Origin of the sequence: Micromonospora sp. WMMD961 (genome assembly GCF_029626145.1) — a bacterium.
Lineage (GTDB): Bacteria > Actinomycetota > Actinomycetes > Mycobacteriales > Micromonosporaceae > Micromonospora.
In genome coordinates, this window is the sequence record NZ_JARUBJ010000002.1 from 6247940 (window position 1) to 6361847 (window position 113908).

A 113908-nucleotide genomic window follows, 5' to 3' on the forward strand; every position below is an offset into this window, starting at 1 on the left:
GTCGGTACGGCCGGGCGGCAGCAGCCGGTAGGTGCCGACCACCGCGCCGGTGCTGTCCTCGCGGACGATCAGGTGGTCGCAGTACGCGTCGAAGGGGTCCACGTCCAACCCGGCCTGGCCGGGAAGGAGGGTGGCGCCGAGCTCGGTGGCGAACACCTCGTGGCGCAGGCGTTGCGCGGCCGCGACCTGGGTGGGGTCGTCGGCGATCAGCAGGGTGTATCCGCTGGTCTTCAGGGGTGTGCCAGCGGCATGCAGAACGGCCATGGGACCTGTGTAGGTGCCCGGGTTGCCATTCACGGGGACCACTGGTGTCGGAAGGATGAACGCCTGCCGGCAGATGGCTCCCACCCCGACCGTGCGAGGCTGCGGGACGGACCGGCGACGACGCCGGCGTACCCAACGGAGGTCGACGATGCGCATCGAGTCCCGCCACAACGGGCCCGCCGGTTCCGGCAACGGCGGTTGGAGCGCCGGGATCTTCGCCACCGAGGCAGGCGGCACCGGGCCGGTCGAGGTGACGCTGCGCCGGCCACCGCCACTGGAGACCGAGCTGAGCCTGGTCGACGGCGAGGTGCGGGACCCGGCCGGGGAGCTGGTGGCCGAGGTACGCCCGGCCGGGACAGTCGATGCCGTCGTACCCCCGGTCGACCTGGAGACCGCGGTGGCCGCCGCGGCCCGCTACCCCGGGCTGGTCGAGCATCCGTTCCCCGGCTGTTACGTCTGCGGGCCGCAGCGGCCCGACGGGCTGCGGATCTTTCCGGGTCGGCTGCCGAACGGGCGGACCGCCGCGCCGTTCCGGGCTCCCGAGGAGGTCAGCGAGGCTACGGTCTGGGCCGCGTTGGACTGTCCCGGCGGGTGGACGGTGCTCGCGCCGGGCCGCCCGTACCTGCTGGGCCGGATCGCCGCCGTGGTCGCGGCGCTGCCCAAGCCGGGCGACGAGTGCGTGGTGACCGGGGAGCTGCTCGGCGTCGAGGGGCGTAAGGCGCTCGTGCACACCAGCCTGTACGGCCCGGACGGCGCGCTGCTGGGCGCGGCACGGGCGACCTGGATCGCCCGCTGACCCCGGTCGTCAACCGCTGGGAGGACCCGCCTCCACCCTGAGACGGATCAGGACATACGGACCGCGCCTGATTGACCTTGTTGCATTGGGCCGTCACGCTGTGCCACGGCGTACCTCAGCGCCACGCACGGGAGGAGAACGATGACTGACGGGCAGAGAAGCCCCACCAGCGACGGTCAGATCGTGGTGTCCGGTCTGACGAAGCAGTACAAGAACGTCCGGGCGGTGAACAACCTGTCCTTCACCGTGGCGCCGGGGCGGGTGACCGGCTTCCTCGGCCCGAACGGCGCTGGTAAGACCACCACGCTGCGCATGTTGCTGAACCTGGTCACGCCGACCGCCGGCACGGCCACCATCAGCGGCAGCCGGTACGCGGACCTCGCCGACCCGTTGCGGCACGTCGGCGCGATCCTGGAGGCGTCCAGCGCGCACAAGGGCCGTACCGGCATCAACCACCTGCGGGTGATCTGCGCGGCGGCCGGGCTGCCCAAGCAGCGGGCCGCCGAGGTGCTGGAACTGGTCGGGTTGACCCCGGCGGCGAAGCGCAAGTTCAAGGGTTACTCGCTGGGCATGAAGCAGCGCCTCGGTATCGCCGCGGCGATGCTCGGCGACCCTCGGGTGCTGATCCTGGACGAGCCGGCCAACGGGCTCGACCCGGAGGGCATCCGGTGGATGCGTGGGTTCCTCAAGAACCTCGCCCACGAGGGTCGTACGGTGCTGGTCTCCAGCCACCTGCTGTCCGAGATGCAGCTGCTCGCCGACGACGTGGTGATCATCGCCGCCGGCCAGTTGATCCGGCAGGGCCCGGTCGACCAGGTGCTCGGGTCGATGGCACAGGGCGCGCAGGTCCGGGTGCGTACGCCGCAGGCCGAGGCGCTGACCACAGCACTCAAGGCGCAGTCGGCGACCGTGAACGTCGACGAGCAGGGCGTGCTGCTGGTCAGCGGGGTGGACGCGCCGACCATCGGCCGCGCCGCCCTCGCCGCCGGCGTGGAACTGCACGAACTGACCACCGAACGGCCCGACCTGGAACGGGTCTTCCTGGAGCTGACGGCCGGAAAGGCGGGCATCCGATGAACCTCGTCCGATCCGAGTTGCTCAAGATCCGCACCACCAACACCTGGTGGATCTTCGCGCTCATCTCGCTGCCGCTCTGGGCTCTCACCCTGCTGATCAACTGGTTGCAGGCCGACACCCTGACCAACGGCAACCTCGGCGAGGTGCCGGCCGACCAGGCCGACACCCTGGCGGCGGCGGCCAGCGCGGACGCGCTCGCCTCGAACCTGTTCACCACCGGGCAGTTCTTCGGCCTGCTGATCGTGATGCTGCTCGGCATCATCGTGGTGACCAGCGAGTTCTTCCACCAGACGGTCACCACCACGTTCCTCACCAACCCGCACCGCACCGCCGTGATGAGCGCCAAGCTGGTCGCGGCGGGCGTGCTGGCGCTGCTGTTCTGGCTGGTGACCACCGCGTTCAACCTGGTCGCCGGCTCGGCGGTGCTGAACGCCATCGGGCTGGACTCGCAACTGGGCAACGACGCGGCCTGGCGGGCGATCGGATTGAACCTGCTCGCGTACCTGCTCTGGGCGGTGTTCGGAGTCGGCATCGGAGTGCTGCTGCGCAGCCAGATCGGTGCCACAGTGACCGGCATCCTGCTCTACCTGGGCGGCTCGATCGGCGCCATCTTCGTGATCGCCATCCTGGCCGACCGGTGGGGTGACTGGATCAACAACCTCCAGTTGCTGGTGCCGTCGCTGGCCTCGTCGCTGATGGTCACCGGGACGGACATCCCGGGCAACCCGCCGCGCTGGGCCGGTGCCGCCGTCCTGATCGGGTACGCGGTGGTGACCGGCGTGATCGGCACCCTGCTGATGCGCCGACGCGACATCTCCTGACCGGTTCCGGGGTGACGGCAGCGCCGCCGTCACCCCGGAACGTCGGCCCGACTCACCCGCCGGGGCAACCCCGGCCGCCGCTGCGCGGTATGCACTGGGTGACCGCCGGCACGGGCTCGTCGTCGGCGGGCGTGTGGCCGATCAGGAGACCGCTGGCCATCCGACTGACGAGTACGACCATCAGGTACACCAGCACCATCCCGCCGACCGCCCAGCGGAAGTGCCGGCGCCAGTCCGCCTCGCCGGCCAGCCACAGCCCGACGATCGGCAGCGCGTTGAGCAGGAGAGCGGCGATCAGCACGGCGTCGGTGCCGGCGCCGAACGCCTGCGCCGCCTCGTGGGTCGGCGCGTACGGCTTCGAGGTGCGCCGGATCAGGCCCACCATGAGCAGGAACGGCACCCCGTACAACCAGACGAAGAAGAGCCCTCCGAGGCCGAGCCGCTTCACGAGCGCCCCGCGTACACGGCCGCGCAGATCGTGACGGTGACCAGGGCGGACAGGGTGCCGGCGAGCACCGCCGAGGGCACCAGCCGGACGACCAGCGCGGTCACCAGCGCCGTCACGACGAGTAACCCGGCGAGCACCGGCCCACCCCACACCAGCATGACCAGCGCCAGGGACTCCCCCGGCGACAGGCAACTGAACCAGGCCGAGCAGTCCGTCGGCGGCGGACTCGGCACACTCGCCAGGCCCACCGCCACGGCCGCACCGACCGTCACGTACCAACCGGACGCCACCGCCACACTCCGGCCGTAACGCCCCCGTACCCCGTTGTGATCCATGCGAAGGATCCTCACCGGACTCGCGGCGCGGAGACATCGGCATCCGTACTCAGTTGCCTGCCGTTACGCTCGCCTAGCAGTTGGCGGCCGACCACGCAGCGGTTGGTGAACTTCTGGCATCTTCTGTGAAACCGGCCACGGGACCGAGGCGGAAATGCCTGCGGGATCAGTACGGCGTAGCCTGGGAACCGTCCAGTCCGCGCTTCCTCACCGGGCGCGAGGGACACACCGCGTGCCACACAAACCCGCGTGAAAGAGGCGATTACCGGCCGTGTCGACCCAGCAGACTTCGCAGGAGAACCCACTAGCGGGTTTCGGCCCGAATGAGTGGATCGTCGAGGAGATGTACCAGCGGTACCTCGCCGACCCAACGAGCGTCGATTCGGCCTGGCACGACTTCTTCGCCGACTACCGACCGGCGCCCGGAGCGGCCACCCCGCGTGCAACCGAATCGTCGGAGAAGCCCGCCGCTCCCGAGCCGGACGGCCAGCCGGAGGCGGCCGCGAAGGTCAGCCAGCCGAGCGCCACGGCGAAGCCGGCGAGCGCCCCGGCCGCCGCGAAGCCGGCCGCCGCCCCGTCGGCACCGGCCAAGCCCACCGCTCCGGCCGCGGCCAAGGCCGCACCGGAGAAGGCCGCGCCGGCCAAGCCGGCCGCCAAGGCCGCCGCACCGACCGCTGACGGTCCGCAGACCACGCCGCTGCGTGGCGTCGCCGCGAAGATCGTCCAGAACATGGACGCCTCGCTGAGCGTGCCCACCGCGACCAGCGTCCGCGCGGTCCCGGCCAAGCTGCTGGTCGACAACCGCATCGTGATCAACAACCACCTCGCCCGGGGGCGCGGTGGCAAGGTCAGCTTCACCCACCTGGTCGGCTACGCGATGGTCCGGGCGCTGGTGGCGCACCCGGAGATGAACAACTCCTTCGCCGAGGCCAACGGCAAGCCGGCGGTGGTCCGCCCGGCGCACGTCAACCTCGGCATCGCGATCGACCTGGCCAAGCCGGACGGCAGCCGCAACCTGGTGGTCCCCTCCATCAAGGGCTGCGAGCAGATGGACTTCCGGCAGTTCTGGCAGGCGTACGAGGACGTGGTCCGGCGGGCGCGGCGCAACGAGCTGACCATGGAGGACTACTCCGGCACCACGATCTCGCTGACCAACCCGGGCGGCATCGGCACCGTGCACTCGATGCCGCGGCTGATGCAGGGGCAGAGCGCGATCATCGGCGTCGGCGCGATGGAATACCCGGCCCCCTACCAGGGCATGTCCGAGGCCACCCTGGCCGAGCTGGCCGTCAGCAAGATCATCACACTGACCAGCACGTACGACCACCGGATCATCCAGGGCGCGCAGTCCGGCGAGTTCCTCAAGGTGATGCACGAGCTGATCCTGGGCGAGCACGGCTTCTACGACCAGATCTTCACCGCGCTGCGCATCCCGTACGAGCCGGTGCGCTGGATGCGCGACGTGGCGGTCAGCTCCGAGGGTCAGATCAACAAGACCGCCCGGGTGCACGAGCTGATCCACGCGTACCGGGTGCGCGGTCACCTGATGGCCGACACCGACCCACTCGAGTTCAAGATCCGCAAGCACCCCGACCTGGACGTCCTCCAGCACGGGCTGACCCTGTGGGACCTGGACCGGGAGTTCCCGGTCAACGGCTTCGCCGGCCGGCAGCGGATGAAGCTGCGCGAGATCCTCGGGGTGCTGCGCGACTCGTACTGCCGCCGGGTCGGCATCGAGTACATGCACATCCAGGACCCGGAGGAGCGGCGCTGGGTCCAGGAGCGCATCGAGCGCAAGTACGAGAAGCCGTCGGCCGACGAGCAGAAGCACGTGCTCAACCGGCTCAACGCCGCCGAGGCGTTCGAGACCTTCCTGCAGACCAAGTACGTCGGCCAGAAGCGCTTCTCGCTGGAGGGTGGCGAGTCGCTGATCCCGCTGCTCGGTGAGGTCCTGGAGTCCTCCGCCGAAAACGGCCTGGACGAGGTCGTCATCGGCATGGCCCACCGGGGCCGGCTCAACGTGCTGGCCAACATCGTCGGCAAGCCGTACGAGAAGATCTTCTCGGAGTTCGAGGGCCACCTGGACCCGCGCTCGACGCAGGGCTCCGGTGACGTGAAGTACCACCTGGGTCAGAACGGCAAGTTCACCACCCCCGACGGCGAGCACGCGGTCAAGGTGTCGGTGGTGGCCAACCCGTCGCACCTGGAGGCCGTCGACCCGGTGCTGGAGGGCATCGTCCGGGCCAAGCAGGACCGGATCGACCTCAAGCTGGAGGGCTACACCGTGCTGCCGCTGGCGGTGCACGGCGACGCCGCGTTCGCCGGGCAGGGTGTGGTCGCCGAGACGCTCAACCTGTCGCAGCTGCGCGGTTACCGCACCGGCGGCACCGTGCACGTGGTGGTCAACAACCAGGTCGGCTTCACCACCGCCCCGGAATACAGCCGGTCCAGCCTCTACAGCACCGACGTGGCCCGGATGATCCAGGCGCCGATCTTCCACGTCAACGGCGACGACCCCGAGGCAGTGGTCCGGGTGGCCCGACTGGCGTTCGAATACCGGCAGACGTTCAACAAGGACGTCGTGATCGACATGGTCTGCTACCGGCGGCGCGGTCACAACGAGGGCGACGACCCGTCGATGTCCAACCCGCAGATGTACAAGATCATTGACTCGAAGCGCTCGGTCCGCAAGCTCTACACCGAGGAGCTGATCGGTCGCGGCGACATCACCGTGGAAGACGCGGAAGAGCTGCTGCGTGACTACCAGGCGCAGCTGGAGAAGGTCTTCAAGGCCACCCGGGACGCCGCCTCGGCGCCGCGCCAGCTCAACCGGCCGCGCCGCGAGGAGGAGCCGGAGCCGCAGGTCGACACCGCCACCGACGCCTCCGTGGTGAAGGCCATCGGCGAGGCGCACATCAACCTGCCCGAGGGCTTCACCCCGCACAAGCGGATCCAGCAGTTGCTCGACCGGCGGGCCAAGATGTCCACCGAGGGCAACATCGACTGGGGCTACGGCGAGATCATCGCGTTCGGGGCGCTGCTGCACGACGGGGTCACCGTCCGGCTCGCCGGTCAGGACTCGCGCCGAGGCACGTTCGTCCAACGGCACGCCTCGGTGGTCGACTCCCGCACCGGCGACGACTACCTGCCGCTCAAGTCGCTCACCGGCGACGGCGAGCGCTCCCGGTTCTTCGTGCACGACTCGCTGCTCAGCGAGTACGCGGCGATGGGCTTCGAGTACGGCTACTCGGTGGAGAACATCAACGCCCTCGTCGCCTGGGAGGCCCAGTTCGGCGACTTCGTCAACGGCGCCCAGTCGGTGATCGACGAGTTCATCTCCTCCGGTGAGGTGAAGTGGGGCCAGCGTTCCGCTGTCACCCTGCTGCTGCCGCACGGCCACGAGGGCCAGGGCCCGGACCACACCTCCGGCCGCCCGGAGCGGTTCCTGCAGATGTGCGCCGAGGACAACATGCGGGTGGCCATCCCGACGACCCCGGCGAACTACTTCCACCTGCTGCGCCGCCAGGCCCTGTCGCCCAAGCGCAAGCCGCTGGTGGTGTTCACGCCGAAGTCACTGCTGCGGCACAAGCTCTGCGTCTCCTCGGTGGAGGACTTCACCACCGGCACCTTCCAGCCGGTGCTGCGCGACACGGCAGCTCCGGCGCCGGAAGCGGTGAAGCGGGTGCTGCTCTGCTCGGGCAAGGTCTACTACGACCTGTTCCAGGCCCGGCAGGAGCGCGGCGTCACCGACACGGCGATCCTCCGGATCGAGCAGCTGTACCCGCTGCCGGTGGAGGAGATCCGGGCTGCCCTGGCGCAGTACCCGAACGCGGAGGACTTCGCCTGGGTGCAGGAGGAGCCGGCCAACCAGGGTGCCTGGTCGTTCGTCGCGCTCAACCTGCTGGAGCACCTGACCGACGTGCGGCTGCGGCGGATCTCCCGCCCGGCGGCGGCCGCCCCGGCGGTCGGCTCGGCCAAGACCCACGAGGTCGAGCAGAATGCGCTGATCGAGGCGGCTCTCCCCCGCCCGTGACCTGACCCGCACCGCGCGCCGGGGCAGGGCCGTTTCCCACGGTCCTGCCCCGGCTCGCGTCGGTCCATCCGCCCGGCCACCCGCCGGGCCGAGCACGAGGACGTACGCCGTGTACTTCACCGACCGTGGCATCGAGGAACTGGTCGAGCGCCGGGGCGACGAGCAGGTGACCCTGGAGTGGCTGGGCGAGCGCCTACGCGACTTCGTCGACCTCAACCCCGACTTCGAAACCCCCATCGAACGTCTGGCCACCTACCTGGCGCGCCTGGACGACCCCGACGACGACGACGCCTAACACCCCCACCCCCACCCCCCTTGCTCGCGGTGATCATGAAGTTGGCCGCGCGTGTCGTCGGCGTGTCGGGCCATAACTCCATGATCACCGGGGCAGGGGTGGGCGAGGGGCCGGCCGGCAGGGTCGGAGGGCCCGGGTGGGCGGCCCCGCGATCTTCTAGGGTGGGGCTGTGGCCCGAAGTGTGTACCTGACGAGCGTGGGGTCCGGCGGGGGCAAGTCGACTATCGCCCTCGGGTTGGCGGAGTTGCTGTCCCGCCAGGTGGGGCGGATCGGCGTCTTTCGGCCGCTGGTGGCCTCCAGCGGTGCGGACCCGATCCTTGCCCTGCTCAGCGAGCGGTACCGGGTCGAGGTGCCGCTCGCCGAACTGGCCGGGGCCACGTACGCCGAGGCGGCCGCGCTGGTCGCCGACGGCCGGCGGGAGGAGCTGATCTCCGCCGTCGTCGAGCGGTACCGGGCGGTGGAGCGGCAGTGCCCGGCGGTCGTCGTGGTGGGCAGCGACTTCGACGACCCGGGCGACCCCGCCCACCCCCGGGAGCTGGCCTTCAACGCCCGGCTGGCCACCGAGTTCGGCAGTGTCGTGGTGCCGGTGGTGGACGGCTACGAGCAGGAGCCGGCGGCCGTCGCGGCGGCCATGCGAGGGGCGTACCACGATCTGGCCGACCTGGGCGCGACGGTGCTCGCGGTCATCGCCAACCGGGTGACCGAGCCGATGACGCTGCCCGACCTGCCGGTGCCCGCGTACGCCATCCCAGAGGTACCGAGCGTGTCGGCGCCGACGGTGGCCGAGGTGGCGGCGGCGCTGGGCGCCACCCTGCTGGCCGGAGACGACGCCGCCCTCGGCCGGGACGTGCTGGACTTCGTGGTCGGTGCCGCGCACGTACCGACCCTGCTGGGCCACCTCACCGAAGGCGCCCTGGTGATCACCCCCGGCGATCGGGCCGACCTGCTCGTCGCCGCGAGCGCCGCCCACGTGGCCGGGCAGGTGTCGGTGGCCGGGCTGGTGCTCACCCTCGGCGAGCAGCCCGACCCCCGAGTCATGCGGCTGGTCGAGGGCCTGAACACCGGGTTGGCGGTGCTCTCCGTGGGCAGCGACAGCTACGACACGGTGGCCGCGTCCAGCCGGATCGAGGGTCGACCCAGCGCGGCCAACCCGCGCAAGGTGGAGGCGGCGCTGGGCGCGTTCGAGCGATGTGTGGACACCGACGACCTGGCCCGCCGGTTGCGGGTCAGCCGCTCGGCGCGGGTCACCCCGCTGATGTTCGAGAACGAGCTGATCGACCGGGCCCGCTCGAAGCCCCGGCACCTGGTGCTGCCGGAGGGCACCGAGGACCGGATCCTGCGCGCGGCGGAGATCCTGCTGCGGCGTGGAGTGGCCGAGCTGACCCTGCTCGGACGGCCGGACGACATCGCCCGGCGGACCCGCGAGCTGGGCATCGACCTCGGCGACGCGCACGTGGTCGACCCCGTCACCAGCGGCTGGCGGGACGACTTCGCGATCGAGTACGCGCGGCTGCGCGCCCACCGGGGCGTGACCGCCGAGTTGGCGCACGACATCGTGGCGCAACCCAACTACTTCGGCACCCTGATGGTGGCGACCGGGCGAGCCGACGGAATGGTCTCCGGTGCCACGCACACCACCGCCGCGACCATCCGACCGGCGTTCGAGATCATCCGTACCGTGCCGGAGGTCTCGGTGGCCTCCAGCGTCTTCTTCATGCTGCTCCGCGACCGGGTGCTGGTCTACGGCGACTGCGCCGTCAACCGCGACCCGGACGCCGCGCAGCTCGCCGACATCGCGATCTCGTCGGCCGACACCGCAGCCCGGTTCGGCATCGAACCCCGGGTCGCCATGCTGTCGTACTCCACCGGCAGCTCCGGCGCCGGCGAGGACGTGGAGAAGGTCGCCAAGGCCACCGCGCTGGTCCGGGAACGCCGACCCGACCTGCTGGTCGAGGGGCCGATCCAGTACGACGCGGCGATCGACCCGGCGGTGGCGGCGACGAAGCTGCCGGGCAGCCCGGTCGCCGGACACGCCACGGTCTTCATCTTCCCGGACCTGAACACCGGCAACAACACCTACAAGGCCGTGCAACGCTCCGCCGGGGCGGTCGCCGTCGGCCCGGTGATGCAGGGCCTACGGCGGCCGGTGAACGACCTGTCCCGCGGCGCGGGAGTGCCGGACATCGTCAACACGGTGGCCATCACGGCCATCCAGGCGGCCAGCGAGGAGGCGTCGTGAGTCGAGTGCTCGTGCTCAACTGCGGGTCGTCGTCGGTCAAGTGGCGTCGCTACGACGGGGACCGGGCGCTGGACCACGGCACCGTCGAGCGGATCGGTGAACCCGGTGGCGGCCCGCCGGACCACGCCACCGCCGTCCGGCAGATCCTCGACGGGCTGGACCTGAGCGGGCTGGTCGCGGTCGGGCACCGGGTGGTGCACGGCGGCCGGACGTTCAGCGCACCGGTGCTGGTCGACGACGCGGTGCTGGCCGCGATCAAGGACCTGGTGCCGCTCGCCCCGCTGCACAACCCGGCGAACCTGGCCGGCATCGAGGTGGCCCGGGCGGCGCTGCCGCACGTCCCGCAGGTCGCCGTCTTCGACACCGCGTTCCACCACACCCTGCCGGAGGCCGCCGCGACGTACGCGATCGACCGGGACACCGCCGAGCGGTACGCCATCCGCCGGTACGGCTTCCACGGCACCTCGCACGCGTACGTGTCCCGCCGCACCGCCGAGCTGCTGGGCCGCCCGTACGACCAGCTCAACATCATCACCCTGCACCTGGGTAACGGGGCCAGCGCCTGCGCGGTGCGCAACGGACGCAGCGTCGCCACCTCGATGGGCATGTCGCCGTTGCAGGGGCTGGTGATGGGCACCCGCAGCGGCGACCTCGACCCCACTGTCATCTTCCACCTGCGCCGGGAGGGCGGGATGTCGGTCGACGACATCGACGACCTGCTCAACCACCGCAGCGGCCTACTCGGGTTGACCGGCGCCAACGACATGCGCGAGGTGCTGCACCGCCGGACGGCCGGTGACCAGGCGGCATCGTTGGCCTTCGACGTGTACTGCCGGCGCATCACCGGCTACGTCGGGGCGTACTACGCGCTGCTCGGCCACGTCGACGCGATCACCTTCACCGCCGGGGTCGGCGAACACGCCGCACCCGTGCGGGCCGCCGCGCTGGCCGGCCTGGCACGCCTCGGCATCAGCGTCGACGACGCCCGCAACGACGGCCAAGGCGACCGGGTGATCTCCCCCGACGACGCCGAGGTGAGCGTGTGCGTCATCCGCACCGACGAGGAGCGGGAGATCGCCCGGCAGACCCGGGACGTGGTGGAGGGCAGCTGACCAGGTCAGTTGCGCTTCGGTCAGCTCAGCGCGAACCAGGCGACGACTGCCACCACCAGCACCACGACCACCGCACCGACGATCAGAGGGAGCCGGGATGGGGCCTCCGTCGACGACGCGGCCTCCGGCGTCTGGGAGAAGGCACGGAACGCCTCGGTGTTGCCGCTGGGGTCGGTGTAGTTCTCAGCCATGCCGGTGACCCTAGCGAAGCTGGTCACGCCGTACCGCCCCCGGCTCGCGTCGTCCCAAGCTGGACCCGGCCGGCTGACGTGAGCCGACCGGGTGGCGGGTGCGGCCGGGCCGGACGGTGGGGTGGCTACGCCCGCCCAGGCACCTACCGTGGAACGATGGGGGCGGGGCGGCTGATCGCCGTGCTGATGACGGCGTTGTTGGCTGGTTGCGCGTCGGCGGGCCCCGAGGCCGACCAGGCCAACGGGCCAGCGTCAACGCGTCGAGCGCCCGAGGGGTCGTACGCCGTCGGCGTGCGTACGCTCACCCTCGATCCGCGCTCGGCGCGCCCACTTCCGGTGGCCATCTGGTATCCGGCGTCGACCGACGGGGCGGCGGCCGGGCGGTTCCCGGTGGTGGTCTACAGCCACGGGCTGCACAGCCGACCCGACCTGCACGCAGCGTTGACCACCCGCTGGGCGGCGGCCGGTTTCGTGGTGGCCGCGCCCGCGTACCCGCACACCCGCCAGGGTGCCGCCCAGTTCAGCCGGGCCGACGTCCGCAACCAACCCGCCGACGCCTGGCGGCTGATCCGGCATCTGGGCCGTCTCGACCGAAGACGCGACGACCCGCTCGCCGGGCACCTGGACCTGACGGCGGTCGCCGCCGCCGGGCACTCGGCGGGTGGCTTCACCACCTCCGGCATGTTCAGCGAGGGGCACCCGGCCCGGTTACGCGCCGGGATCGTCATCGCGGGGGGTGGGCTGCCCGGCAGCTTCGCGGGGCGGGCCGCGCCAGTGCTCTTCGTGCACGGCACGGCCGACGCGGTGGTGCCGCTGACCGTCGGCCGGGCGGCGTACCGGCGCACCCGAGGGCCAGCCGCGTTCCTCAGCCTCGTGGGGCAGGACCACGGGGCGTACCTGACGCCGGGCCACCCGGGGTTCGGCCCGGTCGTCGCCACCACCACCGACTTCCTCCGCTGGACCCTGTACGGCGACCAGGCCGCCGGTGCCCGGCTGCCCGTGGGCGCCCGCTCCCCCATGACCCGCTACGAGTCCCGCCTGAACGCCGGGTGAGCGCACGGGCACACCGCGCCGAACCCTGCCGACTCCGCCTGCCGGACAGGGCACAATCGGGTTCATGCCCCGTCGCGTCACACCCGCACTGATGGCCAGCGCCGTGCTCCTCGCCGGCCTGGTCGGCTGTTCAGCGGACACCCGCCCGAGTACGAGCGGGCAGACGCCGCCAGCCGAGCCGACGCCCGCCGCCACGCCGACCCCGCAGGTCCCCGCCAGGGCCGCCCCGAAGAACACCTTCGCGGTCGGCGTACGCCAACTGAAGCTGAACCGGGACGGCCGGGCCCTGCCGACGACGCTCTGGTACCCGGCGGCCGGGCCGGCCGGCGGCACGGCCAAGCGGTCCGCGACGGCCGCGCAGGGCCGGTTCCCGGTGGTGATGTTCAGTCACGGCCTGGGTGGGCGGCCGGACGACTACGCCAAGCTGCTGACCCGCTGGGCGGCGGCCGGTTTCGTGGTGGCCGCGCCGACGTTCCCGCACACCTCCAAGGGCGCCGACAACAACGTCCTGGACGTGCTCAACCAGCCGGCCGACGTGTCGTACGCGCTGGACCAGGTGTTGGCGCTGGACGGCACGGCCGGCGACGCGCTGCGCGGCCGGCTGGACGGCGAGCGGGTGGCCGCGGCCGGGCACTCGGCGGGCGGGGTGACCACCATCGGTCTCTTCACCACCGGTCGGGACGAGCGACTGGACGCTGGGGTGGTGTTCGCCGGCACGGCGCTCGGGGTGGGCACCGCGTTCGCCGGTGCGGCCGCGCCGCAACTGTTCGTGCACGGCGAACTGGACGAGGTGGTCGAGTACGCGGCGGGCAAGGCCGCGTACGACAAGGTGCCGTGGCCCAAGGCGATGCTGAGCCTGCCCAAGGGCGACCACGGGCGGGCGCTGCTCGGCGACACCGCGACGCTGCGGCTGGTCTCGGACACGTCCGTCGAGTTCCTCCGCTGGTCGCTGTACGGCGACCCGGAGGCCAAGAAGCGCATCTCCACGGACGCGAAGCGCGGCGACATCGCCACCTTCGACGACCACCTCTGACGCCCCAAGGCCCCCGCGCCCCGCGCCGCGCCACGCCACGCCGCGCCACGCCACGCCGCGTCCAAGATCCGCGCAACTTCGGGGATAGTGCTGCCTCGACGCGGCCGGGAGGCAGCAGTTTCTCCGATATTGCGCGGATCTTGGGGCGGCGGATCTTGAGGCTGGCGTCAGGCCGTGTGGTCGATGACGACCTTGCCGAAGGCCTCGCCGGAGTGCAGTCGGGCGAAGGCGTCCTCGACCCGGCTGAACGGGATGACGCTGTCCACCACCGGGCGCACCTCGTTGTCGGAGCAGAACGCCAGCAACTCGTACAGCTCGCCGGGCGTGCCCATCGAGGTGCCCAGGATCTCCAGCTGCATCGCGAAGACCCGGCGCAGGTTGACCGACGGCTCGTGCCCGGCAGTCGCACCGGAGACCACGATCCGGGCCATCGGCGCGGCCGACTTCAGCGAATGGTCGAAGGTGGCCCCGCCGACCGTCTCGATCACCACGTCCACCCGTTCCGGCAGCCGGGTGCCGGGCTCCACGGCGGTGGCGCCGAGGGCCGAGATCCGGTCGCGCTTGGCGGCGTCGCGGCTGGTCGCGTACACCCGCTTGCCCATCGCGACGGCGAGCGCCACGGCCGCGGTGGCCACGCCACCGCCCGCGCCCTGGACCAGCACGCTGTCCGCGTCCGCGACCCGGCCCTTGGTGGTCAGCATCCGCCACGCGGTCAGCCAGGCCGTGGGCAGGCACGCCGCGTCGGTCGCCGCCATGCCGTCGGGCAGCGGGATCAGGTTCGACCGGGGTACGGACACCCGCTCGGCCAGCGTCCCGGAAAAGTGCTCGGAGAGGATGGAAACCCCGCGCGGGTCACCCGGAGTGACGACGACCGGGTACACGACCACCGGGCGCCCCTGCGGGTCCAGCCCGACGGCGTCGCAGCCGAGGATCATCGGCAGTTGAGCCTCGGTGAGACCCACCCCACGCAGCGACCAGAGGTCGTGGTGGTTGAGCGAGGTGGCCCGCAACTGCACGGTCACCCAGTCGTCGGCCGGAGGGGTCGGCTCGGGCCGCTCACCGACGGTGAGCGCGGCGAGCGGATCGGCGTCGTCGAAACGGGAGGCAAAGGCAGCACGCATGATCGGCACGGTAACAAGCTGAGCGCTCGTTAAGAAGCCGTGCGCGTGGGCCGGCGGCGCATGCGGCGCTGGAGCGCCCCGGCCCACGCGGCACACCAACCGGCGGCGCATGCCGCGCCGGAGCGCCCCGGCCCACGCGGCACACCAACCGGCGGCGCATGCCGCGCCGGAGCGCCCCCGGCCGATGCGCCGCTAGCGGCGGGCGACGCCGTCGCGGCGGGCGGCTTCGGCGACCGCCTCGGCCACGGCCGGCGCGACGCGCGGGTCGAGCGGGGACGGGACGATCGCGTCGGCGGTCAGCGACTCGGCCACCACGCCGGCGATGGCGTCCGCGGCGGCAACCTTCATCGCCTCGGTGATCCGGGTGGCACCGGCATCCAACGCACCACGGAACACCCCGGGGAAGGCCAGCACGTTGTTGATCTGGTTGGGGTAGTCACTGCGCCCGGTGGCGACCACCGCAACGTGCCGGGCCGCCACCTCGGGGTGCACCTCGGGGGTCGGGTTCGCCAGCGCGAACACGATCCCGCCGGGCGCCATCCCGGCCACCGCCGCCTCGGGGATCTGCCCGCCGGAGACCCCGACCAGCACGTCCGCGTCGCGCAGCGCCTCGGTGATGTCGCCGTGGCGGCCGTCGGCGTTGGTGTTCGCCGCCAACTCGGCCTTGGTGCCGGTCAGCTCGGTGCGGTGCCGGCCGATGATCCCCTTCGAGTCGCAGACCACCACCTGGTCGGGGTTGACGCCCCCGGCGATCAGCATCTTCGTCACGGCCACACCGGCCGCGCCCGCACCACTCACCGCCACCCGCAGGTCACCGAGCTTGCGGTTGAGCAGGCTGGCGGCGTTGCGCAGCGCGGCCAGCACCACGATCGCGGTGCCGTGCTGGTCGTCGTGGAAGACCGGGATGTCCAGCGCCTCGTCGAGGCGGCGCTCCACCTCGAAGCAGCGCGGCGCGCTGATGTCCTCCAGGTTGATGCCGCCGAAGGAGGGCGCGAGCGCCCGCACCACCGCGACGATCTCGTCGACGTCCTGCGTGTCCAGACAGATCGGCACCGCGTCCACCCCGGCGAACTGCTTGAACAGCACCGCCTTGCCCTCCATCACCGGCAGCGCGGCGCGCGGGCCGATGTTGCCGAGCCCGAGCACCGCCGAACCGTCGGTGACCACCGCGACGGCGTGCGCCGCCCAGGTGTAGTCGTCGGCCAGATCGGGGTCGGCGGCGATCGCCTCACACACCCGAGCCACCCCCGGGGTGTACGCCAGGGAGAGGTCCTCCCGGCTGGTGAGCGGCACGGTCGAGGCGACGGCCATCTTGCCGCCCCGGTGCAGCAGGAAGACGGGATCAGCGTGGTCCACGATGGACGAAGACATGGCGGTGACTCCAGGATCTGTCGAGCAGATGTGAGGCGGCGGGCCCGGCCGCGAGGTGGGCGGCGAGCGGTGGCACGCGGCGCGGGGGGTCACCCGGGCACTTTCCGAGCATAGTGTCGGCACTGCCCCTCGGATGTGAGCAGGGTCATATCCGCCGACGAGGCACCCGCCCCGGGCGCGGCCAGTACCGGGCCACCACCCTTCCCCGCACGTCGGCCACGCCGTACGCCCGGGAGTCGTCGGTGATCAGGTCGTTGTCGCCGCGCAGCCACCAGCCGCCGTCCTGCGGCCGGACCGCCCGCTTCACCACCAGCAGTTCGGGACGTGTCCGGAAGACCGCGACCACCACGTCCCCGGGTCGGATCGGGCGACCTCCTGGACGCACCAGCACCGCGTCGCCGTGCCGCAGCGTCGGCGCCATGGACGGACCGGTCACCAGGACGGCGGTCAGCGGCCCGCGCAACCGGGCCTCCCCAGCCGGGTGATCGGCGTCCACTGGTTTCACCTCCACCCGGTTCGGGGAGCATTCCCAGGAGTAATGTCGCCTTTGATCATCGCAAACTTCCCATGGAGGATCCCGATGCGACTTCCGCGCATCCTTGCGCCCCGCGTCACCGCGAGCGCTCACTGCGACCTGCCGTGCGGCGTCTACGACCCGGCTCAGGCCCGGATCGAGGCCGAGTCGGTCAAAATGATCTGCGAGAAGTACCAGTCGAACACCGACCCGGAGTTCCGCACCCGGGCCGTCATCATCAAGGAGCAGCGCGCCGAGCTGGTCAAGCACCACCTGTGGGTGCTGTGGACCGACTACTTCAAGCCGCCGCACTTCGAGAAGTACCCGAACCTGCACAGCCTGTTCAACGAGGCCACCAAGCTCGCCGGTGCCAGCGGAGTCAAGGGCAGCCTCGACCCGGCCACCGCCGACAAGCTGCTCTCGAAGATCGACGAGATCTCGAAGATCTTCTGGGAGACCAAGAAGGCATGACCTCGTCGGTCATCCCGACGATCCGGCCGGCACGTCCCGAGGACGTGCCGGCCGTCGTCGCCATGGTGCACGAGCTGGCGGAGTACGAACGCGCACCGGAGCAGTGCCACCTCACCACCGAGCAGTTGACCTCGGCGCTGTTCGGTCTCGGCGCGGTGTCGGCCGAGCCGAGCGCACCGGCGCTCTTCGGTCACGTCGCGGTGGACGAGCACGACGAGCCGGTCGGCTTCGCGCTGTGGTTCCTCAACTTCTCCACCTGGGCCGGCGTGCACGGCATCTACCTGGAAGACCTGTACGTCCGGCCGTCCGCGCGGGGCACCGGAGCAGGCCGGATGCTGCTCGCCACCCTGGCCGACATCTGCGTACGACGCGGCTACCGGCGGCTGGAGTGGTGGATGATCGACTGGAACCCCGCCGCCGGCTTCTACGCCTCGATCGGCGCGGAACAGATGAGCGAGTGGGTGCCCTACCGGCTCAGCGGTGACGCCCTGCGCGAGTTGGCCCGGAACGGCAACACCGTCGGCACGCGTACCGGCGACTGACCGGGTAGAGTCCCCGACCGGGGGGATGAGGCGTGACTCAACTGACTGGCCAACCAGCGACCGACGACGACGTGGTGCACCTCACGGTGCCCGCCGACGGCGGTTACCTCGGCGTGCTCCGCACCGCCACCGCCGGTCTGGCGGCCCGTTTGCAGTTCGCGCTCGACGAGATCGAGGATCTGCGGATCGCCGTCGACGAGGCGTGCGCCATGCTGCTCGCCATCGCCACCCGCGACGCCGAGCTGGAGTGCCGCTTCGCCGTCACCGAGGACGCGCTGACCGTCGAGGTGACCGTGCCGACCGTGCGCGGTGCCACGCTGCCCGCCGAGTCGTCGTTCGCCTGGAAGGTGCTCACCGCGCTGACCACCTCGGCGTCCGCCACGGCCGCCAACGGTCGGGCCACGATCGCGTTGCTCACCCGCCGCTCCGGCGGTTACTGACCGGCTGCCCCCAGCACCGACCGGCTCGGCACTCGCCCGCACGGCAGCCGAACCCGCACGGCCATGTCGAACCGGCACGGCCATGTCGAACCAGCACGGCCATGTCGAACCGGCACGGTCAGTCGAAGCCGAGGGCCCGGGTCGTCGGAGGGCTGACCAGCAACCAGCCCACGCCCAGGCCGAGCGCCATCAACGGCACACCGAGCCAGCCCAGCCCGCCTTGGATCATGAACCACCCGATCGGCAGCAGCATCAGCTGGAGCACGATCGCGGGGGCCCGCGCGCCCGCCCGACGGCGCAGCAGCGCCCGGCCCAGTGCCCAGAGCACCACCGCCGCCCCGATGGCGAACACGGTCACCAGCAACGCCGACAGGAGATCGGTGGTGGTGGCCGTGAGGTCGGCCCAGATGAGCCAGAGGGCGATCAGCCCGACGACAGCCGCCTCCGCCCACAGCAGCCGGACCGCCCAGCGGAGCGTGACGGGAATCGGGGCCGAGTCGATGGTCACGCGCGCCACGATACCCGGGCTGTCGGGAGGTACAGTGCCGCCCATGCGGGCCGTCCTGGTGGTCAATCCGAAGGCCACCACCACCAGCGAACGCAGCCGGGACGTGCTTGTCCGGGCGCTGCGCAGCGAAGTCGACCTCAACGTGCGCTACACCCGTCGGCGCGGGCACGCCGTGGCGCTGGCCCGCGAGGCCGCCGCGGAGGGGGTCGACCTGGTCGTCACCCTGGGTGGCGACGGCACCGTGAACGAGGTGGTGAACGGTCTGATGACGGCCGACCCGCCGGATCTCGGCGACGACGCCTCACTGGCCCAGCGACTGCCGGCGCTGGCGACCGTCCCGGGCGGCAGCACCAACGTGTTCGCCCGGGCGGTGGGTCTGCCCCGGGAGTGGCCGGAGGCGACCAGCATGATCCTCGAAGGGCTGCGGCTGGGCCGGAGCCGGACGGTGGGGCTGGGCCGTGCGGACGACCGCTACTTCACGTTCTGCGCCGGGTTCGGCCTGGACGCCGCGGTGATCCACCGGGTGGAGCAGGCTCGGCGCAAGGGACGGGTCTCCACGCCGACGCTGTACCTGCGCTCGATCATGAACCAGTACTTCCTCGCCTCGGACCGGCGGCATCCCGCGATCAGCCTGGAGCGTCCGGGCGAGCAGGCGGAGTCCGAGTTGGCCACCGTCATCATCCAGAACACGGCGCCGTGGACGTACCTGGGCGACCGGGAGGTCAACCCGAACCCGGCGGCGTCGTTCGACCTCGGGCTGGATGTGCTGGCACTGCGTCAGCTCCGGGTGGCTAGCACAACACGGACAGTGACGCAGTTCCTGTCCCGGAAGCCGGATCCGCGAGGTCGGCAGGTGTTACGACTCCATGACACGCCGGAGTTCACCCTGGTCTCCAGCCGTCCGCAGGCGTTCCAGCTGGACGGCGACTATCTCGGCGAGCGGGAGAAAGTCAGATTCACCTCCGTTCCCGCCGCACTGAGAGTAATCTGCTAGGTCTCGGGTACTGCCCTTGGTCGACACGGTGGCCACAACCGCATCGGCTGGTCGCCGCCACACCGAGGGGCAGGTGCCGGAAATGTCAGCAATGTCACGCGGACTGTACTATATTGATCCTCGGCTGTGGCACGGCGGGTAACCAGGAAAGCACTGGAATCCGGACAAACAGGTTGTGGGCTTGCTCACCGCCCGGAGTTTTTCCGAGCGTCACCCTTGACATCACGAGCGTTCGTGAAAGTATTCACAAGCGAACTTGAGTTACCGGGACATTGCCTGGATATGCTCGTCAGGTTGAGCTGTTCCAGCAGGTCCCCGGCGCTGACCGCCTGCTCACGCACTGCCGAATGGTCGGATGCTAACTGTCACCACCGGCACTGCGGATGCATATAGGAAAAGCACGACAAGCAATTGTTGCCACCCATCCAGAATGAGGAGTGTTGCCGCCATGGACTGGCGTCACCATGCTGTCTGCCGCGACGAGGACCCGGAGCTGTTCTTCCCGATCGGGACGTCCGGACCGGCTCTCCTGCAGGTCGAGCAGGCCAAGGCCGTCTGCAGGCGCTGCTCCGTGACCGACCAGTGCCTGCAGTGGGCGCTTGAGTCCGGTCAGGACGCCGGCGTCTGGGGCGGAATGAGCGAGGAGGAGCGGCGCGCTGTGAAGCGGCGCGGCGGCCTCCGGGTGCTGCGCGCTCACTCCGCCTGATCCCCCAACGACACAGCTGTACGCCCCGGCAGGTTCGCCCGCCGGGGCGTTCCGCTTTCCGGCACCCGATCACCGCGCCGGCACGGGTCAGCCCGTCGACGCCGGCACAGCCCGATCGTCGACCCGCCGCAACACCAACTCCACCAACTCCGGCGCGTCGGTCAACGGCGCGGCGACCGACACCGCGCCTGCCGACCGGGCCGCCTCGGTCACCGCATCGTGAAACAGGCCGGGCGCCAGGAAGTACGCGCACACCGCGACCCGCCGCGCGCCAGCCGCCCGCAACCGGGACACCGCCACTCCGGCCGACGGCGGAGCCGCCGAGGCGTACGCCACCCGGCAGGGCACCTCGAACTCCTCGGCGAGCGCGTCCGCGACCCGGCCCACCGAACTGCGCGCCCGCGCGTCGCGGGTGCCCGCCGCGGCAAGCACCAGCGCGTCGAAGCTGCCCGGGCACGCCTCGCCGAGCCGGCGGCGCAACCCGCCCAGCAGCCCCGCGTCGACCGTCCCGTCCGCCGGGCCGAGCACGTCGGTCACCCGCACCGCCAGCGGTGGCCCGGTCTGCGCCGCCGCAGCGACCGCCGCCGGGATGTCCACCCGATTGTGGTACGCGGCAGTCAGCAGCAGCGGCACCAGCACCGCCCGGCGGTGACCGGCCACGGCCAGGTCGCGCAACACCGCTGTCGGCCCCGGCTCGGTGTGGTCCAGCCAGCTCGCCCAGACCGGTGTGCCCGGACGGGCCACCGACACGGCTCGGGCCAGAGCCCGGGTGGCTTCGGCCGCTCGCGGATCACGGCTGCCGTGCGCGACCAGCACCACCGGGTCGACCCCGCCGGCCGCACCGGGGCCGGTCGGGGTCGTCGCCGGTGTGGTCAGACGTGCAGGCCGCACTCTGTCTTCTCGAACATGGCCCACCGGCCCGCCCGTGCGTCCTCGCCGGCCTTCGTGCGGCGGGTGCACGGCCAGCAGCCGATCGACCCGTAGCCCTGCTTGAACAGTTCGTTGACGGGCACGTTGAAGCGGGCGATGTAGGCGTCCACGTCCCGCTGCGACCACGCCGCGATCGGGTTGACCTTGACCTTGCCGCGCCGCGCGTCGAAGGTCACCACCGGCGTGTTGGCCCGGGTCGGTGACTCGTCCCTGCGCAGGCCCGCAGCCCAGGCGTCGTAGCCGGTCAGCGCCCGCTCCAGCGGCTCCACCTTGCGCAGCTGGCAGCAGTCGTCCGGCGACTTGTTGAACAGGCGGGGGCCGTACTGGCCGTCCTGCTGGCCGACGGTGAGTCGGGGCCGGATCGACCGCACGTTCACCGGGAGCGTGCGGGCCACCTCGTCGCGCACCCGCAGCGTCTCCGGGAAGTGCAGGCCGGTGTCGAGGAAGACCACGTCCACGCCCGGAGCCACCCGGGACACCAGGTGGGCCAGCACGGCGTCGGCCATCGAGCTGGTGACGCAGAACCGGTCGCCGAAGGTCTGCGCCGCCCAGCGGGCGATCTCCAGAGCCGGGGCGCCCTCCAGATCCCGGGCCGCCTGCTCGGCCAGGACCCGCAGCTCGTCCGGGTCGCGCCGGGCCGGGTCGGTCGGCGTCGGACCACCCGGACCGACCAGGCGCAGACTCGCGGCGGAGACGAGGCTCATCGGGTCACCGCCCGCGAGAGCAGGCCGGTGAACTTCACCGAGAAGACCCGGGTGCAGGCGTGACACTCCCACGCGCCGTGTCCCGCCTCGTGCGGACGCAGGTCCTCCTCGCCGCAGTACGGGCAGTACAGGGGTGCCGCTCGGTTCTCGCTGCTCACCGCAGGTCCTCCTCGTCGACTCTGATCACCCAGTTGGCGAACGTCTCGCCCTCGCTCCGGCCGGCCAGGTAGCGGCGGGCCAGCCGTTCCACGTACTCCGGAAGCTCCTCCGCGGTGGTCTTCAGACCGCGCAGCTTGCGCCCGAAGCCGGCGGTCTGCCCCTGGGCCATGCCCAGGCCACCGCCCAGGTGCACCTGGAAACCCTCGACCTGCCGGCCGTCCGGGCCGACCACCAGCTGACCCTTGAGCCCGATGTCGGCCACCTGGGTACGCGCGCACGCGTTCGGGCAGCCGTTGATGTGGATCGAGATGTCCGCGTCGAAGTCACGCAGCCGCTGCTCCAGCCGGGCCACCAGCTCCTCGCCGCGGGCCTTCGTCTCGACGATCGCCAACTTGCAGTACTCGATGCCGGTGCACGCCATCGTGCCGCGCCGCCAGGCCGACGGCCGGGCCTCCAGGCCGATCCCGCGCAGCGCGTCGACCAGCGACTCCGTCCGCTCCGCCGGCACGTCGAGCACCAGCAGCTTCTGGTACGGGGTGAGCCGTACCCGGTCGCTGCCGTGCGCCTCGACCACGTCGGCCAACTGGCTCAGCTGCGCGCCGGAGACCCGCCCGACCACCGGGGCGGCGCCCACGTAGTGCCGCCCGTCGGCCTGCTCGTGCACGCCCACGTGGTCGACCGGCTTCGACGGCAGGGTCGGTGCCGGGCCGTCGAGCAACGTGCGGCCGAGGTAGTCCTTCTCCAGGACCTCCCGGAAGCGCTCCACACCCCAGTCGGCCACCAGGAACTTCAGTCGGGCGCGGTTGCGCAGCCGACGGTAGCCGTAGTCGCGGAAGATGCCGACCACACCGGCCCACACGTCCGGCACCTCGGCCAGCGGAACCCAGACGCCGAGCCGCTGGGCCAGCATCGGGTTGGTGGAGAGGCCCCCGCCGACCCAGACGTCGAAGCCGGGCCCGTGCTCGGGATGGTCGACACCGAGGAAGGCGATGTCGTTCGACTCGTACGGGGTGTCCACCAACCAGGAGATCGACGTCTTGAACTTGCGGGGCAGGTTGGAGAACTGCTTGTCGCCGACGTACCGGGAGACGATCTCGTCGATCGCCGGAGTCGGGTCGAGCAGCTCGTCGCGGGCCACGCCGGCGACCGGGCTGCCCAGCACGATGCGCGGGCAGTCGCCGCAGGCCTCGGTGGTCTGCAGACCGACCGACTCCAGCCGACGCCAGATCTCCGGCATGTCCTCGACCCGGATCCAGTGGTACTGGATGTTCTGCCGGTCGGTGATGTCGGCGGTGTCCCGGGCGAACTCCCGGGAGATGTCCGCGATCACCCGCAACTGGGCCAGGCTGAGCTGGCCGCCGTCGATGCGGACCCGGAGCATGAAGAACTCGTCCTCCAGCTCGTGCGGCTCCAGCACGGCGGTGCGCCCGCCGTCGATGCCCGCCTTGCGCTGGGTGTAGAGGCCCCACCAGCGGAACCGGCCCCGCAGGTCCTGCGGGTCGATGGAGGCGAAGCCACGGTGCGCGTAGATCGTCTCGATGCGGGCCCGGACGTTGAGCGGGTCGTCGTCCTTCTTGATCCGCTCGTTGGGGTTGAGCGGCTCGCGGTGACCGAGCGCCCACTGACCCTCACCCCGTGGCCGGCGCGGCGCTCGGGTCGGGCGAGCCGTCGGGTCCTCGGATCGGGCCGGGATGCTGCTGACCGCCATCGCGGCGTCCTCCGTTGTCTGCTGTGCCTCTGGGTACGCGGGGCGCGGCGGCCGGCCCGGCGAAGCGGGCGGGACAACGGTGTCTTCAGACAGCCGGCGCGGAGCGCGCCCGAGACGGATTGGTCGGGCGTCGTCAGTAGGCCGGACAGATCGCGCTGCGCACGCGGCCGTAATCAACGTGGCGGCGTGCCACGAAGCGGCGGACGACTGCGGCGGTCATGCGCCCATGCTGCCACACCTCAAGGGGGCCGGCCAATGTCCGCGTGCGGGATCCCACATCACGGGCCGAAGGTGGCGTGGGTGCTGCACCGACCGACCGTGGCCGGGGCGATCGTTGGCGCGTCCCGCCCGAACGACGTGATGGTCCCCTGGCGTCCACCGCCTGCCGCCGGTGACACCCACGGGCCACATGGCCGTGGCAGGCTCGGACCGTGGGCGGATTGTCCGAGAAGTCGAGCGGGGCGGCGTGGGACCACCTGCGCCGCCTACCGGTCTGGCTCCCCCCGGCGCTGTTGACCCTGGCGGTGACAGTGACGGGGCTGGGCTCCGCCCAACTGTGGCGCGACGAGCTGGCCACCTGGAGCGCGGCCACCCGCTCGCCCACCGACCTGGCCCGCCTGGCCGACACCATCGACGCCGCCACCGGCCCGTACTACCTGTTCATGCACATCTGGACCAGGATCGTCGGCGACTCCACGGTCGCCCTGCGCGCGCCGGCCGCGCTGGCGATGACCGTGGCCGCCGGGCTGCTCGCCGTGCTCGGCGCACGGCTCGTCGACCGACGCGCCGGGCTCTTCGCCGGCCTGCTGTTCGCGGTGCTCCCCGGCACCTCCCGCTACGGGCAGGAGGCCCGCCCGTACGCGCTGGCCACCATGCTCGCGGTGCTCGCCACAGTGCTCCTGGTGACCGCGCTGCGCCGGCCGAGCTGGGCCCGTTGGGCCGGGTACGCCGCCGCGGTCACCGCTCTCGGACTCGTCCACCTGATCGCGCTCACAGTGCTCGCCGCGCACGCGCTGGTCGTCGTGCTCGCCTGGTGGCGAGGCACGACCGCGGCGGGTATCCCCGCGCCGGGCATCTCCGCGTCAAGCGCCACCGCGCCGGGCATCTCCGCGTCAAACGCCACCGCGCCGGCCGATCGCAGCGGTGCGCGGGATCGGCGGGTGTGGCGGTGGGTGGTAGCCGTGGTGCCGGTCGCACTGTTGGCCGGTCCGTTGCTGCTCAAGGCCCGGACCCAGCAGTCCCGGCAGCTGAACTGGGTCGGTCTGGCTCGGCTGGACGACCTGGCCGCACTGCCCGGCGGGGTGGCCCAGAGCAGCGTGGTCGGTGGGCTGCTGCTCGGGGTCGCCGCGTTGGGCGCGGCCCGGCTCGGGCGGCGCGCCCTGCTGCCGGTGAGCGCGGTACTGCTGCCCGTGCTGCTGCTCTTCGCCGCCGGCGCGGTCGTACCCCTGTGGGTGCCTCGGTACCTGGTCTTCGTGGTGCCGTTCGCGTGCCTGCTGGCGGGCGCGGCGCTGGCCGCGGTGACCGCGCCGGCCGCGCTCGTCGTGGTGGTCCTGGCCGGGCTGCTCGGCCTGCCCGACCAGGCCGCGCTGCGGCGGACCCACGAGTGGCCGCGCAACGCGCCGGTGGACTACGCGGGGGCGGCGAGGGTGATCGGCGACGGTCAGCGGCCGGGCGACACGGTGGTCTACTCGCCCCGACACAGTTGGCTCTTCCTCGACCTCGGCATGGAGTACCACCTCGACGACCCGCCGCGCGACGTGCTGGTCACCGAGGACGAGGTCCGCCGGGGTGACCTGTGGGCCGCCGAGTGTCCCCAACCGGCGCAGTGCCTGGCCGGCACACCACGGGTGTGGCTGGTCGTCGCCGGCCGGCACGCTGATCCGCTGGCTGTCGTGCCCGGTGCCAAGGGCGACGCGCTCCGCGCGCAATTCACCGTCACCCAGGTCTGGCCGCGCCCCGGCCTGACCGTCGCCCTGCTGACCACCCGGCCCGGCAACTGAGCGGGCTACCGCGCCGGTGCGCCTCGGCCAGCGGTGGCAGGCGCGGCGGGCGGACCCGAGCGGACCAGGCGGACCCGGGCGGACCGCGACCCGGCGGAGGGCGGACAGCGCGGCTCAGGATTGTGAGCGACCGTCCGGGGCATTGCGGGCCAGCGGGACGACGAGCACCGCCTCGGTGCCACCGTTGGCCCCGGCGCGCAGCTCGATGGTGCCACGCAGCTCCCCGGTGACCAGGGCCCGGACGATCTGGAGGCCGAGTCGGCTGGCACGTTCGGCGTCGAAGTCCGGTGGCAGGCCGCGCCCGTTGTCGGTCACCGACACGTGCAGCATCTTGCGGAACCGGTGGGCCGAAACCACCACCTCGGGTCGTACCGACGGATCGACCTCGGGTACGGCGACCGGCACCATCCCGGAGGCGGCGACCGCAGGAGGCTCGTCGCCCTCGTCGCTCGGCGGGAAGCCGTGCTCGACGGCGTTGAGCAGCAACTCGTTGAGGACCATCACCAGCGAGGTGGCGATCTCCGCCGGCAGCACGCCGAAGCTGCCCCGCCGTCGCATGCCGACGCTCACCTCGGTCGCCGCGACCTCGGTCGCGGCGCTGGCCACCCGGTCGACGATGCCGTCGAACTCGACCGCCTCGTCGCTGGACATGGAGAGCGTCTCGTGCACCAGGGCGATCGACGCGACCCGGCGTACCGACTCCTCCAGCGCGACCCGGGCCTCCGGCATGGCCACCCGGCGAGCCTGCAACCGCAGCAGCGCGGCCACGGTCTGCAGGTTGTTCTTCACCCGGTGGTGGATCTCCCGGATGGTGGCGTCCTTGGTGATCAGGGCTCGGTCCCGGCGACGGACCTCGGTGATGTCCCGGACCAGCACCAGCGCGCCGATCGGCACCCCGGCGGGCATCAGCGGCAGCGCACGGGTGAGCATCGTGGCACCCCGGGCGTCGATCTCCCGTCGGGGCGGCGCCTCACCGCGCAGTGCGGCCAGGATGCCGTTCGAGGCCTCGGTGCCGTCCAGCGGGTCACCGGCCAGCCGGCGGTGCAGCGCCGCCAGGTCTTCGCCCACCAGATGGGAGGCGTAGCCCAGTCGGCGGTACGCGGACTGGGCGTTCGGGCTGGCGTAGGTGACCTTTCCTCCGGCGTCGAGCCGGACCAGCCCGTCGCCGACCCGGGGCGCGGAGGTGGTCTCGCCCGGATGCCGGGGTGGCGGGAAGGTGCCGTCCGCGATCATCTGCGCCAGGTCGTCCGCCGTGGTCAGGTAGTTGAGCTCCAATTGGCTGGGGGTGCGCGCGGTAGAGAGGTTGGTGTCCCGCCCCACCACGGCGATCACCTCACCGGCCTCCCCTTCGGCGGTCCGCAGCCGGACCGGGATCGCCTCGTGCCGGGCCGGCACGTCGCCGTACCAGACCGGGTCGCCCTCCCGCCAGATCCGGCCCTGGGAGTACGCCACGCCGAGGTGTGCCACCTCCGGCCCGCCGACGATGCGCCCCACCTGGTCGTCCTGGTACGCGGTGGGTGCGGTCGTCGGGCGGACCTGGGCGACGCAGAGGAACGTGCCGTCGGCGTCGACCGGCACCCAGAGCAGCAGGTCGGCGAAGGACAGATCGGAGAGCAGTTGCCAGTCGCCGGCGATGCGGTGCAGGTGGTCGATGTCGGCCGGACGGAGATGGGTGTGCTCCTCGGCGAGGTCGCGCAGCGTGGACACGGTGACCAGGGTGCCACGCCGCGCCTCACATCGTCGCGGTGACCTTCTTCAACCCGCGTGGCGCATCCGGGTCCTCACCCCGCGTGAGAGCCAGGGCCAGCGCCAACCGCTGCAGCGGCAGGATGTCCAGCAGTGGCGCGTACCGCTCGTCGACCTCGGGGACGGCCAGCCGGGTGGCTCCCGGTACCTCGGCGGAGCCGACCACCACCACGTCGGCGCGGCGTTCACCGAGGCGGGGCAGCACCTCGCCCATCGACCGTCCGCCAGGGCCGGAACCGACCACCGCGAGCACCGGGACCTCCGGGTCGGTCATCGCGAGCGGGCCGTGCAGCAGGTCGGCGCCGGAGAAGGCGAGCGCGGGCAGGTACGACGTCTCCATCAGCTTCAGTGCGGCCTCCCGGGCGGTCGGGTACGCGTACCCCCGACCGGTGGTGACCAGTTGCCGGGCGAACCGGTAGCGGGGTGCGAGCCGGGCCGGTGTGTCGTCGGCGAGGGTGCGGGCGGCCAGCTCGGGCAGCGCGTCGAGCGCCTCCCGTTCGGCCGCCGGGAGCACGCCGTCGCCGGCCCGGATCCCCTCCACCAGCATCAGCAGGGCGAGCAGTTCAGCGGTGTACGTCTTGGTGGCGGCCACCGCCCGCTCGTGTCCGGCGGCGATGTCGACGCTCAACTCCGCCACGTCGACCAGCGGCGAGTCGGGGGCGTTGGTCACCGCGAGGGTCAGCGCCCCGGAGTCCCGGGCGGCGCGTAGCACCTCCGCCAGGTCGGGTGACCCGCCGCTCTGGCTGACCCCGACGACCAACGCGTCGGACAGGTCGGGGCGCGCCCCGAACAGGGTGACCGCGCTGGGCGAGGCGAGCCCGGCGGGCAGGCCCAGCCGGATCTCGGTCAGGTACGCCCCGTACAGGGCCGCGTGGTCGGAGGTGCCCCGGGCGGTGAAGACCACGTGCCGCGGGCGGCGTTCGGCGATCACCGCCGCCACCCGGACGATCTCGGCGGCGTTGGCGGCGGAGAGCAGCCGCGCGTAGCCAGCGGGCTGCTCGTCGATGTCGGCGGCCATGCCCGCCCCTGCGCGTGTCACGAACACTCCTCCCCTGCGCGGTTCCCGCGCGTTTCCTGCTCAGTCTTGCACCTTTTCACGTATCCGAGCAATCGAACGAGCAGGAGTGCGCAGATGATCACCGAATGATCCCAATATCAACTACGCTTGGCCCGCTGCACACGGTCGAGTCTGCGACGAGAGGACGACGTGCCCGAGGGAACGGACGATGCCGCGCTCTCCGCGACGGAGGAGCTGGCGCTGGCCCGGCTGGCACTGGACGAGGGCGACCTGCACCGCGCCGCCGGTCACCTCGCCGGGGCGTTGGCGCGGGCACCCACCCTGCCCGAGGTGCACGAGACGCTGGCCCGGCTCGCCGCTATGAGCGACGGCGGCCTGGACCTCTTCCCGATCAACCACCACACGTTCGTGGGAGCCGTCGTCGCCCGCGCCCACCTGCTCGCCACGGCCGGTCGCCCCGCCGAGGGGCTGGAACTGCTGGCCGCGGCGACCGCGTACGCGCCCAGCGCCCCGTGGGCCGGGGTTCCCTGGGTCACCGCGCCCGAGTTGACCGAACGGTTGGACCCGGAACACATCGCCCGCGTCCTCATGCAGGTGTGCGCGGCGCTGCCCGACCCGGTGCCACGGCTCGGCCGGGACGCCCTGACGCCGTACCTGACGCTGGCCCGCAACGCGGTCACCGTGCACCCCGAGCACAGCCTGCTGCTGGGTGCGGCGTCCGCGCTGGCCCGGCGCATCGGCGAAGTCGCCCTGGCGGTCCGCTGGGCCACCCGGGGGGTACGCGCACAGCCCTCGAAGATGGGCGAGGTCTGGCTCGGGTACGCGTACCGCAGCGCGGGCCGGACCCGCGACGGCCTCGCGGCTCTCGGTCGCGCCGTCGAGCTGGACCCCGACGACCTGGCGATCTACGCGGACATCGCCGGCACCCTGGCCGACATCGGCCGGCTCGACGAGGCGCTGGAGTGGACCGAGCGGGCGCTGGCACGCGACCCGTCGTTCGACTGCGCGGTACACACCGCGTACCGCCTGCGGCACCTGCGCGACGGCGACCTGGCCCACCTGGTCGCGCTCGCCGACTTCGTCCGGGACCACCCCGACGACAGTCACGAGCACGGCGACCTGGCCCAGTGCTGCCGGGCCCGGCCCTGGCTGGGCCAACTGACGCCGGCCGACGGCCCGCTGCTCGACGCGATGCGCCAGGCGGTGGCCGACGACGACAACGGTCTCGGCAGCGCCGTACGCCTGGCTGCCCCCGCCCCGCCGAGTGCCGTTCGGACGGCGACGTCGACCGCACCCGGGCTGCGGATCGAAGTCGTCGGCGGCGCGCCGGAGCCGGACCCACGCGAGCCGCGACGGGCGTCCGCACAACTGTTGTGGCGGTACGCGGACGACGTGCCCACGCCCGCCCTGCCGGCACCCTCGGCGACGGCGGTCGAACGGATCGGGCAGATCGCGCACCCGGCGTGGCCACACCCGCCCGCGGCGTACGACGCGGCGGTGAGCCTGGCCGGTCTCGACGTGGCCGACCTGCTCGGTCTGCTGGTGCACCCGCCCGCGGCACCGGCCAACGCGGTGGGTCGACTGCTGGCCGCCCACGACCCGTCGGTCTGGGTCCGGGGTGTGCAGGTGTGGGCCTGCCTGGGTCTGCTGCACCACCGCACCGACGAGCCGTGGGAGGGTTCGACCCGCCGCCGCGTGCTGCTCGACCTGATCTGGGGCGTCGAGGACTGGGTCACCGAGGCGGCGCTGTTCGCCCTGGTCACCGCAGCCTGGGTGGATCCCTCGGTGCGCTCGGACGTGGCGCGGGTGGTGGCGGAGCGGCTCGCCGACGCGGCCGCCGTGGCGCGGACCCGGCCGGTCCCGATCGCCGGTTCACTGGCCCATGTGGCGCTCGCCGCCCCGGAACTGGACCCGGCCACCGCGGCCCTCGCCACCGAACTGCTCGGCCGGCGATCCGCCCGGGTCCCCCGCCCCCGCAACCCCCTACGCCGACTCTGGCACCGCCTGCGCCGCCGGTAACCGGGCGCTCGCGGGGACACCACACGCCGCGCCGGCCCGGACGGGACGACGCGGCGTGTGGTGCGGGTGTCGGATCAGGCGACGGGGGCCTTGCCGAGAGCGACCTCGGCCTCCTCCTCCGGGGTGGCCTGCGGGGGCGCCTCGTTGGCGGTCCGCAGCGGGATCTCCTTGATGAACCAGGCGAGCACCGGGATCACGATGGTGAACAGCACCGCCCACAGGAACACGTGCGAGATCGCGTCGGAGAGACCACCGAGCACCAACTCGCGCGCCTGGGCGGGCAGTTCCTTGAGCTTCGCCAGGTCCATACCGGCACCGGCCTCGCCGCCGCCGAACGCCCGGCCGCCCTCGGAGTCGGCCAGCCGGTTGGCGAAGATCGCGCCGAACAGCGAGATGCCGAACGAGCCGCCGATCGACCGGAAGAAGGTCGCCGCGCCGCTGGCCGCGCCGAGGTCCTTCTGCTCCACGCTGTTCTGCGCGATCAGCATCGACGTCTGCATGAGGAAGCCCATACCGACGCCGAGCACGACCATGTAGAGCGAGGACATCAGCTTGCTGGTGTCGGTGTCGAGCATGGACAGCAGCGCCATGCCCCCGGTCATCACCACACCACCGATGATCGGGTACGCCCGGTACCTGCCGTTCTTGGTGATCGCCCGGCCGATGACCAGCGAGACGACCAGCATGCCGAACATCAGGGGCAGCAGCAGCAGACCACTGTTGGTCGCCGACGCCCCCTGCACGGTCTGCTGGTAGAGCGGCAGGAAGTTCATCGCGCCGAACATCGCGAAGCCGAGCAGAAAGCCGACCACCGAGATCAGCGCGAAGTTGCGGTTGGCGAAGAGCGCCAACGGCAGGATCGGCTCCTGGACACGACGCTCCACCAGACCGAACGCCAGCAACGCGAGCACGGCCAGGACGGCCAGACCGAGGATCTGCGGGGACGTCCAGTCGTACTCGTTGCCACCCCAGGTGGTGATGAGCACGATCGCGGTGATGCCGACCGAGAGCAGACCCGCGCCGAGCCAGTCGATCCGGTGCTCGGTGCGGTACTTCGGCAGGTGCATGGTGGTGATCAGCACGAGCAGCGCGACCCCACCCAGCGGCAGGTTCACGTAGAACGCCCAGCGCCAGGAGAGGTGGTCGGTGATGAAGCCACCGACCAGTGGGCCGGCGACCATGGCGATCGCCATGATGCCGGCGATCATGCCCTGGTAGCGCCCACGCTCGCGCGGCGGCACCAGGTCACCGATGATCGCCATCACGCCGACCATGAGGCCGCCGGCGCCGAGGCCCTGCACGGCCCGGAAGGCGATCAACTGGACCATGCCGTCCTGCGGGCCGCCGAGCATCCCGGAACCGGCCATGCCGCAGAGGGCAGAGCCGACGAGGAAGATGACGACCGACGTCAGGAAGACCGACTTGCGGCCGTAGAGGTCACCGAGCTTGCCCCAGATCGGGGTGGAGACGGTGGTGCCCAGGACGTACGCGGTGACCACCCAGGTGAAGTGGTTGAGGCCACCGAACTCGCCGACGATCCGCGGTAACGCGGTGCTGACGATCATGTTGTCGAGCATCGCGAGCATCATCGCGATCATCAGCCCGAACAGCACGACCCGGATGTTGTTGGGTCGTGTGCCGGCCTGGGTTGCCTGAGTCATGGGTAAGCTCCCCCCGAGGATTGCCATACTTACTTGCCGCCCGGCTAGTCACCTTACTAGCCGCACGGTAAGTTGGGTACAAGGAACGGTCAAGCCAATTAGGGGGCGTGGGTGAGGGAGAGCACAGGCGGGACGCGGGAGCGGATCAAGGCCGTCGCGCTCGAGCTCTTCACCGAGCAGGGGTACGAGAAGACCTCGCTTCGGGAGATCGCGGAGCGCCTCAACGTGACCAAGGCCGCGCTCTACTACCACTTCAAGAGCAAGGACGACATCGTCGCCAGCTTCGTCGAGGACCGGCTGGTGCAGATCGACGCGCTGACCGCGTGGGCCGAGTCGCAGCCCGCGACCCTGGACACGAGGCGCGAACTCGTCTCCCGCTACGCCGACACGATGTTCGGCGGCGAGACGCCGTCGGTGATGCGCTTCTTCGAGCAGAACCAGACCGTGCTGAAGAGTCTCGCCGCCGGCCAGCAGATGCGCGGCCGGATGATGACGCTCGCCGACGCGCTGTGCCGTGGCGACGACTCCCCCGCCGCCCAACTGCGCGCCACCCTGTCCCTGTTCGCTGTGCACGGCAGCTGGTTCGCGCTCCGCGCGCCGCACATCAGCGACGACGAACGCCGCAAGATCGCCCTGGAGGTCGCTGACGAGTTGTTGGCTGCCATCGGCAGCGATCCTGCGGCGACCACGCCGCTCGACCCGAGCGCGACAGCCGACCCGGGCGCGACAGCCGACGAGGGCGCGTCCGGCACCGGCTGAGCGGTCGGGCGATCAGCCGCGCGTCAGGTCCAGCCGCAGACCGAGCAGGTCCACCCCCGGTGCCGGCGACCAGTCCTTCTCCGGTGCACGGACGAACCCGAGCCGCGAGTAGAGCCGGTGGGCCGAGAGGGCCATCCCGGCCCGGACGCAGATCACCACCGCCACGCAGCCCAACTCGGTCGCACGCGTGACGCACGCCTGGGCCAGCGCGGCGCCGACACCCCGCCCCTGGGCGCCCGGGTCGACGGCGAGCATCCGGAACTCCGCCTCGCCGGGCCCGGACAGCTCCGCGAAGCGGGTGCCCGGCAGCACGAAGGTCACCGAGCCGAGCACCGCGTCGGTCGCCTCGTCCACCGCGACCAGCACCTCGCCGTTGGCGGCCCGGGTCGACACGTCGGCCAGCACCGCGCCGTAGCCGTGCTCGCCCTTGAGCTGACCGTCCGCCTCGTACGCGGCCACGGTCAGCCGGGCCACCGCCGCGAAGTCGGCCGGCTCGGCAGGACGGACCCGCAGCCCGGTCAAGCAATCACCGCGATCAGGTCGCCGTCCTGCACGACGTCGCCCTCGTGCACCGCGAGCTGCTGGACCACGCCCTCGGACTCGGCGATGACCGGGATCTCCATCTTCATCGACTCGAGGATCACCAGGGTGTCGCCCTCGGCCACCGTGTCACCAGCCGTGGCGACGACCTTCCAGACGTTCGCCACCATCTCGGCGCGGATCTCCTCGGCCATGTCCGGGCCTCCCTCTTCGCGGTGTGTCTGCCGTCGTATCCAATCATGCGCCGACCGACGGTGAGTACACAGCAGCACAGCAGGGATGGCACATCCGCCCTGGGGAAGGCGGCGGGTGTCGACCGCACTACCATCAGCGGGTCGGAGCCGACGCCGGACGGCCGGTGGGTGCACCCGCGCCGAGGTCGTGCGCAGGACGGATCCGACCCATCACGAGGAGGTCAGCATGGCGAAGAAGTCCCGGAAGAAGAAGGCCCGTAAGAAGAGCGCCGCGAACCACGGCAAGCGCCCCAACTCCTGAACGAGTCGACGGGCCGGCGGTCCGTCACCGATCAGCCCGACCCGGCCGACGCCGGGCACACCGGTGGCCCGGGTCGACGTCGACCCGGGCCACCGGTGTTGGTCCCTCAGATGTGCTGACGCTCAGTCGGCCAGCTCGCGGGAGTCACTGGTCTCGAAGACCACCAACTCGGTGAGCTTGACCCGCAGCCGTTCGCGCAGCTCGTCCGGCGCGGTCTCGTTGCCGCAGCAACGCGCCACCAGCGCCCGCACCTCCTGCTCCAGCCCGTACTCGCGCAGGCACGGCCCGCACTCGTCCAGGTGGTGCCGGATCAGCGAGCGCCGCTCGTCGGCGCACTCCAGATCCAGGTAGAGGTAGACCTCCGCGAGCACCTCGCGGCAATCCGTCTCGTGCGGCTCCCCACAGCTCACGTCACACCTCCCGGCCGGCAGCGGCGGCACTCGAACCCTTCGACGAGCGGGCGGCACTGAAGCCCCGCTCCCCGGCGTAGCGCTCGAGCAGCTTGCGCAGATTACGACGACCCCGGTGCAGGCGTGACATCACGGTGCCGATCGGCGTGCCCATGATGTCCGCGACCTCCTTGTACGAGAAGCCCTCGACATCGGTCAGGTAGACGGCCAGGCGGAACTCCTCCGGCAACTGCTGGAGGGCCTCCTTGACGTCGCTGTCCGGCAGCCGGTCCAGTGCCTCGGTCTCCGCCGAGCGCAACCCGCTGGAGGTGTGCGACTCGGCCTCGGCGAGCTGCCAGTCGGTGATCTCCTCGGTCGGCGCCTGGATCGGTTGGCGCTGCCGCTTGCGGTAGGAGTTGATGTAGGTGTTGGTCAGGATCCGGTAGAGCCAGGCCTTCAGGTTCGTGCCCTGCTCGAACTGGTGGAAGGCGGCGTACGCCTTCAGGTATGTCTCCTGGACCAGGTCCTCGGCATCCGCCGGGTTGCGTGTCATCCGCAGCCCAGCAGCGTAGAGCTGATCGACGAATGGCATCGCGTCCCGCTCGAATCGGGCCCTGCGCTCGTCCGTCTTTTCGGTGGTCAACCGCACATCCCCTCGCGTCGGATGCTTTCCCGCCGAGGATACGCGCACGGACCTGCCCGTAGATTCACTTCCGGCCGGTGTGCCCGTGCTCACCACACCCACCCCGCCCGGTCCCGCCGTCGCGGGCCACTCCGGACCATCCAGCAGCCGCTTCAGCTGCCGGGCGTCCCGTTCGTCCCGTTCCAGGCTCCGTGTCTCGGTCGGCACCGGTCACCCCCCTCGCAGAAAAGTCGTCCGGGGTTTGTAACGCGAGATGACCACTGGGGCATTCCGGCCGCCCCTCCCCGTTCCTGGCCCCGGCCCCGACGGCGGCCGGCGCTGGGACCAGGAAGGGCCTGGGAGGACTGACGCCGCCGGCCCGAATCGGCCCGGTGGCACCATCGGATGCAACGACCCGCGCCCGGCACCGGAAACGGTCGCTCGGGCGAAGCCGTTCAGTCGGCCGCCCAGCCCTGGGCGCGCAGCCAGTCCCGTACGACAGCGGCCGTTGCGGCCGGATCGCGCCGCAGGTCGTGCGTCTCCCCCGGACGGCTCACCACCTGCACGGCCGGCGTCGGCTCCGGCGTACCGAACGGGTCCCGGTCGCCGTTGACGACGAGCGTCGGCAGACCGGTGCCCAGTTCGGCGGCGCGCGAGCGCTCCGGCCGCCCGGGCGGGTGCAACGGGAAGGCCAACGCGACCACGCCGGCCGCGCCCACCGCGCGTGCCGTCCGACAGGCCACCCGTGCGCCGCTGGAGCGACCGCCGACCAGCACCGTCGGTACGTCGCCGTGCCGGTCACGCAGCACGGCGAGCACCGTCGTCCAGGCCTCGTCGAGGTGACCCGCCGGTGCGGGCGCACGTCGACCGGCGACCCGGTAGGGCTGGGTCACCCGGACCACCACCAGGCCGGCCGCGACCGACGCGTCCCGAACCGCGAGCAGGTCGGGTGCGTCGACGCTGCCGCCCGCCCCGTGCCCGAGCACGAGCAGTGCGGTGGCCGGGCGGGTCGGCAGGTCGGTGGTGATCCCCGCCGGACCGCGCGGGGTGTCGATCTCGTCGCTGGTTGGCACCGGCCCATTCTGCGCCGCCTGACGGACGACCGGTGGCGGACCGGGCCGTTGGTCAGCTCAGCGGCACCAGGGTGAGCAGCCGGTCGCGCACCGGCGGACCGGCGTCGTCGACGGCGTCCGGGTCGGGTTCGACCTCGCCCCGCCAGGCGACCAGCATCGCCCGCCGCTCGCGGGGTGTGGTGGCCCCCCACACGCCATGGCAGTCGCCGACGTCGAGGGCCCAGGCCAGGCAGGACCCCTGTACGTCACAACTGCGGCACAGTGCGACGGCAGCATCCGCCGGTTCGTTCGGCGCCGGAAAGAACGTCTCCGGATCGACGCTCTGACAGGTGCCTCTGGTGCGCCACGCGTCGTCTTGTCGCCGTTCCCGCACTGCCCGCAGCAGTCGCGGATCTCGCCGCGCCGCTGCCACCTCGTGCGGGCGGGGCATACGCGCTCGTGTCAATCCACCCACCTCCCCCGTGGGACCGGCAAGATCGGTGGATGTCGTCCGCCCCGTGCGAATCGACAGCCACTACCGGCGCTGTGTTCTATCGCACTTCGCAACACCGGGACAAGGGTCTGCCGGGAACATGACTGAACAGTCGGGAGACGAATCGCGCGCAATCCTGTCAAATCGGTGCCCGACGATGTGCCCTCGCCTCAGAACAGGGTCAGCTCCTGTGGTGCCACCGTCGGCGCGACCGACACCCGGGCGGTCAACTGCGGGCCGTCGTTGCGGACGTCGCCCACCGCCGCCCCCACCGGTCGGATCTCCAACCCCGCCAACCGCTCGGCCGACGCCGGGGCGAGCAACCGCTCCGGCGCGTCGGTCGGCGCCAGCCACGACGACCATGCCTCGGGCGGCAGCAGCACCGGCATCCGGTCGTGCACCTCGGCCAGGTCGCCGAGAGCCGCGGTGGTCAGCACGCTGAAGGTGAGCCGGGAGTCGACGCCCGATTCCCAGACCGACCAGATGCCGGCCAGGGCGAGCACCGAGCCGTCGGTGGGCGTCATGTAGTAGGCCTGCCGCCCGCCGTCGGGCCGACGGACCCACTCGTACCAGCCGTCGGCCGGGACCAGGCATCGGCGACGGGAGAACGACCCGGCGTACGCCCGGCTGGTGGCCACCGTCTCCGCCCGCGCATTGATCATGCGGGCGGCCCCGGCGGCGGACCGGGACCAGTGCGGCAGCAGACCCCAGCGCCCGACGCAGAGACTCCGATGCCCCTCCGGGCTCACCCGGACCAGCGGAACCGGATCGGTCGGCGCAACGTTGTGGTCCGGTCGGAGCAGGCCGTCGGAGTCGTCGGACGCCTCGAACAGCGCGCTGAGCTCGCCGGAGCTCCGGGTCGTCGCGTACCTGCCGCACATGGGCACACGCTAACGCGTCGGAGGCCCTCCCGGCTGTCCCGCCAACCGGGAGTACGACAGCCGGTACCCGCCGTCGAACAGCCGACCCGGCAGAATGTAACCGTGGGGAACCTGACCGCGACCCGGCCGCCGCAGCCGTGGACCGCTCCGACCGCTTCCGACCCGGTGGCGGCGACGCTGCGCCTGCCCGGCTCCAAGTCGATGACCGCCCGCGCCCTGGTGCTCAGCGCGCTGGCCGCCGGCCCCTCGACGCTGGCCCGGCCACTGCGCGCCCGGGACACCGAGTTGATGGCCGGCGGCCTGCGGGCGATGGGCGCGCACGTCTCGATCAGCGACGACGAGCGCTGGCTGGTCCGACCGCACCCGCTGGTCGGGCCCGCGCACGTCGACGTGGGGCTGGCCGGCACCGTGATGCGGTTCGTGCCACCGGTGGCGGGCCTGGCCGACGGGCAGGTCACCTTCGACGGTGACCCGTACGTCCGCACCCGGCCACTCGGCCCGCTGGTCGGCGCGCTGCGCTCGCTGGGCGTCCGGATCGACGTCACCGGCACGGGCAGCCTCCCGCTGACCGTGCTCGGCACCGGCCGGGTCACCGGAGGCGAGGTGGTCATCGACGCGTCCGCCTCCAGCCAACTCGTCTCCGGGCTGCTGCTGGCGGCCCCGCGCTTCGACCGGGGCGTCGTGGTGCGCCACGTCGGCCCGCCGGTGCCCTCCGCGCCGCATCTTCGGATGACCGTGCAGATGCTGCGGGCCGCCGGCGCGGCGGTCGACGACAGCACCTCCGACGTCTGGGTCGTCGAGCCCGGCCCGCTCACCGGGCGCGCCTGGGAGATCGAGCCGGACCTCTCCGGCGCGGTGCCGTTCTTCGCCGCCGCCCTGGTCACCGGCGGTGAGGTGACCCTCCAGGGCTGGCCGTACAGCAGCGCACAACCGGTCGAGCAGCTCCGCTCGCTGCTGCAACGGATGGGCGGCGAGGTTGCCCTCACCACCGAAGGGCTGACCGTGCGGGGCACCGGCGTGGTGCACGGTCTGACCGCCGACCTGTCCGACGTCGGCGAGCTGACCCTCGTGCTGACCGCGCTGGCCATGCTGGCCGACTCACCGTCGGTCTTCACCGGCGTCGGGCACATCCGCGGCCACGAGACCGACCGGCTCGCCGCGCTGGCGCGGGAGTTCAGCGGGCTCGGGGCGGACATCACCGAGACACCGGACGGGCTGGAGATCCGGCCCCGCCCCCTGCGCGGTGGGACCTTCCGCACCTACCACGACCACCGGATGGCACACGCCGCCGCGGTGACCGGGCTCGCCGTCCCCGGCATCGAGCTGGACGACGTGGGCTGCACCTCCAAGACGATGCCCGAGTTCCCGGCACTATGGTCAGCGATGGTGACCGGAAAATGAGCGTCGGGCTTCCGGACGCTCACTGAGAGCTGACGCGAGAAGAGGACAGGTCCTGGCGACCAGACGGCGGGAGTACGACGAGGACGACGTACGGGTTCGGCCCGGTAAGTCGTCGCGTCCGCGTACGCGCACACGACCCCAGCACGCCGACGCGGTGGACGGCTTCGTCATCGCTGTCGACCGGGGGCGCTACACGTGCGTGCTGTCCGGGGCCGAACGCGGCGTGGTCGGGGCCGAGCTGCCCACTGTCACCGCGATGCGCGCCCGCGAGCTGGGCCGCAAGTCGGTGGTGGTGGGCGACCGGGTCAGCCTGGTCGGGGACACGTCCGGCGCGGAGGGTGCCCTGGCCCGCATCGTCCGGATCGCCGAGCGCCGCTCGGTACTGCGCCGCACCGCCGACGACGACGAGACCACCGCCGAGGGCCGGCTGGAACGGGTGGTGGTGGCCAACGCCGACCAGCTGGTGATCGTCAGCGCGTTGGCCGACCCGCCACCGCGTACCGGATTCATCGACCGCTGCCTGGTGGCCGCGTACGACGCGGACGTCGAGCCGCTGCTCTGCCTCACCAAGGCCGACCTGGCCGGGCCGGAAGAAGTGCTGGGTTACTACACCGAACTGGAGCTGCCGTACGTGCTCAACCGCCCCGACTCCGACCTGGCCGCGCTGCGCGCGCTGCTGAGCGGCAAGGTGTCGGTGCTGGTCGGGCACTCCGGGGTGGGCAAGTCGACGTTGGTCAACCGCCTCGTTCCCGACGCGCTGCGCGCGGTCGGCGTGGTGAGTGCGATCGGCCGCGGCCGGCACACCTCCACCAGCGCGGTGGCGCTGCGACTGCCACCGGTGCCGGGCGTCGACACCGACCCGGGTTGGATCATCGACACTCCGGGGATCCGCAGCTTCGGGTTGGCCCACGTGTCCGCCGACAGCCTGCTGCACGGCTTCCCGGACCTGGTGGAGGGCACCGTCGACTGCCCGCCCAACTGCCAGCACACGGCGGACGAGACCGACTGCGCCCTCGACGCCTGGGTGGCCGCCGGCAAGGCCGATCCGCGTCGGCTGGCGTCGTACCGCCGGCTGCTCGCCTCGCGGGCCGGCGAGGGTGACGCGCGCGGTGAGAGCGACCAGCGCGGGCCGGGCGAGGGTGACCGGCGCGGGCCCGACGAGTGAGCCGGCGGGCGTCGGCTAGGTTGCCGGGATGACCGGGTACGCCGACGACCTCGCCCTCGCCCACCTGCTCGCCGACCGGGCCGACGCCATCTCCACGGCCCGGTTCCGCGCGCTCGACCTGCACGTGGAGGCGAAGCCCGACCTGACTCCCGTCTCCGACGCGGACACCGCCGTGGAACGCGAGATCCGCGCCCTGCTGGCCGGGCACCGACCGGCGGACGGGGTGCTGGGTGAGGAGTACGGCGCCGAACTGTCCACCGACCCGGACGGCCGCCGATGGATCATCGACCCGATCGACGGCACCAAGAACTTCGTCCGCGGCGTGCCGGTCTGGGCCACCCTGATCGCGCTCTACGACGGCGACCGGCCGGCCGTCGGCGTGGTGTCCGCGCCGGCGCTGGGGCGGCGCTGGTGGGCGAGCGCGGGCGCGGGCGCGTACGCCGGTCCCGGTCCGGCCGCCGGCGAGCGGATCGGGGTGTCGTCGGTGCGCGGGATCGGCGACGCCAGCTTCTGCTACTCGTCCCTCGACGGGTGGGAGCGCGCCGATCGGCTCGACGCGATGCTCGATCTGATGCGGGCCACCTGGCGCAGCCGGGCGTACGGCGACTTCTACGGCTACATGCTGCTGGCCGAGGGGGCACTGGACGTGATGGTCGAGCCGGAGCTGTCGCTGTGGGACGTGGCGGCGTTGGTACCGATCGTCACCGAGGCGGGCGGCACGGTCACGGATCTGGCCGGTCGACCGGCCCCGGCCGGGGCGCCGGGCACCGACAGCAGTGTGGTGGCCACCAACGGTGTGCTGCACGCCGACATCCTCACCCGGCTCGATCGGCCAGCCGAGCGCTGACCCTCGGCAACCTCTATCCTCGCCACGTGGTCTCCTCCGGCTGGTGCTTCCTCGCGACGATGATCGTCGCGTACGGCTTCGCCAACCTCCTCCAGTCGGTGGCCGCGGCCCGCACCACGGTCCACCACACCTTCGATCCGGGCCTGCTGCTGCGCCTCGCCGGGCACCGGACCTACCTGGTCGGCCTGGGCTGCCAGATCGCCGGCTTCGTGTTCGCCTTCCTGGCCCGGCGGGATCTCCCGCTGTTCCTCGTGCAGGCCAGTGTGGCGGCCGGGCTCGGGGTGACCGCGATCCTCGGCGTGCTGGTGCTGAAGTGGCGACTACCGGCGGCGGAGGTGGTGTTGCTGGCGTTGCTCTTCGCCGGGATCACCGCGTTGGTGCTCTCCGCCCGCCCGGCGCCGTCACGCCAGCTCGGCACGGCCGGCTCGATCGCCCTGCTGGTGGCACTCGGCGTCATCGCGGTGCTCGGTGTCTTCGCCGTCCGACTGCACGGGGCACCGGGTTCGGTGGCGCTCGGCTCGCTGGCCGGGTTGGCGTTCAGCTCGGCGGCGGTCGCCGCTCGGCCGCTGGCATCCGCGTCGTCGGCCGAGGCCTTCCTCACCGACCCGCTGTTCTACCTGCTGATCGTCCACTCGATCGTCGGTCAACTGCTGCTCGGCCTGGCCATGCAGCGCGGCTCGACGACCGCGGCGGTCGCCGCGATGGACGCCGCCGGCGCGGTGCCGGCCGCGATCGTCGGCCTGCTGCTGCTCAACGACAAGATCTGGCCGGGCCGGGAGTGGCTGGCGGCCGTCGGCTTCCTGGTGACCCTGACCGCGGTGATCGGGTTGACCCGGTACGCGGAGCCGCAGCAGCAGCGTTCGGTGCCGCGCGGCCGGGATCGCGCGATGGTCGCCGCGACCCGTTCCGGCTGACTAGGCTTCGACCGGCTTGCGGCGGCTCACCACCCGCTCGTAGAGACGCTCCAACGCGCCTGCGGTCCGCTCCCACGTGTAGCTGCTGCGAACCCGGTCCACCGCGGCGTGCCCGTACGCGAAACGGCCGGCGTTGTCCGCGAGCAGCCGACGCAGCGAGACTCCGAGTGCCCGCACGTCTCCGGGAGGAACCAGTCGGCCGGTGACCTCGTCGACGACGGCGTCCGCCAGGCCGCCCATGGCGTAGCCGATGACCGGTACGCCGCAGGCCATCGCCTCCAGTGAGACCCGACCGGCCGAGGAGTAGTGCGGGGTGCAGGCGACCACGTCCGCCGACCGGTACCAGGTGGCCATCTGGTCGTGCGGAACCGCCCCGACGAGCCGTACCTGGTCGGCGACGCCGATCTGCTCGGCGAGCTCGCGCAGCCGTCGCGCCTCGGCGTGGTTGGCCAGTTGGTCGGCCGGCGGCCCACCGGCGATCACCAGTTCGGCGTCGCCGACCAGCCGCATCGCCCGGATCAGGTCCTCCTGGCCGTGCCCCGCCGACAGCGAGCCCACCGACAGGACGCGGGCCCGCTGTTCGCGGGGTGCCGCCTCGCCGTCGGGGTGGAACTGCTCGATGTCGACCCCGGCCGGGACCAGAGCGACGGAGCTGCGCTGCAGACCCATCCGGGTCAGCTCGTCGACCTCGTCGTTCGACTGGGCGACGGCGATGTCGACCGCCCGGGTGAGCGCCCGTTCCAGCGTGATCCGCTCCCCCGGCCCGTCGTAGTGGCCGCCCAGGTGCCGTAGTTGCTCGACGCCGAGCGAGTGGAACGTCTGCACCACCGGGATGTCGGTCTCCCGAACGGCGTGCGCGGCGGCCAGACCACCGACCCAGTAGTGCCCGTGCACCACCTCGGGTCGCCAGGCGCCGGACCACTCCTCGGTCAACCAGCGGCCGAACTCCGTCACGTAGGGGATCAGCTCGGCGGTGGAGAGCGGGGTGGGCGGGCCGGCGGGCACGCGGTGCACCTGGTAGCCGTCGACGTCGACCGTCGCCGGCAGTCCTGGATCGTCCCTGCGGTCGTAGAGCCGGACGTCGTGGCCCCGTTCGGCCAACTCGGCGGCGACCCGCGCGATGTGCTGGCGGGTGCCGACCGGTGGGCCGTCGGCGTGGCGGTACGAACTGGCGTGCGCGCAGACGAGGCCGACGCGCATGGGTCACCTCCCTGCGATCTTTCCTCGGCAGTGGTCCTCCCGGTCAGAGCGTCCCATTAACCCCCGGGCCCGGAGCCGAAACCTGGCAGATCAGGAAGAGTCCCCGCGAGTGCCGCCGACACTTGCGCCACGGCAAGCACAAACGGCACACCAGCCAACAGTTCGATGATGATCGACAACTGCCTGGTGGTATGAGCAGGCCCGGGCGGGGGTACCGCCCAGGAATGCCGCTGACCCGCACCCTCGACGATTCGACCGTTGTGATCACCGGCGCGTCCAGCGGGATCGGCACGGCGACCGCGTACGCGTTGGCCCGCCGGGGTGCCGCCGTCGTGCTGGCCGCCCGCAGCGAGCCGGCCCTGCGACAGGTCGCCCACCAATGCTGGGAGTTGGGCGGCCGGGCGCTGGTCGTACCCACCGATGTGACCGATCTGGAGTCGGTGCGACGGTTGGCCGATCGGGCGGCGGCTGAGTTCGGCCGGATCGACGCCTGGGTGAACAACGCCGCGGTGGGCGCGGTGGGCCTGTTCGACGAGATCCCGGTCGCCGAGTTCCGCCGCGTGCTGGAGGTCAACCTGCTCGGGACGGTGCACGGCATCAAGGCCGCGCTGCCCTACCTGGAGGCGGCCGGCGGCGGCGTGCTGGTCAACAACGCCTCGGTGCTGGCCGAGGTGGCGATGCCGTACCAGTCGGCGTACAACGCCACCAAGCACGGCATCCGGGGGTTGGCCGACACCGTCCGGCAGGAGTTGCGGGTCACCGGTCGCGGTCAGATCTCGGTCTGCACGGTGCTGCCGGCCACCATCGACACCCCGTTCTTCCGGCACGCGGCCAACCACACCGGCCGCGAACTGGTGCCACCGCCCCCGATCTACCCGCCGGAGGTGGTCGCCGAGACCATCGTCCGGCTGCTGCGCCGACCGCGCCGCGAGGCGTACGCCGGTGGCGCGGCCCGGCTGCTCGGCCTCCAGTGGCGGCTGGCGCCCGCGCTGGTGGAGCGCACCCTCGGCTGGTACGCCCACCGCACCCAGTTCGGTCCGGGGGCCCGGTTGGACAGCACCGGCAACATGTTCCACGCCGACGCCGACGCCCGCCGGGACGGCGGCTGGCACGGCCGACGCCGCCAGTTGGTGCGGATGACCGCGGCGTTCGGCCTGGCGGCGGCCGGCACGGCGGTGGGCACGATGGCGGCGATCAACCGCCGGTCCCGGTCGGTCCGCTGATGACCGCCACCGAGCGCCCGAACGCGCGAGCCGTCACCGGCGGGCCGGATGAGGCGACCACGGCGAACTGTCCCGTGGAGGTCGACGAGTCGTCGGCGGTGGTCCGGTTGACCGGTGTGCTCGACGCCGCCGCAGCCGAGGGGGTACGCCTCGCACTGCTCGCCCGACTCGCCGACCGGCCCGGTCCGGTGGTCGCGGACGTCACCGGGCTGCGGGTGGCCGACCCGACCGGGCGGAGCGTCTTCGCCGAGGTTCGCCGGGAGGTCGCCGACTGGCCGGCGGCGGATCTGCTGCTGTGCGACCCGGCGGCCGACCGGCCCGACCACACGGGCACCGTGCAGCCGACCGCCCCGACCACCGCGGCCGGGGACCAGGCCGCGCCGACGACGGTGGACGGGGTGCCGGCCTGGCCGACGGTGGACGGCGCGCTGGCCGCGGTCGCGGCGACGCCACTGGCGGCGGTGCTCACCGTCGAGCTGGCCCCGACGGTGGCAGCCGCCCGGCAGGCCCGTGAACTGGTCAGCACCGGTTGCCGGCGCTGGGGCGTGCCGGAATTGATCGACCCGGCGTGCATCGTGGTCACCGAGATGGTCAACAACGTGGTGGCGCACGCCCGGACCCCGATGACGGTCCGGCTCGCCCCGCAGGACGACACCCTGCACCTGGCGGTTCGCGACCACTCGCCGCACCGGCCGACGTTCGCCGGCCTGTCCCCGCCGGACCGGGCCGGCGGCCGTGGTCTGCTGCTGATCGACACGATGGCCCGTCGCTGGGGTAGCAGCGCCATAGGGGACGGCAAGGTGGTCTGGTGTGTTCTGCACCCGGACGACGAGGTGGCCCACCTGGGCTGACGGGGTGTTCCGCCCCGGATGCCGGTTTCGCCACCGCACGGCCTGCCGTGCTCCGGTTATGGCGGGAGGGCAGCGGGTAGTGGTCAGACATGCGCGACAACGAGTACCCGACCCCCGTGTCCGACACCGAGGCGCAAGGCCTGCCCGACACCGTCGATGACGACTCGACCGCCAACGACGACGTGCTCACCGGGCGCGAGGCGGACGGCCCGGACCCGGCCCAGCTGCCCGGCGACCGGACGCCGGTCGCGGTGGACCGGTTCGGGACGACCGCCGAGGAGCAGCTGGACGGGGAGTCGTTGGACTACAAGCTCGAACGAGAGGTCTACGAGCGGCCGGCGGACGACCCGCTGGCGGGGACGATCGACCCGAAGATCGCCTTCGAGGCGGACAACCTGGAGGCCGCCGCGGAGGCCCAGTTGGACGCCGACGTGATGGACCCCGGGCCGACTTCGGACCCGAACTCACCGGTGTCCCTCTACGACCACGGTCAGCTCGGCACTGTCGCCGACGCCACGGTCGGCCGGCTGGTCGAGCCGGACGAGGGTTCGCACACCGACCAGGAGACCGACTCGGTGGCGTACGACGCGGGTTCGGCCGGCGGCGGGGCGACCGCCGAGGAGTTGGCCATCCACGAGACGGAGCCGCCCCGCTCGGTCTGACCCGGGTCAGTCGTCCAGGCCCCGTTCGATGGCGTAGCGGGTCAACTCGACCCGGTTGTGCAGTTGCAGCTTCCCCAGGGTGTTCTGCACGTGGTTCTGGACCGTGCGGTGCGACAACCCGAGCCGCTGCGCTATCTGCTTGTACGACAGCCCCTTCGCCACCAGCCGCAGCACCTCCGTCTCCCGGTCGGTGAGCCGGGGCGTGGCGGGCTCCGCGCCGCCGCCCGGGTCGGCCTGACCCGGGTTGGCGGCCAGCCGGCGGTACTCGCCGAGGACGAGCCCGGCCAGGCCGGGGGTGAAGACCGTGCCGCCGGCGGCGGTGCGGCGGACCGCGTCGAGGAACTCGGCGGGCGCTGTCGACTTCACGAGGTAGCCGGTGGCCCCCGCCTTGACGGCGTCCAGCACGCTCTGCTGTTCGCCGCTGGCGCTGAGCATCAGCACCCGCACGTCGGGCAGGGCCGCGCGCAGGCCCAGGATCACCTCGACACCGGAGATGTCCGGTAGTTGCAGGTCGAGCACGACCACGTCGGGCCGGGCGGCGGCAGCCACCCGGACGGCCTGTCGCCCCTCGCCGCTGGTCGCCACCACCAGGAAGCCCGCCTCGGTGAGGTCGCGGGCGACGCCTTCCCGCCACATCGGATGGTCGTCGACCACCATCACCCGGGTCGGGGTCACCGCTGCGCCCTCGGCACTGTCAACTCGATCTCGGTGCCGGCGTCGGGGGCGGACACGATCCGTACCGTCCCGCCCACGTCGGCCACCCGACCCCGGATGGACTGGGTCACGCCGAGCCGGCCCTGCGCGGCGGCCTCGGCCAGCCGGCCGGCCGGGATGCCCGGCCCCTCGTCGCGGATCGACACGGTCACCGTCGCCCCCTCGTCCTCGATCAACACCCAGGCCCGCCCACCGGCGTGCCGGCCCACGTTGTCCAGGGCCGCGCCGGTCGCGGCGGCCAGCTCACCGGCCACCCACCTCGGCAGCGGCACCGGGGTGGCCGGTGCGGAGAGCGCCACCGCCGTCGAGGCGTACCGGCTGAGCAGGGTCCGCAGGTCCACCGCCGCCGCCTCGGTGCCGTCCGGGAGCGCGGCGGCGGCCGGGTCGGTGCCGGCGATCAGGGCCCGCAACGCGGCCTCCTGCTCGCCCGCCAGCCGGGCCAGCTCGCCGGCCTCGCCGGGCAGGTCGGCGCCCCGCCGCTGCACCAGCGCCAGCACCTGGAGCACCGAGTCGTGGATGCCCCGGGCCAGCCTCTCCCGCTCCCGGGTGGCAGCCTCCAACTCCACTGCGCGTTGCAGCCGTTCCTCGGCGCCCACCGCGAGCCGGGCCACGTGCCCCACCACCACTCCGGCGAGCAGCATCAGGATCACCCCGGTGAACGAGGACTGACCGATCCGCTCCCGGGTGGCCAGGTCCGCGCCGGCCACCAGCAGCGCGGCGATCGTGCCCCGCCGCCGCCCGCCGGAGACGGCCCAGGCCAGCACCGGGCCGGCCATCCAGGCAACCCCCATGGTGGGTACGCCGCTGGCGAGCGCCGCGCGACCGATCACCCACGGGGTGGCCAGTACGACGGCCAGCACCACGCCAAGGTCGGTCAGCAGCAGTGGCCAGCGCCGCCAGGCCGGCCGGGCGTACCCGATCGCGGTCAACCCGGTCCACGCCGCCATCACCAGGATCAGGGCGCCGACGGCGTACGGGTGGGCGTACCGGTCGGCGTCGCGCACCGCGAGCACGCAGACGTACGCCAGGGACGCCACCCGGAACACCGTGAGCGCACGCCACAGCGGCACCTCGAATCCACCCGGCGGCGACGGCATGGCGGTCAGGATGCCACAACCGGGTCAGCCGCACGGCGGGCAGCGAGTGCGGTTCGGGAAACCCTGACGTACGGTGGAAAAGCCGCGAAGTACTCCTAGATCCGCCGCCGGGACGGGCCCATGACCAACGCAGATCCGCACGCACCGCGTACGGTTGTGCCCATCGAACCTGCCCTCCTGATCACCGACGCCTTCGACCAGGCCCAGGTGACCGAAATCCGACACTCGGTCACCTCCTGCGCGCATGCCTGCGGGCTCACCGGCCAACGGCTGGACGATTTCGTGCTCGCCATCAACGAGCTGATCACCAACGCGGTCCGGCACGGTGGCGGGCGCGGATGGTTGCGGCTCTGGCACGAGGCGGACGCGCTGATCTGCGAGGTGGCCGACCATGGGCACGGGATCAACCCGCAGCGGCTGGGCGACCGCAGCCGGCCGGCCCCGGACACCGCCGGCGGTTGGGGGCTCTGGCTGGCCCGCGAGCTGACCGACGCCATGGACGTCGTCACCAGCACCGCCGGCACCACCGTGCGCGTCACCACCGGCCTCGTCAGCCAGAACCGCAGCACGTACTGACCCCCGCCCGGCCCGCACCGCCTCGTCGATCATGGACTTGTGGTGGGCGACAAAGTCAACAAAAGGTGCCAAACCAGGCACCATAACTCCATGATCGACCGGGTTGGGGTGCGGGCACAGTCAGCCGAAGAGGGCGGAGACGGACTCGCCGTTGTGGATCCGACGCATGGCCTCGGCCAGGGCCGGCGCCACCGACAGGACCTGCAGCTCGGGCACCCGCTTGGCGGCCGGAATGGGCACCGTGTTGGTGCAGACGATCTCCAGGACGCCGTCCTGATCGCTGAGCCGCCGCAGGGCGTCGTCGGAGAAGAGGCCGTGCGTGCAGGCGAGCCGGATCGACCTGACCTTGAGGCCGCGCAGATGCTCCATCAACTCGACCACCGTGCTGCCCTTGGCGATCTCGTCGTCCAGCACGATGACGTCCCGGTCGGCCACCTCGCCGATCACCGCACTGATCTTGACCAGGTCGTCGCTGAACCGCTGCTTCGCCCCGGCCGCGACCGGCGTACCGAGCAGCCGGGCGAAGGCCGCCGCCTCCTTGGCGTTGCCCAGGTCGGGTGAGACCACCACGGTGTTGCTCAGGTCGTAGCGCTGGAAGTGGGTGGCCAGCTCCCGCAACGCGTGCAGGTGATCCACGGGGACGCTGAAGAAGCCGTGCACCTGCGGCGAGTGCAGGGTCATCGCGAGCACCCGGTCCGCACCGGCCGACGTGAGTAGATCGGCGACCAGCCGGGCGCCGATCGAGATCCGTGGCGCATCCTTCTTGTCCGATCGGGCGTACGCGTAGTGCGGCAGCACGACCGTGATCCGGCCGGCGGAGGCACCCCGCGCCGCGTCGATCATCAGCAGCAGCTCGACCAGGTTCTCCTGCACCGGCGGCACCAGCGGCTGGATCAGGAAGACGTCCCGCTCGCGGCAGTTGGCCTGCAACTGCACTTCCAGGCAGTCGTTCGCGAACCGGGAGACCCGCACCGGGTGCAGCGGCACCCCCAGGTGGGCGCAGATCTCGGCGGCCAGGTCGGGGTGGGCAGTTCCACTGAAAACGGCGATGTCGCGCACGTTCGCACATCGTAGGCGACGCGCACGGCGGTGGCCGGCACCGGGCCGCGACCGACCGTGACGCAGCTCGCACCACGCCGTCGGTCCGGGTACGGTGCTGCGGTGACCCCCCAGTACGTCGCCGCCATCGACCAGGGCACCACCTCCTCGCGGTGCATCGTGTTCGACCAGGCCGGGGACATCGTCGCCGCGGCCCAGCGCGAACACCGGCAGATCTTCCCCCAGCCCGGCTGGGTGGAGCACGACGCCGAGGAGATCTGGGACAACGTCCAGCAGGTGGTCGCCGAGGCGCTGCGGGCCGCCGGCACCGACGCGGCCGGGCTGGCCGCCGTCGGCATCACCAACCAGCGGGAGACCACAGTCGTCTGGGACCGGTCCACCGGCCGGCCGGTGGCCAACGCCGTCGTCTGGCAGGACACCCGCACCGGGCCGCTGCTGCGCGAGCTGGCCTCGGCGTACGGCGAGGAGCGGTTCCGGTCCCGCACCGGCCTGCCGCTGGCCACCTACTTCGCCGGGCCGAAGCTGTGCTGGCTGCTGGACGAGGTCGACGGCCTGCGCGAGCGCGCCGAGCGCGGCGAGGTCCTCTTCGGCACCATGGACAGCTGGCTGATCTGGAAGCTGACCGGCGAGCACGTCACCGACGTGACAAACGCCAGCCGGACCATGCTGATGGACCTCACCACCCTGGACTGGGCCCCGGACCTGCTGGACGCGATGGGCGTCCCGGCGGCGATGCTGCCGGAGATCCGCTGCTCGGCCGAGGTGTACGGCACGGCCACCGGCGTGCTCGCCGGGGTGCCGGTGGCCAGCGCTCTCGGTGACCAGCAGGCCGCCCTGTTCGGGCAGACCTGCTTCCAGCCGGGCGAGGCGAAGTGCACCTACGGCACCGGGAGCTTCCTGCTGCTCAACACCGGCGCCACCCCGGTCCCGTCGACGCACGGCCTGCTCACCACGGTCGCCTACCGGATCAAGGACCAACCCCCGGCGTACGCCCTGGAGGGCGCGATCGCCGTCACCGGCTCGCTGGTGCAGTGGCTGCGGGACAACCTCGGGTTGATCTCCAATGCGGCCGAGGTGGAGGAGTTGGCGCGCACGGTGGACGACAACGGGGGCTGCTACGTGGTGCCGGCGTTCTCCGGGCTGTTCGCCCCGCACTGGCGCAGCGACGCCCGTGGGGTGATCGCCGGTCTGACCGGCTACATCACCAAGGGGCACCTGGCCCGGGCGGTGCTGGAGGCGTCGGCGTGGCAGACCCGCGAGGTGGTCGACGCGATGGACGCGGACTCCGACGTGGCGCTGCGCCGACTCCGCGTAGACGGTGGGATGACCGCCAACGGGCTGCTCATGCAGTTCCTCGCCGACGTCCTCGACGTGCCGGTCGTCCGGTCCCGGATCACCGAGACCACCTGCCTGGGCGCCGCGTACGCGGCAGGGCTGGCGGTCGGCTTCTGGCCCGACCTGGCCACGCTGCGGGCGCAGTGGCGCTCCGACGCGCAGTGGGAGTCGACCATGGCGGCAGACCTGCGCGAAGAGGAGCTGCGCCAGTGGCGCAAGGCCGTGCAACGCACCCTGGACTGGGTGGACTGACCTCAGCTGCCGGTGCGGACCCGCGCCACGAACGCGCGCCAGGCCGCCGGCGCGAAGGTGAGGACGGCACCGGCGCGGTCGGTGGAGTCACGGACCAGCACCTGTTCTGGCAGGTTGTCGGCCACCTCGACGCAGGTGTCACCGCCGTTGCCGGACCGGGTCGACACGCGCCACCGAGGGGTGGGGGCGGAGTTCACAGCTCGTTCACCAGCTTTCCGACCAGCTCGACTGACACGCCCGCCGGCAGGGCCTCGCCCAGCAGCGTGTCCCACATCGTCCTGATGGTATCAACGGTGTCGGTCCGGTCGACGATCTGACCGAAGACCCCGTCGATGTAGGCCACCTCGTCGCCGTCGGGCAAATTGGCCAGCACGAAGCCGCCGGCCAGCCCGGGGTGCGCGCCCACGCCGGCGGCAATCACGTAAAGCCGGATGTGGGGCAGGGTGGCCAGCTCGACCAGCCGTTCCAACTGGGCGAGCTGGACGTCCCGATCGCCGACCACGCGGCGCAGCGCGGTCTCGTCGACGACCGCGGTGAACCGCTTCGGGGTCGGGCCGGTCAGCAGCTCCTGGCGGGCCAGCCGGCCGGCGACCAGTTGGGCGACCTGCTCCGGGGTGTGGGTGCCCTGGGCGCTGAGCACCGCGTGCGCGTACGCCTCGGTCTGGAGCAGGCCCGGCACCAGCGACGGTTGAACGGTGCGGAGGGCGACCGCCTCTGCCTCGATCCCCCGCCACTGCGCGAACCAGGCCGGCGACTCCTGCCGGGCCGCCACCGCCAGCAACTCGGCCAACACCCCGCCGGTCTCCAGCGCCGCGTCCGCCGCCTCGGCGAACTGCGGGGTGGGTCGGCGTCGCCCGGTCTCGATCGCCGCGATGGTGGACGGACTCCACCTGATCAGCTCCGCCAGGGCCTCCTGCGAGACGCCCGCACCGGCCCGGGCCGCCTTGAGCGCCCTGATCCACATGTCGCCGTTCATCCGACCGCCCCAGACTCCACTAAGAGTGATGAGTTCATCCTCGACGGTGACGACGGTCAGGTCCAGCGGGTACGGCGACAGCGCGGCGTCCCGGTCACTCCCAGCGGTTGCCGGTGAGCTTCTCGTAGACGTCGATGTAGCGCGCCCGGGTCGCCTCGACCACCTCGGCCGGCAGGTCCGGGGCCGGGCCCTGCTTGTCCCAGCCGCTACCGGTGGCCCAGTCCCGCACGTACTGCTTGTCGTAGGAGAACTGCACCCGTCCCGGCTGGTACGACTCGGCTGGCCAGAACCGCGACGAGTCGGAGGTGAGCAGCTCGTCGGCGAGGACCAGCGTGCCGTCCGGCGCCCAGCCCAGCTCGAGCTTGGTGTCGGCGACCAGGATGCCCCGGTCGGCGGCCAGCTCCGCGCCGCGCCGGTAGACGTCGAGGGTGATCTGCCGCAGTCGCTCGGCGGTCGCCTCGCCCACCTTGTCCACCACGTCGTCGTACGTGATGGGTTCGTCGTGCTCGCCCATCGGCGCCTTGCTCGACGGTGTGAAGATCGGCTCGGGCAGGATCGACGCCTCGCCCAGCCCTCGCGGCAGTGGTACGCCGGAGACCGCGCCGGTCCGCTCGTACTCCCGCAGGCCGCCGCCGGTGAGGTAGCCGCGGGCGACGCACTCGACCGGGAGCATGTCCAGCCGCTGGCACCGGATGGCCCGCCCGGCGAACTCGGCGGGCACGTCGGTGGCGGAGATGACGTGGTTCGGCACCAGGTCGGCGAGCTGCTCGAACCACCACAGCGAGAGTGCGGTGAGCAGGCGACCCTTGTCTGGGATAGGCGTGGGCAGCGCCACGTCGTAGATCGAGATGCGGTCCGAGGCGACCAGGATCAGGTCCTCGCCGTCGGCGTAGACATCCCGAGCCTTGCCAGAGTGCAGAAGTTCCACGCGCCCTAGTACACCATGCGGTGTCGGTCAGCCCGATTCGACCACCTGCGCGAGGGGGTGACCGGACGGACGTTGACACCCTCGTGCGCTGCCTGCGTGAATGGTCCGACCGCTGCCCCCGCAGGTCCAGGAGACCCCCGTGCCCGTTGTGCGACCCCCGTTCGACCGCCTCGGCGCCGACCCGGGCCGACGCCGACTGCTCGGCGCGCTGCTCGGCGCTCCTCTGCTCGCGTCGGGTGGGCTGGCCGGATGCAGCGACGGCGCCACCACGTCGACCCAGGACGGGCCGGTCGAGCTGTCGGTCTTCTGGTGGGGCAGCGCCAAGCGGGCCGAGATCACCGAGAAGGTGCTGCGCCTCTACTCGGATCGCAACCCCCGGGTCACCTTCCGGGTCACCTGGCAGGGCGCCGAGGGCTACTACGACCGCCTGGCCACCCAGGCGGCGGGTGGCAACGTCCCGGACCTGATCCAGATCGACGACGCGATGCTGACCGAGTACGCCCAACGCCAGATCATCCTCGACCTCAGCGACCGGGTCGCCGACCACCACCTGGACCTGCGGGGCCTGCCGGAAGGGCTGGTCCGCTACGGCACGGTCGAGGGGCGGACGATGGCGGTGGCCAGCGGGCAGACCCACATGAGCGTGGTCTTCAACCGCGACCTGCTGCAGGAGCTGCGGGTGCCCGAGCCCCGTGGCGGGATGACCTGGGCCGAATACCTCTCCTGGGCGGGGCAGGTCACCGACGCCAGTGACGGCCAGGTGGCCGGCACCATGGACGCGTCCGGCGACTACCGGGCGCTCTGGCTCTGGCTGCGGTCGAGGGGCGGTGAGTTCTACCGGGGCAACCAGATCGGTTTCGGCGCGGACGAGCTGATCGCGTGGTTCGAGCTGTGGCAGCAGGCCCGCGCCGAACGGGCCACGCCGGGCGGGGCGCTCATCGAGCAGGCGGACAGCGGGGAGCCGGGCCGGCAACCGGTGGTCACCGGGTTGACCGCCGCGTCCTTCGCCTGGTCCCATCAGCTGCCGGAGCTTCAGCGACTCACCGATGCCGAGCTGGGCCTGACCGGCCTGCCGGGGGCACCCGGCGCCCAGTGGGCGCGGGCATCGATGTACTGGGCCGCATTCCGCGGCACCCGCCACCCGAACACCGTCGTCGACGTGATCAATTTCCTGACCACGAACGGCGAGGCCGGCACGGTCCTGGGCCACGAGCGCGGGCTGAACGCCAGCCTCGCTGTCCGTAGCTACGCCGAGGGCAGCATCACCGACCCGGCCCAGCGGCGGGCCGCCGCGTTCGGCGCCAGCATCGCCGACCTGCTCGGGCCGGCACCGGCGCCACCACCCCAGGGGCATGCCAAGGTGCGCACCCTGCTGGTCACCGCCGCCGAGCGCATCCGCGTCAGGCGGGACGGCACCCGGGAGGCCACCGCGCGTTTCCTGTCCCAGGCCATCGCGGCCCTGGCGGTGTGAGCGCCGGCGGCCGGCTTCAGGGCCGGCCGCCCGGGACCTGGCGTCGGTTAGCGGGGCGGACCGCCCCGGCGGTTGCGCATCAGACGCAGCACCAGGAACACGACGATCGCGACCACCACCAGGCAGCAGAGCAGCGGGAGGATCCCGAAACCGCTGCGGCCCCGCCGCCGGGCGGCCTCCACCACCAGCTCGCCGGTGCCCGTGGACGCCCAGGCCGCGACGGGCACGAAGACCGCCAGCACGGCCCCACCGAGGACCGCGCTGAGCCGGCCCCACCACTTACCGAAGGAAGACATGTGCCCATCCTCGCCGAAGGGCGCAACCTCGGCACGTCTGTCCGCGCCGAATGACGGAGCCGAGATCGTGGGCAACGTTCCCGCAACGCCCCGGCAACGATGATGATCTTTACATGGGTCTCCGCAGGTGATCGGATTCGATCCATGGTCAACTCTGTAGTCAGTGCGTGGATCTCTCGCACCCGGAGATCTGCGGCGGCAGCGGTAGGCGTCACCCTCGTCGCCGCTCTCCTCACCCCGACGGCGGCGCACGGCGCCCCACCGCCTCCGGCGACACCCGCCGCCACCGGCAACGCACACCGCGCACCAGTCACGGTCACGCTGATCACCGGCGACCGGGTGACGGTGACCCCCGGCGTCAACGGCGCGACCCCCTCGGTGGACGTCACACGCGCGCCCGGCGCCACCGGGGCCGTACGGGTCTCCACCGAGGGCGGGGACACCTATGTGTACCCCGACGAGGCGATGCCCTACCTCGCGACCGGCCGACTCGACAAGCAGCTCTTCGACGTCACCCAACTGATCGCGCAGGGCTTCGACGACGCACGCACCAGCGAACTCCCCCTGATCGTCACCCGCTCCACCGACTCAGCGACGCGCCGGACCGGCACCACACTGCCGGGCGCGCAGACCACACTGGAGCTTCCCTCGGTCCGCGGCGAGGCAGTGCGCGCCCGACGGTCACAGGCGGCGGACTTCTGGTCCGCTCTCACCGGCGGTGGACAGTCACCGGCCGGCCTCCGCGCCGCCACCTCGACCCCGTCCTTCACGGCGGGCGTCGACAAGGTGTGGCTCGACGGTAAGGCCAAGGCCGCCCTCGCCGACACCACCTCGCAGGTCGGCGCACCGGCGGCCTGGGCGGCCGGAGGCACCGGCAGCGGTGTGCGGGTCGCCGTCCTGGACAGCGGCGTGGACACCACCCACCCCGACCTCGTGGGCCAGGTGGTGGCGTCCCGGAGTTTCATCCCCGGCCAGGACGTGATCGACCACAACGGGCACGGCACCCACACCGCGTCCACCGTCGCCGGGACGGGCGCCGCCTCGGACGGTAAGGAGCGGGGGGTCGCTCCCGATGCCGACCTGGTGGTCGGCAAGGTCCTCGACGAGTTCGGGAGCGGCTCGATCTCAGGGATCATCGCGGGCATGGAGTGGGCGGCGCGCACCGAGCACGCCAAGGTGATCAACATGAGCCTGGGCGTCAGCGCGTGGCACACGCAGGACGACCCGCTGAGCCAGGCCGTGAACCAGCTGACCGCCGAGACAGGCGCGCTCTTCGTCGTCTCCGCCGGCAACGGCGGTCCCGATCCGTACACCCTCGGCGCGCCGGGCACCGCGGACGCCGCGCTCACCATCGGCGCGGTGGACGCCTCCGACCACCTGGCCGACTTCTCCAGCGTCGGGCCGCGCGCCAACGACGAGGCCCTCAAGCCCGACATGACCGCCCCCGGCGTGGACGTGCTGGCAGCGCGCTCGCAGCACCTCCCCTGGGGCGAGGGCTACTACCGCGTGGACAGTGGCACCTCGATGGCCGCACCCCACGTCGCCGGGGCGGCTGCCCTGCTGCTGCAGAAGCACCCCACCTGGAGCGCACGGCAGATCAAGGACGCGCTGATGAGCACCAGCGTCCGCACACCGGACTACAACGCGTACCAGGCCGGCAGCGGTCGACTGAACGTGGCCGCCGCCTACCACCAGGACCAGGTCGTCGCGACCGGCTCGGTGGACGCCGGCCTCGTCCGGTGGGCTCCCGGCACCGCACCTCAGCCGATCACCCGGAAGATCAGCTACACCAACACGACGGCCAACCCGGTCACCCTGGCTCTCGCCGTCGAACACGGCGCCACCTCCGCACGAACGTTCACGGTGGCCGCCGACAGCGTCACGGTGCCCGCTCACGGCACCGCGACCGTCGACGTCGTGGTGGACCCGGAAGGCCTCCCCTCGGGCCGGTACTCCGCCCAGGTCGCGGCGCGCTTCCCAGCCGGCGAGGTACACACGGCCGTCGGGATCGCTGTCGAGTCCAAGAAGCACGACCTCACCATCCACCTGAAGGACCGCGCCGGTCGACCCATGAGCGGCGAGGTCGAGATCGTCAACGCCGAGACGGGCTCCACGTTCATGTGGGTCAACGACGGAAAGCTCACCAGTCGCCTGGCTCCCGGCTCGTACACCGTCGTCGCCGCAGCGGACGTGGAGGGTCTGAACGGTCCCCGCTCCCTCGGCCTCGCGATGCTGACCGCCCCCGAGGTCGACCTGACGACGGACCGGGTCGTGGAACTCGACGCCAGACGGGCCCGCCAGGTGAAGGTGGCGACACCGCAGCCGACCGCCGTCGTCAACAGCAGGATCGACGTCTACCGGTCCTTCACCTCCGCCGAACCGACGCCCACCGACTGGGGCGCCCTGAAGGAGACCTTCTGGCCCGGCGCCACCTACGACAGCCTGTGGGCGCTCCCGACCAAGGGCAAGGTGAAGAAGGGCAGCTTCGTCCTCACCACCCGGATCCGCGCCGCGCAGACGCCACTGGCGATCAGCTACGACGGCCGTCACCTCGGCGACCCCCTCGTGCAGCCTGGCTCGTTCGCACTGCCCGACGGCACGACTCGCCTGGACGCCGTCTTCGCGGGGGTGGGCGCGACGTCCGACTACGCCGGTCTGTCCGCGCGGGGCAAGGCCGTGGTCGTCCGCGGCAGCGACTCGGTGACCCCCATGGACCAGGCGACCGCGGCGCACACCGCCGGTGCGGCGATGCTCCTCGTGGTCAACGACCGCGACGGTCGCAAGAGTGACTGGTACGGCAACCCCGACGGCGTGACGACCGGGCAGGTCCCGGTCGCCTCGCTGACCATGGACCAGGGCGAGGCGTTGATCCAGAAGATCACCGCCGGCGGTCGCAAACCGGTACGGCTGACCGTCGTGGCCCACCCTGCGGCGAAGTACCTGTACGACCTGGTCGACTACCACCGTGGAGGGGTGCCCGCCGACCCCTCCGCCAAGACCGGTCCCCGCGACCTCGCACGGATCGATCTCACCTTCTCCCCTCCCCCGGGGAAGCAGTCCAGCGAGAGCCGGGTGGACTTCCCGCCGTACGAGTACGGGGCGGCACGCTCGTTCCCGTTCCAGCCGGTGGTGCCGGGTCCGCGTACCGACTGGGTCTCCGCAGGCGACGGCGTCACGTGGATGCAGTACGCCGACGTCGCCGACTGGGCGCGGTCCAACACGGAGGCGATCGCCTACCGGCCGGGCAGTGTGCAGAAGGACCGCTGGTTCGGGCCGATCACCCGGCCACGCATGCTCAGCACCGAGATCCCCTTCCGCGGTGAGACCGCCATGAGCGCCTACATCCAGGGGTTCGGCGATGCGGGAGCCGCGCACAGCGGCGGCGCCAGCATGTCGCAGATCGCCACGTTCTACCAGGGCGACAAGCAACTGACCCGGTTCGACGGTTGGCCGGAGATCGGCGCGGGTGACCTGTCGCCGGAGAAGCTGCCGTACCGGTTGGTCGTCGAGACCACTGGCAAACCGGAGTTCAGCCCGTACTCGACCGCCACGCACACCGAATGGCGCTTCATCTCCGGCGGCAGCGCGGAGGTGCAGGCCATCCCGCTGGTCCAACTGGACTACGGAACGGACGTGGACGCCGCCGGTCGCGCGAAGCGTGGGAGCGACTTCTCGATCACGCCCGTGGTGGTGGGAAGCACCGCCGCCCGGGACGCGGTGTCCTCGCTCCGGCTGGAGGTCTCCTACGACGACGGGAAGACCTGGCAGCGGCAGGACCTGAAGGAGAAGAAGGGCACCTGGCGGGTCTTCCTGGACGCGCCGCACCGGGCCGACTTCGTGTCGATCCGGGTCACCGCCGAGCAGCGCAACGGTGGCGGCGTCACCCAGACCGTCACCCGCGCCTTCGGCCTGAGGTAGAACCCGCGAAGGGCCGGCACCTGCCAGGCGCCGGCCCTTTCCGGATCTCGTACCGAAGAGAGGCACCAAACAAGCCCGGCCCCCACATCGTGGGGGCCGGGCTCATGTCATTTCCATTTGTAGCGGGGACAGGATTTGAACCTGCGACCTCTGGGTTATGAGCCCAGCGAGCTACCGAGCTGCTCCACCCCGCGTCGACTGGTCAAGACTAACCCATGCCGTGCCGGCGATGATCAGCGGGGTCACCGGCCGCCGCCAGGGCGATGCCCGGAACGGTGAAAGCCCGCCTCCGGCGAACCGGAGACGGGCTTTCGTTCGTAGCGGGGACAGGATTTGAACCTGCGACCTCTGGGTTATGAGCCCAGCGAGCTACCGAGCTGCTCCACCCCGCGTCGGCTCGATAACCGTAGCGCACCACCCCCGGGCCCCGCAAAACGACAACCGAATCCCCCGGATCGCGGTCCGGGACACCGTGGTCAACCGAGCCAGGCCCGGATGGCGGCGACAGCGCGGCGACTGTCCGCGTCGACCTGCGTCCGCTGGCTGGAGGTGTTCTCCCAACCCTGCTCCCAGAGAACGGTCACCACGTCGCCGACCCGGATCGCCCGGACCAGCCGCACGTCCTGTACACCGGTCGGGTCGCCGTTGACGTCCTGCCCCGGGCTGCGCATCTCGAACAGCACCGACTCGTCGCCGTACCCGCTGTCGGCGAGCAGCCGCTGCGTGCTCCGCGACGGCGTGTCACCGCCGGGCCGGTTCTGCTCGGGGCAGTCCCGCACCGCCTGCCGCAGCTCGTCCAGCGCGTCGTCGGCGCGTCCGGCCCGGTAGATGGTGATGGAATGCGTGTAGGTGCCGTCCGGGACGTACCCCTCACCGGGGTTCTGCGGCAGCTTGTAGACCAGCAGCCGGGTTCGGCGGTGCACCACCGCCTCACTCGGGATGCGCGCCCCACACAGCTCCGGCAGCACGGCCAGGTCCCGGAATTCCGGCGCGATGCCGATCTGGTTGGCTGCCGCGAGCGTGAAGAACGCCCGATCCGGGATGCTGGTCGGCGTCCTGGGCGGCGGCGCACCGGTGACGCCGGGAGGCGTCGCCGTCGTGCCCGAGGAGCGTCCAGGCGTTGTCGGCGAGGCGGGCGGTGATGGCGAACCGCCGGTCACGCTCGGCGACGGCGACACGGATGGCGACGCCGGCGGCGTGAGCGTGCCGGCCGGCGAGGGTACGGTCGCCGACTGCGGAGCGACCACCTGGGTCCCGACAGCCACGCCCACCACCACCAGGGCCACGGCAAGGGTGCTCCCGGCGGCACGCAGCCGGGCCCGACGGTCCGCCTGGTGTCGCAGCACGTCGGGGACGCCCAGATCGCGAGCGTCGGCGTCGGCGGCGAGGGACCGGTACATCTCAGACAGTTCACGCGGGGACATCGGTGGCCTCCAGTTCCACGACGGCCAGATCGGGCAGCAACGCGGCGAGTCGGGCCCGGCCGCGGGAGAGCCACGACTTCACCGTGCCAACCGGCACGTCGACCTCTCGGGCGATCTCCTCGACCGGCATGTCGAACAGGTAGTGCAGCGCCAACACCCGCCGGTGGGTTGCCGGCACCTGACGCAGAGCCTGGACCAGCAGCACGCTGTCCTCGTTGGGCGGCGGGACCGGCGGCGGAGGCCCGGCAAGCCGCAGCGCGCCACGCAGGCCACCCAGCCGCCGCCAGCGGTCGGTCGCCAGGCGGGACACCACCAGCCGCAGCCACGCCTCCGGCGCCGGATGCGCCGACAAGCTCCCCCACTGCCGCCAGGCCCGGGCGTACGCCTCCTGCACCAGGTCCTGCGCCTCGTTGTGGTCGCCGGTGACCGCATAGCCGTACCGCACCATCCGCCTCGCGGTGCTGCGGTAGAAGTCATCGAAGCTCTGCGCGTCCCTCACGACTGCTCCCCCTCATCCCACCCCGTTGCAATGAGGACGGCGGAGTCGTGCCGCAGGTTGCGGTCCGACCGAACCTGTCGGTGAGGTGACAGACGGGCACACCACCGGACGCGGCGGAGCCCCCGCCGCCGGACCGGTGCGGTCCGACGACGAGGGCTCCGAGACGTGCTCCCCGCTGTGGGGATCAGCCGCCGGGGCTCGGCGACGCGCCACCACTGGCAGTGCCTGCGGCCTGCTGCGCCTGCTGGAACGCGGTGAGCGCCTCGTCCAGGGCCTTCAGCGCGCGCCCGTACCGCTCGAAGTCGCCGGACGCCTGCGCGGCCCGGACCTCGGTGATCGCGGTCTGCACCCGGTCCGCGGCAGCGGCCAGGTCACCGGTCGGCGGCGGGGTGCCGGCGCTCGGCGTGGGCGTCGGCGCGCCGGTCCCGGTGGGCGTCGGTGTCGGTGTGGGTGTCGGCGTCGTGGGGTTGCCCCCGGTGTTCGGCGGCGGCGACGTGCCCTGCCCGGCCTTCTTACCCTGTTCGACCAACTGCTTGATGCCGTCGTCGATGTTGTCGGCGAGCACCACGAAGGAGCCACCGTCACCGTAGGAGACCAGCACCTTCTGCAACAGCGGGTACGCGTCCTGCTGGTTGCTCTTCACGTAGACCGGCTCGACGTAGAGCATGCCGTCGCCGAAGGGCAGCGAGAGCAGGTTGCCGTACTGCACCTGCGCCTGGTTGCTGGACAGCAGGTTGAGCTGCTGACGGATGTTCGCGTTGTTGGTCATCTGCTGGTGCACCTGCACCGGGCCGGAGATCCGGGTCTGGTCCGGCAACTCCAGCACCTCCAACCGGGGCTTGCCGTCGACGTACGACCCGGAGATCAGCGCGGCGAGGTTCTGCCGGCCGTTCGGGGTGACCGCCGAGGTGAGCTGGAACCGGGGGCCCTCCTGCCCGGGGAACTGGGTGAACAGGTAGTAGGGCGGCTGCTTCTGGCCGCTGTCCGGAGCGTCCGGCACATTCGGCACCTGCCAGAAGTCCTGTGCCGAGTAGAAGTCGCCCGGGTTGGTCACGTGGAACTTGGTGAGCAGGTTGCGCTGCACCTTGAACATGTCCGCCGGGTAGCGGAAGTGCTCGTTCAGCTCCACCGGGATGTCCGCCTTCGGCTGGATCAGGTCACCGCCGAACGCCTTGTTCCACGCCTTGAGCACCGGGTCGGTGTCGTCGTACTCGTAGAGCTTGACGGTGCCGTCGTACGCGTCGACGGTCGCCTTCACCGAGTTACGCATGTAGTTCACGTTCTCCCGGGCCAGCTGGAACGTGCCCCGGTTGGTCAGCTCGTCCGTCGTCTCGGTCTGCAGGTTGACCCGCTCGGCGTACGGGTAGCTGGCCGCCGTGGTGTAACCGTCGACGATCCACTGGACCCGACCGTCCACCACCGCCGGGTACGGGTCGCCGTCCAGGGTGAGGAACGGCGCGACCTTCTCCACCCGGTCCCGAGGGTTGCGCACGTAGAGCAGCTTGGAGTCCTTGTTGACCGCCTCGGAGAGCAGGAAGTTCGACTCCTGCTCCTTGATGGCGTACAGCAGGCGACGGGCGAAGGAGCCGATCTCGACGCCGCCCTCGCCGGTGTAGGTGTAGGACTCGCCGCCACCCTCACCGACCGGCCGGTCGAACTCGGCCTTCTTGTTCGGGTCGGACTGCCCGACGATCGCGTAGTCGTCCGCCGCCATCCGCTCGCCGTAGTAGATCCGCGGCTGCTTGGCCGTGATCTGCTCGGTCTGCGAGGAGCACGCCTCCTGGGTCTTCTCGCCGAGGAAGCCGGAGACGAAGAACGGCTGCCCGCCGCAGACCACCTGGTTCGCCGGGGCGGCCACCAGCCCGTACCCGTGGGTGTAGACGGTGTGCCGGTTGATCCAGGTGTTCTGCTGATCGGTCAGCTCGCCGTAGTTGATCTCCCGGACGCCGACCACGTAGTCGGAGACCTTGCCGTTCACCCCGTACCGGTCGATGTCCAGCTTGGGGCCGAAGTCGTAGAAGCCACGCACCTGCTGGAGCTGGGTGTACGTCTCGCTGACCAACTGCGGGTCGAGCAGCCGCACGTTCGGCACCACCGACGTGTCGGTGGCCAGGCTCGCCGGTGGGGTGAGGTTGTTCGCCGCGTACGCCGTCGTCTCGGTGACCCCCAGCCCGAACGCCGCCCGCGTCGCGTCGATGCTGCGTTGGATGTACGGCGCTTCCTTGTCCTTCGCGCTCGGCTTCACCTCGAAGGTCTGCACCGCCCAGGGGTAGATGCCACCGATGGCCACCGCGGAGACGCCGAGCAGCGCCAGCGAGATGCCCGGCCAGACCAGGTTCCGCATCCAGGCGTTGGAGAAGACGATGATCGCGATCGCCACCACGATCGAGATGTAGGCCAGGATCTCCTTCGCCGGCAGCAGCGCGTTGACATCGGCGTAGCCGGCGCCGTAGAGCTTGACGCCCTCGTTGTACTCCAGCAGCATCGCCCGGCGGTCCAGCACGTACGCGATGGCCTTCAACAACACGAAGACGGCGACCAGGCTGCTCAGGTGCGCGCGGGCCGCGTTGCTCATCCGGTCCCCGACACCCTGCAGGCGAACCCCGCCGAACAGGTAGTGCACCGCCAGCGCGCCGATCACCGCCAGCACCACAGCGGTGAAGGCGACCCCGAGCAGGTAGCGCCAGAACGGCAGCTGGAAGACGTAGAAACCGATGTCCACCCCGAACTCCGGGTCCTTGACCCCGAAGTCACCGCCGTTGCGGAACAGCATCCACTGGTCCCACCGGTTCTGCGCGGAGAGGCCGGCGAAGAGCCCGACCACCGCGGCGGTCAGCGCGATCCAGGTGCCGAGTCGCGGGCTGAGCACCATCCGGTAGCGCTCCAGGGTCGCCTGCTCCACCGAGTGCGGACGCAGCCGCGGACGCAACCGGTGAGCCAGCCACAGGTTGCCACCGACGATCACCGCCATGCCGAGCCCGACGGCGAGGAACAGCGCCAGCCGGGTGAGCAGGACTCCGGTGAAGACCTCGGTATAGCGGACCTCGTCGAACCAGAGCCAGTCGGTCCACGCCTGGACACCCCACCCGAGCAGGGTGAAGAGCACGAACACCCCGACCAGGACAGCGATGGTGACGCGCCCGCGCCGGCTCATCCTCGGAAGGGGGCTGCTGCTACGCATGACCACTGTTGGCTCCGCACGCTCGATGTGATCGGCTCCGACCAGGCACCCAGAGTACGGGGTGATCCTGAGCGTGTCGGGGCGCGGTCACATCGGTCAGCAACGGGTCGGCTGGCCGCCCCCGCGCAACGTCTCCAGAGCGGTCAATGCCTCGTCCAACGAACCCACCCGCAACAGCGGCAGATCCGGCTGTGGATTGCGGACCGCTTCGGCGCAGTTGTCCGCCGGCACCAGGAAAACCTTCGCCCCGGCACGCTTCGCGCCGACCAGCTTCTGCGCGATCCCGCCGATCGGGCCGACCGCGCCCTCGTCGTCGATGGTGCCGGTGCCGGCGATGACCTGACCGCCGGTGAGATCCGCCGGGGTCAGCTTGTCCACGATCCCCAGGGCGAACATCAGACCGGCGCTCGGCCCGCCGATGTCCCCCAGGTCGATGCCGAGCGTGAACGGGTGCGGCTGCTGCTGGTCGATCTCGACACCGATCCGCGGTCGGCCGTCCTGCTCCCGACTCGTCACCGCGACGGTGGCCGGCACGCCGTCCCTGGTGTAACCGATGGTCAACGCCGTGCCGACGGGCTTGGCCCGGACCAGCTCGGTGACCTTCGCGGCCACCGGCACCGGCTGACCGTCGACCGAGGTGATCACGTCGCCGGCCTTGAGGGCCCCGGCTGCCGGACCGTCCCCGGACACCGTCTTGACGACCACCTGCACCGGGAAGCCCAACTCCCGCAGCGCGGCGGTCTCCGCGCTGGTCTGCGACGCCTTGAAGTCCTCGGCGTTACGCTGCTCGACCTGCTCCGTCGACTCCCCGGGTGGGTAGACCAGCTCCCGTGGCACCACCGCCTCGTCGTCGGAGAACCAACCCGCGATCGCCCCCCGCAGCCGAACCGTGGGCTGCACACCCACCGTGGTCAGCCGCAGCTGGCCGGCAGACGTCGAGGTCTCCCGCCCGGAGACCTGGATGACCTCCTTGCCGTCGGCGGTACCCAGGGTGTTGACCGTCGGGCCGGGCCCGAGCACCACGTACGGGATCGGAACCCGGAGCACCCCGATGCTCAGCAGGGCGGTGAACAGGGCACCGAGCAGGACCGTCAGGCCACGACGTCTCATGCCGCAGAGCGTACCGACCGGTCGGTTGTCGCCCGCCGGATGCGCCACACGACTTCGCCCTCAGCGCAACGCCAGCGGCGGCGACCTGGGGCGCGGCCCGCGTACCGTAGACGTCGTGCCTGATATTCCGTTCGGTTTCGCGCTCCCGGGTGGGCAACCACCAGACCCCAACGATCCCGCGCAGATGCAGCAGTTCATGTCGCAGTTGCAGCACCTGCTCTCCGCGCCGGGCAGCGGGCCGGTCAACTGGGACCTGGCCCGGCAGGTAGCAGCCAGCCAGCTCGCGGCCGCCGGCGACCCGGCGGTGTCACCGTATGAGCGCAACGCGGTCGAGGAGGCGCTGCGCCTGGCCGACCTGTGGTTGGAGCCGGCCTCGGCGTGGCCGTCGGGCATCCAGTCACCGGTCGCCTGGAACCGCAATGAGTGGATCTTCAAGACGCTGGACGTGTGGCGCAAGCTCTGCGACCCGGTCGCCAGCCGCATGGTCGGCGCGATGGGCGACCTGGTGCCGCCGGAGGCCCGCGCCCAGCTCGGCCCGATGCAGTCGATGGTCGCCACCCTCGGTGGCGCGCTCTTCGGCGGCCAGCTGGGCCAGGCCCTCGGTTCGCTCGCCGCGGAGGTGCTCTCCGCCGGCGACATCGGGCTGCCGCTCGGCCCGGCCGGCACGGCCGCGCTGATCCCGGCCAACATCCGGGCGTACGGCGAGGGCCTGGAGCTTCCCGAGGACGAGGTCCGCCTCTACGTGGCGTTGCGTGAGGCCGCCCACCAGCGGCTCTTCCAGCACGTCCCGTGGCTGCGCGGGCACGTGCTCAGCGCAGTCGAGATGTACGCCTCGGGCATCCGGGTCAACCGGGAGGCGATCGAGGAGGCGATGGGACGGGTCGACCCGACCGACCCGGAGTCGATGCAGGCGATCGCCCTGGAGGGGATCTTCACCCCGGAGGACAGCCCCGCCCAGAAGGCCTCGCTGGCCCGGCTGGAGACCGCGCTAGCCCTGGTCGAGGGTTGGGTGTGCCACGTCGTGGACAGCGCCGCCAGCGACCGGCTGCCCAATGTCGTCCGGCTGGGCGAGGCCTTCCGCCGTCGCCGGGCCGCCGGCGGCCCCGCCGAGCAGACCTTCGCGGCCCTCGTCGGGCTGGAGCTCCGCCCGCGCCGACTCCGCGAGGCGGCGGCACTCTGGGCGGCGCTCACCCAGCACCGCGGCATCGAAGGCCGCGACGCCGTCTGGGGGCACCCGGACCTGCTCCCGTCCGACGACGACTTCGCCGACCCGGTCGCGTTCGCGATGAACGACATGGACCTGAGCGAGCTGGACAGCTTCGACTTCACCGCACCCGGTGGGGCCGAGGAGAAGGCCCCCGGCAATCCCGACGAGACCGACGGCGAGGACGACACCAAGGCGTGAGCCTGCGGCCCTGACGTCAGAGTTCGAACCGGGCGCCCCCGCACGCCTGGGCGGGCGCCCGGCCCAACTGGCCTTAGCGGGCCGGGCGGCCTTGACCTGCGGCGGGGCGGACGGCCGGCCAGTCAGAGCGGGTGGCTGGTTGCGTGAGTATCAGACGGGGCGACCCGAGCCGGAGAGCAGGGCGCGCGTCGCCTCCCACCCTTCGAAGGACGGGTCCAGCGTGGCCAGGTCCGCTGGGCCGCGCAGTCGCCGCCAGCCGGCGGTGACCGCGACGTCGCCGGGTCGGGGGGCACCGGAGCGCACGTCCGCCGGCGTCGCCGTGTCCAGGTCCAGCGGGGGGACCCAACCTGGCACGGGCAGCCGTACCGCCACCCCGAGCAGGCCCGGGCCGCCGCCGTCGACCGGCGCCACCGCGACGGGTCGGGTGGTGAGCGGGCGCAGCAGCTTGCCGACAGTCAGTGCGGGCAGGTCCGGCACGTCACCCACCAGCACCGCCGCCTGGTCGTAGCCCTCCAGCGCGGCGAACACCGCGTTCGGCGTCGGATCGGCCACCTCGTGCACAGCGGTCCCGGGCCAGACCAGCGCGTCGGCCAGCGCCCGGTCGGCCGGGGTGACCGCGACTGCGATCTCCACCTCGTTGAGTGTGGCGAGCAGGTCGATGACGTCTTCGGCGAGAGCCGCTCGCCACTCCGCCCGGTCGACGCCGGGCGGCGACCAGTGCACCGGCCCGAGCAACGCCACTACCACCCGTCGTGCCACCCCCCGACCCTAGCGCCCCACTCCGAGCGGATCAGGTGGCGAGGGGCGCGCAGGAGGCGGCGGCTACGCCTTCGAGGTAGCCGCGGGCGCGTTCCGCCTTGGGATAGCGGCCGACCAGCGCCCAGAAGCGGGCGTTGTGGCTGGGCACGATGAGGTGCGTCAACTCGTGCAGCAACACGTAGTCGATCACCCAGTCGGGCATTTCCTGGACCCGGTGCGAGATCCGGATGCTGCGGTCGGCGGGCGTGCAGGAGCCCCACCGGCCGTTCTGGTTGGTGACCCAGCGGACGCTGGCCGGCACCGCCTTGGAGGCGTATTCGGCGAGGTGGAGGTCGAGGAGCCGGGTGGCCCGGGCCAGCAACTCGGCGTCGGAGCGGGCCAGGCGCCCCTCCCGGGCGGCGAGCCGGGCGAGCATCCGGTCGACCCACTCGCTCTCCTCGGCGCGGGAGAACTGGTCCGGGATGAGGACGACGACCCGCTCACCGTCACGGTACGCAGACACCGTGCGTCGTCGGCGCTGGCTGCGCCGCACTTCGACGACCGGCTTACGCGTCCCCGCCATCACTGGCCCGCGCAGCCTCGGCTACGTGTCACGAGGGAAAGCTAATGCGTACTGACCAGGGGTCCGCAAGAGTCAACCGCGCGACACGCGCCCGGAAAGTGGTGATTGGTCGCCAGGCGTCCGGAAAATTTCTTGACAGCGACGCCGTCCGGCCGTCTCGTCACCCTTCGTGAATGCCGAGGGCGGTGTTACGCGACACCCTCTCACCGTAGGTGATCGCCGTCCTGGACGCAGCCGCAGGGGCACCCGCACGGGTGGCTGTGAGGGTTTGGTCGGCGTGTCCCCGCCAAACTGACTTATCCGACCTATTTCGCCGTGCACACTCTCGACGTCGACTTGCTCACAGTGTCGATGCACAGCTGACATGGAACTGCCCAGACCTGGGTAGGGTCCGCGGACCAGCGGTCACGAAGGTGGCCGCGGAGTGATACCCAGCGCCGGCGCCCCGCGTGGCCCGCCGCCGGGCACCCCCGCCGGGACGGCATCGACCGGCGGACGAGACGAGGAGGGCACCGTGGCCGACCAGGCCCAGACGACCTACAACGGTTACTGCGTGAAGTGCAAGGAGAAGCGGGACTTCGAGGGGCACGTCGAGGTCTCGAAGACCGGAATGAACATGGCCAAGGGCAAGTGTCCGGTATGCGGGACAACAGTGAACCGCATCCTGGGCAAGGCCAAGGTCTGACCCGTACGGCTGACGGGGCGGGGCGGCCGGTGGCTGCCCCGCCCCGTTGCCGTCCGGCACCGCCCGCAGATGTCGGGTGACCGACAGCCGCCCCGGCGGGCTGTGGAAAACCCAGCCAAACCTGTGGACAAGGCTGGACAGAGGCCTGAGTGCCTGTGGACAACGATCGACCGAACGCTAAGTTGCGATCACGATCAGCGACCATGAGCCGCACCGCACTGCCCCGCCCCACACTGCTGCCCGGCCTCAACCGGCTCTGGCGGGACCGGCACACCCTCCAGCTCGGCGTCGGGCCGGGCCCCGCCGTGCTCCTGGAACTGGCCAACCCCCGGGCCGCCTATCTGCTCGACCTGATCGACGGCACGCGCAGCGAGCGCACCGTGCTGGCGCAGGCAGCCACCGTGCGGGTCACCGCCGACGAGGCGCGCACGCTGCTCGACGCCCTGCGTACGGCCGGTCTGCTGGTGCCCGCGCACACCCTGCTCCCTCGTGACCTCGCCGGCCCGGTCCGCGCCCGACTCGCGGCGGAGGCGGGCGCTCTGGCCCTGATCGCGGCCCGACTGCCCGGCACCCCCGCGCAGGTCCTGCGTCGGCGGCGAACCGCCCGGGTGGCGCTCACCGGCACCGGGGCGCTCGGCGGGTCGTTGACGGTGGCGTTGGCCCAGGCCGGCGTCGGGCAGGTGGTCCCCCAGCTCACCGGCCCGGTACGTCCCGTCGACCTGGTCGGCACCGGCATCCCCGCCACCGAGCTGGGCCACCCGCTGGCACCGGCGGTGCGCGCTGCCGTCAACCGCGTCGCCCCGGGCACCGGCACCCGCGCGGCCAGGGGCGGCCGGACGGACCTGGTGATCCAGCTCGGCACGGACCGGCCACCCGCGTTGCTCGCCGCAGGCCTCGCCCAGCGGCGGCAGCCACACCTGCTGGTCACCCTCCGCGAGGGCGTACCGGTCATCGGGCCGCTGGTTCGCCCACCGGCCGGGCCCTGCCTGCACTGTGTCGAGCTGCACCGGGCCGACCGCGACCCGGACTGGCCCCGGCTCGCCGCTCAGCTCGCGGCCACCGAACCGGTCGCCACCGGCGCTACCAGCACGCTGCTCGCCGCCATCGGGTACGCGCTGGCCGAGGCGCTGACGCAGCTCGACGGAGGTCAGCCCGAGACGCTGGGCGGTGCCATGGAGATCACCGGTGCCGGCCGTTTCCGTCGTCGGGGATGGCCGCCGCACCCGGCCTGTGGATGTTCCCGGGGCCGAGTGTCCGCACCAGCCCGGGCGCAGACCAGCAGCGGAGCCCTTCGGTCGGTAACAATGACCGGGTGACCGACATCCCGCGCCGCGCCGTGTCCCGCACCGCCAAGCTCGCCGCCCTACCGCTCGGCTTCGCCGGCCGGACGGTCCTCGGCATGGGAAAGCGCGTCACCGGGCTCGCCTCCGACGTGATCTCCGCGGAGATCCAGCAGCGCACCGCCGAGCAGCTGTTCAGCGTGTTGGGCCAGCTCAAGGGCGGGGCGATGAAGTTCGGTCAGGCGCTGTCGGTCTTCGAGGCGGCGCTGCCGGAGGAGATCGCCGCGCCCTACCGTCAGGCGCTCACGAAGCTCCAGGAGGCGGCACCACCGCTGCCGGCGGCCAGCGTGCACAAGGTGCTGGCCGAGCAGCTCGGCCCCGACTGGCGGGACCTGTTCGTGGAGTTCGACGACACCCCGGCCGCCGCCGCCAGCATCGGCCAGGTGCACCGGGCCCGGTGGCGGGAGCCGGGGTTCGACGAGTCGGGTGCGCCGAACAGCCGCGACGTCGCGGTCAAGATCCAGTATCCGGGTGCCGGCGAGGCGCTGCTCAGCGACCTCAAGCAGCTCTCCCGCCTGGGCGGGATGTTCCGGGCCATCCAGCCCGGCCTGGACGTCAAGCCGCTCCTGGTCGAGCTGCGCGAACGGATCACCGAGGAGCTGGACTACGAGCTGGAGGCCGAGTCGCAGCGCGCCTTCGCGGCCGCGTACGCCGACGACCCGGAGATCTACATCCCGCAGGTGATCAACGCGGCGCCCCGGGTGCTGGTCACCGAGTGGGTGACGGGCACCCCGCTGGCCGACATCATTCGCGAGGGCACCGAGGAGGAGCGGGACGAGGCGGGCCGGTTGATGGCCACCCTGCACCTCTCCGCTCCGCAGCGGGCCGGGCTGCTGCACGCCGACCCGCACCCGGGCAACTTCCGGCTGCTGCCCGACGGCCGACTCGGGGTGATCGACTTCGGCGCGGTGGCCCGGATGCCGGAGGGCACGCCGGAGCCGATCGGTCGCATCGCCGCGACAGCCCTGCGCGGCGACGCCGACGAGGTGGTGGCGGGGCTGCGCGCGGAGGGCTTCATCGGCTCCGCCGAGGAGATCGACGCCGAGGGCGTGCTCGACTTCATCCGTCCGATGCTGGAGCCCATCGCGGCGGACGGGTTCCGGTTCACCCGGGCCTGGCTGCGGGCCGAGGCGGGCCGACTGGCCAGCCCCCGCTCCCCCACGTACCAGCTGAGCAGGCAACTCAACCTGCCGCCGTCGTACCTGCTGATCCACCGGGTGACGCTCGGGTCGATCGGGGTGCTGTGCCAGTTGGAGGCGAAGGCTCCGTACCGCAGCATCCTGGAGCGCTGGCTGCCCGGCTTCGCGCCGGTCGCCTGACGACGTGACGAAGGGCGGGTGCCGGTCGGCACCCGCCCTTCTGCGTGTAGTGGTACTAGAGAGCGCCCAGGTCGCGCGCCGACTGGTGGCGGCTGTTCATGGCGACGGTACGGGCGGATCGGGTTGCCTCAGTGCTCGTGGTGGTACGACCGGCCTGAGGCCGGAGCATTCGAGCCCGGGACAACGCTTCGTGGAGTAGTTGCATCTCGAAGGCTCCACTCGGGGCGTTGAACATCGTCTTCTCGCTCACTGCCGGCGTGACACCGGCGTAGTTGGTACGGATCGGGAACATGTCAGGCTGCCAGCCGGACCGCGCCACGCACCTCGGACAGCCCACTGGCCGCCAGGCGCGCCTCGGCCTCGACCCGAAGCTCGGCGTCACGGGCGACGTCCTCCTTACGCGGACGGCCACGGGGCCGCTTACGCGGGACGACCGCGCCACGCTCGAAGATCTCGCCGCCCCAGACGCCCCAGGGCTCCGCTCGCTCAACGGCTCCAGCCAGGCATTCGACGCGCAGCGGGCAGTCCCCGCAGAGCGACTTGGCCAGCTCGAGCTCGGTGGGCGAGTCGGAGAACCACAGGTCGGGGTCGAACTTCCGGCAGGGCAGGTTCGCCTCCATCTCGACGCTCATGTCGAGGGGGGCCAACGCCAGACTCATCTCCCGGTCACCTCTCTCTCACTTCGATCTCGTGGATCGCATTCCGACGTACTTACGGCGGGCAAAAAATTGAGGCCGCGGATCCCGGTTACGGGTTCCGCGGCCTCGAGGTGAGCCGGTGTCTGATGGTCAGACCGGTCTACCTCGAGGTGGAACGCCGCGGACATCCATGCGCTTCTTGGCGACCTGGATGCCATTGCCCGTGAAGCCACTGGTCCCCTCGACTCCGACGGGCGCGACGGTCAGGGTCAGCTCGGCCTGAACCTGGTGCACCTGCGGAACCGACGGTCGTGCAGCCGTGAGGGCCACCCGGACAGCCGACAGCGGAGCGTGGACAGACGGCATCGCCGCCAGACGCTCATAGGTGAAGATCTTCACGGTGCCACCTCCCTCACGTTCCTCGACTCGACTGAACCAACCCCCGTGAGCAGCCGGAATGGCGCCGCTCGCGTGGTGTGTCCTGAGGCTATTCCTCGCGCCGGGGCGAGGGCAAACGAATTTACGACGAGATTTCGAAAGTTTTCTCCGGGCAGACGTCGTCCACCCCCGCGCCCCCCACCAGCGCCAGCACCGACTCCCCGTAAAGACCCAGCTTGCGGGGGCCGATACCGGCGATGGCGATCAGCTCCTCGGACCGTCCGGGCCGCCGCTCCGCCAACGCGATCAGCGTCGCGTCGGTGAAGACCACGTAGGCGGGGACCTTCTGCGCCGCGGCCACCCGTTGCCGCCACTCGCGCAGCCGTTCGTGCAGCTCGTCGTCGATGTCCGACGGGCAGGTGGGGCAGCGTCCGAGCTTGCGGTCCGGGCCGGCGAGCAGGGTGGCGCCACAGATCCGGCAGGAGACGATCTGGGTCCGACGCCGCTCGGCACGGCGGGCCGGACCGGTGCCGCCGGCCGCCCGCTCCGCGCCGCCGGAGCGGTCCAACTGGGGCAGGAAACGCGACGGCCGCCGGGCCCGCCCGCCCGGCGAGCGTGCGGCGGCGTACGACAGCCAGAGCCACTGCCGCGCGCGGGTGATCCCGACGTAGAGCAGCCGACGCTCCTCCTCGACCTGCTCGACCGTCTTCGCGTACGTGGTGGGCATGGTGCCCTCGGCGAGGCCGACCAGGAAGACGGCGTCCCATTCCAGCCCCTTGGCCGAGTGCAGCGAGGCGAGGGTCACCCCGTCCACCGTCGGTACGTGCTGCTGGGCGGCGCGGCGGGCCAGCTCCTCGGTGAAGTCGGAGAGGGTGACGGGGCGTTCCACCGACGCGGCCTCGCCGATCGGCACCACCTCGGGGCTGGCCGCGTACTCCTCGGAGAGTTGGACCAGCGCGGACAGCGCCTCCCAGCGTTCGCGGGCGGCGCCACCGGCCGGGGGTGCGTCCGGGGCCCAGCCGACGGCGGTGAGCGCCTCGACGACGGCGGCCGGCAGCGGCGTCTCCCCGGGGATGGACCGGGTGGCGGCGCGCAACGCGACCATCGCCTGACGCACCTCGGCCCGCTCGAAGAACCGCTCCGCGCCCTGCACGACGTACGGCACCGAGGCCTCGGTGAGCGCCTTCTCGTACGCCTCAGACTGCGCGTTGACCCGGAACAGCACGGCGATCTCCTTCGCCGGTGTGCCCGCGTCGATCAGCGCCCGGCAGCGGGCAGCCACCGCGTTCGCCTCGGCCGGCTCGTCGGTGAAGATTCGCAGGTCCGGCTCGGGGCCGGGTGGGCGCTGGCCGCTCAACTCCAGGCGCAGGCGCGCCTCGGTGCCTCGGGCCTGGGAGATCACCGCGTTGGCCAGCCCGACCACCTGTGGGGTGGAGCGGTAGTCGCGGACCAGCCGGACCACTGTGGCGTTGCGGTGCCGGCGGGGGAAGTCGACGAGATACGCCGATGTCGCCCCCGTGAACGAGTAGATCGTCTGGCTGGCGTCGCCGACCACGGTCAGGTCGTTGCGGCCGCCCAGCCAGGCGTCGAGCAACCGCTGCTGGAGCGGGTTGACGTCCTGGTACTCGTCGACCACGAAGTGCCGGTACTGGCCGCGGACCTGCTCGCCGACGTCCGAGTGCTCCTCGATCCCCCACACCGCGGCACGCAGCATGTCCTCGAAGTCGATCACGCCGTTCGAACGCTTGAGCTGCTCGTACGCGGTGAACACGTCGGCCACCTTCGCCGGCTCGTGCGGGGTGTCGCGCAACGCCCGGGCAGCGGACACCACGTAGTCAGACGGCTCGACCAGCGACGACTTCGCCCACTCGATCTCGCCGGCCAGGTCGCGGGCGGCGGCGCGGTCGGCGCGCAGGCCGACCCGGGCCGCGGCGAGGGTGACGAGTCGCACCTTGCTGTCCAGCAACTCGGGCATGGCGCGGCCGGCCAGGAGACGGGGCGCGAAGTACCGCACCTGCCGCAACGCGGCGGCGTGGAACGTACGCGCCTGGACGCCGCCCACCCCGAGGACGCTGAGTCGGCTCCGCATCTCGGCGGCGGCGCGGGCGGTGAAGGTGACCGCGAGGACGTGCCGGGGGGATATCTCACCGGAGAGTGCCCGGTGGGCGATCCGGGAGGTGATCGCCCGGGTCTTGCCGGTGCCCGCGCCGGCCAGGATGCAGACCGGGCCGGCGGGGGCGGTCACGGCGGCGCGCTGCTCCGGGTCCAGCCCGGCGAGCACCTGTTCCGACGCTGAGTGAACCACCACAACCAGGAATCATCTCAGCTACCCGCAGCGTTGCAGCGAACGGCCTCGGCTTGATCGGCAAGCCGCGGCCGGAGGAGTTGGAGGATCCGACCGTGTTGACGATGTATTCCACCCCCTGGTGCGGCTACTGCCACCGGCTGAAGTCGCAGCTCGACCGGGAGGGCATCGGTTACGAGGTGGTCGACATCGAGCAGGACCCGAAGGCCGCGGAGTTCGTGATGAGCGTCAACGGCGGCAACCAGACGGTGCCGACCCTGCGCTTCGACGACGGCAGCGCCCTGACGAATCCCTCGATCAACCAGGTCAAGCAGCACCTGGAGACCCTCACTGCCTGACCGGCCAGTTCACCGTCGGCGAGCGGCCGCCCCACCCGGGCGGCCGCTCGCCGTGTGTCGGGGGCCGGTCAACCTGGTGGCGGCCGGTGGGGGCCGGTCGCCACGGGTCGGCCGGCGCTGTCCTCGGCCGGTCGCCGGGGGGCCGGGATCCCCGGGCGGGCCGGCGTCGGTCGACGGGTGCCGGCCGGGGTGCTCAGGTGCCGGCCCCGCCAGAGATAACTGCCGGCGATCAGGGTGGCCAGCCCGACCAGCGCGAACAGCATCCGGTAGTCCAGGAACCCGACCAGAAGGGCACCCGCCCCGATGGAGAACGCCTGCGGCCCACTGACCACCGCCTGGGTGGCCGCGGCGACCCGGCCGACCAGCGTGGGCGGCGTCCGACGCTGGATCAGCGTGTGCAGCCCGACCATCGTCAGCGGGATCGAGACGCCGGCCAGCAGCACGGCCGCGAAGCCGAGCCGGATATCGGGGTACGCGAGCGCCAGCGCGGCCGGGGAGAAGAAGGCGACCCCGGCGGCCAGGGTGCCGACCTCCCCGAGCCTGCGGACCAGCGCCGGTGAGCAGAGCCCGCCGAGCAGCCCGCCGACGCCCTGCACGGTGACCAGCACGCCCACGAATGCGGCATCACGGTTCAACCCCTGATCGACGTAGGCGAAGATGAGCGACTCGCTGAAACCCATCACCAGCGATCCCAACCCGTAGCCGAGCAGGGCGCGACGCAGGGCCGGCTCACCGGCCAGGTGCCGCAGACCTGCGCCCAGCTCTGCCGGCCAGCGCAGCCGCACTGTCGATGGCACCTGCGGTGGGGTGGGCAGGGCGGTGACCACCGCCGCGGCGGTCAGAAATCCGACGATCCCGATCCCGGCCAACGCCCCTCCGCCGAGCGCCGCGTAGAGCGCCGCGCCGGCCAGCGGACCTATCAACCGCATCCCCTGGCGTACGGTCTGCAACAGGCCGTTCGCCTCGGCCAGCAGCTCGACCGGCACCAACTCCCGGATGAGCCCGCTGAGCGCCGCGCCGAGCGTGATGGACGACAGCCCGTACAGGGCGGCCACCAGGTAGACGACCCAGACGTCTCCCGCGTCCCGGACGGTGAACAGCGGGATGAGCAGGGCGGCGGTGACCACGTTCGCGGCCACGAAGAACGGACGGCGCGGATACCTGTCGACGAACCAGCCGACGAGCGGTGCCAGCATCATCGGCGCGATGACGGCGAAGATGGTCGCGCCGGCCAACCCGTCCGAACCAGTCAGATCCTTCACCCAGATGGCGAGCGCGAGCAGCAGGATCGACTCGGCGGTCATGCTGGCCAGCAGGCCGCCGAAGAGCAGGCGGAAGTCGGGTCGGCGCAGGACGGTGCGCATGGGGTTCCTCCGGCGGGATGGCGTGCCCAGGTGGGCGAGGTCGACGGGTCGCGACCGCGGGTCCGTCGTCGGCTGGCATTCCCGTGGTCCGATTTTCGTAAGACACGCCCCCGCCGGGAACCTCCGACGTCGGCCGCGCCGTCCATACTGACCGTGGGGGGCGAATTTCATACAGTTACCGTCGCGTCTGCGGCGGTCGACGGGAAAGAGGACACTGTGCCTCCTGCCGCACCCAGCCCGATCCTGCGTCGTCGCCGGTTGGGCGTCGAGTTGCGCCGCCTGCGGGAGGCCGCAGGTCTCACCGGCGACCAGGTAATCGAGCGTATCGGTTGGGCCTCCGCGTCCAAACTGTCGCGACTGGAGAATGGCCGCAGCCGACCGGACCCGCAGGACGTGGGCGACCTGCTGAATCTCTACGGCGCCGACCAGGCGGTGCGCGACGAGTTGCTCGGCATCACCAGCGAGGCCGGTGACATGCGCGGCTGGTTGAAGAACTTCCCGGTGATGACGCAGCAGCAGCGCAGCTGGGCCGAGTTGGAGGCGGGCTGCGCGGAGATCTCCGAGTACAACCCGACACTGGTGCCCGGCCTGTTGCAGACCCCGGGCTACGCCCAGGTCCGGATCGTCTCGGCCCGGCAGGTGGGCGCGGGCGCGGGCGAGCCGGAGCCCGACGACGAGCCGGAGACCGAGGTGCAGGCCCGGCTGGCCCGTCAGTCGCTGCTGACCCGTGAGCCTTACGCGCCGCGATACACAGCAGTGCTGGAGGAGGCCGCTCTCGGCCGCCGCGCCGGGCCACCCGAGGTGCTGCACGAGCAGTTGCTCCAGCTCTGCGAGCTGGCCCTGCTGCCCAACGTCACGCTGCACGTGCTGCTGCGGGACACCCAGATCGGCAATTGGTACCTCCCGCCGACGGCGTTCTCCGTCTACCGGTTCGCCGATCCCCTCGATCCGGAGACGCTCGCGATCGAAGGTGGCTTCACCGATGTCATGTCGACCGAGGCAATCACGCTAAATCGCTATAAAGTGGTGTTCGAGTGGCTATGCACGGCGGCACTAAACGCCTCGGACACCCTCTCCTGGCTGATCGAGGCGACGGGACGGCTGACCGAGGCGGTGCCCCCATCCACAGTGGCATTCGGGCCGGCAACGGCGCCGACCCAACGCCGCCGGGACTCGGGGCGGCTGACGGATCGGTGATCCACGGGGGACCCTCCGTCGGGGCGTGCGGCACCACTCGTCCCATCGGATCGCTTCACATCAGGAGCAGAACCATGAACGACATCCACAACACGCCGTCCGTCTCCGCCCACTCGCTGGCGGATGCCCCGTGGCGTACCAGCACACGCAGCCAGACCTCCAACTGCGTGGAGGTCGCCCCGCTCGGCACCGGCCCGTCGGCCGTCGCCCTGCGGGACAGCAAGGACCGAGGCGGTCCGGTGCTGCTGTTCAACCGTGCGGGATGGCTCGGTTTCATCGGCGGCGCGAAGAAGGGACAGTTCGACTTGAACTGATCCGGTGACCGGTACGGGGCCGTCGGCGCGTTGCCGGCGGCCCCGTCGTCGTACGGGCCTACCGACCCCGTTGGGCAGCATCCGCTGATCGGACGACGCTCGGGACCGATAGGCGCGTTTCAGTTGCTGGGACGAACACGGGGCGTAACATAGCCCTCGGGTACGTGGAACTTCCACACCAGCTCATTCGTCGCGGTTCATCCGGAGACCCTCATGCGGTTCCTGATCGTTCGCACCGACATCCGCGCCGTCGCCGACGGGGACATCGCCGCCGCCTGGGCCGACGGCCACCGACTTCGCGACGAGACGACCACGCCCGAGCCGCGACGGCAGATCGTGCACGCCGAGGACCGGGACGCCGCGCTCCTGCTGGCCCGCGCCCTCGCCACGGTCGGCGCGGTCCGCGCCGGCAAGCAACGGGTCAAGGTTCTGCCGTTGGCCGAACCCCGGGCCGCCTTCCGACACAGACCGGGGCCCACCGCAACCTGATTCGACGAGACGTCCGTCGTGGTCGGACCGGCTCCCCCGCCGCGTTCATCGCACCCCCGACCACGACGGCCCGTGTTCCCGGCCCGTGACCGCCGCGGCAACGGCGGCCACGGGTCGGGACCGTGCCTCAACGGTCCGCGCCCACCCAACCGTCCAGCCACCGGTGGATGAGGAACAGCGCGATCGACGACGGTGGGGGCAAGATCAACTGCGCGCCGTCACCCACGTCCACCGTCTGCCCGGCCAGCGCAGCCCCGATCTCCCGGCGCGAGAACCACCTGGCGTACGCGATCTCGGACGGGTCGACCTGCACCGGATCAGCCGGGTCGGCGGTGGCCAGGAAGCCCAGCATCAGCGAGCCGGGGAACGGCCACGCCTGGCTGCCCACGTACCCGATGCGGTCGACCGCGATGCCCACCTCCTCGCGGACCTCGCGCAGCACGGCGGCCTCCGCGGACTCGCCCGGCTCGACATAGCCGGCCAGGCAGGAGTAGCGCCGACCGCCGGGGGTGCCCGGCCAACCGGCGTTGTTGCCGAGCAGGCAACGCCCGTCGGGGCCGTCCACGCCGTCGTGCACCAGGACGATCATGGCCGGGTCGGTACGCGGCCAGATCCGCCCACCATTGCGGTCCACCCGGGACCAACCGGCCTCGTCCATCGCGGTCGGCGCCCCGGTGCTCGTCGAGTAGCCGTGCCGGGTGTGCCAGTTGAGCAACGCCAACGCGGTGGTGAAGATGCCCGCCTCGCGGTCGGTCAGCAGGTGACCGACCTCGCGCAGGTTGACCGCCCGGGTCCCCGGTATCGCCGGCAGCGGCGCGTCGACCGCGAAGACCGGCACCCCGTCCGGCTCCACGCCGAGGAACATCGCCACCGACTCGGACCCGGCCGGCACGTCGGCCGCACCGAACAACACCAGCGCCGGAGGCGAGGCGTCGGTACGGGCCAACGCCCGACCGTCGTCGGTCGAGTCGAGCAGCAACACCCGGGCCCGCAGCCACGCCTCGGTCAACCAGGCCGAGTCACCCCGCCGGTGCGCCGCCCGATCCAACGTGGAGCGCGCCAACGGCGGCGCCGCCTCCCCACTCACGCTGGTGGCTCGGTGTGGACCGTGGTCAGCGCGGCCAGAGCCGGAGTCACCCGCTCCGCGTCACCGAGCACCACGACCGCCGCCCGAGCCGGTGCCAGATACCGTGCACCCACCCGCGCGACGTCGTCGATGCTCGCCTTCGCCAACCTCGCCGCGTACTCGGCGAGGAAGTCCAGGCGCAGCCCGTTGCCCGCGTACGCGCTGGTCAACGCCGCCAGCCCGGCCTGGGTGGACATGCCGAGCTGGAGAGTGCCCAGGGCGTACTGACGGGCCTGCTCCAACTCCTCGGGCTTCGGTGGCAGCGACGCCAGCCGACCCAGCTCGTACGTCGTCTCCAGCAGGGCCGGACCGGTGACCTCGGTGGCCACCTCGGCGGAGGCGACCAGCACCGACCCGGCGACGGAGTGCTCGATCCCCGAGTGCGGGCCGTACGTGTAGCCCTTGTCCTCGCGGATGTTCTCCACCCACCGGGAGGAGAAGTAGCCCCCGAAGATCAGGTTGGCCAGTTGCAGCGGGGCGTGGTCGGGGTCGGTGCGGGACACCGCCGGAAGCGCGATCCGCAGCGAGGACTGCACCGAGCCGGGCCGGTCGACCAGCAGCAGCGGCCCCGGCTCCAACGGCGGGGTGACCGGCAGTTCGGCGATCCGCCCGGCGCCGGCCCAGCCGCCGAGCGCCCGCTCGGCCGCGTCCAGTGCCTTCTCCGGCTGCACGTCGCCGACCAGCACCAACTGTGCGCCGGCCGGATGGACCCGCTCCTCGTGCAGGGTGCGCAGTGCCGCCGGTCGGACGGCGCGGATCTGGCCCGGCTCCGGGGTCTGCGTCGCGTACGGGTGACGGCCGTAGATCCGCTTCAGCAGCGCCTCCCGGGCCAGGTGCGCCGGCTGGCTCTGCGCCACCTGGATCCGGTCGACCAGTCGGTCCCGTTCGGTGGCGACCTCGTCGCTCGGGTAGTTGGCGCTGGTCAGCACCTCGGCCAGCAACTCCAGCATCCGGTCCAGGCCGGTGACCAGCCCGGCGCCGGAGAGCATCAGCCGGTCCGGGTCGACGCCCGCGGAGAGTCCGCCGCCCACCTTCTGCAACTCGGCGGCGAGTTGCACACTGGTCTTCGACTCGGTGCCGGAGAGCATCGTCTGCGAGAGCATCGCCCCCCGGGCCAGGTGGACCCGGCCGAACGGCACCCAGAGCCGCAGCTCGACCAGGGGCACGGCGGGCCGGCGAACGGCGATCACGGTGAGGCCGTTGCGCAGCGTGCGCTCGGCCTGCTTCGGCACCTTGAGCTTGCGGGTCGGCCCCAGCGGGGGCAACGTGCGCGGTCCAGCGGGAGCAGTGCTCACACTCACCGTGTCTCCTTCTTTCGCGACTGCGGGGCTCGCAGGACCGGCTCACTCCTCGCGCTCACCGAACACCCCCGGGGATGACCTCGATCGCGGCCCGGCGTTCCGGCCGCAGGGTGGCCGCGGCGGCCCGGACCTGCTCCTCGGTGACCTCGCCGACCAGTCGGGGCAACTCGTTGAGCAGGCCCGGTTCGCCGCGCTGCTGCTCCAGCACGGCCATCCGCAGCGCGCGGCCGAGCACCGCGTCGGTGTCGCGCAACAGGTGGGTCGCCATGCGGGCCTGGGTGCGGTCCAGCTCACCGTCGGTCAGCCCGTCGGTGGCCAGCCGGTCCAGCTCCTCGTCGATGGTGCGCAGCACCTTGTCCACGTCGCCCCCGGGCGGCAGGTGCGCCTGCAACAGCAGCGCGGTGGGGTCACGGACGTCGAACGGGTCACCCATGAAACCGAGATATCCGCCGAGGCTGGTCACCATGCGGTCGCGCTGCACCAGCCGTTCGACGAGCCGCGAGGCGTCGCCGTCGGTGAGCACCTCGGCCAGCACCACGTACGGCAGGTAGCCGGTGAAGTCGCTGATCGGGTCGGGCACGCGCCAGGCGCCGGCCACCGCCGGCAGCGGGGCCAAAGCGTCGGTGTACGAGGTGCGCCGCTCGGCGGTCAGGTCGGGCTCGGTGAAGTCGGGCCGTTGCGGCGCCAGCCGGGCCGGCACGTCCCCGAAGTGCCGGGTGACCAGCTCGGTCGCCTCGGCCACGTCGATGTCACCGCTGACGGCCAGGACCGCGTTGCCGCTGGCGTAGTAGCGGCGGAAGAAGTCCGCGGCGTCGGCGACGGTCGCCGACTCCAGGTCGTCGAAGGAGCCGTAGCCGTCGTGCGCGTTCGGGAACGTGTCGAACATGACCGGCGGCAGGGTCAGCCAGGGGAAGCCGCCGTACGGCCGGTTGAGGACGTTGACCCGGATCTCCTCCTTGACCACGTCGACCTGGTTGCGCAGGTTCTCCTCGGTCAGCCGGGGGCCACGCATCCGGTCCGCCTCCAGGAACAGCGCGCGTTCCAGCGCGTTGCTCGGCAGCGTCTCGAAATAGTCGGTGTAGTCCAGATGGGTGGAGCCGTTGAAGGTGCCGCCCGCGCCCTGCACGTGCCGGAAGTGGGCCAGCTTCTCCAGGTTCTCCGAGCCCTGGAACATCAGGTGCTCGAAGAGGTGGGCGAAGCCGGTGCGCCCCTCCGGCTCGGAGCGGATGCCGACGTCGTAGACCACCGCCACCCCGATCACCGGGGCACTGCGATCGGGGGTGAGCACCACCCGCAGGCCGTTGTCGAGGGTGAACCGCTCGACCGGATACTTCGTCGCTGGAATTCTTGATCTCCGCGCCACGGGATCGACCCTAGCGCGTCGACACCCCCACCACCTGCGACCTTCCCGGAGCGGCCGCGACCGGGGTGGTGACCAGAGGCAGCACCTCGGCATCGACCCGCTCGGCCTCCTCGCGGTGCGCCCACCGCGGAGAGGACGAACTCGTCGACGCCGAGCGACGCGTACTCGTCGATCCGGGCCGCCACCTCGGCGTAGCTGCCGACCAGCGCGGTGCGGAGTTGCTTCTCTGGTCGGCCCCCGAGCACCATAAGACCTATAAGGCTGGTCGGAATTACCGACATGACTGAGAGGCGAAGTCCCGCCATGTGGGTGACTCTTGACGCTGACCAGAGGCTCGCCCAGTCTTCCTACCAACTAAGTAGGAATACTGCGGATTGGATGGACGATGAGACGGTCCCCCCTGCGCCGGATGGTCACCCTGGCCACCCTCGCCGCCCTCGGCGCGGCGACCCTGGGCAGCACCGCCGCGTGCGGCGACGACAGCGAGGGCGCGAGCGGGAGCTCCGGCCGGGTGACGTTGCGCCTCGGCTACTTCCCCAACATCACCCACGCGCCGGCGGTCGTCGGAGTGGAGAAGGGCATCTTCGCCGAGAAGCTCGGCGCGAACGTGAAGCTGGACCCGAAGACCTTCAACGCCGGGCCGGCCGCCATCGAGGCCGTCTTCTCCGGCGCGCTGGACGCCACCTACATCGGTCCGAACCCGACCGTGAACGCCTTCTCCAAGTCCAGGGGTGAGGCCGTCCGGGTCGTCTCCGGCGCGGCCTCCGGCGGCGTGGCCCTGGTGGTCAAGCCCGCCATCACCGGCGTGCAGGACCTGAAGGGCAAGAAGATCGCCACCCCGCAGCTGGGCAACACCCAGGACGTGGCGATCCGGTACTGGCTCAAGCAGCAGGGGCTGACCACCACGAAGGAGGGCGGCGGCGACGTCAAGATCGTGCCGCAGGAGAACGCGCAGACGGTCGAGACGTTCAACAGCGGCGCGATCGACGGTGCCTGGGTGCCCGAGCCGTTCGTCTCCCGCCTGGTCAACGCCGGCGGCAAGGTGCTCGTCGACGAGCGCGACCTGTGGCCGGACAAGAAGTTCGTCATCACCAACCTGCTGGTCAGCACGAAGTTCCTCAAGGCGCACCCGGACGTCGTACAGAAGCTGGTCGACGGCCAGGTGGCCGCGAACGAGTTCGTCAACAGCAAGCCCGAGGAGGCCCAGCAGGCCATCTCCGACGCGATCGGGAAGATCACCGGCAAGCCGCTGGACCTGAAGCTCATCAAGCAGGCGTGGCCGACGTTGGAGTTCACCAACGACCCGATCGCGACCTCGCTCAAGGCCGGCCTCGACCACGCCGTCGACGTCAAGCTGACCGAGCCGGTCGACCTCGACGGCCTCTACGACCTGACGTACCTCAACAACGCGCTCAAGGCCGCCGGCCGGCCCGAGGTCGTCCAGCCATGACGTCGACGACGACGCCGCAGAGCGCGACCACAGCGGTCGCGCTCTCCGGCGTGACCAAGGTGTACGGGCGCGGGGCGAACGCCGTCCTGGCCCTCGACGGTGTGTCGCTGGACGTCGCACCCGGCGAGTTCGTCTGCCTGGTCGGTGCCTCCGGCTGCGGCAAGAGCACGCTGCTGAACCTGGTCGCCGGTCTGGACCGGCCCAGCGGCGGGCAGATCACGCTGGCCGGTGACGCCAACCCGGGGCTGATGTTCCAGGAGCCGGCGCTGTTTCCCTGGCTGACCGTCGACGGCAACGTGGAGGTGCCACTGAAGCTGCGCCGGTTGCCCCGGGCCAGGCGGCGCGAGCGCGTGGCCGAACTGCTGCGTACGGTGCACCTGGCGGACTTCGGCCGAAAGCGCCCCCACGAGCTCTCCGGCGGCATGCGGCAACGCGTCGCGCTGGCCCGCACGCTGGCCCTGGACACCCCGGTGCTGCTGATGGACGAGCCGTTCGGCGCGCTGGACGCGATGACCCGGGACATCCTGCACGACGAGCTGGAACGGATTTGGTCCGAACGCAGACTCTCGGTGCTCTTCGTGACGCACAACGTCCGCGAGGCCGCCCGGCTGGCCGACCGGATCATCCTGCTCTCCAGCTGCCCGGGCCGGATCATCTACTCCACCGAGGTGGACGTCCCGCGCCCCCGACGGATCGACTCCCCCGAGGTCGCCGCCATCGCCGCCGAGGTCACCGAGCGGCTCCGTACGGAGGTGGGCCGCCATGGCCAATGACACCCTTGCCAGCGCCGCGCGTACCGACGCGCAGATCTCCGGCCTGGACGCACTGGAGATCGCCGGACGGGACACCGAGGTCTCCCGAGGTGCCCGGATCTGGGCGGCCACCTGGCCCAAGCTGGCGGCGCTGGTCATCGCCATCGCGGCCTGGCAGGTGGTGGTCTGGTCGGGCTGGAAGCCGCCGTACTCCCTGCCCGGGCCGCTGGAGGTCGGCCGTGAGCTGGCCGCCCAGGCCCAGGGCCCGCAGCTCTGGGAGGGCCTGCTCACCACCCTGCGGCGCGCCGCGGTCGGCTACGTCTTCTCGGTCGCGGTCGGCCTGCTGCTGGGCTTGGCGGTGGCCCGGTCGAAGGTGCTCCGGGCCGCCATCGGCTCGATGATCACCGCGTTGCAGACCATGCCGTCGATCGCCTGGTTCCCGCTGGCGATCCTGCTCTTCGAGCTGAGCGAGAAGGCGATCTTCTTCGTGGTGGTGCTCGGTGCCGCCCCGTCCATCGCCAACGGGGTGATCTCCGGTGTGGACTACGTGCCGCCGCTGCTGCTGCGGGCCGGTCGCAACCTCGGCGCCCGAGGTCTCGACCTCTACCGGTACGTCATCGCGCCGGCCGCCCTACCGGCGATCGTCGCCGGGCTCAAGCAGGGGTGGGCGTTCTCCTGGCGCAGCCTGATGGCCGGTGAACTGATCGTGGTCGGCATCTCGCAGACCTCGCTCGGCGCACAGCTGACCTACTCCCGCGAATTGTCCGACGCGCCCTGGCTGCTCTCCACCATGATCGTCATCCTGGTGCTCGGGCTCGGCGTGGACGCCGCCTTCGGCGCGGCCGACAAGGCGATCCGACGGCGCTGGGGCGTGCTCGACCAGGCGGGCAACTGACCCGTGCACGGCTCCGCGCGCTGCGACTACGCGCTCCGGGCGATGCTCGCCGGTGGTGGCGGCGACGGCGAGAGCGATGCGGGGCGCTCCCACCCGGATGATCGCGCTCGATCATGGAGCTAGGGCCTGTTTCATAAGAACTGGCCGGCCTGCGGCGGGCCCGGACGACGCCCGGCGGCGTTGCGGTTTCGTCCGGATACAACACCGGTATCCGGACGAAACCGCGCCTTGCCGGATCGCCGTCCGGACTCCGCCTCGGCTCGACCGCCCTTATGAAACAGGCCCTAGTGGCCTCGTCCCGGTTGGGAGGGCCCTACTTCCTGGTTCGAGCGCGATCATGCAGGGCTGTGAAACGCCTGCGTCGTCCTTTGGCACAACAATGGCCGACGAGGTGATGTGGTCGGGTCGGTGCCCCGCCGACCCGACCACATCTCGTACCGATCCTGACCGGGCCTGCCCCTCCGCCGGCGCCGGTCGGCCGGTCGCTGGTCAACCCACGTGTGCGACCGCCGGGCCGGTGCCCTGGTCGCCGGGGCCGCGCAGCTCCACCAGACCCGCCGGAGCGTTACCCGCCGGGGTGGCGTGCCAGGGCGCGAAGGCCGCAACCATGGCGAGCAGCAGCCCGGCGAGCGCGACCGCGACCACCAGGATCAGTTCCCGCAGTGCACCCGAGCCGGCTTCGCCCGCCATGGTCACCCCTCCCGTGCCGGGCCCCCCGCCCGACATCCCCCGGTGGTCAGCCTCGACCACCCCCCGCCGGGACGCAGTCGGCCAGCCGACCAAGCCGAGGCTGATTACCGACTCAGACGAGCGGTCGGGCGGCGCGGCCGACCGGCCACCGCATCGACCCGCATGCCCGGGCGATCACGGGTCGACAGCAGGGCGGTCCGCGGCACCAGCCGCCGACCGCCAGGCCACTCGCCACCGACGAAACCGACCCGCCCAGCCGAAGCGGAGCGGGTCGGTCGAGGCGCGGGAGATCAGACGGTACGCGGGCGGCGCGGGCGGCGGGACCGGCCCGACGCCCGGTGCGCCGGGCGGGGCGCGCCATCGGCGGCCAGGCCACCGGCACCGCGTCCCCGGGCGGCGGGCGCCGGCGGGGCGGCGATGGTCACCGGCACGCCGGACGGCTCGCGGGCACCGGTCACCCGGGCCAACGCCTCACCGTCGGCGCGCACCTGGACCGACTCGGGCCGGATGCCGGCGGTGGCCATCAACCGGGACACGTCCCGGCGCTGCTCGGGCAGGACCAGGGTGACCACCGTGCCGGACTCGCCGGCCCGGGCGGTCCGACCGCCCCGGTGCAGGTAGTCCTTCGCCTCGGTCGGGGGGTCCACGTTGACCACCATGTCCAGGCCGTCCACGTGGATGCCCCGGGCCGCCACGTCGGTGGCGACGAGTGCGGTCACCTGGCCGTTACGGAACTGCTCCAGGATCCGGGTGCGCTGCGGCTGGGACTTGCCGCCGTGCAGCGCGGCCGCGCGTACCCCCTTGGACAGCAACTGCCGGGCCAGGCGGTCGGCGCGGTGCTTGGTGCCCATGAACAGGATGGTCCGGCCCTCGCGGGCGGCGATCCGGGTCAGCGCGTCGGGCTTGTCCAGCGCGTCGACGTGCAGCACGTGGTGGGTCATCGCGGTCACGGTGGCGGTGCCCGGGTCGACCGAGTGGGTGACCGGGTTGCTCAGGAAGCGGCGGACCAGCCGGTCCACGCCACCGTCCAGGGTGGCCGAGAAGAGCATCCGCTGACCCTGCGGCGCGACCTGCTCCAACAGCTTGGTGACCTGCGGCAGGAAGCCCATGTCGGCCATCTGGTCGGCCTCGTCCAGCACGGTGATCGCGACCTGGTCGAGCCGGGCGTCGCCGCGGTTGATCAGGTCGTGCAGCCGGCCGGGGGTGGCGACGACCACCTCGGCACCGGCGCGCAGAGTGTCCGCCTGCCGCTGCAACGACAGCCCGCCGACGACGGTGGCGCAGCGCAGCCCGACGGCGCGGGCGTACGGGGCGAGCGCGGTGGTGACCTGCTGGGCCAGTTCGCGGGTCGGCACCAGCACCAGGGCGAGCGGGCGACCCGGACGGGCCTTGCGGCCGGCGGTGCGGGACAGCAGCGGAAGCCCGAATGCGAGGGTCTTACCGGACCCGGTGCGACCCCGGCCCAGCACGTCCCGGCCGGCGAGCGAGTCGGGCAGCGTCGCCGACTGGATCGGGAACGGCTCGGTGATGCCCTGCGCGGTCAACGCGGTGAGCAGCGCCGGAGCCAGGCCGGTATGTGCGAAAGAAGGAATAACTGTGGTCATGCGGAAGCCTTCCTCGACGCGGCACGTGTCGAGGGAGGGCACCGAAGTCGGCGCTGTCACCGGCGGCAGAAAGGCAGCCGGGACTCACAAGCACGAACCGATTGGAGTACGGGCCGGCCCGCCACCGGGCCGCCGCCTGCGTTGGCAGGCGGCGGCGAGGCGGGCCGGTCCCGTCACCGTCACGCCCGGAGGGCGCGACAGGTAATGCTGACCGATCCGAAGATCAGAGCGGGCGGATGTTCTCCGCCTGCGGGCCCTTCTGGCCCTGGGTCACCTCGAACTCGACCCGCTGGTTCTCGTCCAGGCTCCGGTAGCCGGAGGACTGGATCGCCGAGAAGTGGGCGAAGACGTCAGCGCCGCCGCCGTCCGGGGTGATGAAGCCGAAGCCCTTGTCAGCGTTGAACCACTTCACGGTGCCAATAGCCATGTGTTTCGTCTCCTTGACGGAACGTCGGACTCGCACTTGTTGCGTGCCCGAAGAGGAGCGCTCCGCGCGGGGATGCGCGAATCGCCTGTCGCTTCTGGTCGCCCCGCCCGGAGAACTCCGGACACAACAAAGAGCGCCTGGGGCCACAATCCCGCCAGGCGCACACAGAGTCTCTGGTAACCAAAACTGCAACCCGGTCAACCTACCACGGATTTCCCCGCCATGGTCAATGTTGGGCGGAATCTTCGGGCAACTGGGTGATCATGGCGGTGAGCCCCGCCACATCCAGCAGATCGGCGGGCCGGACCGTCACCCCGTGCCGGACGTAGTGGAAGGCGGCGCCCACCCGGTCGACCGGCACCCCGGCCAACTCCGCCCAGGCCAACCGGTACACGGCCAACTGCACGGCGGCCACCTCCGCCGCCGGCCCCGTCGGTTGTGCACCGGTCTTCCAGTCGACCACGTCGAACCGCCCACCCGGCCGGGCGAAGACCGCGTCCATCCGCCCCCGCACCACGACCCCGGCGATCACCGTGGCGAACGGCACCTCCACCTCCACCGGCGACCGCTCGGCCCACTCGCTGGCCAGGAACCGCTCCTGCAGCTCGACCAGTGCCTCGTCGGGCGCGGCATCCGCGTCGGCCGCACCGGGCAACTCGTCCAGATCCAGCAGCCGGTCAGCGCCGAAACGCTGCTCCAACCAGGCGTGGAAGGCGGTGCCTCGACGGGCGTACGGGTTGGGCTCGCTCGGCACCGGACGGCGCAGCGTACGGGCCAGCCCTGCCGGGTCACGCCGCAACGCCACCAGCTGGGTGACGCTCAACTGCCCGGGCAGGGCCACCTCGACGGCACCGGAGAGTCTGGTCAGCTCAGCCCGTTCGGCCAGCAGCAGATCCGCCTCGCGCTGCCAGCGCGCCACCTCCGGGTCCACCTCCGGCGCTGCTTCCTGCTCGACCGACGCCGGCAGCCCGGCCTGCACCGCCCCGACCGGCCCGGCAGGCACCGCCCCGACCGGCCCGGCGGGCACCGCCCCGGCCGGCCCGGCAGGCACCGCGCCCGGGCCGTCGGTCATCAGGCGGCGCACCAACCCAGCCGCCTCCGCCAGTGCCGGCCGGCGGCCACCCAGCGGGTCGGCCGGCCACTCCGCGCGGAGCACCACCTCGGCCGTGGGGTTCGTCGCATCCGGGGTCGGCTCCGGCGCCCACGCGTCGATCAGGTGCCCCGGCCCGCCGTCGAGGCACGCGTCGTACACCTCGCGGAGGAACACCGACGGACCCCGCGGCCGCTTGGTGCCCTCCCCCCACCAGTAGCCGGAGCAGAGCAGCAACCGGCGCGGCCGGGTGACCGCCACGTACGTCAGCCGGCGCTCCTCCCGCTCGTCGTGGGCCCGCCACGCGTCGGTGAAGTCGTTCACCGCTCGGGCGACAGCCCGCTGGTCGGCCGCCTCGTCGAGCGCCAGTTCGGGCAACCCGTCCGCGTCACCGCGCAACGGGAACGGCAGCACGCCCAGCCCACCCAGCCAGTGGTCGGAGTTGCGGACCGGGCCCGGCCACAGCCCACGGCTCAGCCCGGCCACCGCCACAACGTCCCACTCCAGGCCCTTGGCGGCGTGTGCGGTGACCACCTGCACCGCGCCCTCCACCACCTCGACCTCGCCCGGTGCCAGACCGCGCTCCTCGTCCTCGGCAGCGGCCAGGTAGGACAGGAAGCCGGAGAGCGTGGCACCCGGGGTCTCCCCGCTGAAGCGGGCCGCCACATCCCCCAGCGCGTCCAGATGGCCCCGGGCCAGGCCCGCGTCGCCGGCACCGTCCCGGCCGGCCCGCACCGCGACCTCCACGTCCAGGCCGATGGTCCGCTCGATGTCCGCGATCAGGTCCGGCAGGGCCTGGTCCAGCCGGTAGCGCAGCAGGGCCAACTCCAGCCCGTACGCGCGCAGCCGCGCGAAACCCTCCGCCGAGTACGCCTGCGCCGGGCCGAGATCGGCCAGTGCCTCCACCAGGGTCGCCTCGTCCAGCAGGTCGGGGCTGATGTCCGACGCCTCGTCGGCGGCCACCTGCCGTCGGGCGTTCGCGATGGCCCGAGCCCGCCGGTGCAGCGCCACCAGGTCCCGTGGCCCGATCCGCCAACGGGCGCCGGTGAGCAACCGCAACAGCGCGGCACCGTCGGTCGGGTCGGCCAGCACCCGCAGCGTGCAGACCACGTCGCGGACCTCGGGAGTGTCCAGCAGGCCGCCCAGCCCGACCACCTCCACCGGAAGACCGCGCTCGCGCAGCGCCGACTCGATCGCCGGTATCTGGCTGCGTACCCGGACCAGCACGGCCGTCGTCGGGCGCTGCGCCACCGGGATGTGCTCGGGAGCCGCGCCCGGCATCCGGGCGGCCCCACGCCACGCGGCGACCACGCTGTCCGCGATCCAGTCCGCCTCGTCGGCGTACGTCGACAGCATCGCGCAGTGCACGGTGCCGCCGGCCGCACCGCCGGGGCTGCGGTGCGGGATCGGCTCCCGGACGCTCAACGCGGAGCGCAGCTCCGGCACCCGGGCGCCCGCCGCGCGCAGCGGAGTGGACAGCGCGTTCGCCACCCGGAGGATCTCGGGGCGGTTGCGCCAACTCGTGGTGAGGCCGAGCGCCTGGGCGGGTCGACCGTCGGCGCGGGCGAACTCGGCGGGGAACCGGTCCAGGGTGCCGGCGCTGGCCCCCCGCCAGCCGTAGATGGACTGGCACGGATCGCCGACCGCGGTCACCGGGTGCCCGCCGCCGAACAGCGCGTTGAGCAGCACCACCTGGGCGTGGCTGGTGTCCTGGTACTCGTCGAGCAGCACCACCCGGAACCGGTCCCGCTCGATCTGACCGACCGCCGGGTGGTCCCGGGCCACCCGGGCCGCCCGCGCGAGCTGGTCGGCGAAGTCCATCGCCTCGAAGTCCTCCTTGCGCCGGGCGTACGCCCGCACCAGCGGCAGCAGGCGCAGCCGGGTCTGTTGCAGGGCGAGCGCCTTGCGCACGTCGGCGTACACCCGGCCCGGCCGGGACTGCACCTCGGCGAAGAACCGACCTGTCCAGGCCGCCAGCTGGTCCGGTGCCACCAGGTGCTCGTCCAGCTCGCCGGCGAGCGCCAGCACCGCGTCGGTGATGGTGCTCGGCATCCGGTCCACCTCGGACATGTCGCCGTCGTAGTTGCGCACCAGCAGGTCGACCAACTGCCAACGGGAGGCCTCGGTGAGCAGTCGGGTGGACGGCTCGTAACCGGCCCGTAGCCCGTGCTCGGTGACGATCCGTCCCGCGTACGAGTGGTACGTGGAGACGGTGGGCTCGCCGGCGAGCGGATCGTCCAACGGATCCCGGCCCTGCCGACCGACTCTGCGGATCAGTTGGTCGAGGCGGGTACGGACCCGGTGGGCCAGTTCGCCAGCCGCCTTCCGGGTGAAGGTCAGCCCGAGGATCTGCTCCGGACGCACGTACGAGTTGGCCACCAACCAGACCACCCGCGCGGCCATCGTCTCGGTCTTACCCGACCCGGCGCCCGCGACCACCAGCAACGGCTCCACCGGGGCGGCGATGATCGCGGCCTGCTCCCGGGTGGGCGCCGGCAACCGCAGCAGCTTGGCCAGTTCCGTCGGCGTGTACCGGGGGCCGGAGTCCGCCAACCGCGGCGTCGGCGCGGGGCCCGCGCCGAACAGGGTGGGCTGGGTCACTGTGTCATCTCAGTTCGGGACTGCGGGGCTCGCGACACCGGCTCACTCCTTGCCCTCACGGGTTCTCCGAAGGACGGACGGTCGGCGGCTCGACCACCTGGCGTCCCTGCCCGGAGACCGGGCAACTGGTCCGCACCGGGCAGACCCGGCACTTCGAGTTGGCCACCGCGGCGAACGTGGCGGCTGCCATCGTATCGGCGGTGCGCCGGACCAGTGCCGTCGCCCAGCCGGCCGCCGGTCCTTCGCCGGCTGCCGGCTGGTTCTGCTCCCGGGCGTCCTTGGCGGAGGTGCCGAGCTGCACCAGCGCGGCGCCCCCGGACTCGTCGCCGAACTCGGCGAACGCCCCCGCCTCCACCGCCGCCTGGTAGGCGCCGAGCTGCGGGTGTTCGGCCAACTCGGCGCCGGTGACGGCGGTGGACTTGCCGGTCTTCAGGTCGATCACCACGAGCCGCCCGGCCTCGTCGACCTCCAACCGGTCGACCCGACCGGCCAGGTCGACGGGCCGGTTCGGATCGTCCAGGCGGACGGCGAACTCGTGCTCGATGGCGAGCAGCCGCCGCGGGTTGGTGGCCAACCAGCGCAGCAGCTTGTCGACCATCGCCTCGGCGCGCTCGCGCTCCGGCCCGGCCATCCACCGGGCGGCCAGCTCGATCGCGTCGAACCGGGCAGCCACGTAGTCGAGCAGGGCGCCCCGGTCGGCGCTGGCATCCTCGGCGAGCATCGCGGCGGCGTGAACCAGGTTGCCCACCCCCTGCGCCGTGCTGGTCGGGCCGCTGCCACCGTGCCGTTCCAGCAACCACCGCAGGCTGCACCGCAGTGCGCTCTCCATCGCCGACGGGGTGACCCGTACCGGCTTACCCTCGTCGACCAGCGGCCGGTCGTCGGAGAGCGCGCGCAACCCCCACCAGTCGTCAGGATGCGCACCAGGCACGCCGGCGGCGGCGAGCCGGGCCAGCTCGGCCGCCGCGGCGCGTCGCCGGCCCGCCGGCGCGGCCGGGTCGGTGATGGCGGTACGCAGTTCCGCGACCAGTGCCGGCAGGGTGAGCGCCCGGGGTGGACGGGTCACCGGCAGCGCACCGGGACGGTCCGACTCGCCGTCCCCGGTCCCGCCGTCGCGGTCTGTCCCGCCGTCACCGGCCCCGCCGTCGCCGACGTTGAATAGGTCATCGGCGGGCGCGTCGTCGCCAGCCCTGCCGTTGCCGCCAGCTCCGCCGTTGTCGCCAGCCCCGCCGTGGCCGCTCATACCGCCGTTGCTGCCAGCCCCGTCGCCGTCGGTCCTGCGCGGACCGGGCGCTGCCGCCGGGCCGGGCGCTGCCGCCGGGCCGGGAGGTGCCGTCGGGCCGGGCGGGCGGGTGCCGTCGGGCGGGCCGGTGCCGTCGGGCGGGCGGGTGCCGTCGGGCGGTCGGGGCGGCGTGCTGGGGACCAGCTCGTGCAGGAACCGGCTCGGCTGTTCCTCGTGGTCGTCCCCGCCGACGGCGGCCGAAGCGACGGCGCTGACCAGCAACCGGTGCCGGGCCCGGCTGATGGCGACGTGGAAGAGTCGGCGCTCCTCGTCCAGCAACGCGGAGGTCTGACCCACGACGTTCGCCACGGTCGCCCCGTCGACGGACCGCCCGGCCAACACGTCGACCAGCCGCTCGGAGCCGAGCAGGCTGCCGCGCAGTCGCAGGTCCGGCCAGATGCCCTCCTGCACGCCGGCCACCGCGACCAGGTCCCACTCCAGGCCCTTCGCGGCGTGCGCGGTGAGCAGGCGTACCGCCGCGCCCCGGTCGGCGGTCGGCGCGATGGTGTCGGCCGGCAGGTCCTGGGCGAGCACGTGGTCGAGGAAGACCTCGGTGCGGGCACCGGGTAGTCGGTCGGTGAACCGGGCCGCCGCGTCGAAGAGCACCAGCACGGCGTCCAGGTCGCGGTCTGCCGCCTCGGCCCGCCGCCGCCGGGCCAGGTCGCCCTCACCGGCCGCGGGCCGACCCTGGATGATCGCGCCCGCCCAGCGCTCGGCGAGGTTGCTGGCGTGCCAGACCGCCCAGAGCACGTCCTCGGCGGTCGACCCGGGTCGGGCGGCGGCGTCCCGTGCGCAGGCCAGCAGCCCGGACACCGCCTGCGCCGGCTCGGCCCAACGCCGGTCGATGTCGGCCAGCTCCGCCGGATCGCGCAGCGCCTCGACGATCAGCTCCCCGGACGGGCGGCGGTCGCCGCCGGCCAGCGCGAGCGCGCGGAGGCCCTGCCGCAGCCGCCGCTCGGCCAGCGGGTCGGCGCCGCCCAGCGGCGAGTGCAGCAACGCGACAGCCGCCTCCTCGTCCAGGCGGTCCGGTTCGAGCGCGCAGCGCAGCAGGAGGAGCAGCGGCGCGACCGCCGGTTGCAGGTGCAGGGGCAGGTCCTCGCCGTGCACCACGGTGGGTACGCCGGCCGCGTGCAGCGCCCGGCGCAGGGTGGGCAACTGCAACGCGGTGGACCGCACCAGGACCGCCATCCGCGACCACGGCACGCCGTCGAGCAGGTGGGCGGAGCGCAGCGAGTGGGCCAGCCAGGCGGCCTCGCTGGTCGCGGAGCGGAACGTGTGCACCTCGACCGTCCCGGGCGGCGCGTCCGGCAGCGGGTGCAGCCGGCGGTGCGCCGCCGGGCCACGCAGCCGGCGGCCCAGCCGGGCGACAGCCGCGAGCAGATCCGGCCCGGCCCGGTACGACGTGGTCAGCAACACCTGTGCGGCCGGCGCCCCGGAGGCGGTGCGGAAGCGGTGCGGGAACGTGGTCACCCCGGCCGGGTCGGCACCCCGGAAGGCGTACGTGGAGGAGTCGGGGTCGGCGAACGCGACGAGTGACGTGCCACCACCGGCGATGACCGAGAGCAGCTCCATCTGGGCGGGGTCGGTGTCGGCCAGCTCGTCGAGGTACACGTGGGCGAGCCGGCGACGCTCGGCGGCCAGCAGCTCCTCGTCGTCGCGCAGCAGCCCGGTGGCCGCCCGGACCAGCTCGGCCGGGTCGTACGCGATGGAGCCCCGGTTGCTGACGTCGCGCAGGGCGAGCACGGCGACGTACTCCCGCAGGAAGCGGGCGGCGGCCGGCCAGTCGTCGCGGCCGAGCCTCTCGCCCAGCCGGGCCAGGTCGGCCGGGCCCACGCCCCGCTCGGCGGCGCGCATCAGCAGGTCGCGTAGCTGACCGGCGAACGCCCGGGTCCGCAGGGCGGGGCGCAGGTCGGTCGGCCAGCCGACCGGGTCGTCCTCGGGCTCCTCGCCCACCACGTCCAGCAGCTCGCGGATGATCAGATCCTGCTCGGGGCCGGTGAGCAGCCGGGGCGAAGGCTCACCTCGTTCGGCGGCGGCCCGGCGGAGCAGCCCGAAGGCGTACGCCGGGAAGGTGCGCACCAGCGGCTCGCGCAACACCCGGTGGCCGTCCTGCGCGATCCGGGCCTCGATGCGCTGCCGCAGCGCGGTGGCGCCTCGACGGCCGAAGGTCAGCACCAGGATCCGTTCGGGGTCGACCCCCTCGGCCACCCGGGCGGCGACGGCCTCGACCAGGGTGCTGGTCTTGCCGGTGCCCGGACCGCCGAGCACGAGCATCGGCCCGTCGGTGTGCCCGACCACCTCGGCCTGCACGGGGTCGACCCGTCGGCCAGACGCCCCGCTGTCCCGGTCGGCCAGCCCGTTGCCGACGACGCCGCCGGCGGCCGGGGTGCTCGGGTCGGGGAGCACGGTGCCGTCGGCGCTGCCGCCAGGCACGCCGTCGTCCTCCCGCGCCGGCCCGCCAGACCGCCGCACCAACCGGTACGCCTGCATCAGCTCATCCCATCAAACCCGTACGACACCCACCCGCCCCCACCCCACCAGCCCCACCCACCAGCCCCCACCCCACCAGCCCCCACCCACCATCCAGCTCCGTCGATCATGAAGTTAGCGACGCGACACGCCGACAGCGGCACCGCTAACTTCATGATCAACCGGGGAGAGCGGAGGGGGTCGGGGGCGGGAGCGGCGCGGAGGGGGCGGCGCGGGTGGGGTTGGGGTTCAGGTTAGGCGGGACTCCAGGACGTCAAGGGCTTCGGGGACGGTGGTGGTCACCATCAGCAGGTCGCGGCCGGCGGTCTTCAGGAAGTTCTGGTCGGCCAGGCTGTCGAGCCAGTCCAGCAGGGGGCGGAAGAACCCGTCGGTGTCGATCAGCACCATCGGCTTGACGTGCAGGGCGAGGGTCGCGGTGGTCCAGACCTCGAACAGCTCGTCCAGGGTGCCCAGCCCGCCGGGCAGAGTGAGGAACGCGTCCGACTTCTCGATCATCAGGGTCTTGCGGCTGGCCATCGAATCGGTGACCAGCAGCTCGTCCGAGGCCAGGTCGGCGACCTCCAGATCGACCAGCGACTGTGGGATCACCCCGACGGTGCGCCCGCCGCCCGATCGCGCGCCGTCCACCAGGGCTCCCATCATGCCGACGCAGCCACCACCGCTGACCACCGTGTGCCCGCGCCGGGCCAGCTCGGCACCGGTCTCGGCGGCCAGGTCCAACCAGCGCTGGTCCAGGGTGCGGGACGAGGCGCAGAAGACGCAGATCGCTGCCATCAGTTGTCCCGCGGCTGCTCGGCGGCCTGCTCGGCGGCGGCCTGCTGGTCCGCGCCGGTACGGGCGACGACCTCGTCGCGGACCGCCTCCTGCTCGGCGGACAGTGCGGCCTCCGCCTCGACGATGTGCCGGACCGCCGCGTTGACGTCGTCGGTGAGACAGATCAACTCCAGGTCGACCGGGCCGATCTTGCCGTCGGCGGCCATCGTGTCGCGTAGCCAGTCCAGCAGCCCCTGCCAGTACGCGACCCCCATCAGCACCACCGGAAACCGGGTGACCTTGCCGGTCTGCACCAGGGTGAGCGCCTCGAACAGTTCGTCCATGGTGCCGAAGCCGCCGGGCAGCACCACGAACGCCTGGGCGTACTTGACGAACATCGTCTTGCGGGCGAAGAAGTAGCGGAAGTCGATGGCCATATCGACCCACTCGTTGATGCCCTGCTCGAACGGAAGCTCGATGCCGAGCCCGACGGAGAGCCCGCCCGCCTCGCTGGCACCACGGTTGGCGGCCTCCATCACACCGGGCCCACCTCCGGTGATCACCGCGTAGCCGGCCCGGGCCAGCGCGCCGCCCAACTGCTCGGCCAGCTGACACTCGGCGCTGTCCGGTCCGCTACGCGCGGAGCCGAAGACGCTCACGGCTGGCGGCAGGTCGGCGAGGGTGTCGAAACCCTCGACGAACTCGGAGAGGATGCGCAGCGCGCGCCAGGCGTCCTTGGTCTTCCAGTCGCCCCGCCCCCGCGAATCCAGCAACCGCTGGTCGGCGGTGCTGCTCGGGATCGCCCCTCTGCGCAGGGTGACCGCGCCCCGATGCCGCTCCCGTCCCGGACCGCGACCGGCCTCCCGCCCGTTGCTCTGGCTCATGGAGCAACCGTAGTGGAGCAGCACCCGCCGGGTACGCGGGGCGGGGACGCCGAGAAATAGTTCGCGATCAAGGGCAACTATTCGGCGCTCCCGTACGTCTTACTATTCACATACCGGGTATGCCCCGGCGCGCGCCTTCGGGGGAGGAGACAGCGTGATCAGCAACAGCGAGATGATCCGCATCCGTCGCCAGATGCAGCGACGGATCCGGGACGTGGTGGCCGAACGCCGCCGCACCCGCGACCTGAGCCTCTCCTCCGCAGCCCCCGCACCAACCGGAACCGATCAAGAGGTTTGCGTCGCCGACAACGGGCCAGGCTGACGCAAACCTCTTGATCACCGGCGGGAGCCGGGGCCCCGGCAGGGCGCAGCTGGTCAGGCTGGGGCCAGCCAGCGGTGCAGGGTTGCCGCGCCGTCACGGATCTTGCTGATCTCGACGTGCTCGTCGGGGTGGTGGGCGAGGTTCGGGTCGCCCGGGCCGAAGTTCAGCGCGGGGATGCCCATGGCCGCGAAGCGCGCCACGTCCGTCCAGCCCAGCTTGCCGATCGGGGCCGCACCCACGGCCGCCAGGAACTCCTTCGCCGGAGCCGCCTCCAGCCCGGGGGCGGCGCCCGGCGCGATGTCGGTCACCCTGACCTCGAACCCGGCGAACACCTCCCGCAGGTGCGCCTCCGCCTCGGCGGGAGTGCGATCCGGGGCGAATCGGTAGTTGACCTCGATCTCACAGTGGTCCGGGACCACGTTGCCGGCGACCCCACCGTTGATCCGCACCGCGTTCATGCCCTCGCGGTAGTCGCAGCCGTCGATGGTGACCCGGCGCGCCTCGTACGTCTGGAGCCGTCGCAGCACCTCACCGGCGCCGTGGATGGCGTTCACCCCGTGCCAGGAGCGCGCCGAGTGGGCGCGTACGCCGGTCGTCGTGACCACCGAGCGCATGGTGCCCTGGCAGCCCGCCTCGACGATGCCGTACGTCGGCTCCAGCAGCACCGCGAAGTCCGCCTCCAGCCACTCCGGGTACGCCTGGGCGACGAGGTTCAGCCCGTTGTACCGGGACTCGATCTCCTCGGCCTCGTAGAAGAAGTACGTCACGTCGTAGCGCGGGTCGGGCAGGGTCACCGCGAGGTGCAGCGCGTACGCGGTGCCGGACTTCATGTCGGAGGTGCCACAGCCGTACATCAGGTCGCCGCGCATTGTCGACGGGAAGTTGTTGTTGAGCGGCACGGTGTCCAGGTGCCCGGCCAGCACGACGCGCTGCGACCGACCGAGGTCGGTGCGCGCCATCACGGTGTTGCCGTGCCGGTGGGTGCTCAGGTGCGGTACGCCTCGCAGGACCTCTTCGACGCAGTCGGCGATCGCCTTCTCGTTGAGGGACACGGACTCTATGTCGACCAGAGCGCGGGTCAGCTGCACCGGATCGGCGAGGACCTCGGGGGTCAGCGGGTTCTCCATGAATCGCACGGTACCTTCAGGGCTGTCAGCGTGAGCAGTGAGCTGAGGCCAGCCGGCCGCTACCGAGAGGTGTAACAGTGACGTCCGCAGATTCGGCCTGGGGCATCGGCCTGGCCACGGTCACCGCAGACGAGCAGGTGCTCGACACCTGGTACCCGACCGGCAAGCTGGGCCTGGGTGAGCTGCCGCTGGTCGCCGGCGAGGACAAGGCGGACGTGCTCGACCTGCCGCCGGCCGCCCTCGGCGACCGGTCGCTGCCCGGTCTGCGTACCGTGCAGGTGGTCACCGTGATCGGCTCGCTGGACGACCCGATCAAGGACGCGTCCGACGCGTACCTCCGGTTGCACCTGCTCTCGCACCGCCTGGTGCGACCCAACCAGGTCAACCTGGACGGCATCTTCGGCAAGCTGGCCAACGTGGCCTGGACGTCCGCCGGGCCGTGCCCACCGGAGCGGGTGGACGAGCTGCGGGTGATCGAGCGCGCGGCGGGCCGGCACCTGTCGGTGTACGGGGTGGACAAGTTCCCCCGGATGACCGACTACGTGGTCCCCTCCGGTGTGCGGATCGCCGACGCCGACCGGGTCCGCCTGGGCGCGCACCTGGCCGCCGGCACGACGGTGATGCACGAGGGCTTCTGCAACTTCAACGCCGGCACGCTCGGCACCTCGATGGTCGAGGGGCGGATCGTGCAGGGCGTGGTGGTCGGGGACGGCTCCGACGTGGGCGCGGGCGCGTCGATCATGGGCACCCTGTCCGGCGGCGGCACCGACAAGGTCCGCATCGGCGAGCGCAGCCTGGTCGGCGCGAACGCCGGCATCGGCATCTCGCTGGGCGACGACTGCGTGGTCGAGGCCGGCTGCTACGTCACGGCCGGCTCGAAGGTCACCCTGCCGGACGGCCGGGTGGTCAAGGCCCGCGAGTTGTCCGGTGTCGACGGGCTGCTGTTCTGGCGCAACTCGGTGACCGGCGCGCTGGAGGCGAAGCCCCGCACCGGCCGGGGCATCGAGCTGAACGCCGCGCTGCACGCCAACGACTGACGTCCCCGCCGGGTCCGCGGCGCTCGGCCGCGGACCCGGAGGGGGTACGCCTCAGCGCAACCGGTACGCCTGGATGATCCGTTCGGTCACCGTGTTGCCGGCGGCGTCCTTGGCGGTGGCCCGCAGGGACGCGTAACCGGGCCCGGCGGGATGCCGGACGGTGGCCGTCCACCCGCGCCCACCGTTACGCACCTTGGCGGCCTGCCAGGTCTTGCCGCCGTCGTAGGAGACGTCCACTGTCAGCTTGGTCACCCACGACCCGGCAGCACCGGGCTGGCGCTGCACCTGCACCGGGATGACCAGACTCCGGCCGGCAGGAGCCGCGTTGTCCACGCTCAGCGGCGGCGTGAACCGGATGGCCGACACCGGCAGTTGACGGTATTCGTCCCCGCCGACGTGCCGGGAACGGAACGTCCACGCGGTGCTGACCTCGGTGCTCAGGTCGGTGAAACTCCGCTTCGCCGACACCTCCAACCGATAGCGGGCGTTGCCGGGCGGCACCGTGAACTGTGCGAATCCCGACTCCGTCGACTCACCCACCAGCTTGCCGTCGCGGTAGAGGGCGGTCCGGCCTTCGTCGGCGAACGAGAATCCCGCGTGCCCCTCGGCGTCGCTGTGCAGAGGGACTCCCACCTGGATCTCGTCACCGAGTCGACTGACGCTCTGACCGGGCCAGCGCGGCGTCGGGAAGGACGGCCCGTACGGCGCGCTGTTCCAGCTCTCCCGGGTGTGCCGCCCGGGCCGGTACGCCCGCGTGTCGGAGGTCAGATCCACCTTCAGGTCGAGCCATCCCTCCTCGGTGACGACCCCGAACATCAGTTCCGAGGACCACCGCACTCCGTTGGTGTTGTAGTGCTCGACCCGCTGCCCCGGCACTGTGGTGGGCAGGCCGACCGCCCAGCCACCCAGGTCGGGTTCGAGATGTGGGAACACCACCCGCTCGGCGACCAGGCCCGGATAGCCGCCCCGGAACCGCTGCGTGACCCTCGCCAGGTCCCTGCTCCGGTAGGTCTTGTCGAAGCCGGTCGGCATCCGGCCGGGAATCGTCTCGGCGAGCGCGTACAGGTAGGGGCTGTTGTCCAGCTCCGCTGTCGCCCACTGACTGCTGATCGTCGAGACGAACCGCTTACCGGACACCGCCCGGCCGAGGTGCCCGGTGGCCAACCCGGTGAAGTCGAACGAGAGCAGGCCGAACCCGAAGGCGTCGTCGCCCTCCAGGAACAGCGCCCCGATGTCCACGAGCGCCGGCACAGCCGAGGGCTCCGGGACTGCCGTACGCACCGGCCGGGCCTTCCGGTTGTCGACTGTCAGCGCGGTGTCGGCGTCCACGACCAGCTCCGGTTGGGCGAACTGGGTGGCTCCGTCCTCGAAGAAGAGAATGCTGACGAGCCCGTAGCGGCCCTTGGGCAACCGGACGTCGACGGTGCCGTCCGGGTCGTACAGGTCGTAGGACCTGAAGGTGTCCAGGTCGATCAACGTGGTGATGTGGTCGGTCGCGGGTGCTCCCGTGGAATCCAGGTGGCGCACCGTGACCTGGTAACTCTCCGCCTCCCGGTGGACCGCCACCGGCGTGACCGCGACGGTCTCCCCGGAGCGGGCCACGATCCGTCCGGTCCAGTAGCCGTCGGTGCCGAGCCGGGTGTCCGCGGTGACAGTGGTGCCGGCGGTGCCGCCGGCCGGCACCGTGACCTGGGCTGCCGCCAGGGTGAACAGGCCGGCCGGTGCCGGCTGGCCGTCCGGCCCGGTCACCTCGAGGCTGAGGTCCAGGGTGATCGGGTCCGGCCCGTCGTTACGCCAGTCGACCTCCCGGGTGATCGGGGTGTCGTCGTCGTGTGGCCACGCCGGCTGCCCGAAGGCGACGCTGACCGGGTCGCTGACCACCCGCTGGGTGATCGCCCGGGCCACGTCGACCCGGCCGGCACCCTGCTGGAAGGAGGTCTGCTCCGGGTGCGGCTTCGCCGACGCCATCAGGGTCGCCTTGAGCTGGGCCGCCGCCCAGCCGCTGTGTTGCTGGGCGAGCAGCGCCACCGCGCCGCTCACGTGCGGCGCGGCCATCGAGGTGCCGGAGATGCTGACGTACTTGTCTCCCACCGGGTCGCCGAGCAGGGTGCCGTCCCCGCGGGCGGCCACGATCTCCACCCCCGGCGCGGTGATGTCCGGCTTGAGCCCACCGTCGCCCACCCGAGGACCACGGCTGGAGAAGTCGGCCAGCGCGTCGTCGCGGTCCACCGCGCCCACCGACAGCGCGGCCTCTGCCGTGCTCGGCGAGCTGACCGAGCCGTCGGTTCCGTCGTTGCCGGAGGAGATCACGAAGAGCGCGCCGGTCTGCGCGGTCAACGACTCGACGGCCGCCTCCAGCGGGTCGACGTCGGGCGTGTCGGTGCCGCCCAGACTCATGTTGATCACGTCGGCGTTCTGGTCGACGGCGGCCCACTGCATGCCGGCAAGGATCGCCGAGTCCGTGCAGCCGAGGTCCTCGCAGACCTTGCCGTTGAGCAGCGTGGCGTCCGGCGCGACGCCCCGGTACTTGCCGCCCGAGGCGGCGCCGCTGCCGGCGATGATCGAGGCGACGTGGGTGCCGTGGCCGACGGTGTCACCGGCATCGGTGGCCTCGGTGAAGTTGTGCGACTCGGCGACCCGGCCCGCCAGGTCGGGGTGGTCGGCGTCGATGCCGGTGTCCAGCACCGCGACGCGTACCCCCTGACCGGTGAAGCCTGCCTGGTGGGCGGCCGGCGCGCCGATCTGCGGCACGCTGTGGTCCAGCGTGACGTGTCGGCGTCCGTCGAGCCAGATCCGGTCGGCACCCCCCGCCGTGCCGACCCGGGCGCTCGCGCCGGTGAGCGCTGCCCAGACCGTGGCGACCTGCTTCTTGTCCGCCGTGGCAGCGACCCCGCCGATCGCGGGCAGGTGCGCGGTCACGCTCAGCCCGGTGGGAGCGACGGCCCGCTGCCGAGCGCCCGCGCCGCCGGCGACGAGCACCGGAAGGTTGTCCCGCCGGGCGTCGTCGTAACCGGCGGCGATCAGCCCGGTCACGTCGAACAGTCGGCGGTCGACCCGACCGGACCGGACCAGCGGCACGGCGTCCTGCGGCAGTACGGTGACCTGACCGCGGTCACGGGTGGTGACGAAGCGCAGGTGAGCCCGGCCCGGGCCGGGCCGGACGGCGGCCGACCCGGACGCGGTGACGGTGACCTGGTCACCGGTGAGCAGGGTGACGGTCTTCGTGGTGGAGACGCCGGCCGCGGCACGCGGGGTGACGTCGGGTGCGGTGCTGGTGGGTGGGCTGGCCACGGCGAGCGCTGGAGTGCCCAGGACGAGGGCTGCTACCGCGGTGAGGGCTGTGGTCATTTTTCTGCGTCGATGCAACGGATCCTCCTCGGTGGAGCGTCGATACCGATGACGGGTTCCATAGACCGAAGCCAGTATTACATACCCGGTATGCATAAAAGGGGTCGAAAATATGACGGACCTGCCAACCCACGAGAGGGTTGGCAGGCATCATCGACCGGATGAGCTCCATGAAGGACCGAATGCTCGCCGGCGAGCCGTACCTCGCTGACGATCCCGAGATCATCGCCGACCTGGACCACGCCGCCCTGCTGATGGAACGCTTCAACACCAGTGCCGCAACCGACCCACAGGCACGCCTCGAAGCGCTCCGCGACCTCCTCGGCGACCTGGGCGAGGGCACGTGGGTCCGCCCACCGTTCTACTGCGACTACGGCTGGCAGATCCGGATCGGACCGCGCAGCTTCGTCAACTACCACGCCGTCTTCCTCGACGTCGCGCCGATCATCATCGGTGCGGACGTCCAGATCGGACCGAACGTCCAGCTCCTGACCCCCACACATCCGGTGGAGCCCGGCCCGCGTCGCGACAAGTGGGAGGCCGCCAAGCCGATCACCATCGGGGACAACGTGTGGCTCGGCGGCGGTGCCATCGTGCTCGCCGGCGTGACGATCGGTGCGAACACCGTGGTCGGTGCCGGCGCGGTGGTCACCCGGGACCTGCCGGCCAACGTGGTCGCCGTCGGCAACCCCGCCCGGGCGGTCCGAGAGTTGGACTGATGCTCGTCGCCCCCGACGGGCCGGTCAGGCCGCCGGCGGCTCGGGGAGGCGGACCACCAGGTCGGCCCGCTCGGCGGTGGGGGTGATCAGAGCCGCATTGGCCTCGTCACTGCCCAGCGCCCACTCACGGGCCTGCTCCGGCGACCGCCCGAACGCCTCGTGCCGTGCGGTCAGCCGCCGGTGGCGGATCTCCGCGTCCAGGTCCAGGAACCACGACTCGTGCAGCAGCGGCAGGATCTCCCGCCACGGGTCGTCCGGCAACAGCAGATAGTTGCCCTCGGTCACCACCAGTCGTACCGACGGCTGCACCTCGATCGCCCCCGCCACCGGCTCCTCCAGCTCCCGCCGGAACTCCGGCGCGTAGACCGAGGTCGGTTCCAGGCGGTGCAACCGGCGCAGCATCGAGACGTAACCGTTGGCGTCGAAGGTGTCCGCCGCGCCCTTGCGTTCGGCGCGGCCCAGGCGGACCAGCTGCGACTGCGCCAGGTGGAAACCGTCCATCGGCACCAGCCGGGCGGTCGGCCCGACCTTCGCGACGATCAACTCGGCCAGCGTGGACTTCCCGGCGCCCGGCGCACCGGCGATGCCGAGCAGTTGCCGCGGCCCGGCCTCGGCCAGCACCAGTGCCCGTTCCACCAGCTCGTCGACGGACAGCACCTGGGCCGGCGGCATCAGTCGAGGACCGGGGCGCTGATCGTGAACCGCGCCTGCACCGCCGCCTGCACGGTCTGCGGCTGCGGATCCAGCTCAAGCTCCGGCGCACCACCACCCGCGCCACCCCCGGCGAACGCCGCACGAGCGAACATCGGTCGGTCCGCCGGGCCGGCATCGGCCAACTCGATCAGTGCGGTGACCCGGGCGCCGAGCGCCTCCGCGTACTCCCGGGCCCGCAGCAGCGCGTCGCCGATCGCGGCGTGTCGGGCCTCGCGGTGCGCGGGGCTGTCCGGGCGGAGCTCCCACCAGGGCCCGGCCACCTCGACCTGGTCCTGGTCGGCCAACCGGAGCATCAGCTCGCCGAGGGCGGTGAAGTCGGTGACGGTGACGGTGGTGGTCACGCTGCCGTGCCAGGCGACCACCCGCTCACCCGAACGTCGGGTCTCCGGCCGCACCCGCAGGTCGCCGGTCTCCCGCCGAGCCACCGTGGGCCCGGAACCGTCGAGCAGCACCCGGACGGCGGCGGCCCGCTCGGCCAGCCGGGTCAGCGTCGCCTCCCGGTCCCGGTCGCGCGCTGTCGCGGTGACCGCGAACCGGGCCAGCTCGGGCGGCACTTCCCGGTACGCCTCGCCACGCACCTGCACCACCGGACTGTCCGTCGCCATACCCTCAGACTAGTCAGCCACCGGCAGCCACGCGGTGTAGGAGACCGCCCCGGAGTCGACCTGACACCCGGTCAGATGCCCGCCGACGTCCCCCAGCCCGCGCAGCCAGGCCACCTCGGCGTCCCGGTCGCCGCCGACCGCGAACTCCCGGGTCTGACCGGTGAACCGCCGGCCTGACAACGCGGACCGGGCAGCCCTGGCCTCCGCGTACCGGGCGACGAGCGCAGCGGCGTCGTCGGACCGCAGGGCGGCAGCCAGCCCGTCCAGGAAGGCGCGGACCTCGGCCAGCTCGTGCAGCACCCGGTCGCGGTTGCCGAGCAGCATGTTCGCGGTCCGCTCGGCCGGTGTGCCGGCGACGCGGGTGCCGTCGGAGAAACTGCCCGCGGCCAACGTCAGCACCGCGTCGCGCAGCGGTGCCCGCTGCGTCGCCCCGGCCAACGCGCCGGCCAGCAGGTGCGGCACGTGCGAGGCGAGCGCTGCCGCCGAGTCGTGTGTCGGCGCCGACATCGGCACGACACGAGCGGCGAACAGCTCCACCAGCAGCCCGGTCAGCCAGCGGAAGGCGTCCGTCGCGGTGCCCGGCGTCGGGCAGAGCACCCAGGCGGCGCCGGTCAGCAGGGTCGGCGAGGCGGCGGTCAGGCCGGCGGACTCCGCGCCGGCCATCGGGTGCCCGGGAACGAACCGGTCGGTGAGCCCCAGTCGATCGGCCGCCTCGGCCACCTCGACCTTGGTGCTGCCCACGTCGGTGAGCACGCAGCCGGGCGCGGTCAGCTCGGCCACCCGGGCCAGGGTGTGCGCAAGAGTGGGCAGCGGACCGCAGAGGAAGACCACGTCCCGACCGGCCACGGCCTGCTCGATCGTGGCCGGGGCAACCACTCCCCGCTGCTGGGCCCGCTCACGGGTCACCGGGTCCGGATCCCATCCGGCGACGTCCAGGCCGGCCTCGGCCAGGCGCAGCAGCACGGAGCCGCCGATCAGGCCGGTGCCGATCACGGCCGCGCGCACCCCCGCGTACCGCCCGGTCGTGCCGTCGGTCATCGCCGGACGCCCGGGGGTCAGGCCCGCAGCCGGCCGGCGACCGCCGCGACGTGCTCGTCGGACTCGGTCAGCGCGACCCGGACGTACTGCCCGGCGGTGGGGCCGTAGAAGACTCCGGCGGCGACCAGGATGCCCCGACGGGCCAGCCAGTCGACGGTCTCCCAGCAGTCCTCACCTCTGGTGAGCCACAGGTAGAGACCCGCCTCGGAGTGCTCGACGGTGAACCCGGCACCGGTGAACGCGGCCCGGAGCACCTCACGCCGGGCCCGGTAGCGCTCCCGCTGCTCCTCGGCGTGTCGCTCGTCGTCCAGCGCGGCCACCATCGCCGCCTGCACGGGCGCGGGCACGATCATGCCCGCGTGCTTGCGCACCTTGAGCAGCTCGGCGACGAGCACCGGGTCACCGGCGACGAACCCGGCCCGGTAGCCGGCCAGGTTGGACCGCTTGGACAGCGAGTGCAGGGCGAGCACCCCGGCGTAACTGCCGCCGCTGACCTGCGGAGACAGCACGGAGACCGGGTCGGCCGACCAGCCCAGCGGCAGGTAGCACTCGTCGCTGGCGACCACCGCGCCGCGTTCCCGGGCCCAGTCGACGACCTTCTTCAGGTGCGCTGCGGGCAGCACCCGGCCGGTCGGGTTGCCGGGCGAGTTGACCCAGACCAACCGGACCCGCGAGGTCGGCCCGACCGAGGTGAGCGAGTCGGTACGGACGACGGTGGCGCCGGCCAACCGGGCACCGTCCTCGTACGTGGGGTACGCGATCGACGGCACCACCACCACGTCACCCGGACCGATGCCGAGCAGGGTGGGCAGCCAAGCGACCAACTCCTTCGAGCCGATCGTCGGCAGCACTCCGAGACCGTCGACCCCTGCGCCGCAGGCCCGGGACACCCACGCCGCGATGGCGGCCCGCAATGCCGGGGTGCCAGCGGTCAGCGGGTAGCCGGGAGCGTCGGACGCGTCAGCCAAGGCTCGGCGGATCACCTCGGGCACCGGGTCGACCGGCGTACCCATGGAGAGGTTGATCAGACCCTCCGGATGCGCCGCGGCCAGGGTGGCCGCGGCATCCAGGGTGTCCCAGGTGAACTCGGGCAGCCGCGACGAGACCGGCGCGGGCCGGTTCAGTGGCCCTCGCCGCGCGGCGGCTGCGCGGCGACGAAGGTGGCGTCCTTCTCCACCTTGCCGATCTTCGAGGCGCCACCGGGCGAGCCCAACTCCTCGAAGAACTCGTAGTTGGCGCCGGTGTAGTCCTTCCACTGCTCCGGGACGTCGTCCTCGTAGAAGATCGCCTCCACGGGGCAGACGGGCTCACAGGCACCACAGTCGACGCACTCGTCGGGGTGGATGTAGAGCATCCGGTTGCCCTCGTAAATGCAGTCGACCGGGCACTCCTCGATGCATGCCTTGTCGAGCACATCCACGCACGGCTCGGCGATGATGTAGGTCACCGGTCTTCTCCTCCGCAAGACACGTCGCGATCTCCCGCGACGGTAAGAGCCTAGTATCTCGCCGGGGAGGGGGTCGATCGTGCTCCGACAGCAGGATGTGGGACACCGGATCGTGGTCCGCCGGATTGTGGGGATTCGCGAGGGCCGCCCACTCTTTTCCGATGCCCTCGGCGAGCTGGTGGAGCTGAGCGAGACTCATCTCACCCTGGCCACGGCGAAGGGGCCACTACGGGTTCCGGTGGCGCAGGTCCACCGCGCCAAGCGGGTGCCACCGACGCGTCGGCCGACCGCGGCGGCGGTGGTGGCGCTGGAGCGGGCCGCCGACGAGGCCTGGCCGGCGCCGACGCGGGACCGGCTCGGTGACTGGCTGCTCCGGTCGGCGGACGGTTGGACCGGGCGGGCCAACTCGGCGCTGCCGATCGGCGACCCGGACCGCCCGCTGCCGGCCGCGGTGGACGCGGTCGAGCGCTGGTACGCCGAGCGGGGCCAACCCGCCATGATCAACACGCCGCTGCCGCTCGCCGCGCCGGTCGGCACCGAACTGGACGCCCGCGGCTGGACCGCACGCCCGCCGACACTGGTGCAGACCGCACCACTCCCGCTGCCGTCCGACGGTCGACCTGCCCGACGACCCGGGGAGGGGGAAGATCTCGAGGTCACCGACACACCGGATGCGGCGGAAGCGCCGCCCGGCGCGGTCGTCGAGCTGCGCACCGCGCCAGGTGAGCAATGGTTGGCCATCGCCGCGGGACGCAAGGGCGGCCTGCCGGACGCCGCCCGGCACGTGCTCACCGCAGTGGACCAGGTCCGCTTCGCCCACGTGTACGTCGACGGCACGCTGGTGGCCGTCGGCCGGGGCACGGTGACCGGCCAGGGGCGCTGGTTGGGCCTCAGCCTGATCGAGGTGGTCCCGGTGGCCCGCCGGCAGGGGCTGGCCCGCCAGGTGATCCACGAGCTGACCGCCTGGGGCGTCTCCGCCGGCGCGACACACGCGTTCCTTCAGGTCGAGCAGCACAACACGGCGGCGGTCACGCTCTACCAGCGGCTCGGCTTCACCACCCACCACACGTACCTGACCCGCCTCGCCCCGCCCTGACCCCCGCCCCGCCCCCGTCGCCCCGCCCCGTCGAGATCTTGGAGGGAAAACGCCCCTCCGGGGGCAGGTTCCTTCCAAGATCTCCACGATCGCCGCTGGCGGCAGGACGGGTGGGTGGGTCAGCGGCGGACTACTCGGCGGGGCTTGGCGGCCTTGACCTCGGCGTACCGCTTGAGCTGCTGCGATCGGTAGTCACGCCCGAGCGCGGTGAGCACCAGATAACCGACCAGCAACCCGGCGACGGTGGCGAGCAGGTAGAGCCAGATCTGGGCGAAGAACGTCGGCGCGCCGCCCGCGAACGGGTTGTGGCCGATGAGCAGAGGCCCGACCAACACGGTCAACACCATCGCCACCGGCACCACGAGGGCCATGTCGGCCGCCCAGTCCGCCAGCGGCCGACGACGGCCCCAGCGGAAGGCGACCACTGCCAGGATCAACCCGATCACCGCGAACATCGCCAACGACACCCGGTCGGCGGCGGTGTCGTCACCCTCGAAACCGAGCCGGATGATCAGCCGGGCGACCACGTTCACCGCGAACAGCGCCGCAACGAGCACCCCGATGTCACGCCACCGTTTGTCCATCGCCGGACCTCCCGCCGTACGCCCCGTCGCGGGGCCCCCATCTCTGGCAGGAATATCTACCACTCCTACCTGGGTGACGTCATCAGCCGCCGAGGTTGGGGGTCGGGGCGAGGATCTGCCGGAAGCCCATCACCGCGAAGGTCATCGCGCCGGCCACGATCATGGCCAGGCCCACCCAGTTGTCACCGGCGAGCAGCAGGTCGCCCTCGCTGGTCCGGACGGCGGCCACCGCCATCAGCGCGAACCACGGCACCGCCGGCAACGCCACCGCCCACCTGCGGCCGACCGCCTCGTACGCGAACCAGCTCAGCACGATGTTGGCGCCGACGGCGAGGAGCGCCGAGACGCCGACCAGGTATCCGCCGACGCGGACCGTGGCGAGCAGCAGCTCCAGCACCCCGGTCACCACCCCGGCGACCACCACGACGATCGCGCCGGCCACCCGCAGACCGAGGTCGAGCACCCTCGGCGGCGGCCCCGCCGGGGGCGGGGCGGCCTGGTCGTCCACGACCGTCATCGGCGCGGCGGGCGAGGTCACCGGAGACCGGCCGCCGCGACCGGAGACCGGCCCGGGGCGGTCTCCTCGGGCAGCCCGGCGAAGAGGTCGTCCTCCCAGCCGTACGGCCCGGCGCCCGGGCCCTTCTCGCCGACGGCGAGGGTGAAGTACTCGACACCCATGAACTCGCCGCCGAAGTTGCCGGCGATCGAGTAGAGCCAGGAGTTGGCCGGGATCTGGGTGGCGTGCGCCCGCATCGCGGCTTCCTTGGCGGTGTGCTGGTCGGTGCCGTCGACCCGGGCGGCGATCTCGGCGTCCGGGGTGCCGAAGGGCAGGTCAGCGATGTCCTCGATGCCGCCGAACGGGTTGTCCGCGGATTCCGCGAACTGCGCCATCCCGGCCTCCAACACGCTCAGCGGCATCGCCGTCCAGTAGACCTTGAGTGGGGCGCAGCCCTCGGCGGCGGCCAACTCGACGGCGCGCATCGCCACCCGGTGCGCCTGGATGTGGTCGGGGTGGCCGTAGAAGCCGTTCGGGTCGTACGTGACCAGCACCTGCGGGCGTACCTCCCGCATGATCTCGACCAGGTGCCCGGCGGCCTCGTCGAGGTCGGCCTGCCAGAACGCGCGGGGGTGCTCGTTGGTCGCGAGCCCCATCATCCCCGAGTCGCGGTAGCGGCCGGCACCGCCGAGGAAGCGGTGGTCGTCGACGCCGAGGGCGGCGCACGCGGCGGCCAGCTCGGCGATCCGGTACCCGCCGAGCTGGTCGGCCTCGGCGGCGGCGAGCTGGGCCAGCGCGGGCACGTGCACCTCGCCCTCCTCGCCGAGGGTGCAGGTCACCAGCGTGACGTGCGCGCCGTTCGCGGCGTAGTGAGCCATCGTCGAGCCGGTGCCGATCGACTCGTCGTCGGGGTGCGCGTGGACCAGCAGCAGGCGGCGGTCGGGCAGCATCGTCACGACGGTCACTCTAACCGGCGGTTCCTCCCAGCCGACGCAGACGCGTCCGCCCAGGTCGGCCACATCACCTCCGGTCCGGCTCTACGATTTGGCCTGTGGACTTTCCGGAGCTGGCCGCCCGCACCCGCCGGTTCAGCCACGGCGCGCCGCGCGCTGTCTCCGTGGCCGAGGACGGCTCCCGGGTGATCTTCCTGCGCTCCGCCGGCCCGGAGGACCCGGCGGACGCGCTCTGGCTGCTGGACGTGGCCACCGCCGAGGAGCGCCTGGTCGCCGATCCGGCAACCCTGCTCGGTGAGGACGGGGACGTCAGGTCCCTCTCCCCCGGTGAACGCGCGCTGCGGGAACGGCTGCGGCTCAACGCCGCCGGCATCGGCTCGTACGCGCTGGACGCCGCCGGTCGGGTTGCGGTGTTCGCGCTGGCCGGACGGTTGTTCCGGGCCGATCTGGTGCACGGCGACGTGGTGGAGGTGACCGCCGTCGGCCCGGTACTGGACCCGCGTCCGGACCCGACCGGGCAGCGGCTGGCGTACGTGACCGACGCGGCCGAGGGTGTGCGCCGGGGCGAGCTGCGGGTGATCGAGGCGGACGGCACCGACAGCCTGCTGGCCGGCGAGGACGCCGGGGTGAGCTGGGGTTTGGCGGAACACATCGCGGCTGAGGAGTTCGGCAGGTACCGGGGCTACTGGTGGGCTCCGGACGGCCGGATGGTGCTCGCCGCCCGGGTCGACGAGTCCCGCCTGGAACGCTGGCACCTGCACGACCCGGCCCAACCGGCCAGCCCGCCGACCGCCGTCGCGTACCCCCGGGCCGGTGGGCCGAACGCGGAGGTCAGCCTGCACCTGCTCGACCTGGACGACGGCTGGGTCGACGTGCACTGGGACCGGGAGACGTACCCGTACCTGACCGGGGTCAGCTGGGGTGAGGGCAGCCCGTTGATCACCGTGCTGCGCCGGTCGCAGCAGCACGGGCTGGTGTTGGCGGTGGACCCCCGCACCGGCGAGACGCAGGTGCACGCCGAGCTGGCCGACCCGCGCTGGGTCGAACCGATCGCCGGCACCCCGGCCCACCTGCCGGACGGCCGGGTGCTGGTCGGCGGAGAGCTGGCCCACGACGGGTACGACGCCCGTTGCCTGTTCGCCGACGGCACCCTGCTCACCCCACCGTCGCTGTACGTCCGGCGGGTGGTGGGTCGGATTCCGGCCGCCAGCGGTCCGGCCGATCTGCTGGTCGAGGCGAGCGACGGCGAGCCGAGCGAACGGCACCTGTTCCGGGTCCGCACCACCATCGGCGGCGGGGTGGACGCGCGTCGACTCACCACCGACTCCGGCTGGTACACCGCCTCGGTGGGCGGGGACGTGCTGGCGGTCGGTGTCGCGTCACTGGACCACGCCGGAATGCGCTGGACGGTGCGTCGCGGCCAGCAGGAGCTGGCCGAACTGCGGTCGTTCGCCGCCAACCCGCCGTATTCTCCGCTGCCGCTGCTGGAACGGGTGACCGATCGACGGCTGCCGGCGGCGGTGCTCTACCCGGACAACCACGTGACGGGTCGACGGTTGCCGGTGCTGCTGGACATCTACGGCGGGCCGGGACACCAGGAGGTCGTGGCGGCGCGGGCCGCGTGGTTGGAACGGCAGTGGTGGGCCGACGCCGGGTTCGCGGTGGTCACCATCGACAACCGGGGTACGCCGGGAGTGGCCCCGTCGTTCGAGAAGGCGATCCACCGCCGGGTGGCCGACGTGATCCTCACCGACCAGATCGACGCGCTGACCGCGCTCGCCGGCAAGCACCCGGACCTGGACCTGGGCCGGGTGGGGGTACGCGGTTGGTCGTTCGGTGGGTGGCTGGCCGGGTTGGCGGTGCTGCGCCACCCGGAGCTGTTCCGGTGCGGGATCGCGGGTGCGCCGGTGACCGACTGGGCGCTGTACGACACCGCGTACACCGAGCGTTATCTGGGGTTGCCGGAAGACGGCCAGGACATCTACGCGCACCATTCGCTCGTCGAGTTGGCCGCCGAGCCGGTCACCGGCCCGGACCAGGCCCGCCCGTTGCTGCTGGTGCACGGGATGGCCGACGACAACGTGGTGGCCGCGCACACGCTCCGGCTGTCGGCGGCCCTGCTGAGCACCGGTCGCCCGCACGCCGTGCTGCCGTTGACCGGGGCCACGCACATGGCGGCGAACGGCACCGCCGAGCGGCTGCTCCCCCTGGAGCTGGACTTCCTGCGGACTCATCTGCGGTAAGCGGCCTTCGACAACTCAGGCCGGCGCACCTGGGCACCCGGAACAGCTCGACGCCCCGCTGCCGGCCCGGCCCGCCGTCAGCGATGGTCCTCCGCAGCGGGATTCCGGTTTGCCCACCCGCCTGGACTCTTTCGGGGCTGCACGATGAGCAGTGCCGTCACCACCTGGGCAGCTGCCACCGGCAGAGCTTTCGGCAGACCATAGGCGCTGAACACGAACAGCGGAAACGGCGCGGCGAAGAGCAGGATCGCCGCCAACCGGAACCAGTACCAGCGGACGTCCGACATCAGACGCAGCACTCCCAGGCAGACGGTGGCCGCGACACTCAGGAGCGCCCACAGCGGGGCGAGAAGCACGATCCCGATAAATATCAATAGCAGGTCTTCGGCGATCGCGCGGCCCGGAGGAAGATCCATCAAGGCGTAAACGACATATCCCGCCAGCCACACACCGAGATAGAGCAGCACGTGGAGACCAAACCAAAGGGCCCACGGCAGGTCGGCGAGACGGTCCAGTGGCCGGCCGCGAAGTGTGTTGATGCCCACCGCCGCATCGTATCGACCGGGCAGCCGTGACGATGCCCCGTTCTTTGCACGATCCCGCCTCACATCGGGGGTGAACCCTCATGCCCCCCAGCACCTGGCCCGCTGCGGCAAGCTGACGGTCACCAACGCTCCACGAGGTGTTCCCGGCCCCGCGGCGGATCGTACGGGTCGGGCCAGTAGTCGATGATCTTGTTGATCAGCCCAGGCCCGGACAGCTCCAGCCAGACGCACGCGTCCTGCTGCTCGTCACCGACGCGAACGTCGAGCCACAGCGCAGCCAGGCGGCCATCGGCGATCACCCGTCGCGGCCGGAGGTGCCAATCGCCGGGATACTCGGTGTTGAACTGCAGGAACGCGTCCTTGCCGCGAATGCGCTCCCGAGTCTGCGGCATCTCGTAGACCAGATCATCGGCGAGCAGGGCGGCCAACCCGGCCCAGTCGCGGCGCTCCAGAAGGTCAACGTAGGCGTGGGCGGTCTGCCGAGCCGCCGAGGTGTCGTCCACGACGCGGACCCTAGCCTCCGCCAGCGACAATCTGGCGAGCTCTCGGCGGCACGTTGCGCCAGTCTCCGCGGTCGGCGTCGTATGCCCTTCAGGGGCGTGCGTCGTACTGGGTCCGGGCTTCGAAGACACGGTCCATGTGCGTCTCCGCCCAGCTCTTGATCGCGACCATGACCGGGAACAGTTCATGGCCGAGCGGGGTGAGCTCGTAGTCGACGCGGACCGGCACCGAGGCGGTGACCGTGCGGGTGACCAGGCCGTCGCGCTCCAGCGTGCGCAGGGTCTGGGTGAGCATCTTCTGGCTGACGCCGGCGACGCGCCGGGCGAGCTCGCCGTGCCGCTGCGGGCCGTCGACGAGCGCTGGGATCACCAGGGCGACCCACTTGTCGGTGAGCCTGCTCAGCAGCTCACGGGTCGGGCACTGTTCCAGGAACGCGTCGTACTCGCGTTTGGCCTGGTCGCGGCGTTGCGCCGCAGTTGTCGTCGCCATCAATTCCCCCTCCGGTGCCTTAGGCACTTCAAGGTACCTACTTACTGACAGTGCCAGTAATTCGTACGGTTTTGGTGATCACGAAACACCACGGACGAAGGAAACGACGATGCGCGCAGTCAGCTATGCACAGTTCGGAGGGCCCGAGGTCCTGCAGGTGGCCGAGGTGCCGGTGCCCGAGCCCGGTGCGGGTCAGGTGCGGGT

At 72.0% G+C, this 113908-nt stretch carries 108 protein-coding genes, 2 tRNA genes and 1 pseudogene (2 of these 111 cut by a window edge); 45 read left to right on the forward strand and 66 right to left on the reverse strand.

Features of this window, described 5'->3' with window-relative positions; genetic code table 11:
* A protein-coding gene (locus O7614_RS28470) for a GNAT family N-acyltransferase (RefSeq protein ID WP_278141480.1) crosses the window boundary here: on the reverse strand, positions 1–264 show its 5' end (the start). Its footprint begins 513 nt before the window's first position; only the first 264 of its 777 coding nucleotides appear in the window; it begins with the start codon at positions 262–264; the stop codon falls past the left edge of the window.
* A gap of 148 nt (positions 265–412) precedes the next feature.
* On the opposite strand from O7614_RS28470, the gene O7614_RS28475 reads away from it, so the two are divergent.
* The 3 genes from O7614_RS28475 (at position 413) to O7614_RS28485 (ending at position 2958) form a co-directional block, all read left to right on the forward strand.
* Complete coding sequence (locus O7614_RS28475) at positions 413–1060, forward strand: hypothetical protein (RefSeq protein WP_278141481.1); 648 nt, start codon at positions 413–415, stop codon at positions 1058–1060.
* 141 nt (positions 1061–1201) lie between these two features.
* On the forward strand, positions 1202–2137 hold the full coding sequence (locus tag O7614_RS28480) for an ABC transporter ATP-binding protein (protein ID WP_145779139.1): 936 nt from the start codon (positions 1202–1204) through the stop codon (positions 2135–2137).
* Positions 2134–2958 carry an ABC transporter permease subunit gene (locus O7614_RS28485; protein WP_278141482.1) on the forward strand — a complete coding sequence of 275 codons (825 nt, stop codon included), beginning with the start codon at positions 2134–2136 and terminating at the stop codon, positions 2956–2958. The genes O7614_RS28480 and O7614_RS28485 overlap by 4 nt, the downstream gene beginning before the upstream one ends.
* A gap of 52 nt (positions 2959–3010) precedes the next feature.
* On the opposite strand, the gene O7614_RS28490 is transcribed toward O7614_RS28485, so the two are convergent.
* Both O7614_RS28490 and O7614_RS28495 read right to left on the reverse strand, forming a co-directional pair.
* Positions 3011–3406, reverse strand: a complete 396-nt coding sequence (locus tag O7614_RS28490; protein ID WP_278141483.1) for a hypothetical protein — start codon at positions 3404–3406, stop codon at positions 3011–3013.
* Entirely contained in the window at positions 3403–3741 is a 339-nt protein-coding gene (locus tag O7614_RS28495; protein WP_269682513.1) for a hypothetical protein, read from the reverse strand. The genes O7614_RS28490 and O7614_RS28495 overlap by 4 nt, the downstream gene beginning before the upstream one ends.
* Positions 3742–4012: 271 nt before the next feature.
* Between O7614_RS28495 and O7614_RS28500 the strand changes: the two genes are divergently transcribed.
* From O7614_RS28500 to O7614_RS28515, 4 genes are all read left to right on the forward strand, one after another.
* Positions 4013–7774 (forward strand): multifunctional oxoglutarate decarboxylase/oxoglutarate dehydrogenase thiamine pyrophosphate-binding subunit/dihydrolipoyllysine-residue succinyltransferase subunit, encoded by a 3762-nt coding sequence (locus O7614_RS28500; protein WP_278141484.1) that lies wholly within the window; start codon positions 4013–4015, stop codon positions 7772–7774.
* Positions 7775–7883: 109 nt separating this feature from the next.
* Entirely contained in the window at positions 7884–8069 is a 186-nt protein-coding gene (locus tag O7614_RS28505) for a DUF6104 family protein (RefSeq protein ID WP_088987811.1), read from the forward strand.
* A gap of 169 nt (positions 8070–8238) precedes the next feature.
* On the forward strand, positions 8239–10308 hold the full coding sequence (gene pta / locus O7614_RS28510; protein ID WP_278141485.1) for a phosphate acetyltransferase: 2070 nt from the start codon (positions 8239–8241) through the stop codon (positions 10306–10308).
* Positions 10305–11420, forward strand: coding sequence for an acetate kinase (locus O7614_RS28515; protein WP_278141486.1), 1116 nt, complete (start codon positions 10305–10307; stop codon positions 11418–11420). Before pta ends, O7614_RS28515 begins: the two co-directional genes overlap by 4 nt.
* A 20-nt stretch (positions 11421–11440) precedes the next feature.
* On the opposite strand, the gene O7614_RS28520 is transcribed toward O7614_RS28515, so the two are convergent.
* Positions 11441–11611, reverse strand: a complete 171-nt coding sequence (locus O7614_RS28520) for a hypothetical protein (protein WP_278141487.1) — start codon at positions 11609–11611, stop codon at positions 11441–11443.
* Between the two features lie 156 nt (positions 11612–11767).
* On the opposite strand from O7614_RS28520, the gene O7614_RS28525 reads away from it, so the two are divergent.
* Both O7614_RS28525 and O7614_RS28530 read left to right on the forward strand, forming a co-directional pair.
* Positions 11768–12664, forward strand: a complete 897-nt coding sequence (locus O7614_RS28525) for an alpha/beta hydrolase (protein ID WP_278141488.1) — start codon at positions 11768–11770, stop codon at positions 12662–12664.
* 64 nt (positions 12665–12728) lie between these two features.
* Positions 12729–13697 carry a dienelactone hydrolase family protein gene (locus O7614_RS28530; protein WP_278141489.1) on the forward strand — a complete coding sequence of 323 codons (969 nt, stop codon included), beginning with the start codon at positions 12729–12731 and terminating at the stop codon, positions 13695–13697.
* A gap of 167 nt (positions 13698–13864) precedes the next feature.
* Here the strand turns inward: O7614_RS28530 and O7614_RS28535 are convergent, their stop codons facing one another.
* The 3 genes from O7614_RS28535 to O7614_RS28545 all read right to left on the reverse strand — a co-directional run bounded on the left by O7614_RS28535 (position 13865) and on the right by O7614_RS28545 (position 16685).
* Positions 13865–14827: a zinc-binding dehydrogenase gene (locus O7614_RS28535; protein ID WP_278141490.1), complete on the reverse strand. Its 963-nt coding sequence runs from the start codon at positions 14825–14827 to the stop codon at positions 13865–13867.
* 183 nt (positions 14828–15010) lie between these two features.
* Positions 15011–16189: an NADP-dependent malic enzyme gene (locus tag O7614_RS28540; RefSeq protein ID WP_278141491.1), complete on the reverse strand. Its 1179-nt coding sequence runs from the start codon at positions 16187–16189 to the stop codon at positions 15011–15013.
* Positions 16190–16334: 145 nt separating this feature from the next.
* Positions 16335–16685 (reverse strand): S24/S26 family peptidase, encoded by a 351-nt coding sequence (locus tag O7614_RS28545; protein WP_278141492.1) that lies wholly within the window; start codon positions 16683–16685, stop codon positions 16335–16337.
* 84 nt (positions 16686–16769) lie between these two features.
* Between O7614_RS28545 and sodN the strand changes: the two genes are divergently transcribed.
* From sodN to O7614_RS28560, 3 genes are read left to right on the forward strand one after another with little or no spacing between them, the layout of a single operon-like run.
* On the forward strand, positions 16770–17174 hold the full coding sequence (gene sodN / locus O7614_RS28550; protein WP_278141493.1) for a superoxide dismutase, Ni: 405 nt from the start codon (positions 16770–16772) through the stop codon (positions 17172–17174).
* Complete coding sequence (locus O7614_RS28555) at positions 17171–17716, forward strand: GNAT family N-acetyltransferase (RefSeq protein WP_278141494.1); 546 nt, start codon at positions 17171–17173, stop codon at positions 17714–17716. Before sodN ends, O7614_RS28555 begins: the two co-directional genes overlap by 4 nt.
* Positions 17717–17748: 32 nt before the next feature.
* A complete protein-coding gene (locus tag O7614_RS28560) occupies positions 17749–18156 on the forward strand; it encodes an ATP-binding protein (protein ID WP_278141495.1) in 408 nt (135 codons plus the stop codon).
* Between the two features lie 118 nt (positions 18157–18274).
* Here the strand turns inward: O7614_RS28560 and O7614_RS28565 are convergent, their stop codons facing one another.
* Complete coding sequence (locus tag O7614_RS28565; protein WP_278141496.1) at positions 18275–18664, reverse strand: hypothetical protein; 390 nt, start codon at positions 18662–18664, stop codon at positions 18275–18277.
* Between the two features lie 43 nt (positions 18665–18707).
* On the opposite strand from O7614_RS28565, the gene O7614_RS28570 reads away from it, so the two are divergent.
* Both O7614_RS28570 and O7614_RS28575 read left to right on the forward strand, forming a co-directional pair.
* Positions 18708–19658, forward strand: coding sequence for a diacylglycerol kinase family protein (locus O7614_RS28570; RefSeq protein ID WP_278141497.1), 951 nt, complete (start codon positions 18708–18710; stop codon positions 19656–19658).
* A gap of 448 nt (positions 19659–20106) precedes the next feature.
* Positions 20107–20364 carry a WhiB family transcriptional regulator gene (locus O7614_RS28575; protein ID WP_007072794.1) on the forward strand — a complete coding sequence of 86 codons (258 nt, stop codon included), beginning with the start codon at positions 20107–20109 and terminating at the stop codon, positions 20362–20364.
* 87 nt (positions 20365–20451) lie between these two features.
* On the opposite strand, the gene O7614_RS28580 is transcribed toward O7614_RS28575, so the two are convergent.
* Genes O7614_RS28580 through O7614_RS28595 form a run of 4 tightly spaced genes read right to left on the reverse strand, consistent with a single transcriptional unit; the run spans position 20452 to position 23865 of the window.
* A complete protein-coding gene (locus tag O7614_RS28580) occupies positions 20452–21240 on the reverse strand; it encodes a CbiX/SirB N-terminal domain-containing protein (RefSeq protein WP_278142415.1) in 789 nt (262 codons plus the stop codon).
* Positions 21237–21998, reverse strand: a complete 762-nt coding sequence (locus tag O7614_RS28585; RefSeq protein ID WP_278141498.1) for a phosphoadenylyl-sulfate reductase — start codon at positions 21996–21998, stop codon at positions 21237–21239. Before O7614_RS28585 ends, O7614_RS28580 begins: the two co-directional genes overlap by 4 nt.
* Positions 21995–22156: a hypothetical protein gene (locus O7614_RS28590; protein ID WP_167393614.1), complete on the reverse strand. Its 162-nt coding sequence runs from the start codon at positions 22154–22156 to the stop codon at positions 21995–21997. Before O7614_RS28590 ends, O7614_RS28585 begins: the two co-directional genes overlap by 4 nt.
* The gene (locus O7614_RS28595) at positions 22153–23865 is read right to left on the reverse strand and encodes a nitrite/sulfite reductase (protein WP_278141499.1); all 1713 of its coding nucleotides are present in this window, start codon (positions 23863–23865) and stop codon (positions 22153–22155) included. The genes O7614_RS28590 and O7614_RS28595 overlap by 4 nt, the downstream gene beginning before the upstream one ends.
* A gap of 431 nt (positions 23866–24296) precedes the next feature.
* On the opposite strand from O7614_RS28595, the gene O7614_RS28600 reads away from it, so the two are divergent.
* Entirely contained in the window at positions 24297–25865 is a 1569-nt protein-coding gene (locus O7614_RS28600) for a glycosyltransferase family 39 protein (protein ID WP_278141500.1), read from the forward strand.
* Positions 25866–25979: 114 nt separating this feature from the next.
* Here the strand turns inward: O7614_RS28600 and O7614_RS28605 are convergent, their stop codons facing one another.
* Positions 25980–27572: a PAS domain-containing sensor histidine kinase gene (locus O7614_RS28605; protein ID WP_278141501.1), complete on the reverse strand. Its 1593-nt coding sequence runs from the start codon at positions 27570–27572 to the stop codon at positions 25980–25982.
* A 25-nt stretch (positions 27573–27597) separates the two neighbouring features.
* Positions 27598–28629, reverse strand: coding sequence for an SIS domain-containing protein (locus O7614_RS28610; protein WP_278142417.1), 1032 nt, complete (start codon positions 28627–28629; stop codon positions 27598–27600).
* Between the two features lie 189 nt (positions 28630–28818).
* On the opposite strand from O7614_RS28610, the gene O7614_RS28615 reads away from it, so the two are divergent.
* Positions 28819–30648 (forward strand): tetratricopeptide repeat protein, encoded by a 1830-nt coding sequence (locus tag O7614_RS28615; RefSeq protein ID WP_278141502.1) that lies wholly within the window; start codon positions 28819–28821, stop codon positions 30646–30648.
* Between the two features lie 74 nt (positions 30649–30722).
* Here the strand turns inward: O7614_RS28615 and O7614_RS28620 are convergent, their stop codons facing one another.
* A complete protein-coding gene (locus O7614_RS28620) occupies positions 30723–32309 on the reverse strand; it encodes an MDR family MFS transporter (protein WP_278141503.1) in 1587 nt (528 codons plus the stop codon).
* Between the two features lie 111 nt (positions 32310–32420).
* Between O7614_RS28620 and O7614_RS28625 the strand changes: the two genes are divergently transcribed.
* The gene (locus tag O7614_RS28625; protein WP_278141504.1) at positions 32421–33068 is read left to right on the forward strand and encodes a TetR/AcrR family transcriptional regulator; all 648 of its coding nucleotides are present in this window, start codon (positions 32421–32423) and stop codon (positions 33066–33068) included.
* A gap of 12 nt (positions 33069–33080) precedes the next feature.
* Here the strand turns inward: O7614_RS28625 and O7614_RS28630 are convergent, their stop codons facing one another.
* From O7614_RS28630 to O7614_RS28660, 7 genes are all read right to left on the reverse strand, one after another.
* On the reverse strand, positions 33081–33590 hold the full coding sequence (locus O7614_RS28630) for a GNAT family N-acetyltransferase (RefSeq protein WP_278141505.1): 510 nt from the start codon (positions 33588–33590) through the stop codon (positions 33081–33083).
* Entirely contained in the window at positions 33587–33802 is a 216-nt protein-coding gene (locus tag O7614_RS28635; protein WP_278141506.1) for a biotin/lipoyl-binding carrier protein, read from the reverse strand. Before O7614_RS28635 ends, O7614_RS28630 begins: the two co-directional genes overlap by 4 nt.
* Positions 33803–34225: 423 nt before the next feature.
* Positions 34226–34513, reverse strand: a complete 288-nt coding sequence (rsrA, locus tag O7614_RS28640; RefSeq protein WP_030336658.1) for a mycothiol system anti-sigma-R factor — start codon at positions 34511–34513, stop codon at positions 34226–34228.
* Between the two features lies 1 nt (position 34514).
* Positions 34515–35342 carry a sigma-70 family RNA polymerase sigma factor gene (locus O7614_RS28645; protein WP_278141507.1) on the reverse strand — a complete coding sequence of 276 codons (828 nt, stop codon included), beginning with the start codon at positions 35340–35342 and terminating at the stop codon, positions 34515–34517.
* Positions 35343–35569: 227 nt separating this feature from the next.
* Positions 35570–36187 (reverse strand): alpha/beta family hydrolase, encoded by a 618-nt coding sequence (locus O7614_RS28650; RefSeq protein ID WP_278141508.1) that lies wholly within the window; start codon positions 36185–36187, stop codon positions 35570–35572.
* 52 nt (positions 36188–36239) lie between these two features.
* A complete protein-coding gene (locus tag O7614_RS28655) occupies positions 36240–36632 on the reverse strand; it encodes a WhiB family transcriptional regulator (protein ID WP_145779111.1) in 393 nt (130 codons plus the stop codon).
* A gap of 197 nt (positions 36633–36829) precedes the next feature.
* Positions 36830–37540 (reverse strand): SOS response-associated peptidase, encoded by a 711-nt coding sequence (locus O7614_RS28660; RefSeq protein ID WP_278141509.1) that lies wholly within the window; start codon positions 37538–37540, stop codon positions 36830–36832.
* A gap of 102 nt (positions 37541–37642) precedes the next feature.
* On the opposite strand from O7614_RS28660, the gene aroA reads away from it, so the two are divergent.
* From aroA to O7614_RS28680, 4 genes are all read left to right on the forward strand, one after another.
* On the forward strand, positions 37643–38941 hold the full coding sequence (aroA, locus tag O7614_RS28665; RefSeq protein WP_278141510.1) for a 3-phosphoshikimate 1-carboxyvinyltransferase: 1299 nt from the start codon (positions 37643–37645) through the stop codon (positions 38939–38941).
* A gap of 154 nt (positions 38942–39095) precedes the next feature.
* Positions 39096–40106, forward strand: a complete 1011-nt coding sequence (rsgA, locus tag O7614_RS28670) for a ribosome small subunit-dependent GTPase A (protein ID WP_278141511.1) — start codon at positions 39096–39098, stop codon at positions 40104–40106.
* A gap of 28 nt (positions 40107–40134) precedes the next feature.
* Complete coding sequence (gene hisN / locus O7614_RS28675; RefSeq protein ID WP_278141512.1) at positions 40135–40953, forward strand: histidinol-phosphatase; 819 nt, start codon at positions 40135–40137, stop codon at positions 40951–40953.
* Positions 40954–41012: 59 nt separating this feature from the next.
* Positions 41013–41867 (forward strand): hypothetical protein, encoded by an 855-nt coding sequence (locus O7614_RS28680; RefSeq protein ID WP_278142418.1) that lies wholly within the window; start codon positions 41013–41015, stop codon positions 41865–41867.
* On the opposite strand, the gene O7614_RS28685 is transcribed toward O7614_RS28680, so the two are convergent.
* Entirely contained in the window at positions 41868–43067 is a 1200-nt protein-coding gene (locus tag O7614_RS28685; RefSeq protein WP_278141513.1) for a glycosyltransferase, read from the reverse strand. It lies immediately after the preceding gene.
* 224 nt (positions 43068–43291) lie between these two features.
* Between O7614_RS28685 and O7614_RS28690 the strand changes: the two genes are divergently transcribed.
* The 3 genes from O7614_RS28690 (at position 43292) to O7614_RS28700 (ending at position 45803) form a co-directional block, all read left to right on the forward strand.
* A complete protein-coding gene (locus O7614_RS28690) occupies positions 43292–44290 on the forward strand; it encodes an SDR family oxidoreductase (protein ID WP_278141514.1) in 999 nt (332 codons plus the stop codon).
* A complete protein-coding gene (locus tag O7614_RS28695; protein ID WP_278141515.1) occupies positions 44290–45141 on the forward strand; it encodes an ATP-binding protein in 852 nt (283 codons plus the stop codon). Before O7614_RS28690 ends, O7614_RS28695 begins: the two co-directional genes overlap by 1 nt.
* 89 nt (positions 45142–45230) lie before the next feature.
* Positions 45231–45803 (forward strand): DUF5709 domain-containing protein, encoded by a 573-nt coding sequence (locus O7614_RS28700; RefSeq protein WP_278141516.1) that lies wholly within the window; start codon positions 45231–45233, stop codon positions 45801–45803.
* Between the two features lie 6 nt (positions 45804–45809).
* On the opposite strand, the gene O7614_RS28705 is transcribed toward O7614_RS28700, so the two are convergent.
* Together O7614_RS28705 and O7614_RS28710 are read right to left on the reverse strand one after the other, a co-directional pair.
* Positions 45810–46460: a response regulator transcription factor gene (locus tag O7614_RS28705; RefSeq protein ID WP_278142419.1), complete on the reverse strand. Its 651-nt coding sequence runs from the start codon at positions 46458–46460 to the stop codon at positions 45810–45812.
* A 14-nt stretch (positions 46461–46474) separates the two neighbouring features.
* On the reverse strand, positions 46475–47614 hold the full coding sequence (locus O7614_RS28710) for a DUF5931 domain-containing protein (protein WP_278141517.1): 1140 nt from the start codon (positions 47612–47614) through the stop codon (positions 46475–46477).
* A gap of 120 nt (positions 47615–47734) precedes the next feature.
* Between O7614_RS28710 and O7614_RS28715 the strand changes: the two genes are divergently transcribed.
* Positions 47735–48190, forward strand: coding sequence for an ATP-binding protein (locus O7614_RS28715; protein ID WP_278141518.1), 456 nt, complete (start codon positions 47735–47737; stop codon positions 48188–48190).
* Positions 48191–48310: 120 nt separating this feature from the next.
* Here the strand turns inward: O7614_RS28715 and O7614_RS28720 are convergent, their stop codons facing one another.
* Entirely contained in the window at positions 48311–49249 is a 939-nt protein-coding gene (locus O7614_RS28720; protein WP_278141519.1) for a ribose-phosphate pyrophosphokinase, read from the reverse strand.
* 102 nt (positions 49250–49351) lie between these two features.
* Between O7614_RS28720 and glpK the strand changes: the two genes are divergently transcribed.
* Positions 49352–50836: a glycerol kinase GlpK gene (gene glpK, locus O7614_RS28725; RefSeq protein WP_278141520.1), complete on the forward strand. Its 1485-nt coding sequence runs from the start codon at positions 49352–49354 to the stop codon at positions 50834–50836.
* 2 nt (positions 50837–50838) lie between these two features.
* Here the strand turns inward: glpK and O7614_RS28730 are convergent, their stop codons facing one another.
* From O7614_RS28730 to O7614_RS28740, 3 genes are all read right to left on the reverse strand, one after another.
* Positions 50839–51003, reverse strand: coding sequence for a DUF397 domain-containing protein (locus tag O7614_RS28730; RefSeq protein ID WP_347404383.1), 165 nt, complete (start codon positions 51001–51003; stop codon positions 50839–50841).
* Positions 51004–51029: 26 nt separating this feature from the next.
* A complete protein-coding gene (locus tag O7614_RS28735) occupies positions 51030–51812 on the reverse strand; it encodes a helix-turn-helix transcriptional regulator (RefSeq protein WP_278141522.1) in 783 nt (260 codons plus the stop codon).
* A gap of 94 nt (positions 51813–51906) precedes the next feature.
* Positions 51907–52740 carry a phosphoribosylaminoimidazolesuccinocarboxamide synthase gene (locus tag O7614_RS28740; protein WP_278141523.1) on the reverse strand — a complete coding sequence of 278 codons (834 nt, stop codon included), beginning with the start codon at positions 52738–52740 and terminating at the stop codon, positions 51907–51909.
* 139 nt (positions 52741–52879) lie between these two features.
* On the opposite strand from O7614_RS28740, the gene O7614_RS28745 reads away from it, so the two are divergent.
* A complete protein-coding gene (locus tag O7614_RS28745) occupies positions 52880–54211 on the forward strand; it encodes an extracellular solute-binding protein (protein WP_278141524.1) in 1332 nt (443 codons plus the stop codon).
* A gap of 47 nt (positions 54212–54258) precedes the next feature.
* Here the strand turns inward: O7614_RS28745 and O7614_RS28750 are convergent, their stop codons facing one another.
* Complete coding sequence (locus O7614_RS28750; protein ID WP_088950039.1) at positions 54259–54507, reverse strand: hypothetical protein; 249 nt, start codon at positions 54505–54507, stop codon at positions 54259–54261.
* 144 nt (positions 54508–54651) lie between these two features.
* Here O7614_RS28750 and O7614_RS28755 point away from each other — a divergent pair, with 144 nt between their 5' ends.
* On the forward strand, positions 54652–58425 hold the full coding sequence (locus O7614_RS28755; protein ID WP_278141525.1) for a S8 family serine peptidase: 3774 nt from the start codon (positions 54652–54654) through the stop codon (positions 58423–58425).
* A 120-nt stretch (positions 58426–58545) separates the two neighbouring features.
* Here the strand turns inward: O7614_RS28755 and O7614_RS28760 are convergent.
* From O7614_RS28760 to O7614_RS28785, 6 genes are all read right to left on the reverse strand, one after another.
* Positions 58546–58619 (reverse strand) — tRNA-Met (locus tag O7614_RS28760).
* Positions 58620–58743: 124 nt separating this feature from the next.
* Positions 58744–58817 (reverse strand) — tRNA-Met (locus O7614_RS28765).
* An 84-nt stretch (positions 58818–58901) separates the two neighbouring features.
* Entirely contained in the window at positions 58902–59825 is a 924-nt protein-coding gene (locus tag O7614_RS28770) for a hypothetical protein (protein ID WP_278141526.1), read from the reverse strand.
* Positions 59826–59835: 10 nt separating this feature from the next.
* Positions 59836–60348 carry a SigE family RNA polymerase sigma factor gene (locus O7614_RS28775; protein ID WP_278141527.1) on the reverse strand — a complete coding sequence of 171 codons (513 nt, stop codon included), beginning with the start codon at positions 60346–60348 and terminating at the stop codon, positions 59836–59838.
* Positions 60349–60532: 184 nt separating this feature from the next.
* On the reverse strand, positions 60533–63529 hold the full coding sequence (locus O7614_RS28780; protein WP_278141528.1) for a UPF0182 family protein: 2997 nt from the start codon (positions 63527–63529) through the stop codon (positions 60533–60535).
* Positions 63530–63625: 96 nt separating this feature from the next.
* A complete protein-coding gene (locus tag O7614_RS28785) occupies positions 63626–64639 on the reverse strand; it encodes a PDZ domain-containing protein (RefSeq protein WP_278141529.1) in 1014 nt (337 codons plus the stop codon).
* A gap of 184 nt (positions 64640–64823) precedes the next feature.
* On the opposite strand from O7614_RS28785, the gene O7614_RS28790 reads away from it, so the two are divergent.
* On the forward strand, positions 64824–66044 hold the full coding sequence (locus tag O7614_RS28790) for a zinc-dependent metalloprotease (protein ID WP_278142420.1): 1221 nt from the start codon (positions 64824–64826) through the stop codon (positions 66042–66044).
* Positions 66045–66194: 150 nt separating this feature from the next.
* Here O7614_RS28790 and O7614_RS28795 read toward each other — a convergent pair whose 3' ends face one another.
* Together O7614_RS28795 and O7614_RS28800 are read right to left on the reverse strand one after the other, a co-directional pair.
* On the reverse strand, positions 66195–66803 hold the full coding sequence (locus O7614_RS28795) for a hypothetical protein (RefSeq protein ID WP_278141530.1): 609 nt from the start codon (positions 66801–66803) through the stop codon (positions 66195–66197).
* A gap of 31 nt (positions 66804–66834) precedes the next feature.
* Positions 66835–67365 (reverse strand): M48 family metallopeptidase, encoded by a 531-nt coding sequence (locus O7614_RS28800; RefSeq protein ID WP_278141531.1) that lies wholly within the window; start codon positions 67363–67365, stop codon positions 66835–66837.
* A gap of 514 nt (positions 67366–67879) precedes the next feature.
* On the opposite strand from O7614_RS28800, the gene O7614_RS28805 reads away from it, so the two are divergent.
* The 3 genes from O7614_RS28805 (at position 67880) to O7614_RS28815 (ending at position 70709) form a co-directional block, all read left to right on the forward strand.
* Positions 67880–68050, forward strand: a complete 171-nt coding sequence (locus tag O7614_RS28805) for a DUF5679 domain-containing protein (protein WP_167457767.1) — start codon at positions 67880–67882, stop codon at positions 68048–68050.
* A gap of 203 nt (positions 68051–68253) precedes the next feature.
* Entirely contained in the window at positions 68254–69366 is a 1113-nt protein-coding gene (locus O7614_RS28810; RefSeq protein ID WP_278141532.1) for a TOMM precursor leader peptide-binding protein, read from the forward strand.
* On the forward strand, positions 69363–70709 hold the full coding sequence (locus tag O7614_RS28815) for an AarF/ABC1/UbiB kinase family protein (protein ID WP_278141533.1): 1347 nt from the start codon (positions 69363–69365) through the stop codon (positions 70707–70709). The genes O7614_RS28810 and O7614_RS28815 overlap by 4 nt, the downstream gene beginning before the upstream one ends.
* A 293-nt stretch (positions 70710–71002) precedes the next feature.
* Here the strand turns inward: O7614_RS28815 and O7614_RS28820 are convergent, their stop codons facing one another.
* The 3 genes from O7614_RS28820 to O7614_RS28830 form a co-directional block, all read right to left on the reverse strand.
* A complete protein-coding gene (locus O7614_RS28820) occupies positions 71003–71368 on the reverse strand; it encodes a WhiB family transcriptional regulator (protein WP_030490434.1) in 366 nt (121 codons plus the stop codon).
* A gap of 129 nt (positions 71369–71497) precedes the next feature.
* Complete coding sequence (locus O7614_RS28825) at positions 71498–71746, reverse strand: hypothetical protein (protein WP_278141534.1); 249 nt, start codon at positions 71744–71746, stop codon at positions 71498–71500.
* A 121-nt stretch (positions 71747–71867) separates the two neighbouring features.
* On the reverse strand, positions 71868–74033 hold the full coding sequence (locus O7614_RS28830; RefSeq protein ID WP_278141535.1) for an ATP-dependent DNA helicase UvrD2: 2166 nt from the start codon (positions 74031–74033) through the stop codon (positions 71868–71870).
* Positions 74034–74125: 92 nt separating this feature from the next.
* Between O7614_RS28830 and O7614_RS28835 the strand changes: the two genes are divergently transcribed.
* Positions 74126–74368, forward strand: coding sequence for a mycoredoxin (locus O7614_RS28835; RefSeq protein ID WP_278141536.1), 243 nt, complete (start codon positions 74126–74128; stop codon positions 74366–74368).
* Between the two features lie 68 nt (positions 74369–74436).
* On the opposite strand, the gene O7614_RS28840 is transcribed toward O7614_RS28835, so the two are convergent.
* Complete coding sequence (locus O7614_RS28840) at positions 74437–75732, reverse strand: MFS transporter (RefSeq protein WP_278141537.1); 1296 nt, start codon at positions 75730–75732, stop codon at positions 74437–74439.
* Positions 75733–75948: 216 nt separating this feature from the next.
* Between O7614_RS28840 and O7614_RS28845 the strand changes: the two genes are divergently transcribed.
* The 3 genes from O7614_RS28845 (at position 75949) to O7614_RS28855 (ending at position 77732) form a co-directional block, all read left to right on the forward strand.
* On the forward strand, positions 75949–76929 hold the full coding sequence (locus O7614_RS28845) for a helix-turn-helix transcriptional regulator (RefSeq protein ID WP_278141538.1): 981 nt from the start codon (positions 75949–75951) through the stop codon (positions 76927–76929).
* Positions 76930–77003: 74 nt separating this feature from the next.
* Positions 77004–77243 (forward strand): DUF397 domain-containing protein, encoded by a 240-nt coding sequence (locus O7614_RS28850; protein ID WP_278141539.1) that lies wholly within the window; start codon positions 77004–77006, stop codon positions 77241–77243.
* A gap of 213 nt (positions 77244–77456) precedes the next feature.
* Positions 77457–77732: a hypothetical protein gene (locus O7614_RS28855; protein ID WP_278141540.1), complete on the forward strand. Its 276-nt coding sequence runs from the start codon at positions 77457–77459 to the stop codon at positions 77730–77732.
* A 127-nt stretch (positions 77733–77859) separates the two neighbouring features.
* On the opposite strand, the gene nudC is transcribed toward O7614_RS28855, so the two are convergent.
* The 4 genes and pseudogenes from nudC to O7614_RS28875 all read right to left on the reverse strand — a co-directional run.
* Positions 77860–78819, reverse strand: coding sequence for an NAD(+) diphosphatase (gene nudC, locus O7614_RS28860; RefSeq protein WP_278141541.1), 960 nt, complete (start codon positions 78817–78819; stop codon positions 77860–77862).
* Positions 78816–80159 carry a pitrilysin family protein gene (locus O7614_RS28865; protein WP_278141542.1) on the reverse strand — a complete coding sequence of 448 codons (1344 nt, stop codon included), beginning with the start codon at positions 80157–80159 and terminating at the stop codon, positions 78816–78818. The genes nudC and O7614_RS28865 overlap by 4 nt, the downstream gene beginning before the upstream one ends.
* A 55-nt stretch (positions 80160–80214) precedes the next feature.
* Positions 80215–81522 carry a pitrilysin family protein gene (locus tag O7614_RS28870; protein ID WP_278141543.1) on the reverse strand — a complete coding sequence of 436 codons (1308 nt, stop codon included), beginning with the start codon at positions 81520–81522 and terminating at the stop codon, positions 80215–80217.
* Positions 81523–81532: 10 nt separating this feature from the next.
* Positions 81533–81734: pseudogene (locus O7614_RS28875) on the reverse strand (alkanesulfonate monooxygenase); the annotation flags it as partial.
* A 173-nt stretch (positions 81735–81907) separates the two neighbouring features.
* Here O7614_RS28875 and O7614_RS28880 point away from each other — a divergent pair.
* Genes O7614_RS28880 through O7614_RS28890 form a run of 3 tightly spaced genes read left to right on the forward strand, consistent with a single transcriptional unit; the run spans position 81908 to position 84619 of the window.
* Positions 81908–82972: an ABC transporter substrate-binding protein gene (locus O7614_RS28880; protein WP_278141544.1), complete on the forward strand. Its 1065-nt coding sequence runs from the start codon at positions 81908–81910 to the stop codon at positions 82970–82972.
* The gene (locus O7614_RS28885; protein ID WP_278141545.1) at positions 82969–83745 is read left to right on the forward strand and encodes an ABC transporter ATP-binding protein; all 777 of its coding nucleotides are present in this window, start codon (positions 82969–82971) and stop codon (positions 83743–83745) included. Before O7614_RS28880 ends, O7614_RS28885 begins: the two co-directional genes overlap by 4 nt.
* Positions 83735–84619, forward strand: coding sequence for an ABC transporter permease (locus O7614_RS28890; RefSeq protein ID WP_278141546.1), 885 nt, complete (start codon positions 83735–83737; stop codon positions 84617–84619). The genes O7614_RS28885 and O7614_RS28890 overlap by 11 nt, the downstream gene beginning before the upstream one ends.
* 489 nt (positions 84620–85108) lie before the next feature.
* Here O7614_RS28890 and O7614_RS28895 read toward each other — a convergent pair whose 3' ends face one another.
* The 7 genes from O7614_RS28895 to O7614_RS28925 all read right to left on the reverse strand — a co-directional run bounded on the left by O7614_RS28895 (position 85109) and on the right by O7614_RS28925 (position 96440).
* The gene (locus O7614_RS28895) at positions 85109–85309 is read right to left on the reverse strand and encodes a hypothetical protein (RefSeq protein ID WP_278141547.1); all 201 of its coding nucleotides are present in this window, start codon (positions 85307–85309) and stop codon (positions 85109–85111) included.
* 290 nt (positions 85310–85599) lie between these two features.
* A complete protein-coding gene (locus tag O7614_RS28900; RefSeq protein ID WP_278141548.1) occupies positions 85600–86913 on the reverse strand; it encodes a DEAD/DEAH box helicase in 1314 nt (437 codons plus the stop codon).
* A gap of 223 nt (positions 86914–87136) precedes the next feature.
* Positions 87137–87340, reverse strand: a complete 204-nt coding sequence (locus O7614_RS28905; protein WP_007464836.1) for a cold-shock protein — start codon at positions 87338–87340, stop codon at positions 87137–87139.
* A 226-nt stretch (positions 87341–87566) separates the two neighbouring features.
* On the reverse strand, positions 87567–91031 hold the full coding sequence (locus O7614_RS28910) for a UvrD-helicase domain-containing protein (RefSeq protein WP_278141549.1): 3465 nt from the start codon (positions 91029–91031) through the stop codon (positions 87567–87569).
* A gap of 55 nt (positions 91032–91086) precedes the next feature.
* The gene (locus O7614_RS28915; RefSeq protein ID WP_278141550.1) at positions 91087–94803 is read right to left on the reverse strand and encodes an ATP-dependent DNA helicase; all 3717 of its coding nucleotides are present in this window, start codon (positions 94801–94803) and stop codon (positions 91087–91089) included.
* A gap of 228 nt (positions 94804–95031) precedes the next feature.
* Positions 95032–95577 carry a TIGR00730 family Rossman fold protein gene (locus O7614_RS28920; protein WP_278141551.1) on the reverse strand — a complete coding sequence of 182 codons (546 nt, stop codon included), beginning with the start codon at positions 95575–95577 and terminating at the stop codon, positions 95032–95034.
* Positions 95577–96440: a TIGR00730 family Rossman fold protein gene (locus O7614_RS28925; RefSeq protein WP_278141552.1), complete on the reverse strand. Its 864-nt coding sequence runs from the start codon at positions 96438–96440 to the stop codon at positions 95577–95579. The genes O7614_RS28920 and O7614_RS28925 overlap by 1 nt, the downstream gene beginning before the upstream one ends.
* Positions 96441–96594: 154 nt before the next feature.
* Here O7614_RS28925 and O7614_RS28930 point away from each other — a divergent pair, with 154 nt between their 5' ends.
* Positions 96595–96762 carry a hypothetical protein gene (locus O7614_RS28930; protein ID WP_278141553.1) on the forward strand — a complete coding sequence of 56 codons (168 nt, stop codon included), beginning with the start codon at positions 96595–96597 and terminating at the stop codon, positions 96760–96762.
* A 53-nt stretch (positions 96763–96815) separates the two neighbouring features.
* Here O7614_RS28930 and dapE read toward each other — a convergent pair whose 3' ends face one another.
* A complete protein-coding gene (gene dapE / locus O7614_RS28935; protein ID WP_278141555.1) occupies positions 96816–97889 on the reverse strand; it encodes a succinyl-diaminopimelate desuccinylase in 1074 nt (357 codons plus the stop codon).
* A gap of 77 nt (positions 97890–97966) precedes the next feature.
* Here dapE and dapD point away from each other — a divergent pair, with 77 nt between their 5' ends.
* Positions 97967–98926, forward strand: a complete 960-nt coding sequence (dapD, locus tag O7614_RS28940; RefSeq protein WP_278141557.1) for a 2,3,4,5-tetrahydropyridine-2,6-dicarboxylate N-succinyltransferase — start codon at positions 97967–97969, stop codon at positions 98924–98926.
* A 51-nt stretch (positions 98927–98977) separates the two neighbouring features.
* On the opposite strand, the gene O7614_RS28945 is transcribed toward dapD, so the two are convergent.
* Positions 98978–102274, reverse strand: a complete 3297-nt coding sequence (locus tag O7614_RS28945) for a S8 family serine peptidase (protein WP_278141558.1) — start codon at positions 102272–102274, stop codon at positions 98978–98980.
* Positions 102275–102435: 161 nt separating this feature from the next.
* Between O7614_RS28945 and O7614_RS28950 the strand changes: the two genes are divergently transcribed.
* Entirely contained in the window at positions 102436–102993 is a 558-nt protein-coding gene (locus tag O7614_RS28950; RefSeq protein ID WP_278141559.1) for a sugar O-acetyltransferase, read from the forward strand.
* Positions 102994–103017: 24 nt separating this feature from the next.
* On the opposite strand, the gene O7614_RS28955 is transcribed toward O7614_RS28950, so the two are convergent.
* The 5 genes from O7614_RS28955 to fdxA are packed head-to-tail and all read right to left on the reverse strand — an operon-like array spanning position 103018 to position 106797.
* The gene (locus O7614_RS28955) at positions 103018–103665 is read right to left on the reverse strand and encodes a nucleoside/nucleotide kinase family protein (protein ID WP_278141560.1); all 648 of its coding nucleotides are present in this window, start codon (positions 103663–103665) and stop codon (positions 103018–103020) included.
* Positions 103665–104312: an SIMPL domain-containing protein gene (locus O7614_RS28960; protein ID WP_278141561.1), complete on the reverse strand. Its 648-nt coding sequence runs from the start codon at positions 104310–104312 to the stop codon at positions 103665–103667. The genes O7614_RS28955 and O7614_RS28960 overlap by 1 nt, the downstream gene beginning before the upstream one ends.
* A gap of 9 nt (positions 104313–104321) precedes the next feature.
* Entirely contained in the window at positions 104322–105350 is a 1029-nt protein-coding gene (locus O7614_RS28965; protein WP_278141562.1) for a prephenate dehydrogenase/arogenate dehydrogenase family protein, read from the reverse strand.
* Between the two features lie 17 nt (positions 105351–105367).
* Complete coding sequence (dapC, locus tag O7614_RS28970; protein ID WP_278142421.1) at positions 105368–106474, reverse strand: succinyldiaminopimelate transaminase; 1107 nt, start codon at positions 106472–106474, stop codon at positions 105368–105370.
* Positions 106471–106797, reverse strand: coding sequence for a ferredoxin (gene fdxA / locus O7614_RS28975; protein WP_091422126.1), 327 nt, complete (start codon positions 106795–106797; stop codon positions 106471–106473). The genes dapC and fdxA overlap by 4 nt, the downstream gene beginning before the upstream one ends.
* A 79-nt stretch (positions 106798–106876) precedes the next feature.
* Between fdxA and O7614_RS28980 the strand changes: the two genes are divergently transcribed.
* Positions 106877–107893 carry a GNAT family N-acetyltransferase gene (locus O7614_RS28980; protein ID WP_278141563.1) on the forward strand — a complete coding sequence of 339 codons (1017 nt, stop codon included), beginning with the start codon at positions 106877–106879 and terminating at the stop codon, positions 107891–107893.
* A gap of 119 nt (positions 107894–108012) precedes the next feature.
* Here the strand turns inward: O7614_RS28980 and O7614_RS28985 are convergent, their stop codons facing one another.
* The 3 genes from O7614_RS28985 to mshB all read right to left on the reverse strand — a co-directional run bounded on the left by O7614_RS28985 (position 108013) and on the right by mshB (position 109938).
* Positions 108013–108477, reverse strand: a complete 465-nt coding sequence (locus tag O7614_RS28985; RefSeq protein WP_278141564.1) for a hypothetical protein — start codon at positions 108475–108477, stop codon at positions 108013–108015.
* A gap of 82 nt (positions 108478–108559) precedes the next feature.
* Positions 108560–108994, reverse strand: a complete 435-nt coding sequence (locus O7614_RS28990) for a hypothetical protein (RefSeq protein WP_278142422.1) — start codon at positions 108992–108994, stop codon at positions 108560–108562.
* Positions 108995–109011: 17 nt separating this feature from the next.
* Positions 109012–109938, reverse strand: a complete 927-nt coding sequence (gene mshB, locus O7614_RS28995) for an N-acetyl-1-D-myo-inositol-2-amino-2-deoxy-alpha-D-glucopyranoside deacetylase (protein WP_278141565.1) — start codon at positions 109936–109938, stop codon at positions 109012–109014.
* Positions 109939–110024: 86 nt separating this feature from the next.
* Between mshB and O7614_RS29000 the strand changes: the two genes are divergently transcribed.
* A complete protein-coding gene (locus tag O7614_RS29000; RefSeq protein ID WP_278141566.1) occupies positions 110025–112169 on the forward strand; it encodes a prolyl oligopeptidase family serine peptidase in 2145 nt (714 codons plus the stop codon).
* A 77-nt stretch (positions 112170–112246) separates the two neighbouring features.
* Here the strand turns inward: O7614_RS29000 and O7614_RS29005 are convergent, their stop codons facing one another.
* The 3 genes from O7614_RS29005 to O7614_RS29015 all read right to left on the reverse strand — a co-directional run bounded on the left by O7614_RS29005 (position 112247) and on the right by O7614_RS29015 (position 113704).
* Positions 112247–112714 (reverse strand): hypothetical protein, encoded by a 468-nt coding sequence (locus O7614_RS29005; RefSeq protein WP_278141567.1) that lies wholly within the window; start codon positions 112712–112714, stop codon positions 112247–112249.
* A gap of 119 nt (positions 112715–112833) precedes the next feature.
* Positions 112834–113247, reverse strand: a complete 414-nt coding sequence (locus tag O7614_RS29010) for a nuclear transport factor 2 family protein (RefSeq protein ID WP_347404384.1) — start codon at positions 113245–113247, stop codon at positions 112834–112836.
* Between the two features lie 58 nt (positions 113248–113305).
* Positions 113306–113704 carry a helix-turn-helix domain-containing protein gene (locus O7614_RS29015; RefSeq protein WP_278141569.1) on the reverse strand — a complete coding sequence of 133 codons (399 nt, stop codon included), beginning with the start codon at positions 113702–113704 and terminating at the stop codon, positions 113306–113308.
* Between the two features lie 109 nt (positions 113705–113813).
* Between O7614_RS29015 and O7614_RS29020 the strand changes: the two genes are divergently transcribed.
* Positions 113814–113908, forward strand: the beginning of a protein-coding gene (locus O7614_RS29020; RefSeq protein ID WP_278141570.1) for an NADP-dependent oxidoreductase. Its footprint extends 808 nt past the window's final position; only the first 95 of its 903 coding nucleotides appear in the window; it begins with the start codon at positions 113814–113816; its stop codon lies beyond the right edge, outside the window.

Coding starts and splice junctions, on each gene's coding strand:
- O7614_RS28660 (WP_278141509.1), bottom strand. CDS start 37,540: ATGTGCGGCAGGTACGCGACGACCCGGAGCTCCGGCGAGCTCAGCGCG.
- O7614_RS28755 (WP_278141525.1), top strand. CDS start 54,652: ATGGTCAACTCTGTAGTCAGTGCGTGGATCTCTCGCACCCGGAGATCT.
- hisN (WP_278141512.1), top strand. CDS start 40,135: ATGACCGGGTACGCCGACGACCTCGCCCTCGCCCACCTGCTCGCCGAC.
- O7614_RS28985 (WP_278141564.1), bottom strand. CDS start 108,477: ATGGACAAACGGTGGCGTGACATCGGGGTGCTCGTTGCGGCGCTGTTC.
- O7614_RS28810 (WP_278141532.1), top strand. CDS start 68,254: ATGAGCCGCACCGCACTGCCCCGCCCCACACTGCTGCCCGGCCTCAAC.
- O7614_RS28780 (WP_278141528.1), bottom strand. CDS start 63,529: ATGCGTAGCAGCAGCCCCCTTCCGAGGATGAGCCGGCGCGGGCGCGTC.
- O7614_RS28715 (WP_278141518.1), top strand. CDS start 47,735: ATGACCAACGCAGATCCGCACGCACCGCGTACGGTTGTGCCCATCGAA.
- O7614_RS28820 (WP_030490434.1), bottom strand. CDS start 71,368: ATGAGTCTGGCGTTGGCCCCCCTCGACATGAGCGTCGAGATGGAGGCG.
- O7614_RS28525 (WP_278141488.1), top strand. CDS start 11,768: ATGGGGGCGGGGCGGCTGATCGCCGTGCTGATGACGGCGTTGTTGGCT.
- O7614_RS29015 (WP_278141569.1), bottom strand. CDS start 113,704: ATGGCGACGACAACTGCGGCGCAACGCCGCGACCAGGCCAAACGCGAG.
- O7614_RS28685 (WP_278141513.1), bottom strand. CDS start 43,067: ATGCGCGTCGGCCTCGTCTGCGCGCACGCCAGTTCGTACCGCCACGCC.
- O7614_RS28575 (WP_007072794.1), top strand. CDS start 20,107: ATGGACTGGCGTCACCATGCTGTCTGCCGCGACGAGGACCCGGAGCTG.
- O7614_RS28540 (WP_278141491.1), bottom strand. CDS start 16,189: ATGTCTTCGTCCATCGTGGACCACGCTGATCCCGTCTTCCTGCTGCAC.
- O7614_RS28785 (WP_278141529.1), bottom strand. CDS start 64,639: ATGAGACGTCGTGGCCTGACGGTCCTGCTCGGTGCCCTGTTCACCGCC.
- O7614_RS28520 (WP_278141487.1), bottom strand. CDS start 11,611: ATGGCTGAGAACTACACCGACCCCAGCGGCAACACCGAGGCGTTCCGT.
- O7614_RS28705 (WP_278142419.1), bottom strand. CDS start 46,460: ATGGTGGTCGACGACCATCCGATGTGGCGGGAAGGCGTCGCCCGCGAC.
- O7614_RS28925 (WP_278141552.1), bottom strand. CDS start 96,440: ATGAGCCAGAGCAACGGGCGGGAGGCCGGTCGCGGTCCGGGACGGGAG.
- O7614_RS28570 (WP_278141497.1), top strand. CDS start 18,708: ATGCGGGCCGTCCTGGTGGTCAATCCGAAGGCCACCACCACCAGCGAA.
- O7614_RS28635 (WP_278141506.1), bottom strand. CDS start 33,802: ATGGCCGAGGAGATCCGCGCCGAGATGGTGGCGAACGTCTGGAAGGTC.
- O7614_RS28950 (WP_278141559.1), top strand. CDS start 102,436: ATGAGCTCCATGAAGGACCGAATGCTCGCCGGCGAGCCGTACCTCGCT.
- O7614_RS28610 (WP_278142417.1), bottom strand. CDS start 28,629: ATGGCCGCCGACATCGACGAGCAGCCCGCTGGCTACGCGCGGCTGCTC.
- O7614_RS28485 (WP_278141482.1), top strand. CDS start 2,134: ATGAACCTCGTCCGATCCGAGTTGCTCAAGATCCGCACCACCAACACC.
- O7614_RS28690 (WP_278141514.1), top strand. CDS start 43,292: ATGCCGCTGACCCGCACCCTCGACGATTCGACCGTTGTGATCACCGGC.
- O7614_RS28855 (WP_278141540.1), top strand. CDS start 77,457: ATGCGGTTCCTGATCGTTCGCACCGACATCCGCGCCGTCGCCGACGGG.
- O7614_RS28960 (WP_278141561.1), bottom strand. CDS start 104,312: ATGGCGACGGACAGTCCGGTGGTGCAGGTGCGTGGCGAGGCGTACCGG.
- O7614_RS28890 (WP_278141546.1), top strand. CDS start 83,735: ATGGCCAATGACACCCTTGCCAGCGCCGCGCGTACCGACGCGCAGATC.
- O7614_RS28800 (WP_278141531.1), bottom strand. CDS start 67,365: ATGGCGGGGACGCGTAAGCCGGTCGTCGAAGTGCGGCGCAGCCAGCGC.
- O7614_RS28480 (WP_145779139.1), top strand. CDS start 1,202: ATGACTGACGGGCAGAGAAGCCCCACCAGCGACGGTCAGATCGTGGTG.
- O7614_RS28710 (WP_278141517.1), bottom strand. CDS start 47,614: ATGCCGTCGCCGCCGGGTGGATTCGAGGTGCCGCTGTGGCGTGCGCTC.
- O7614_RS28790 (WP_278142420.1), top strand. CDS start 64,824: ATGCAGCAGTTCATGTCGCAGTTGCAGCACCTGCTCTCCGCGCCGGGC.
- O7614_RS28915 (WP_278141550.1), bottom strand. CDS start 94,803: ATGCAGGCGTACCGGTTGGTGCGGCGGTCTGGCGGGCCGGCGCGGGAG.
- O7614_RS28900 (WP_278141548.1), bottom strand. CDS start 86,913: ATGACCACAGTTATTCCTTCTTTCGCACATACCGGCCTGGCTCCGGCG.
- O7614_RS28770 (WP_278141526.1), bottom strand. CDS start 59,825: ATGTACCGGTCCCTCGCCGCCGACGCCGACGCTCGCGATCTGGGCGTC.
- O7614_RS28475 (WP_278141481.1), top strand. CDS start 413: ATGCGCATCGAGTCCCGCCACAACGGGCCCGCCGGTTCCGGCAACGGC.
- O7614_RS28695 (WP_278141515.1), top strand. CDS start 44,290: ATGACCGCCACCGAGCGCCCGAACGCGCGAGCCGTCACCGGCGGGCCG.
- O7614_RS28840 (WP_278141537.1), bottom strand. CDS start 75,732: ATGCGCACCGTCCTGCGCCGACCCGACTTCCGCCTGCTCTTCGGCGGC.
- O7614_RS28680 (WP_278142418.1), top strand. CDS start 41,013: ATGATCGTCGCGTACGGCTTCGCCAACCTCCTCCAGTCGGTGGCCGCG.
- O7614_RS28945 (WP_278141558.1), bottom strand. CDS start 102,274: ATGACCACAGCCCTCACCGCGGTAGCAGCCCTCGTCCTGGGCACTCCA.
- O7614_RS28885 (WP_278141545.1), top strand. CDS start 82,969: ATGACGTCGACGACGACGCCGCAGAGCGCGACCACAGCGGTCGCGCTC.
- O7614_RS28620 (WP_278141503.1), bottom strand. CDS start 32,309: ATGACTCAGGCAACCCAGGCCGGCACACGACCCAACAACATCCGGGTC.
- O7614_RS28750 (WP_088950039.1), bottom strand. CDS start 54,507: ATGTCTTCCTTCGGTAAGTGGTGGGGCCGGCTCAGCGCGGTCCTCGGT.
- O7614_RS28850 (WP_278141539.1), top strand. CDS start 77,004: ATGAACGACATCCACAACACGCCGTCCGTCTCCGCCCACTCGCTGGCG.
- O7614_RS28700 (WP_278141516.1), top strand. CDS start 45,231: ATGCGCGACAACGAGTACCCGACCCCCGTGTCCGACACCGAGGCGCAA.
- O7614_RS28585 (WP_278141498.1), bottom strand. CDS start 21,998: ATGAGCCTCGTCTCCGCCGCGAGTCTGCGCCTGGTCGGTCCGGGTGGT.
- O7614_RS28595 (WP_278141499.1), bottom strand. CDS start 23,865: ATGGCGGTCAGCAGCATCCCGGCCCGATCCGAGGACCCGACGGCTCGC.
- O7614_RS28735 (WP_278141522.1), bottom strand. CDS start 51,812: ATGAACGGCGACATGTGGATCAGGGCGCTCAAGGCGGCCCGGGCCGGT.
- dapE (WP_278141555.1), bottom strand. CDS start 97,889: ATGGAGAACCCGCTGACCCCCGAGGTCCTCGCCGATCCGGTGCAGCTG.
- O7614_RS28530 (WP_278141489.1), top strand. CDS start 12,729: ATGCCCCGTCGCGTCACACCCGCACTGATGGCCAGCGCCGTGCTCCTC.
- O7614_RS28990 (WP_278142422.1), bottom strand. CDS start 108,994: ATGACGGTCGTGGACGACCAGGCCGCCCCGCCCCCGGCGGGGCCGCCG.
- O7614_RS28555 (WP_278141494.1), top strand. CDS start 17,171: ATGACCTCGTCGGTCATCCCGACGATCCGGCCGGCACGTCCCGAGGAC.
- O7614_RS28920 (WP_278141551.1), bottom strand. CDS start 95,577: ATGGCAGCGATCTGCGTCTTCTGCGCCTCGTCCCGCACCCTGGACCAG.
- O7614_RS28495 (WP_269682513.1), bottom strand. CDS start 3,741: ATGGATCACAACGGGGTACGGGGGCGTTACGGCCGGAGTGTGGCGGTG.
- O7614_RS28955 (WP_278141560.1), bottom strand. CDS start 103,665: ATGCCGCCGGCCCAGGTGCTGTCCGTCGACGAGCTGGTGGAACGGGCA.
- O7614_RS28965 (WP_278141562.1), bottom strand. CDS start 105,350: ATGACCGACGGCACGACCGGGCGGTACGCGGGGGTGCGCGCGGCCGTG.
- O7614_RS28905 (WP_007464836.1), bottom strand. CDS start 87,340: ATGGCTATTGGCACCGTGAAGTGGTTCAACGCTGACAAGGGCTTCGGC.
- O7614_RS28880 (WP_278141544.1), top strand. CDS start 81,908: ATGAGACGGTCCCCCCTGCGCCGGATGGTCACCCTGGCCACCCTCGCC.
- sodN (WP_278141493.1), top strand. CDS start 16,770: ATGCGACTTCCGCGCATCCTTGCGCCCCGCGTCACCGCGAGCGCTCAC.
- O7614_RS28895 (WP_278141547.1), bottom strand. CDS start 85,309: ATGGCGGGCGAAGCCGGCTCGGGTGCACTGCGGGAACTGATCCTGGTG.